Raw genomic sequence first — 110315 nt, 5'->3', positions numbered from 1 at the left:
CTTTGCTGACGCCCTCGCCCAACGCGACGTCGCGCGTCCCCACGCCCTGCCCCGACCCGCTGCCGCCCGGCGCGCGCTGGCGCGAGGTTTCGACCGAGCAGCAACCCATAGGCTTCGTGCTGCTGCGCTCGCGCCGCCGCAGCATCGGCTTCGTGATCACCGACGACGGCCTGCGCGTCACAGCCCCCAACTGGGTCACGTTGACACAGGTGGACGATGCCGTGCGCGAAAAGGCCCGCTGGATCCTGGCCAAGCTGCGCGAATGGCACGCCCGCAAGCAGCAGCTGGCCATGGCGCACACGCGCTGGCAGCCTGGTGGCGAACTGCCTTATCTGGGCAAGCGCATCGTCCTCGGCGTGGGCGGCGACAGCCGCCAGGCCAACCTGTCCGGCGACGCGGACGCCCCCCAGGATGGCGACACCCTCTGGCTGGCGCTGCCGTCTTCGGCGGACCAGGGCCGCATCCGCGATTCGGCCCAAGCCTGGCTGCAACAGCGCGCCGGCGCCTGGTTCGGCGCGCGCCTGGCCCATTTCCTGCAGGTCAGCGGACTGAAGATCCAACGCTGGCGCCTGTCGTCGGCCGCCACCCGCTGGGGCTCCTGCACCAGCGACGGCAACATCATGCTGAACTGGCGCCTGATCCATTTCGCGCCCGCCATCATCGACTACGTCATCGCGCACGAGCTTGCCCATTTGCGCGAAATGAACCACAGTCAGGACTTCTGGCGCGAAGTGGGGCAGATCCTGCCCGATTTCGAAGACGCCAAGAACATCCTGCGGCGCCACGACCCCGCATCCTTGCCTCAGTTCTAAGGCATCCAGGAGACACGAAAATGTTGCTGCTGATTCCGGGCCCGGTCACGACCGACGCGCGGGTGAAGGCCGCCATGGCGCAAGACTATGCGCCATGGGACAACGATTTCCGCCAGACCTACCGGCAGGTCTGCGACGACGTGCTGCACGCGGCGCAGGCGTCCCCCGACGAGCACGCCGCGCTGGCGCTGCCGGGCTGCGGCCACTTCGCGGTGGAAGCCGCGATCCGCAGCTTCATCCCCGCCGGCGGCCGCCTGCTGGCGCCCTCCACCGGCGCCTATGCCGCCCGCCTGCAGAAACTGGCCGGCGACGCGGGCCGCGTGGCCGTGCCGCTGTCCGTGGGCGCCACCGAGCGGATCGATCCGCAAGCAGTCGCCAAGGCGCTGGAACAAGACCCCACGCTCACGCACCTGGCGCTGGTCTACAGCGAAACCGGCAGCGGCATCTGCCACGACGTGCCTGAACTGGCGCGCATCGCGCACACGCTGGGCCGTCGCGTCATCGTCGACGCCGTGTCCGCCTTCGGCGCGCTGCCCCTGGACTTGCGCGCCCTGCCCGCCGTGGAAGCGGTGGTGCTGACGGCCAACAAGTGCCTGGAAGGCATGCCCGGCGCCGCCTTCGTGGTGGCCCGGCGCGACAGCCTGGAAGCCGCGCGCGGCGTCGCCGGCAGCTGGTCGCTGGACCTGGCGGACATCTATCAGCAAAGCCTGCAGCCCAACGCCGGCCCGCGCTTCACGCCGCCCGCGCCCACGCTGGCGGCGCTGGCCGTGGCGCTGGCGCTGCACCTTGAGGAAGGCCGCGAGGCGCGCCTGGCGCGCTACACGGCCAATATGCGCACGCTATATGATGGCGTCAGGGAGCTGGGCCTGACCCCGTACCTGCCGCCTGCCTTACAGGGCCCCATCGTCGTCAACGTCCGCGCCCCGGACGCGCCGAACTGGAACCTGCAATTGTTCGCGGACTCCCTCAAGCGCCGCGGCTACGTGCTCAGCAACTTCTACAACACCGAACAACCTTCGTTCCGGGTCGGCTGCATCGGCGCCTTCGGGCCCGACCAGATGCGGCAGGCAGTCGACGCCATGGGCGGCGCGCTGCGCGACATCGGCATCACCCGGGAAGCCGCCGGCAACGGCGGATTCTTCCCGCTCCCCCTCACCGCTTAAGGAAAACATCCCATGCGTATGCTCCACACCATGCTGCGAGTCGGCAACCTCGACAAGTCCATCGACTTCTACACCAACGTGCTCGGCATGCGCGTCCTGCGCCGCAACGACTACCCCGACGGCAAGTTCACGCTGGCCTTCGTCGGCTACCAGGACGAAGCCGAAGGCGCCGTCATCGAACTGACCCATAACTGGGACACGGACAAGTACGACCTGGGCACCGGCTACGGCCACATCGCGCTGGAAGTGGACAACGCCTACGAAGCCTGTGACAAGGTCAAGGAAAAAGGCGGCAAGGTCACGCGCGAAGCCGGCCCGATGAAGCACGGCAAGACGGTCATCGCCTTTGTCGAGGACCCCGACGGCTACAAGATCGAATTCATCCAGAAGAAAGGCCGCCAGGACTGAGCCCCGCGCGGCTGACGCCAGGAAGACACCCATGATCCACACCATCCTGAAAATGGGCGATGCGCGGCTGCTGCGCGTGGCCGCGCCCGTGGAGCGCTACGACACGCCCGAGCTGCACGCGCTGATCGATGATATGTTCGAAACCATGGCCGCCGCGCAAGGGGTGGGCCTGGCCGCGCCGCAGATCGGCGTGGACCTGCAGCTGGTGATCTTCGGCTTCGACCGCAACGAGCGCTATCCCGACGCGCCCGCCGTGCCGCAGACCATCCTGTGCAATCCCGTCATCACGCCGCTATCGGACGAGATGGAAGACGGCTGGGAAGGCTGCCTGTCGGTGCCGGGCCTGCGCGGCCTGGTGCCGCGCTACCGCCGCATCCGCTACAGCGGACGCGACCCTTACGGCCAGCTCATCGAGCGCGAAGCCGACGGTTTCCATGCCCGGGTGGTGCAGCACGAATGCGACCACCTGATCGGCCGGCTCTATCCGTCGCGCATCCAGGACTTCAGCAAGTTCGGATTCACGGAAATCCTGTTTCCGGACATGGATCCGAACCAGGACGACTAGGTCCCCGCTCCCGCCTTGCGGGAGCTTGCGTCCCCACCCTAAGCCTCGCCGGAGTCCGCCTTCGCGGCCTGCGGCGACAGCTCCTCAGGCGCGAAATCGTCCACCTGCAACACCCGCGAGACCAGGGCTTCGGCCTCTTCCAGCGAGGCCGCCTGCGCGTCGGTGATGGCGCCGCGCTGATGGGCTTCGCGCCAATCGCGCACGCCGGACTGGCGCAGGCGGTCGCGCAGCGGCTGCACGGCGTCCGCCAGCGTGAAGGCGCGGGTCAGAAGGCCTACCGGATCGTCGCCGGCAGCGCCGGCCTCGCGATGCAGGTCGGCCGCCAGGCGCGCATGCGTGGGCGAAGGCTTGAGCAGCAGTTCCGCGCATTCCCGGGTCAGGGCGTCGTCCGGCCCCTTGGCCAGGCGCAGCGGCAGTATGGCGGCGCGCAGCCCCCATGACAATACGCGGCCCGGCAAATTGCGCAGGACCTGATCCATGCTTTTCTCGATGCTGGCGTAGCCCTGCTCCATGCACCACTGAACCAGCGGCAGGTCGTCATGCTTGCGGCCCTCGTCCTCCCAGCGCTTGAGCACCGCCGACAGCAGGTACAGCGCGGACAGGATGTCGCCGAGGCGCGCGGAAATCATCTCGCGGCGCTTCAGGCCGCCGCCCAGTTGCGCCAGCGTGGCATCGGCCAGCAGCGCGAAGCCCGAGGCGTAGCGCCCCAGCCGCCGGTAGTGCCCGGCCACGGGACCTGATGAAGGCGCGGGCGCCAGCATCCCGCCAGTCCATGCGCGGCCGATGGCGCGCAGCGCGTTGAGTCCGGTGTGGCGCAGGTGGCGCCAGAACACGTCATGGAAGACCTCCATGCCGCGCTCTTCGTCGGGATTGCCCAGCGCCAGGATTTCCGGCATCAGGTAGGGGTGGGCGCGGATCGCGCCCTGGCCGAAGATGATCAGGTTGCGCGTCAGGATGTTGGCGCCCTCGACCGTGATGGCGATGGGCACGGCGCGGTAGAGCGCGCCCAGGTAGTTGCTGGGGCCGTCGATGACGGCGCGGCCGGCATGGATATCCATCGCGTCGTTGACCGAGCCGCGCATGCGCTCGGTGGCGTGGTACTTCATGATGCCCGAGACCACCGCCGGCTTGACGCCCTGGTTCAGCGCGGCGCAGGTCAGGCGCCTTGCGGCCTCGACCAGGTAGGCATTGCCCGCCAGCCGCGCCAGACCTTCCTGCACGCCCTCGAACTTGCCCACTGGAATGCCGAACTGCTCGCGCACGCGGGCATACATGCCGGTGGTGTGCGCGCACATCGCGGCGGCGGCGGCCGACAGCGAAGGCAACGAAATACCGCGGCCCGCCGCCAGGGCGCTCATCAGCATCTGCCAGCCGTGTCCGGCGCGCTCGGCGCCGCCGATCAGCGCGTCCAGCGGCACGAACACGTCGCGCCCGCGGTTGGGGCCGTTCTGGAAGACCTGCATGGCCGGCAGGTGGCGGCGTCCGATTTCCACGCCCGGCGCTTCGGTTGGCACCAGCGCGACCGATATGCCGATGTCCTTGGGGCCGCCGAGGATGCCGTCCGGGTCCGACATCTTGAAAGCCAGGCCCAGCACCGTCGCCACCGGTCCCAGCGTGATGTAGCGCTTGTGCCAGTTCAGCCGGATGCCGATCAGTTCGCGCCCATCGACCACCTGGCGGCAGACCACGCCGGTATCCACCATGGACGCGGCGTCCGAGCCGGCCTCGGGGCTGGTCAGGCCGAAGCACGGCACCTCGCGGCCGTCCGCCAGCCGCGGCAGCCAGTAGTCGCGCTGCGCCGGCGTGCCGAACTGCATCAGCAATTCGCCCGGTCCCAGCGAATTGGGCACCATGACGGTGACGCCCGCGGTGATGGAATAGGCCGAGATGCGCCGCACGACCTCGGAGTGCGCATAGGGCGAAAAACCCAGGCCGCCGTAGCGCCGCGGAATGATCATGCCGAAGAAGCGTTCGGCCTTCAGGAAATCCCATACCTCCGGCGGCAGGTCGCGGCGGTTCCAGGTGATGTCCCATTCGTCCAGCATGGCGCAGAGCCGCGCCAGCGGGCCGTCGATGAAGCGCTGCTCGTCAGGCGTCAGCGTGGCGGCGGGCACGTCCAGCAGCTTGCGCCAATTGGGGTTGCCGGTGAAGAGATCCGCGTCCCACCAGGTGTCTCCGGCTTCGATGGCCTCGCGCTCCGTGGCCGACATGGCCGGCAGCGCGTTGCGCGCCCAGCGATAAGCGGGTTCCGAGATGCGGCGGCGGCGCCAGGCATTGAAGTCCATGAGTTTTCCTCACTGTTATGGCCCCAGGCCTCAGGGCGTATCAGGTCAAAGTACCAGAATTGGCGGCGCCGGGCCAAGCTGCGGCCTACCGACTCTGCGACAATGGGCGACGGCGCGCAGCGCGCAATCCATCGCTATCCGGGCAGTCTCCGCATGCTGAACAAACTCTGGCTGGGCTTTTTCCTTACCGCGGCCGCGGCGGCGCTGTACCGCTGGCTGGTCATCGGCGACCCCGAAGTCTTCCGCCTGATGGTGGCCAGCCTGTTCGACATGGCCCGCGTGTCGGTGGAAGTGATGGTGCTGCTGTTCGGCACGCTGACGTTGTGGCTGGGCTTTCTGCGCATCGCCGAGGGCGCGGGGCTGGTGGAAAAACTGGCGCGCGTGCTGGGGCCGCTGTTCGCGCGCCTGATGCCCGAGGTGCCGCGCAACCATCCGGCCATCGGCCTGATCACGCTGAATTTCGCCGCCAACGGGCTGGGGCTGGACAATGCCGCCACGCCCATCGGGCTGCGCGCCATGCGCGAGCTGCAATCGCTGAATCCCACGCCCGAAACCGCCAGCAACGCGCAGATCCTGTTCCTGGTGCTGAATGCCTCGTCGCTGACCCTGCTGCCGGTGACGCTATTCATGTTCCGCGCGCAGCAGGGCGCGGCGGATCCGACGCTGGTGTTCCTGCCCATCCTGCTGGCTACCAGCGCATCGACCCTGGCGGGCTTTCTGGCCGTGGCGGCCTGCCAGCGGCTGCGCCTGATCGATCCCGTCGTCATGCTGTGGCTGGGCGGTGCGGCGCTGCTCATGGGCGGCTTCATGGCGCTGCTGGCCAGCATGTCGGCCGCCGCCATCGCCTCGCTGTCGTCGCTGCTGGGCAATCTGACGCTGTTCGGCATCCTGCTGGCCTTCCTGATCGCGGGCGCCTGGAAGAAGGTGCCGGTCTACGAGGCCTTCATCGAGGGCGCCAAGGAAGGTTTCGACATCGCCAAGAGCCTGCTGCCTTATCTGGTCGCGATGCTGTGCGCGGTGGGCGTGCTGCGCGCCTCGGGCGCGCTGGATTTCCTGCTGGACGGCATCCGCTGGCTGGCGGTGCAGGCAGGCTGGGACACGCGCTTCGTGGACGCCCTCCCCACCGCCCTGGTCAAACCCTTCTCGGGCAGCGCGGCCCGCGCCATGATGCTGGAAACCATGGCGCATTTCGGCGTGGACAGCTTTCCGGCATTGCTGGCCGCGGTAGTCCAGGGCAGCACCGAGACCACCTTCTACGTGCTGGCGGTGTACTTCGGATCGGTGGGTATCCTGCGAGCCCGCCATGCGGTGGGCTGCGCCCTGATCGCCGACCTGGCCGGCGTGTTGGCGGCCATCGGCGTGTGCTACTGGTTCTTCGGCTGAGACCCACCGGGGCGGCAGGATGCGCCGGCATGGCGCCCCTGCCCTCCTCGCGTCAATCCACCAGCAGGATCTTCATCCCATTGGTGCCGCCGCTATCGCGGTAGAAGTCGCCCTTGGTCAGGATCACCCAATCCCCGGTCTGCACCAGATTGCGCTTGCGCAGTTCATCGATGGCGGCGTTGCTCAGGTCGGCGGGCTCGTAGTCCGACGGCGAGAACGGCACGGTGTAGACCCCGCGGAACATCGCCACCCGGTTCTGCGTGGCGCTATGCGGGCTGTAGCAATAGATCGGCACGCCCGAACGGATGCGCGACATGATCAGCGGCGTGTGGCCGCTTTCCGTCAGCGCAATGATGGCCTTGACGCCGGGAAAATGATTGGCCGCGTACATGGCCGCCAACGCGATGGTCTCGTCGCAGCGCGTGAAGGTCTCGCCCAGGCGATGATGCGACTTGGTCGAGGTGGGGTGCTTTTCCGCGCCCAGGCAGACGCGAGCCATGGCCTGCACGGTTTCCACCGGATACTGGCCCGATGCGCTCTCCGCCGACAGCATGACCGCGTCGGTGTAGTCGAGCACCGCGTTGGCCACGTCGGACACTTCGGCACGCGTGGGCATGGGGCTGGAGATCATTGACTCCATCATCTGCGTCGCGGTAATGACGACCTTGTTCAGGGTACGCGCGTGCTGGATGATGCGTTTCTGGATGCCCACCAGTTCGGCATCGCCCACTTCCACGCCCAGGTCGCCGCGCGCCACCATCACGCCGTCGCTGGCACGGATCAGGGCATCCAGCGCTTCGTCGTCGGCCACGGCTTCCGCGCGCTCGATCTTGGCGATGATCCAGGCCTGGCTGCCGGCGGCCGCCAGCAGCGTGCGCGCCTCGTCGATGTCGCTGCCATAACGCGGGAACGACACGGCCACGTATTCCAGATTCATTTCCGCGGCCAGCTTGATGTCGACGCGGTCCTTGTCGGTCAGGCTGGGCGCGGAGAGGCCGCCGCCGCGGCGGTTGATGCCCTTGTTGTTCGACAACGGGCCGCCCACGGTCACGGTGGTGTGGACCTCGTCGCCTTCGACGCTGTCCACCACCAGCACCACGCGGCCGTCATCCAGCAGCAGCTCGTCGCCGACGCGGCAATCCTGCACCAGTTCGGGGTAGTCGATGCCGACGATGCTGGCCGTGCCGGCCTCTTTGGGATGCACGCGCGACAGCGTGAACGGCTGTCCGACATGCAGCTGGACCAGCTTGTCCGTGAAGCGCGCGATGCGGATCTTGGGGCCCTGCAGGTCGCCCATGATGGCGACGAAGCGGCCCTGCCTGGCGGCGATCTCGCGCACCATGCGAGCGCGCTCGCGGTGGTCGTCCGGGCTGCCATGCGAGAAGTTCAGGCGGGCCACGTCCAGGCCCGCGCGGATCAGCGCTTCAATGCGTTCGGGCGTCGAAGTCGAGGGTCCCAGGGTGGCGACAATTTTGGTGCGGCGCAATACGGGCATGACGATCCACTCTCGCTAAAACGACAAAAACGCTATGGTACGCCGGCCGCGCCCGCGCAGGTATCATGGGCATCACCTCAACCGAAAAACGAGCTCGACTGAACCCGTGAAAATCGTCATCGCCCCCGACTCTTTCAAAGAAAGCGTGTCCGCGCCCGATGCGGCGGCAGCCATTGCGCGCGGCGTGAAAGCCGCATTCCCCGGCGCCCATACGGTCTGCATTCCGATGGCCGACGGCGGCGAAGGCACGGTCGAAGCCGTGCTCGCAGCAACAGGCGGCAAGGAACAGCAGCTGACGGTGAACGATGCGTTGGGCTACAAGGTCGACGCCGTGTGGGGGCTGCTGGACGATGGCACGGCGGTGATCGAAATGGCTGCGGCAGCGGGCCTCGAACTCATCGCGCCCTCCAAGCGCGATCCGATGCGCGCCAGCAGCCATGGCGTGGGCGAACTGATGCTGGCCGCCGTGAACGCGGGCGCTACGCGCATCATCCTGGGCCTGGGCGGCTCGGCCACCAACGATGCCGGCGCCGGCATGTTGACAGCCCTGGGCGTGCGCCTGCTGGATGGGGACGGCCGCAGCCTGCCGCCTGGCGGCGGCGCGCTCGGCAAGCTGGCCAGCATCGATACGCGCGGCCTGGATCCGCGCCTGGCTGAGATCCGCATCGACATCGCCTCGGACGTGGACAACCCCTTGTGCGGCCCGCAGGGCGCTTCGCACGTGTTCGGCCCGCAAAAGGGCGCGACGCCCGAACAGGTGCAGATCCTGGACCAGATGCTGACGAACTTCGCCGACGTGTGCGCGAAGCACCTGGGCACCGACCACCGCGGCCACCCCGGCGCGGGCGCAGCGGGCGGCCTGGGCTTCGCGGCCAAGGCCTTCCTCAACGCCAGTTTCCGCCCCGGGGTGGAGATCGTCGCGGAGCTGGGCGGCCTGGCCCAGGCGATCGAGGGCGCGGCCCTGGTGTTTACCGGCGAAGGCCGCATGGATGCACAGACCCTGCGCGGCAAGACCCCCGCCGGCGTGGCGAAGATCGCGCAGCGCGCGGGCGTGCCCGTCGTGGCGCTGGCCGGATCGCTAGGCGAAGGCTACGAAGCGCTGCACGCCTGCGGCATCAGCGCCGCCTTCAGCCTGGCTCCCGGCCCCATCACGCTGCAGCAGGCGCTCACCGACGCCGAAAAACTGCTGGCCGACCGCGCCCGCGACGTCATGCAACTTTGGATGACCGCGCAAAAACGCATGCTGTAGAAACTGAATTGAAAAAGCCCGCTGTAGCGGGCTTTTCGGTTTTTGGGGTCCGGCTTCAACCGGCCTGCAGCACTCCAGCCGCCACCAGTGCATCCGCCAGGCGGATATAGCGGTCCACTGAAATATCCTCGGCGCGCGCCGTGGGCGCGATATCCAGAGCTTCCCAGGGCACTTGCGCGGCCCAGTCCGCCAGCACCCGGCGCAACATCTTGCGCCGCTGTGAAAACGCGCGCGCCACCACCGTTTCAAAGGCCCGCTCGCTGACCGGGCGCAGGCGATCCGCTGGCAAGGGCACCATGCGCACGATCGCCGACACCACCTTGGGCGGCGGATCGAAGGCTTCCGGCGGCACGTCGAACAGCTTGTGCATGCGGTAGCGCGATTGCAGCATCACCGACAGGCGGCTGAAGTCGCCTGAGCCGGGTTGCGCGACCATGCGGTCGATCACTTCCCGCTGCAGCATGAAGTGCTGGTCGCGGACGTGCCCGGCCCAGGTCATCAGATGGAACAGCAACGGGCTGGAGATGTTGTAGGGCAGATTGCCCACCACCCGCAGCGCCGGTCCGAACTGGGAAAAATCCACGGTCAAGGCATCGGCCTCGACCACGGTCAGGCGGGTGGCGTCGAACTGCTTGCGCAGACGCGCCGCCAGGTCGCGATCGATTTCGACTGCGGTCAGATGATCCAGACGTTCGAGCAGCGGCCGGGTAAGCGCGGACAAGCCCGGGCCGATCTCGACCACGGTGTCGTCGCGGGCGGGCGACACCGCCCGGACGATGGACTCGACCACGCTCTCGTCGGTCAGGAAGTTCTGGCCGAAACGCTTGCGCGCCTGGTGCTGTGACATGTAAAGCCTGTAATGCGTTTAGCGGTTGTTCTGCTGGATCTTCTGCTGCTTTTCCAGGCGGTTGTCGATATATGCCTGGGCTCGCAGCTGCTCCAGCCAATCCTCGAAAGCGGGCTGGGCACGGCGTTCGAACAAGATCTGGCGAGCCTTCATGCGGGCCATGTCGTCGGTGGCGTCGTGCTGGCGGCGCTCTTCCACTTCGATCAGGTGCCAGCCGAAAGGCGATTGCACCGGTTGGCTGATCTCGCCCGGCTTCAAGGCGTTCATGGCGGCCTCGAACGGCGGCACGGTTTCGCCCGGGTTCAGCCAGCCCAGTTCGCCGCCTTGCGGAGCGGTGGCGTCCTGCGAATACTGGCGCGCCATGTCCTCGAACTTGGCGCCGCCGCTCACCAGGCGCTGACGGACCTGCTCCAGGCGCTGACGCGCCAGTTCGTCGCTCATGACGGTGGAGGTCTTGATCAGGATGTGGCGGGCGCGGGTCTGCATCACTTCCACCGGGCCCTGGTGCGCAGGCGCCTGCGCGGGCGCGGCGGCGGGCTGCGGCGCCTGGGCTGGCGCCGGGGCGCGGGCCGTGCGGGCAGGCGCCGGCTGGGCGGTGCCGCGGTCCATCACCTTGATGATGTGAAAGCCGTTGCCGCTTTGGATCAGGCTGCTGACCTGCCCTTTCTGCAGATTGCTGACGGCCTGCACGAACAGGTCGGGCCAGCCGTCCAGCGGGCGCACGCCCATGACGCCGCCCTGCAAGGCTTCGGGACCGTCCGAGGCCGCAGCGGCCAGGCTGGCGAAGTCGTCGCCGCGTTTGGCTTGCGCCAGCAGGCCTTCGGCCTTCTTGCGCAGCGCGGCCAGTTGCTCGGGCGACGAACCTTCAGGCACGCGCACCAGGATCTGGGCCAGGGCGTAAAGCATCGGACCCGACGGCGCGGCGGCCTGCTGGGGTTCGGGTTGCGGCTGAGCCTGCGGCTGCGGGGCCGCCTGCGGCGCCGCGCCGAACGCGGGATTGCGGCGCTGATCCTTGAGGAAGGCGTCGACTTCGGTATCCGAAATCACAATCGTCGAATCCACGGCGCGCTGGCGCAGGCGATCGGTACGGATCTCGTCGCGCAGCGACTTGCGGTAGCCGTCCCAGTTCGTGCCGGATTTTTCGATTTCCTGGCGCAACTGGGCCATAGTGATCTTGTTGCGGGCGGCAATGGTCTGGATGGCCTGATCGACTTGCGCATCGTCCACCCGTATGCCCAGGCGGTCTGCTTCATGGCGCTGTACGCGCTCCATGATCAGGCGCTGCAGCACCTGATGCTGCAGGGTCTGGTCATCGGGCACCTGGATGCCGCGGGATTTCAACTCGCCTGAAATACGCTGGGACGCGTCGCGCAATTCGCGCAACGTAATCACGTCCTTGTCCACCACGGCGGCAATGCCGTCGACGAACTGCTCGCGCTGCGGCGCGGGCGCCGGCGCGGCGTTCTTCTGCGCGGCGGAATTCGGCTTGGCGCCATTGCTCGCGGCCTTGCCGCCCTGCTCGGCCGCATGGGCCACGGGCAAGCCAGCGCACACGGCCAACAGCAGCGCATTGCCGGAGAGGCGGCGCAAAGAGTGCAACCTACGCATCATTCATACCTTTCAAATGTGGTCCCGGTGGGCACTGGCGGCGTAATGCGCGAGTAGCCGGGGATACTTCTGTTCAGCAGGTTCATCGGGTCGGTTCCGAGGGAACCCAGGCCGGTCAGCTCAAGCTGGAAGAACACTGCGGAGTTCGCGTCCGTAGCGGAGACTGCATATCGCTGATAGACCACGCGGCCCACCCAGCAGCAATCTCCCTTGTACTCCAGACCGGCGATGGCCTGCGTCACGCGGGGCGACTCCGTCGTGTCGGCGATCGTGCTGGAAGGTCCGGAACGCAAGGAATAGTCCACCCGTCCGACACCATACCAGCGCTTGCTGAATGGCCACTGTACCGCCATGCTGACCTGATTCTGGCCCTGCGGCTGATAGTAGACGCCAGGCTGAGGGTCACGCTGATAACGATAAGACAAGGCAATCGTGGTCAAACGCTGCGGCGCCCAGCGCGCACTGATCAGACCGCGAGACCAATTGTTGTCGTATGGGTTGTATTGCGCGGCGACTTCAGTACTGAGCGTGTCCGTGAGCGCTGCGCTCGCACCAACGAGGAAGTCCGAACGGACGTTTTCACGCGGCGTCTCGCCCGGCAACGTGACTTTCTGATCGGCGAAATACAAGCGCTGCGCGACGGCCAGCGACATGCGCTCAAAACCCGTATTGGCGTCCAGCCAGCGCGTGGTCAGCGCCGCCGTCAGTTGATTCGCGTTCGAAATGCGATCCCAGCCACCGCTGTAGATATTCTCCTCGAATGCCTGCGAGAAGCTGAAATCGGCCAGCGACGTGTCGTAGACCGGCAGCTTGGACTGGTCACGGTAAGGCACGTAGAGGTAGTACAGGCGCGGTTCGAGAGTCTGTGTAGATGCCTTGCCAAACAGGGTCGTATCGCGTTCGAAAATCAGGCCGGAATCCAGCGACATGATGGGCACCGTGCGCGATTGCGACTGCGGGTAGCCAAACGAGGTACCCGCGCTGGGCGTGCCCGCATTCAAGCCCAGCCAGTCCCTGCTATACCAATTGGTCTGGTATTGGGTGTAGTTTACTCCCGCCTTCGGAACGATGAACCAGCCGGGGCGTACGATCGGATAGGAAACCGTGGGATATGACTGCAAGCGGTCGCCTTCCGGGCCTGTGCGTGCGCCGTTCAGCAGGGGCTTCTTGAAGCGTACGGCAGTCGAGGTCCAGTCCACGTCGAAGCCGCCCCAATCGTAGCGTGCTCCGCGGAAGAAGAGTTCGGGTTCCTTATCGTACGGCGGCGACAGCGGCGCATCCGGATCCTGCAGCGTCTGGTACTTGTAGACCTGGGCGTATGCACTCCAGTAGCCGGAGGGCGATCCCCAGCCCACGCGCGCGCGCTGAGGCAGATAGGTTGTGGATGCCTGATTCAAGCCCAGCTGGGAAATATCCCGAAAATAATTGTCGTCCGAGACCTTGGCGAAATCCCAATCCGCATAGAAGCCATGAGAGAACGTCTGCTGGTGACGCCACCAATACATCCAGCGGTCGGTGCCCGTGATATTGTCATTGGGCAAGTAGGTGCCATTCAGATCACCTGCGAAACCCGGACCAAGATACCGGAACTCCCCTCCGAGCTGCAGCCCGCGCTTGGAGAAATAGCGCGGCTGCACCGTCATGTCATAGTTCGGCGCCAGATTCAGGTAATACGGAATCGAAAAATCGAAGCCGCCCTGGCTGGTGGTGCCGTAAGTCGGCATCAGGAAACCCGACTTGCGCTCCTTCTTGACCGGGAAGGTCATGTAAGGCGACGCCAGGATGGGCACATCCTTGAAATACAGCACGCCGCTGCGCGCCACGCCTTCGTTCTCGTCGTAGTCGATGTCGACGGTCTTGGCCTTGATGTACCAGGACGGCGTTTCGCAGGCGCAGCCGCTATAAGTCACTGTGTGCAGCCGCATCTGCGACCGGCTGAATATGTCCGCGTGCTCGGCGACGGCAAAGCCGCCGTTGGCGCCCATCCAGAAATTGGGCTTTTCGATCTCGCCCGAGGACTTGTCCACGTTGAACTTGGCGTTCGGCCCGATCACCAGGGTGCCGTCGCGCATCATGCGCGCGCTGCCCTGGACGTCGACTTCGCCCGTGTCCTTGCGGTAGTTGATGCGATCGCCCTTGATCACGCTGTCGATGCGGCGCACCTGGGCGTTGCCGGTCAGGGTCAGGTCGGAGTCCGGATCGCCATCGATGGAGTCCGCCTCCATGAAGGCGGGAATGCTGTCGTCCGGCAGGCGGTGCATCCGCAAGCCCGGCGAAGTGCGCAACACGGGGGTCGCCGAGGTCGACGACGCGGCGGGAACGCTGCCCTGGCTACCTTGGGCCTGAACGGCTCCGGCGGCGACACTGACAGCAGAGAGGATCAACCATCGAACCTTGCGCACGAGTGAAAACAGCCCTTTTTGACGATGGTGGGAACGCGACACCGGCACCCACGGAGGGCCAATGCTAACGGAAACGAGCCGGTATTATAGAGAAGCCGCGCCATAGGCCCAGACTTATGTGCTCGGGACACAATTCTCAGCAATATTGCCTTTCTGACACGGATCTTCCTTGAAAAACCATCACGACCCCCGCCTGGAGCTGATCCGCAACTGGCTGGGCAGCCTGCCCGCCAGCCTGAACCTGGCCATCGACACGCTGCGTCCGGCGTCGGCCGACGCCAGTTTCCGCCGCTATTTCAGGCTGGACGCCGGCGAGCGCACCCTGATAGTCATGGACGCTCCGCCCGCGCACGAGGATTGCCGCCCCTTCCTGCACGTGGACCGCTTGCTGGCGGACGTCGGCCTGAACGTGCCCGCCGTACTGGAACAGGACCTGGACCAGGGCCTGCTGCTGCTGTCCGACCTGGGCGAGCAGACCTACTACCAGCGCATTCAGGCGGGACTGCCGGACAGCGAACTGCAGACCCTGTACCGCGAGGCCCTGGCCGCGCTGGTCCGCCTGCAGCAGGCGTCCACCGCCGGCCTGGGCACCTACGACACGGCCCGTCTGGCCGACGAGCTCAAGCTGTTCCCCGAGTGGTACGTGCAGAAGCACCACGGAGTGACGCTGGACGACAAGACCGCGAACGCGCTGGAAAAGATCTTCGCGCTGCTGTCCACCAGCAACGGCGGACAGGCCCAGGTGCTGGTGCACCGCGATTACCACTCGCCCAACCTGATGGTCTGCGACCAGCCGCAATACGGCCCCAATCCGGGCATCATCGACTTCCAGGATGCGCTCGTCGGCCCCATCACCTACGATCTGGCCTCGCTGGTGACCGACGCCCGCACCACCTGGGAAGAGCCCCAGCAACTGGATTGGGCCATCCGCTACTGGGAAATGGCGCGGGCGGCAGGCTTGCCGGTGGATCCGGATTTCGCCGAATTCCACCGCGCTTATGAATGGATGGGCCTGCAGCGCAACCTGCGCATCCTGGGCGTGTTCGCCCGTCTGAACCACCGCGACGGCAAGGCGCACTACCTGGCCCACATTCCGCGCATGAATGGCTACGTGCGCCAGGTGGCCCAGCGCTACGGCGTCTTCACGCCGCTGCTGCGCCTGCTGGACAAACTGGACGACCGCCAGGTCAGCGTCGGGTACACGTTCTGATGCGGGCCATGATTCTCGCGGCGGGACGCGGCGAACGCATGCGCCCCCTGACCGACAGTCTGCCCAAGCCCTTGCTGGCCGTGGGCGGCCAGCCGCTCATCGTCTGGCACCTGCGCCGGCTGGCAGCCGCCGGCATCCGCGACATCGTCATCAACCTTGCCTGGCTCGGCGACGAGATCGAGCGGGCGCTGGGCGATGGCGCCGCACACGGCGTGCGGATCCGCTATTCGGCGGAAGCGACCGCGCTGGAAACCGCCGGCGGCATCGCCCAGGCGCTGCCCCTGCTGGGCGGCGAGCCTTTCCTGGTCATCAACGGCGACGTGTGGTGCGACTGGGATCCCGCCGCGGCGAAGGATCTGGCAGCCGCCCTCCCCGACGGCGGCGCCTGGCTGCTGCTGGCGGACAATCCCCCCCAACACCCGGCCGGCGATTTCCGGCTGGAGGCCGACGGCAGCGTCCATGCCCAGGGCGAACCTCGTTTGACCTTTGCGGGCATCGGCGTCTACCATCCCTCGTTGTTCGCCAACGTCCCCCGGGGCGGGGCAGCTCCCCTGGCGCCCTTGCTACGGCAGGCCATGGCCCGAGGCCTGGTGCGCGGCGCGCGCCATGCGGGCAAATGGACGGATGTTGGCACGCCGCAGCGGCTGGCGGACCTGGATGCCGAACTCAACGGACAGGACCGCTGATGTCCACATATTTCACAATATCAAGGTGCGCAACCAGGCTTGTCCGCGCACCCAAGCTCCCCGGCTAACGGGGTATTCTCTAGCGCTTTGACCTGCGCGCGCTGCGCGCGGGTGAGCAAACATACAGGAAGTTTTCTAGGAATGGGGATGTTCGGAAGATCGCAACGGGCTGTGTTCAAGCCCTCCGTATACCAGCCCGGCCAACGCACGCGCCGCATGCCGCGCTGGCTGGTCCTGCTGCTGGTGGGCATCGCCCTGGGCGCCGGCGGCGTGCTCTTCCTGCAGACCAACTACGGTCCGCAACGCCTGACCGTGGAACAGTCCGAGCAGCTGCACAGCGAACTCAGCACGGCCAATCTTGAGCGCCAGCGCCTGCAAAGCCAGCTCGAGGAAGCCACCCAGCAGCGCGACGCCAACAAGTCCGGCCATGAAAAACTGACTGCCGACCTTTCTGACGCCCGCAGCAAGATCGACACGCTGAACAAGGAACTGGTGCTGTTCCAGGACGCCATGCCGGCCGACCCGCGCGGCGGCAACCTGGGCATCCGCTCCGCCACCTTCAAGCGCGCGCCCGGCCTGCTGGACTACCAGGTGCTGGTCATGCGCGAGGAGCGCCAGGGCGCGCCGTTCAAGGGTACGCTGACCTTCTCCATCGACGGCACCTACCCCAATGGCCGCGCCGCCACCGTCACGCCGGAAGGCCCTGCCCTGAACGTCGACCGTTACGACTACGCGCTGGGCCAGTTGAAGCTGCCCGACGGTTTCACGGCCAAAGTCGTGGTGCTGCGCGTGCTGGACGGCGCGCAGAAACAGCAGGCGATGCGTATCTATTACGTACGCAACTGAGACGCCACTTCAGCCCGACGACCCGCCCTGATCCGGCGGGTTTTTTTTGCCCCAACTATATGGTTGCGTGCGCAACCTTTTTGAGAATATAGTTGTGCAAACAACCAATACCCGGAGACAGCATGCCGCTACCCGCGCACGTTCCCGTCCTGATCGCCGGCGGCGGCCCTGTCGGCCTGACGCTGGCCGCCCTGCTGGCCGAATACGGCATCGCTACGCTGACCCTGGAGGCGGACGATGACTATTGCAGCGGCAGTCGCGCCATCTGCATTTCGCGGCGGTCACAGGAAATCATGGGCTGGGTCGGCGCCGACCGCCCCCTGACCGCCACCGGCTTGGCCTGGACCGGAGGCCGCAGCTACTACCGCAACAGCGAGGTGCTGCACTTCGAGATGCCGCACGACCCGCTGCAACGCTACGCCCCCATGGTCAATATCCAGCAGTACGCCGTCGAGGAGTACGCCCACCAGGCCATGCAGCGCCATCCGGAACGGGCCGCGCTGCGCTGGTCGGCGCGGCTTGCAGGCCTGCAAACGGACGCGGACGGCGTCACGGCCGAAGTGGAAGCCGAAGGCGGCCGCCACACCGTGCGCGCCGACTGGCTGATCGCCTGCGATGGCGGCCGCAGCACCGTGCGCGAAGCCATGGGCCTGAAGCTGGCAGGCATGCAGTACGAAGGACGCTACGTCATCGTCGACATCGAACAGGCATCCAGCCGTCCGGTGGAGCGCCTGGCCTGGTTCGATCCGCCGTCCAATCCCGGTTCCACCCTGCTCATGCATCGTCAGCCCGGCAATGTCTGGCGCGTGGATTACCAGATCCGCGACGACGAAGACCCCGAGGAGGCCGTCAAGCCGGAGAACGTGCTACCGCGCGTGCAGAGCCATCTGGACATGATCGGCGAGACCGCGCCCTGGAAGCCGCTGTGGATTTCCATCTACAACGCCAAGTGCCTGACGTTGGACAGCTACCGCCACGGACGCGTGCTGTTCGCCGGGGACGCCGCCCACCTGGTGCCGATCTTCGGCGTGCGGGGCTTGAACTCGGGGCTGGACGACGCGGGCAACCTGGCCTGGAAATTGGCCTGGGTGCTGCAAGGCCAAGCCCCCGAGAGCCTGCTGGACAGCTACAGCGTGGAGCGCGTCCACGCCACCCGGCAGAACCTGGCCTATGGCGCCAAGAGCACCGAATTCATGGCTCCGCCGGATTTCGGCTTCCGCCTGATGCGCGAGGCCGCGCTGCGCCTGGCGCTGTCGGACGAACGGGTACGCCAGTTGATCAACCCACGGCAGTCGGCGCCTATCTCCTACGATGCCTCGCCCTTGAATCTGGCTGACGGCGCGCCGCAAGCCGGCGCCGCCGCCGCGCCCGGCCAGCCCGCGCCAGAGGCGCTGCTGCAGGATCGCGGCGCGCCGCTGCATCTCAGCGCGTGCTTCGGCGCAGGGTTCGTGGCGTTGGCGCTCGAACCCGACGCCCGGCTCACAGCCGAACTGGATACCCTGGCCGACTCCACCCGCGATGCCTCCCAGCCGCTGCGCGTGCTGAAAACGGGCGCCGACGCCTTGCAGGACACACACGGGCAACTGCGCCAGCGCTATGGCGCACAAGGCAGCGCCGTTTACCTGCTGCGGCCGGACGGCTACGTACTGGGACGCTGGATCGCCCCCACGGCCGCCACCCTGCGCGCCGCCCTCCAGCCCTACTACCCCTCGATCGCCCTGAATGCGCCCAAGGAGGCCCAAGCATGAACAACGATGAACTGGACCAGACCTATACCGCCATGGCGCAGGCCCTGACGCGCGTCGGTGAAGAGCAAGCGTCGCTCTTCCTGTCGATCCTGAGCCTGTCGCTACTGGCCCGCTTGAGCGATGCGCGCGACGCCGCCGCGCTGCTGGCCCAGGCGGAAGCCGCCTGCCTGGCCAACGGCCCTGTGGCACACTATCCCGCCTCTGCTTCTGCCAGTCCGACGTGAACCCGCCCGCCCTCGAACGATTCCTGACCTATCGCCTGCACGTGCTCAACAAGATCACGGACAGGGACACGAATCGCGCCTATCTGGAAGACTGCGGCATTCCGCTAGGCGAGGCGCGCTGCCTGGCGGCCATCGGCCGCTACGCGCCCCTGTCGGTCAACGACCTGGCGCGCGCGGCCAATCTGAACAAGGGCCAGGCCAGCCGCTCGGCGCAAGCGCTGGTGGAACGCGGCCTGGTCGAAAAAACCATGTCCGCCTCCGATGGGCGCGGCGTGGTGCTGGCGCCGACCCCTGCCGGCCTGGCGCAATACCAGCGCGTCATCGACCTGATCGCCCGCCGCAATGAGCAAATTTTCGGCTGCCTCGACGCCGACGAGCAGCGCCTGCTGGGCGACATGCTGGACCGCGTGATCGGCCATCTGCAACCGGACGCGGACGGCGCGGACGACTAACTTCCGCGCCTGTTGGAACGAGGCTTGCCAAAAGCCCTAGGCCTTGGGCGTGGTCGCCCCCATTTGCGCTGCAGCCTCGTCCATGAATTGCGCCATGCGCACATCCAGTTCGGTCACGCCGCCGGCGTCATGCGTGGTCAGGGTCACGTCCACGCGGTTGTAGACGTTGGTCCATTCAGGATGATGGTTCAGCTTCTCCGCGAACATGGCCACGCGCGCCATGAAGCCGAATGCCGCATTGAAATTCGGAAAACGGAAGCGTTTTTCGATGGCGTCGCGCATCGCCACGGCCTGCCAGCCGGACAAGGCAGCCACGGCGGTATCGGTGCCGATGCGGGCGGGAGGGAACATGCTCATGACGGACTCCAAAAAAACAGGCGGCGGCGCATTGCGCCAGCCGCCTTGGACACTGGGCTGGCCCAGGCTTACTGCTGGACCGCGTACAGGTAGATCTCCACCCGGCGGTTCAGCGCGCGGCCTTCGGCGGTCGCATTGTCGCCGATCGGATCGTTCGGTCCGCGGCCTTCGACCGTCAGGCGGCCGGCTGCCACGCCCTGCTTGCTGAGGTAGTCCGTGACGCTCTTGGCGCGATTGACCGACAGCGTCTGGTTGTGCGCCAGCGCGCCCGTGCTGTCGGTATGGCCGACCACCTTGGCCCGCAATTCAGGATGCTGGTTGAGCGAACGCGCCACGCTGTCCAGCACCGGCAGCAGCGCGGGCTTGAGCTGCGTCTTGTCGGTATCGAACGACACGCCGCTGGGAATGTTGACCTTCAGGCTGCCATCGGGCATTTCCACCACGTCGATACCCAACGATGAAGCGCCCGACTTCTGCACGTCTTCCTTGACCACTTTCCAGTTGTAGCCCACCAGGCCGCCCGCCACCGCGCCGATGCCAGCGCCGATGGCTGCGCCCTTGCCGTGGCCGATCAAGGCGCCGATGCCGGCGCCGATCGCCGCCCCGGCGCCCGTACCCACGGCCGTGTTGGTCTGCTGCTGGGTGGCGCATCCCGCCAGCAAGGCACCCGTGGCCGCGACGACTGCGATCCGGTTGAATATTGTTCTTGAGCTCATGGCAACCTCCACTTATTCCGTCGGTGTGCCGGATCATTCCGGCCAGACCATGCTAGCAAGCGCGGGATGGGAGGCAGGCAACATTTTGTACTATCAGCAGGGTCCTGAAGATAGCGCGGCCGCGCTGTACGGCGCGGCCCCAGCCGGAGCGAAAAGGCGCGCAATCCCGCAACAATGGGCTACATTCCGCCCGGCGCGGGCCGGCCTTCAAGGCGAAGGCCGGCGCCTGGCGCCTAGCGCTGCTGGAACGTCCGGCGCGCCACGTTCAGCGACACCATGGCCATGAGCGCAATGGCCAGCAGGTAGTAGCTCGGCGACAGCTTGGAATCGGTGGTCGCGATCAGCCAGGTCAGGATGAACGGCGCGAAGCCGCCGAAGATCGTCACAGCGATGTTGTAGCCCAATGACAGGCCCGTGGTGCGCACCTGCACCGGGAAAATCGCGGACATCAGCGCCGGCATGGGCGCAAAGTACAACGTCGCCAACAAGCCCAGAATGACCTGGACGATCATCAGCACGCCCACCGTCGGATACGACACCAGCAGATAGAACAAGGGATAGCACAACACTGCGGTCAACAGGGCCGCGGCCGTCATGATGCGCGCGGGTCCGATCCGGTCAGCCAGCGCGCCCACAAAAGGCGCGCCTACCGTCATGATGACGCCCGTGACCAGCGTCGCCAGAAAGCCGATGGTCGGCGGCAGGCCCAGCTGGCGGATCGAGTACGTGGGCATGTACAGGGCCAGGTAGTTGCCCACCGAGCCCAGCGCCACGAAGCCCACGGTCACCAGCAGGCGCAGTTTCTGGCCCGCAAACATGTCGCTCAGCGGCGAAGCCGAAGCCTGCGCCGCGCTGAATTCCGGCGTCTCATCCATGTGATGGCGGATGTAGTAGCCCACCGGCGCAATCAGCAGGCCGAACACGAACGGGATGCGCCAGCCCCAGCTTTCCAGCTGCGCCTGGGTCAAGGTCGCGTTGAGCACGGCGCCGAACAGCGCCGCCAGCAGGATCGCCGCGCCCTGGCTGGCGACCTGCCAGCTGGCATAGTAGGCGCGCCGATCCGGCGCATATTCGATGAGGAAGGCCGTCGCGCTGCCGAACTCTCCGCCCGCCGAAAAGCCCTGGATCAGCCGGGCGACCAGGATGATGATCGACGCGGCGACGCCGATCTGCGCGTGCGTGGGCACCACCACGATGATCAGCGTGCCTATCATCATCAGGAAAATGGAAGCCGTCAGCGCTGCCTTGCGGCCCGCCCGGTCGGCATAGCTGCCCAGCACGATGGCGCCCAGCGGCCGCATCAGGAACGACACGCCGAACGTGGCCAGCGCCAGCAGCAGCGAGGAACTCTCGCTGGCGGACGGAAAGTACAGCTTGGCAATGATCAGCGCGAAGGTGCCGTACGCGATCATGTCGAACCATTCCAGCGCATTGCCGATGGACGCGGCGATCACCGCGCGCCGCGCCTGGGCGCGCCGGTCGCCTGATGGCGCCGCCTTATCGCGGGCAGCGGCCGCCGCATTCCACGTTGTCTTCTCCGAGTAAGCCATTTTTCCCTCTGTTTTTTTGAAGAATTAACTATCGATCAACTCATAGACGGGCTATCGCAAGATGGCCCGCCAGCTTTTCCATGAACTGTTCGCACAGGCCGATCTGCGCCAGCGCCACATACTCGTCGGGCCGGTGCGCCTGTTGCAGATTGCCCGGACCGCAAATCACGGCCGTCATGCCCGCCCGCTGGAACAAGCCCGCCTCGGTGCAATACGCCACCTTCTCGGTGCCGCGCGAGCCGGTCAGCGCCTGCGCCAGGCGCGCGATCTCGGCGGTCGCGGCGGTATCGAAACCTGGCACTTCCGCCATCGCCTCCAGCTCGATGTCGGCCTGCGGGTTCTCCGCCTTGATGCGGTCGCGCAGTTCGCCGGTGATGTAGCGGCGCAGGCCGCCGATCACGTCCGGCGCCAACACGCCCGGGATGGTGCGGAATTCGAACTCGAACTGGCAGCGGTCCGGGATCGTATTGACGGACAGGCCGCCCGAGATCGTGCCGGTGTTGGCGGTGGTGTACGGAACCTCGAAGTCCTGGTCGAACGGTCCGTTCTGGCGATGGCTGTCGGCCATATCGCGGATGTGGCAGATGGCGCGCGCCGCATATTCGATCGCGTTGACGCCACGCGGCGTCAACGAAGAATGCGCCGCATGCCCATGCACGGTGCAGCGGTACAGATTGCTGCTCTTGTGTGCCGAGATCACGCGCATTTCGGTCGGCTCGCCCACGATGCAGCTGTCGGGCCGGATATCCAGCTTCGCCAGCTCGCGCAGCATGGCGTCCGCGCCCAGGCAGCCGACCTCCTCGTCATAGCTCAGCGCCAGATGCAGCGGCACGCGCAGGCGCCGCGCGGTGAACGAGGGCAGCATGGCCAGCGCCGTTCCGATGAAGCCCTTCATGTCGCAGGTGCCGCGTCCGTACAGCCGGCCATCGCGCACTTCGGGCGCGAACGGATCGCTGCTCCAGGCCTGGCCGTCTACCGGCACGACGTCGGTATGGCCGGAAAGCACCACCCCGCCCTGGGTGCCGCCGTCGGCGGCGGGCACGGTCACGAAGAGGTTGGCCTTCTTGCCGTCGGCGTTGTAGATCAGCCTGGGCGCAAGCCCGGCCGCGGCCAAGTGGTCGCGCACCGTCTCGATCAGGCCCAGGTTCGACAGGCGGCTGGTCGTGTCGAAGCGCACCAGCCGTTCTATCCATTCCAGGGAACGGGGAAGCTCAGGAGTATTCATGGGGTCTTGCCCTAATGTTGAGGTCCGACGCCGGTGCTCAGGCTGCCTTGCCCCGGGCCGCGTCCAGAAAGCGCGATAGTCTGGCCACGCCCTCATCCAGGCGATCGTGCGCGCTGGCGTAGCACCATCGCAGATAGCCTTCGCCCTCGGGACCGAAAGCCACGCCCGGCGCCAGGCCCAGGCCGCCGCGCACCACCAGGTCCTTGCAGAACGCCAGGCTGTCCGAGACGCCGCGGACGCGGAAGAAGGTGTACATCGCGCCAGGCGCCGCGCCGGCCAGTTCGACCCCGGGCACCTCGTGCAGCCTCGACGCCAGATGGTCGCGCGCCAAGCGCAGCCGCTCCACCGTACGCGCGATGACGGGCTCGCCCTGTTCCAGCGCGCACAAGGCGGCGGTTTGCACAAAGCCGGGCGTGCAGGTGTTGCTGTATTCGATCAGCTTGCCGATCTCCGGCAGCAGTCCGCGTGGCGTCACCACCCAGCCCACGCGCCAGCCCGTCATCAGCCAGGCCTTCGAGAACGAGTTGCAGCTGACCACGCGATCATCCGGCGCGGCGATGTCCAGGAACGTGGGCGCCACCGCGCCTTCGTAGTAGTAGCGCTCATAGACATCGTCGGAGATGATCCAGATGCCGTGCTTGCGGCAATGCTCCAGCACCGCGCGCTGCTGCCCGGCGGTCATCACCCAGCCCGTGGGATTGTTCGGCGAATTCACCAAAAGCGCCCGCACATCCGGCGTCAAGGCGCTGAGCAAGGCATCCAGGTCCAGGCGCCAGCCGCTCTCCGAGAACGACAGCGCCACGGTCGTCACCCGCGCGCCCAGCACCTTGGGCATTTCCACCAGGTTGGGCCACAGCGGCGTCACGGCAACCACGTGATCGCCCGCGCCCACGACGGCCTGCACGGCGGTCATCAGCGCCGAAGTGCCCGAACTGGTCACCGCGATGTTGTCCACATCGCGCTGGCCGTGCAGGCCGCTCACATACGTGGCCAGGCGTTCGCGCAACGCCGGCACGCCCAGGGTCTGAACGTAGAACGTCTGCCCGGAAGCGATATGGGCGATGGCCGCGTCGCGGAACGCTGCCGGCGTCTGCTCATCGGGCTCGCCGAACCAGAACGGCAGCACGTCGGCGCGGCCCATGCCTGCATTGGCGACTTCGCGGATTTGCGACGAACGCAAGGTCTGCACGCTAGCGCGCGCGGTGGTGCTGAAGCCGCCGGAAGATACTGCTGTATTCATGCCTGTTCCTGTCTTGCCAGAAGAAAGAGATCGCGCCGCCCGCTCAGCGGCACGCCGCGTCGAACTGCGCGCGCGCCTGGCGGGCGCCGCGGGCCAGCCAGGCCACGTCGGAGTGCAAGGCGATGAACTGCACGCCCAGCTTGCGGTAGCGCGCCGCCTCTTCGGGATCATTGGCGAAAATACCGACCGCCTTGCCCGCCGCCTTGCCGGCCTCGATCACGCGGCCCACGGCCTCGCGCAGCTCGGCGTGGGCCATGTCGCCCAGACGGCCCAGGCTGGCCGCCAGATCGGCCGTGCCGACGAACAGGCAATCCGCCCCAGGCAGGGCGGCAATGGCTTCCACGTTGCGCACCGCTTGCGCCGATTCGATCTGCAGGATCGCGCAGGCCTGCTCATTGGCCAGCTTGACGTAGGACGGGTCCTGCCCGTACATGCCGGCCCGCACCAGTCCCGCCACCCCGCGCACGCCGCCATTGCCCTCGAAAGGAAAGCGCATGGCCGCGATGGCGCGGCGCGCGTCCTCGACCGTGTCGATGTTCGGGAAAATGATCGTCTTGGCGCCGCAGTCCATGGCGCGCTTGACCAGCGCCGTGTCGTTCACCGTCACGCGCACGATCGGATACGCCGCCGCGCCATGCGCGCGCGCCGCATCGATGGCCTGCAACTGCGCCGTCAGACCCGCCACATCATTGGGCGCATGCTCCATGTCGACGACCAGCCAATCGAAGCCGCAATGCGCAATCGCCTCGGCCACCGCCGGACTCGCCAAAGTCAGCCAACAGCCCTCGGAAGGCTCCAGGGCCAAGAGCGCCTTGCGTATCGGATTCGAATCTTTCATGTCTGCTCCATAGTGTTCAAACAGGGAGCATTCATCATGTCGACGCCCCCTCAAACAGCCAAACAAAGATACCGGAGCCGAATCGCGAATATTTCCGAATTTTTGACGCTAATGTGTAATATTTTGGATTGAAATTAGCAAAACCCTGAATTTCTTGGAACAATCGTGCAAAACAAGAATTTCGACCCCACAGACCTGCAGATCCTAGCCGCCTTGCAGGTCGACGGACGGCTGTCCAGCGCCGATCTGGCCGAACGCGTTTCGCTCACGCCCTCCCCTTGCTGGCGGCGCGTCAAGCGCCTGGAAGACGAGGGCGTGATCCGCGGCTACCGGGCCGAAGTCGACGTCAAGAAGCTGGGCTTCGGCGTGACCGCGTTCGTCTGGATTTCGCTGGACATGAAGGGTGCGGAGCACGTCAAGGCGTTCGAGGACGCCATCAAGGACGTGCCGGAAGTACTGACCTGCCATTGCGTGTCGGGCCGCTACGATCACCAGTTGACGGTGATCGCCCGCGATTTGGACGCCTTCGGCGATCTGGCGCGCTACGTGCTTGGCGCCTTGCCGGGCGTGAAGGAGGTCTACACCTCCTTCGTGCTGAAGGAGGTCAAAGGATTGGGGGATGCGATTACCCTGTCGGCGGGATGATGCCGGGAACAGGCCGGCCAAGCGCGGCGTGCCGGCAGGGATTGCTCGCCGTCAGCGTTTGCCGAACCGTTCCAGCCAGGGCAGCGCCGCATCCAGCCTGGGGGACTCCACTTCAGGCTGCGCCGCACCTTCGGGCAGCGTCAGTCCCACCCGATTGTGCCAATACGTGCGCAGGCCCACCTTGCTGGTGCCGAACATGTCATAACCGGACCCGGCGACGAATGCGGCCTGGGAGGGCTGCACCTGCAATTGCGCCAATGCCAGTTCATAGGGGCGCGGATCGGGCTTGTAGAAACCTGCTTCCTCCGACGTCACCACCACGTCCCAATCCACCCCCAGCAAGCCGGCGGCGCGCCGCCCCAGGCGGGCGGAACAGTTGGTGACCACGGCCAGGCGGCAATGCGGCCGCAAGGCCTGCAACAGTTCTCGGGCACCGTCCCATGCGGGCAGTTCGTCCCAGCCCGCCTCCAGCGCGGCCGGCGCATCCGCCGGCAGGCCGACCGCGGACGCGGCCTCCTGCACCAGGCGCTCATAGGGTTGATAGGCGCCGCAGCCATAGGTGCGGCGCAGGTACTCCGCGCGCCAGGCTCGGCCAGCAGCCTCGGAGCCGGCGGCGCGGTTCCATACGGTCCAGGAATCGAGCAAGGCGGTAAGCAGGTCGAACAGCACGGCCTGGGGATAGGCGGGCGCAACAGCAAGACTGGACATGCGTGACTCTCTCAGGTGGCGATGGAGCCACTATAAAGAGCCAGGAACCCGCTGTGGTTCAGCCTGCATTTACCCTGAGTTAAGTCCGGGCTTAACCATATCTGCCAGCGGCAAGCCTGTAGACAGGCTGCGGCTTCGCGGGCTTGAACAGAAAAAACAAAGGCCGTTGACGGTGACGTCAACGGCCTTTGGGAATTCTGGTGGGCTGTGAGTGGCTCGAACACTCGACCTACGGATTAAGAGTCCGCTGCTCTACCAACTGAGCTAACAGCCCTGCAACTTCACTCAGTCTCGTCCGCTTTGCTGCGCGTTTTTTAGTCCGCTACCGCTGCGTTTCGTTATGTGTGTAGTGCGAAGAAGCAAGATTATATGCAGCTTTTTTGGTTTGTGCAAGTCGCCCCGAGAAAACTTTCAAACAGGCCGCATCAAGCGGCGTAGCCGCCGTCCACCGACAAGCTCGCGCCCGTGACGTAGCGCCCTTCCGGCCCGGCCAGGAACGCCACCATCCCGGCGATGTCGCGGGCTTCGCCGTAGTGCGGCAGGGACAGCACAGCCACCAGGTCTGCCGCATGCGCGCCGTCGGCGGGATTCATGTCGGTGTCGATGGGGCCGGGGTGCACCACATTGGCGGTGATACCGCGTGCGCCCAGGTCGCGCGCCAGGCCCTGGGTCAGGCCGACCAGCGCGGACTTGCTGGCGGCATACAGCGCGACGCCGGCGCGGCCGGCGCGGCCGGCCAGGCAGCTGCCGATGTTGATGATGCGGCCGCCGTCCGGCATGGACGCCTGCGCCGCCTGGATGGCGACGAAGGGTGCGCGCACGTTGATGTCCATGGTGCGCTCGTAGTCGTCGAGGCTGGTCTCGCCGATCGCGCCGGTGAGGAAGATGCCGGCATTGTTGACCAGCACGTCGATGGGCCCCAGTTGGGCAATGGCCTGTTCGACCGCTCCCCGGACTGCGGCGGTATCCGCCGCGTCCGCCTGGATAGCCAACGCGCGGCGCCCGTCCACGGACAGTTCGCGCACCAGCGCCTGCGCAGCGGCGGCCGAGGACGCGCTCACGTAGGTGAAGGCCACGTCGGCTCCATCAGCCGCCAGGCGGCGCGCGATGGCGGCGCCGATACCCCGGCTGCCGCCGGTAACAAGAACAACTTTTCCAGTCAGATTCGACATTGGTACACCTATATTTGTAGTGATCAGTACAAATATATTCGCCGAGTCGATCGACACGCGTCAACTATTTTTTTATCGATCACCACAAAAATCCCAGACGGGTAAAATCACGCCCATGGCAGAACGTGGGCGCCCCCGGAACTTCGACCGGGCCCAGGCCTTGCACAAGGCCATGGACGTCTTCTGGTCGAAGGGATATGACGGAGCTTCGCTGACCGACCTCACGGCGGCGATGGGCATCAATTCGCCCAGCCTCTATGGCGCATTCGGCTCAAAGGAAGGACTATTCCGCGAAGCGGTTGAGCTCTACCGCGAAACCGAGGGCGGTTCGACGCGGCGCGCGCTGCAAGACGCGCCCACCGCCCGCGAAGCCATCCTGTCCATGCTGCTGGCATCCGCGGAACGCTTTACCGCTCCCGGCACGCCGTCTGGCTGCATGATCGTGCTGGGCGCGCCGGCAGGCTGCATGAATCAGACCGGCGTGGGCGATTTCCTGGGCGACAACCGCCGTGAAATGCAAAGCCGCATCCTGGCCCGCCTCAATGCCGGTGCATCCGAGGGCGAGCTGCCGGCCGGCGCCGACCTCAAGAGCCTGGCCGCCTTCTACACCACCGTGCTGCACGGCATGTCGATCCAGGCGCGCGACGGCGCCAGCCGCAAGACCTTGCAAGCCGTGGCCAGGCAGGCGATGTGCGCCTGGGATGCGCTGACCGGGAGCGTGCCTCCCTCCGGCTTGCCGCCGGGCCGGGTCCGCGCCTGACGGATAGCGTCATGTTCCGGATCAATCTGCGGCGCCTCATCCTGTGGATCTGTCTCTTTTCGGTCGCCCTCGCACTGGTGGGCAGCCTGCACGCCAGCTATCTGGTGCAGCGCGACCTCCTGCTGCACAACGCGCTGGAACTCAACCGGGCCTATGCCTCCAAACTGGCTTCCGCCACCGACGTGTTCCTGACCGACCTGAGGCGCTACCTGGGGTACAGCGCCGAAATGCTGGCCGACATGGAAACCCATCCGGAACACATGGCGGCGGAGACGCAGCGGCAGGAGCGGCAACTCGGCCATTTCAATTCCACCTTTGTCGTGTCACCACAAGGCAAGGTGTTGGCAGCCTCGACCTCGGACCATGAATTGCTGGGCCAACAGGCGCGCAGCGACGCCGCCATAAATGCGCTGGCCCTCCAGCGCCCGACCGTCAGCGCCCCCTTCCAGGGCCGCGACCAGCGCTGGATGATCCTGTACACCCATCCCATTTTCTCGGGCGACGACCGCTATCTCGGCTTTCTCGGCGGCACGCTTTACCTGCATGAGCACAACGTGCTGGACCATCTGCTGGGCCAGCACTTCTACGTTGGCGAGTCATCGCTGTACGTCGTCGATCGCAACGGCGCGTTGATCTATCACCCTGACCGCGGCCGCCTGGGACTAATCGTGTCCAATCCCGGCGCCTTCGCCTCGGCCCTGCGCGGCGAAACCGGCGAAATGGGCTATGCCGACGAACACGGCCGCGAGATGCTGGCAGGTTATGCCCCCGTACCCAGCATGGGCTGGAGCATCATCGCGCAACGCCCCTTGGACGCCACCTTGCAGCCGTTGAGCGATCTGCTGTTGGCGACGGCCCGCCACACCTTGCCGCTGCTGCTGCTTTCGGTGGCGTCCATCTGGCTGCTGTCGCGCTGGATCGCCCGGCCGCTGGGGGAACTGGCCAGCATCGCCAAGCACATGCAGAACCCGGACTCGGCGGACCGCATCCGCCATGTGCGCTCGTGGTACTTCGAAGCCGCGCAACTCAAGCGCGCGCTGCTGATGGGACTGGCGTCGATCCACCACAAGATCCGCGACCTGCGCCGCGAGACCACCACGGACACCTTGACCGGCCTCTTGAACCGGCGCGGCCTGGATGAGGCGTTGGCGCTGCTGCAGGCCGAGGGCCAGCCAGTGGCAATCGTAGCCATCGATATCGATCATTTCAAAAGCATCAATGATCGCTACGGCCACGCGGCGGGCGACCGCGCGCTGCAGGAGCTGGCGCAATTGATGAGCGAAGGGTCGCGCAGCGGCGACACCCTGGCGCGCGCCGGCGGCGAAGAGTTCGTCATGCTGCTGCCCGGCGCGCCGCTGGAGGCCGCCATCGGACTGGTGGAGCGGCTGCGCCTACGCATGGCCGCCGAGCCCGGCGCCGTCGCCGCGCCCATCACCATTTCCGCTGGCATCGCGGCCTACCCGGAACACGGCACTACGCTGGACACCGTCCTGCAACGCGCCGACCAGGCCCTCTATTACGCCAAGAACCATGGCCGCAACGCGGTCTGCGTCGCGGACGACAACGTCCAGGCCGGCGCACGCATGGCGTCGCCGGGCTGAGTCGCCTATTTGCCCTTCGCCGTGGCGGGCGCGGGCGCCTTGGGCGGCTTGCGCATCTGTTCAAGCAAGGGGCCGCAGGCGTTCTCGTCCGTGGTGCTGGGCGCCACCAGCGCCAGCAGACCGGCAGCCGGCGTCAGCAACACCCCCAAGGCGACCATGCCCGCGCCGCGCGCCGCCAGGGGCAACACATGCACGCCCACGTCCGGCGAGCCAAAGGTGCCGCGGACGTACAAGGGGGAGCGCAGCGAAAAAATACGGAAACCCTTGCTGTCCGGCGTAATGTCCATGTCCAGCTTCTCGTTCTTGAAGTCGGCCGTGCCGGTGATGCTGATAAGTGCGTTTTCGGTATCGAACACGAATACCCGCGGCGTCATCACGCCGCTCTTCATTTCCAGGTCGGCCGCGCCGCAATTGATCTTCACCTCGTCGTCGCCAAACAGCTTGGAAACGACGTAGTTGCCGACGTTGAGCCCCGCGATCTCCATCAGGCTGCGGCTGATGACGCCGTCGTTGACCAGCATCTTCACGTCGCCGGTCGCCGTGCCCAGCAAGGCAGCCACCGAGTTCCCCGCGCCGCTCACCGCCATGTCTCCATTCAGCTCGCCCAGCGTTTTCTGCATGGCGGCGGTAGCAGGGAAGAGCTGCTTGAGCCGCAGGCGGCGCGCGCTGATGTCGACCCGACCGGTCAGGGTAGCGCCGGAGCCATCGAGCCGTATGGTGGAGTTGATGTTGCCCCCGGCCATCCCGAAGCGCAGGGGCTCCAGGGCCAGCTTGCCGTCCTGCAGCACCAGATGCACGGACAGGTCCGACAGCGGCAGCTTGCTGTCGTGCACGATGCGGCCCGCATCCAGCGAGACGTCGGCGTCCATGTCGCGCCAACGGTCGGTACGGAAGGCCTGGGTAGGCAGCACCTTGCCGCCCTTGGGTTTGGCCGGCGCATCCTTGGCCTGGTCCGTTGCCGCACCCGCGACCTTGCCCGACGGCACGCCGATCAGCGGCCCCAAGTCCTCCATGCGCAACTGCTTGGAGGAGAGCTTGCCGGTCAACTTGGGCCGCGGCATGCCCAGCGCAAAGCTGATGTCGCCATGCAGATCGCTATTGCCCACCTTGCCGTTGAAGCCCTTGTAGTCGAACACCGCGCCGCCGGGATTGCGCAGCTTGGCCACCAGATGGCCGTCGGTGGAATACGGCGGCGTGTCCGGCAGGGTGACCCCGGTCAGCGGATACAACTGCGCCATGGATGCGCCCGACAGCTTCAGCCGCAGGTCCAGCGCGCCAAGGTTGACCGGGTCGGTCAGGGTGCCAGCCACCGACGCCCGGGTGCCGCCGATAGCCACGTCCGCCTGCACCGGAAAGGGTTGGCTGGCGTCCTGCAGGGCCAGCATGCCGCCGACCTTGCCTTCGCCCTTGGTAGCCAGGCCCTTGTACTTGCCGTCCAGCTTCCAGCCGAACACATAATCGCGCGGCGAGGGCGCGGCGCCGCCCTCTTCCGCCGCGAAGGTTGCGCCGGCCACGTCCGCGAACGGCACCGGCTTGCCCAGGGGATCCACCAGCACGGTCAGGTCCGCCTTGAGGACCTGGTCCACCAGGCCCACGCGCCCCTTGTCGAAGCCGATCTCGTTAATGTCCAGCACCCAGGGCGACGGTTCGCCGGTTTCCGGCAGGGTGAACTCCCAGTTGGCGCGGCCGTCGGCCAGCCGCTCCAGGTCGGCGGCGGGTTCGGTCAGCTGGATGCGGCGGATCACGACGCGCTGGCCCAGCAGCGGCAGAAGCGCCAGGCTGAGTTCCCCGCGCTTGAGGGTCGCGAACTGCGGCGCCTTGGCCCAGGGCGCGTTGCCCACCGATATGTCGTTGGCGACGATGTGCGGCCATGGCACCCAGGCGCGCCAGCCGCCCTCGTCGGGCTCGCGCCCCCATTCGACGCTGAGATCGCCGTTAATGGCGAAGGGGCGTCCGATCGCGGCGCTGGCCCGCTCGTTGATGAAGGGCTTGGCGCGGTTCCAGTCGAAGGTGGCAATCACCACCACCAGTACCGCCACGAGGAGCGCCGCTCCCCCTACAATCCCGATCGCTATTTTTCCAGAGCGCGTCATGGTTATTATCCTTGGCATTGCGGCCGGCGTACCGCTGCCGGCTCCTGTTACCTCCAAGGGTATCGCGGCCCGCGGCCTGGTCCGGCGTTGCCGGCCCCATAATGTGTGCGGATTTTTCCAGGCTCGGCGTCCCCGCGAAGCCGCGCGGCACGCGTTGCCCCGGGGGGTGCCCAGCATGGCGCGTGCCTGGCCCCGCAGCGGCCAGTTACAAAACGAAATGGCTCCGCGCTGCGAAATGTGACCCGAGCACCGGCGCCCTATCGAATTTTCGACGCCGGCGCCGCTCAAATGCCTGAACGACAGACCCCGGCCCATCGGATCGGGCAGCAGAACAACCTGGAGGCCCGATGCGGCATTCGACCTTGATTTTCGTGGTGGCGGCGTTTGCGCTGCTGACGCTCAGCCGCCTGGCACTGGCCGCCTGGCAGTCCAAGCGCGTGCGCGACGCTGGAGGGCTGATCCCCCTGCTGCTGGGCGGACTGCGCATCGACGCGCACCAGATCGCCGTGCTGGCGGCGCTGCCGGCCGTGCTGTCGCCTCTATTCGGCCACATCCCGCTGGCCGCCACCCTGGCCGGCTACTGGTACCTGGTCGCGTTCATACTGCTGGCCTTCCTGGAAGTGGCCACGCCACCCTTCATCATCGAATACGACTCCCGCCCCAACCGCCTGTTCGTCGAATACCTGAAGCATCCCCGCGAAGTTTCCGGCATGCTTTGGCGCGGCTACAAGGGCGCGCTGGTGGGCGGCCTGGCGGTCGTGGCGCTGATCGGCTGGGGCGCCTACGGCCTGTTCGGCCACGCCCAGCCCGACGCGCCGCTGAGCTGGTGGCAGATGCCGCTGGCCAGCCTGGCGATCCTGGCCATCGTCATCCTCGCCATCCGCGGCACGCTGGGCCATCGCCCCATCAACCCGTCCTCGGTCGCCTACAGCTCGGACGGCATGCTCAACACGCTGGCGCTGAACTCGCTCTACAACGTGTTCTACGCCGTCTACAGCATGAAGAATGAAAAGTCCGCCTCGGCCGTGTACGGCGGCATGGACGACGACAAGATGCACGGGCTGGTGCTGGCGCAGGCCGGCCTGCCCAACCCGCCCGTCAACCCGGACTACCCCAGCCTGCACCGCCAGCCGGCCAGCCGCAAGACGGCGCGACCGCTCAATCTGGTGATCATCCTGGAAGAAAGCCTGGGCGCGCAGTATTGCGCCGGCCTGGGCGGCGCCGACCTGACGCCAGAGCTGGACGCCCTGGCGCGCGAGGCCTGGACCTTCACCCGCGCCTACGCCACCGGCACCCGCTCGGTGCGCGGACTGGAAGCGGTGGTCACCGGCTTTCTGCCCACTCCTGCCCAGGCGGTGCTGAAGCTGCCGCGCTCGCAGCGCGGCTTCTTCTCGCTGGCCGACCTGCTCGGACGCCATGGCTATCACTCGCGCTTCATCTATGGCGGCGAATCGCACTTCGACAATATGAAGGGCTTCTTCCTGGGGAACGGTTTCAAGCAGATCGTGGACCGCTCCGACTTCGTGGATCCGGCCTTCGTCGGCACTTGGGGCGCCTCGGACGAGGACATGTTCAACCAGCTGGACCGGCTGCTGCGCGAAGACGGCGATCAACCCACCTTCACGCTCGCCTTCAGCGTGTCCAACCATTCGCCCTGGGAGTACCCGGCGGGCCGCATCCAGACCGACGGCAATCCGGCCACCGTGGAAAACACCGTGCGCTACGCCGACTGGGCGCTAGGCCGCTTCTTCGAACGCGCCAAGGCCTCGCCCTACTGGGAAAACACCGTGTTCCTGGTGGCCGCCGACCATGATTCCCGCGTCTTCGGCGCCAGCCTGGTGCCCGTGCGCCACTTCCACATTCCAGCCGTGATCCTGGGCGCCGGCATCGAGCCGCGACGCGACGACCGCCTGATCAGCCAGATCGACCTGGCGCCGACCCTGCTGTCGCTGATAGGCGTGGACACCGAACATCCGATGCTCGGCCATGACCTCACCCGCAGCACACCGGGCCGGGCCATCATGCAATACGACAGCACCTACGGCTACCTGAAGGAAAACGAGCTGCTGGTGATGGCGCCCAACAAGACGCCGCTGCAGTACCGCTATACGGCGCCCGAGGAGTACGCGCCCATGCCGCTGGATCCGGACCTGGCCGCCGAGGCGCTGGCGCATGCGCTGTGGCCCAGCTGGGCCTATCGCGAAGGCCGCTACAGCCTGCCAGATCAGGCTGTCGAATCGTCCGGCTCCGGCGAAAAATCCGCCGCCTGACCCTCCGCCCGGCGGCCGCTACGCCGGTCGCTTGAACGCCTTGCGGGCCTTTTCGCTGGCGGCGTGGCAATGGCAATCGGGGCTATGGTCATTCACCATGCCCACTGATTGCATGAAGGCGTAGACCGTGGTGGGCCCGACGAACTTCCAGCCCAGCTTCTTCAGCGCCTTGGACAGGGCCTCGGATTGCGCCGAGGTCGAGGCGCCGAGCGTGGACGACGCCCCTTTCGGCGCTTCGAAGCGCCACAGATAGGCGCCCAACGAACCTTCGCGCTCGATCATCTCCAGCGCGCGGGCGGCGTTGTTGATGACGGCTTCGATCTTGCCGCGATGGCGCACGATGCCAGCGTCGGCCAGCAGCCTAAGCACTTCTTTTTCGCCGAAGCGCGCCACCTTGTCGGGCTCGAAGTTGGCGAAGCCGCGACGGAATGCGTCGCGCTTGGACAAGATGGTGCGCCAGCTCAAGCCCGACTGGAATCCCTCCAGGCAGAGCTGCTCGAACAGTGCGCGGTCGTCGCTCTCGGGGTAGCCCCACTCGGTGTCGTGGTAGGCCATGTACTCGGCGGACGTGTCCACCCAGCCGCAACGGACCAGGCCGTCGGGGGATTCGGTTTTGGGGTTCAAGGCAGGCTCCTGGCCGGTATCGGGCACCCGATGCTACCGCAGCAACGTCCCCGATAAAAGACCATGCCAAGGCAAAAAAACCATGGCGGCCGCCAATCATATCCAGCTAATATTTGCAGCCCTGATCCCGCGCCGGCCCTGTCCGCGCGCGCCCCCGGCGCTGTACGGAGGCCCGTATCGACGCGGCCCGTTTTGCGAGTTTGCCGGGGCCTCGACAGGTTTACAGCCTTCCGCGCTCCATGTCCCTGCTAGAGTCCTCGCTCATCTCCTTCGTCTCCCCCGCCGTCCTGGCAGGCGACGATCCGGCCGCCAACCCCTGTCTGGACTGCGGGGCATGCTGCGCGCATTTCAGGGTGTCGTTCTATTGCGGCGAGCTGGCTGGCGAAAACGGCGGCCATGTGCCGGTGGAACTGGTCACCCAGATGAGCCCGCTGCGCGCCTGCATGAAGGGTACGGAAACGGGCGGCGGCCGCTGCATCTCGCTGCGCGGCGAACTCGGCCAGCCCGGCATCCATTGCGCCATCTACGAGAACCGCCCCACGCCTTGCCGGGAATTCGACATCTGGATGCCCGACGGTTCGCCCAACCCCGATTGCCAACGTCTGCGGCTGACGCTGGGGCTGTCCCCGGTGCCGCCGCGGCCGGACGCCGAGAACGATCCGCAAGGCCCCATGCACCCCAACCAGCCCGCCGCGGCCTGAGGCGACAGCTTTCAGCCCGCGCAGGAATGGCCGGCTTGCGCCAGCATGGCCGGCGCGGAATGGGTCTCGGCGTCAGGCACGCGCGAACGTCTGCGCATCCGGACGATGTCCGGGTCCTTGCCCAAAAACCCCAGCACGTTGCGCATCACGCGCTCGCGTTCCTGATCCACACAGATCATGTGGTAGCTGTCCTGCAACATCACCACGGTCGCCTCCGGAATGCGCCGCTCCAGGAAACGGGCTGAACGAGGACTGGTCAGCTCATCCTCTTCGGCGTGCATGATCAATGTCGGGCAGCGCATGCGCTCCAGCCCCCGCCGGACCATGCCGCGCAGCCGGTCCACCTGGCGCACGCAAGCCAGCGGCACCCATTGGTAGTGGAAACCGTCGCCGCGGGCAAAGCCCGCCTTGATGAAAGCGCGCACCAGCTCGCTCTTCACGCCGTAAGGATCCTCTTCGCGCACCCGCATCCGGCGCGGCACGCCCGGCAGGCGATACACCAGATAGCGCAAGGCCCGATACCAGGGCGTGCTCCACCCATCCAGGAACACCGGCGCGGACAGCGACACCAGCGCCCCCCGCGTGTGCGATTCGCGCTTGCACAGTTCCACCGCCAGCAAGGCGCCCAGGCACATCCCGATAACGTGCAGCACCTCGTACTGCGCGCAAAGTTCACGATAGCGCTGCGTAACCACCGCCATCCAGTCCTCGACCCGCACATCAAGCAGGTCTTCCGGACAGCCGGCATGGCCGGGCAAAGTCACGCCGTGAGGCTCGATCCCGGCGCGCGCCAGCACCTTGTGCATGGCGCCCATGTCGAATTCGGTGCCGCCCAAGCCGTGGATGAGCAGCGCGCCGACGCGTTGCTGGCTCACGGCGCGCTCCTGGCCGGCTGCAACGCCAGAAAAAACAAGTCATTCATGAAACACCCCTGATGCATGGCGGGCAGGACGAAAAGTCCTGTCCGACCCTGGCGTCATACTAGGCAAGGGGTGCCTGGGAAGATCGGCAAAACTGTCGGAGAACCGTGAAAATCCGTAAAGCCTGCCTCGAGGACTGCGCTACTCGCGTTCGGCCAGGTAGCGCGTGGGCGTCATGCCAAATGCGGCGCGGAAGCTGCCGATGAAAGCGCTGGTGCTCTCGTAGCCCACCGACAGGCCAGCTTCGGTGACCGAGCCGCCGCGGCACAGCAGCTCCAGGGCGCGCAGCAGGCGGGCCTGCTGGCGCCACTGTCCCAGCGTGACGCCGGTTTCCTGGCGGAAACGGCGCATCAGCGTGCGCGAGGACATGTTCAGCCGCTGCGCCCATTCGTCGATGCCGGCGGTGTCGTCGGGCCGGTCCAACAGCGTATTGGCAAGATCCTGCAAGCGCGCATCAACAGGCATCGGCAGCAACACGGGCTCATGCTCGCGCTGCTTGAGCTCTTCCAGCAGCACGTCGAACAACTGCTCCTGGTAGGCGGGAGACAACACGGTGTTCGGCAGGACCGAGGTAAAGCGGTCCATCAAGGCTTCGATCAACCTGGACGCAGGCCAGGAGCGGCAGCGGTCCGGCAGCCGGCCGCAGGCATCGCGGCGCACATACAGGAACGAGCCGCGCGCCTCGCCGAACCAGCGCGCGCCATGCTGCACGCCCGGCGGAATCCAGCCCAGGCTGCCCGGCATCACCGTCCAGACCTGCGCGCCCGCCTGCACCACCACCAGCCCCTCGTGCACCAGCACCAGCATGCCCTCGTCATGAACATGAGAGGGCACGTCGATACCTTTGGATTCGCGCCGCCCGTGGACGCTGAACGGCGTCAGCAATACATCCGGCAGGGCGGGCGCAACGGCCACGTGAAGCATGGTTGGCAGGTTTGAGCTACAGGTTGACGGTTTCCGGCGAGCGGATCCAGTTGGAAATGTACATCATTCTCACTTGGATATCAGCCCCGCAAGGAGAACCCCCATGGACCACACAAGATTGCGCCACGCCGGCATCAAGGCCACGTTCCCGCGCATGAAGATCCTGGACCTCTTCTATCAGCACGCCGGCCTGCACATGAGCCCGGCCGACATTTACCGCAACCTGCTCTCGGACAGCAGCAACATCGGCCTGGCCACGGTTTATCGCGTCATCACGCAACTTGAAGGCGCCGGCCTGCTCAAACGTACTCAGCTCGACGCCCACACCACGGTATACGAGCTGAATGACAAGGGACACCACGACCACCTCGTCTGCACCGATTGCGGACGGATCCTGGAGTCCAGCGACCCGGCCATGGGCCAGTTGGTCAGGAAGATCGCCAAGCGCAGCGGCTTCCTGCTGGATTCCTACAGCCTGGTGCTTTACGGCCACTGCGGCTGCAGCAAAGACGCTGCCGCCCTTCCTCACGGAGAATTCGAATGAACCAAGAACAGTTTTTCTTCCACGACCTGTCTCAGTTTCCCATTGTCACTTCCCGGCATGGCGGCGCGCCCGACGGCTATTCCGCCAGCTGGATACGCGAAATGGAGATGCTGGTGGACAACCCCCAGAGCTTCGTCATGGTCGTGCCCGACATGCGGCAGGAAGCCGGCCAGGCGGACCGCAAGGCCATGATCGAATGGCAGACCGCCAACATGCCGCGTCTGAAGGCGCGCTGCCGCGCGTTCATCGCCGTGGAGAGCGACGCTCAGGCGCTGGACAAGATCCGCAAGCGCGGCGAAAAAATGACCCATGCCTTCGGCGTGCCGTTCCTGGCCGTGGCCACCGTCGGCCAGGCCGCGCAATGCGCCCGCGAATTGCTGGGCCAGTCGGGTCCGGGGGGCTTCATCGTGGACTGACGAGCCCGTCGATTTAAGAGTTGGCTGCCAGCGCCGTAGTCCATTGATGTCATGGCGCTGGTACCCGCCGGGTAGCGCGCCCCTCCAACCTCAGGACCGGCCGCCCTGCATGAACCGCGCTCTCGCCTGCATTTTTTGCCAATCGACGCTTGCGCAAGGCGCCCCGCTGCTCGAAAAGAACGGCGCAGCCATCTGCAAGGCTTGCGCCGACAGCTTCTCGGCCCTGTTCGCCGAACGCGCCTGGACCATGGCGGCCAGCCTGCAGGAACAGCTCGACGTGCTGCTGGAGGAAAGCCGGCGCGCCCTGGCGCATAGCGAATTGATGGCGGAACGCGCCCGCAGCTGCGGCCTGAGCCTGCACGATCTGTCGGCCATGCCGGCGCGCACCCTGTCCTGAAATCCCCCGTCAGCGCCCTCCCCCAGCGATTTCCACGCGCTGGTCGATGGCGCCGAACGGCACGCCGCCATCCGGCCCGCGCGCGTAGATGCGGACCCGGTCGCCGCGCCGCAGATAGGGCGGCAGCCCCTCTTCAGGCATGCCGTCGAGCTGGGCGCGGACCCGCGCTTCGGTGATGCAGGCGCTGCCCGCGGCAGGATCCGCATTGCTGATGGTCCCCGCGCCGACGATGCTGCCGGCCGCCAGGCTGCGCGTCCTGGCCAGGTGCGCGATGATCTGGGCGAAATTGAAGACGATCTCGCTATTGGCATGGGGCTCGCCGAAACGCTCGCCATTGATCTCTATACGCACGGGCAGGTCCAGCATGCAGTCCTTCCAGGCGCTGCCCAGCGCGTCCGGCGTCACCGCGATGGGCGCGAAGCTGGTCGCGGGCTTGCTCTGGTAGAAGCCGAAACCCTTGGAAAGTTCGCCCGGGATCAGCCCGCGCAGGGAAACGTCGTTGAGCAGGACCACCAGGGCAATAAGACTAGCCGCCTGCGCCGCGCTGGCACCCATGGGCACGTCCTTGGTGATCACCGCGACCTCGGCTTCCAGGTCGATCAGATGGGCCTCATCGACCGCCACGATGGGTTCTTCCGGCCCGAGCATCACATCCGACCCGCCCTGGTACACCAGCGGCTCCTCCTCGTAGCGCGGCGGAATGGGCTCCCGGCGCCACTGGTAGATCAGCCGCGCATGATTCCGGTAGACCGAGGCATCCGCCCACTGGTAGGCCCGGGGCAGCGGGGCCATGCACTGCCCTCCGTCGAACGCACCGGCGCCGGCCCACTCGGTCGCGTCGAGTTCCTGGCTGCGACGGGCGAGCGGCGGCGCCAGCGCATCCCAATCATCCAGCAGGGCCTGCAACGTGGCAGCGCCGGCCCCGGCGGATGCCCAGCGCTGCCCGCAAGCGCTCACCAGCATCAGCTCCCCGTCGCGCGTACCGTTCCTGCGCGTCGCCACGCGCAATGGCAAAGTCGCCTGCGTCATGCCAGCCTCCCCTGCGCCGCCGCGAGACCGGGCTTGTCCCGAGTCCAGAGGTCCAGCGCCGCACGGGCCTCGCGCACGTAACCCTCCACGACTTCCGGCGCTGCCACTTCGACCGTCAACTCCAGCCGCAAGCCATTGGGATCGAAGAAGTAGATCGATTCGATGTAGCTGTCGTGATCCGTGACGCCGACCACCTCCACGCCATGGGCTTCGAGCCTGGCTTTCATGGCAAGCAGATCGTCGCGCTCCGGCACCCGCAGGGCGATATGGTTGACCCACCCTGGGGTGTTCGGCGACGGCAGCGCCGCGGTCTGGTCGCCCAGGTCGAAGAACGCGATGCATGAGCCGTCGCGCATGCGGAAAAATATATGCACGTACGGGCAGAATTCCCCGGTGCTGGGTACGGAGTCCTTCTTGATGACATGCACCAGCGGCAATCCCAGCAAGTCCTCGTAAAAGCGCCGGGTTTCCTCGGCATCCCGGCAGCGCCAGGCGAAATGATGCAGTCCCTGCACGGGACGGGCGGCGGTTTGGTCCATACGATTCCTCAATCGAGCGAGATTTTGTTGGCGCGGATGACTTCGCCCCAACGTGCCGATTCGGCGCGCGCCAGCGCCCTGAATTCATCGGGCGTTCCAGGCAGGGGTTCGAAGCCGAACTCGGCAAAACGCTTGACCACGTTGGGGTTGGCCAGGGCGGCGTTCAGTTCCTGGTTCAGGCGCGCAACCGCTGGCGCCGGCATGCCCTTGGGGCCGAGCATGCCTTGGAATGCGAAGACCTCCGCGTCCGGAACCCCCAGCTCGGCCAGCGTCGGCACGTCCGGCAGCAGCGGCGAACGGACCTGCGAACCGATGGCCAGCGGCCTGACCTTGCCGGCCTTGATGATGGATGCTCCTGAAGCCAGGTCCAGGAACATCACCGGGACCTGCCCGCCCATCACGTCCTGCATGGCCGGGGCGGCGCCGCGGTAAGGCACGTGCGTCAGGCGCGCCCCGGTACGGCTCTGGAACAGCTCCATGGCCAGATGATGCGGCGAGCCGTTGCCGACCGAGGCATAGTCCACCTTGCCTGGCTCGGCCTGCACGCGCGCCATGAAGGCTTTGAAGTCCGCCGCGGGAAATGCCGGGTGCACCACCAGCACCAGCGGAAACTTACCGATGGCGCCGATGTAGGTGAAATCCTTTTCCGGACTGAAAGCCAGTTTCCGGAACAGGTGCTCGTTGAAGGCCAACACGCCATTGTCCGCCGACATGACGGTATAGCCATCGGGCTTGGCGTTCGCGACCTGCTCCGCGCCAATGTTGGTCGCGGCGCCCGGCCGGTTGTCGATGATGATCTGCTGCCCCAACGCGGCGCGCATGGACTCCGCCAGCGTGCGCGCAAGATTGTCGGTGCCGCCGCCTGCGGGATACGGCACCACCCACTTGATCAATTGGTCTGGATACTTGCCCTGGGCGCGGGCCAGCGGTGCGGCGGCGGTCAAGGCCGTGGCCGCCAGCGCCTCGAGGAAATGGCGTCGATTCAAGTATTTCTCCTTTGGAATGGTGGTCGACGGTCAGCCGACTGAATAGGCTTGGTTCATCGACTGTCTCAATCGAGCGCGATCTTGTTGGCGCGGATGACCTCGCCCCAGCGGGCCGATTCGGCCCGAGCCAGCGCCTTGAACTCCGCGGGAGTGCCGGGCAGCGGCTCGAACCCGAACTCCGTGAACATTTTGAATACTGCCGGCTTGGACAAGGCCGTGTTCAACTCCTGGTTCAAGCGCGCGATAACGGGCTCCGGCAGGCCCGCGGGCCCCAACAACCCCTGGAATGCAAACACTTCGGCATCGGGAACGCCCAGCTCAGCCAGGGTCGGCACATCCGGCAGCAGCGGCGAACGCGCCCGCGAGCCCATGGCCAGCGGCCTGACCTTGGCAGCCTTGATGATGGCAGCCCCTGAGGCCAGATCCAGGAACATCGCCGGCACCTGTCCTCCCATCACGTCCTGCATGGCCTGCGCGGCACCACGGTAGGGCACGTGCGTCAAGCGGGTTCCGGTGCGGCCCTGGAACAGCTCCATGGCCAGATGATGCGACGAGCCATTGCCGGGCGAGGCGTAGTTCACCTCTCCCGGCGCTGCCTGTACACGGGCCATGAAGGCCTTGAAGTCCGCGGCGGGAAACGCCGGATTCACCACCAGCACCAGCGGAAACTTGCCGATGGCGCCGATATAGGAAAAGTCCATTTCCGGGCTGAACGGCAGCTTCCTGAACAGATGCTCGTTGAACGCCAGCAACCCGCTGCCGGCCGACAGAACGGTGTAGCCGTCCGGTTTGGCCCGCGCGACGTACTCCGCGCCGATATTGGTCGCGGCGCCCGGTCGGTTATCGATGATGATCTGTTGGCCCAAGCCCGCGCGCATGGCCTCGGCCAGCGCGCGCGCCAGGATGTCGGTGCCACCGCCCGCGGAAAACGGCACCACCCATTTGATGAGCTGTTGGGGATAGCCGTCCTGCGCTCGCGCCAGAGGCGCAACGGTGGCCAGTGCCGTCGCCGCCAACGCGTCAAGAAAATGGCGTCGATTCAAGTCCGTCTCCTTGGGAATGGTCGCCGCCGGTCAATCGGCTGAAAGCGAAGGGTGGGGCAAATCGCGCAAAGCTTGCTCGATGGCGTCCAGGCAACGCTGCTCGTCCTGGACCTGCTCGAACAGCAGCAAGGCCAGGCGTGCCAGAAACAGGGACTCGCGTCCGCGCCCCGCGGTAGCGATGGCGTTGCTGCAACGGGCGTAGAGGCGATCCTGGACCGCGGCGTCTTCAATCATTGAATGGCTCCTTGTACGCCGCAGGCGCGTTGGATGGCGGATAGCACCGTGTCCAGCGACGGCGAACGCCATCGGCCGCAAACATGGCCGTCAGGCCGCAAAAGGTAGGCCATGCCGCTCTCGGACCCGGGCCGCATCGCGTCCGGGGCCGCAACCGCGACGCAGCGGCAAGGCAGGAATTGCCACGCCGCCGAGGCCGTCATCGCTTCCAGCGCGTCCTGCTCCGGCCATGCCGCAAACGCCAGCAAAGTAAAGCCCCCGGGCGTCAGCAGATCGGTCAGGTACTGTCCGTCCGCAGTCTGGCGATCCACCAACGGCGCGCCAGGCGCCCAGGCGCCGCCGCCCTCGTCTTCCGTCGACAGTGGCGAATGCGCATAGGCCAGGGCTTGCGTCTGCCGCGGATTGACCAGGCGCGCAATCCCCGGATGTCGGCCAGCCAGCGACAAGCTTGCCTCGCGCATCAGATCGAAGCCCCGATGCGGCGGCGACATGAATTCGGTGCTGCGCATGGCGTTCTCGGCGTTGATGTGGAAGGCCTGCCGCCGCTCGCTGCAATAGCTGTCCAACAGGGCTTCCGTGCCTTTCCCTTCCAGCACGGCTGCGAGCTTCCAGACCAGGTTGTCGGCGTCGTCAAAGCCCGAGTTCAGCCCGCGCACGCCGAAAATCGGCATGGCATGCGCGGCGTTGCCCGCGAACAGGATGCGGCCATGACGATAGGCATCCAGCGTCATCGCGCCGGCGCGGTAGACCGAGGTCCACACGGGCGCCCACGGCAGATGCCCTTCGCCGATGGCATCCAGATGCGTCTGCACAAAGGCGCGCACCGGGTCTGGCTGCAAGGCTTGCGCAGCGTCCGCGCCGGCCTTCAATTGGTAGTCCACGCGCCAGATGTTGTCCGGCTGACGGTGCATCAATATGGTGGTTCCGCGCGCCCAGGGCGGATCGAACCAGGCGCGGCGCTCTGCCGGATGCTCGCTCGCCAGTTCGATATCGACGATCGCATAGCGGCCTTGGTAGCCGGTACCTTTCAGCTCCAGGCCCAGGCTGGCGCGTACGAAGCTCTGGCCGCCATCGCAGGCCAGCAGCCAATCGGCGCGTGTGTCGTAGCTTCCCAGCGGATTTTCGATCCGCAGCGTCACGCCGGCCGCGTCGGGCCTGCATTCGGTCACCTTGCTGGCCCAGCGGATATCCACCCGTCCCGGGAAACGGCGGTTGATTTCGTCGATGGCATCCAGCAGAAACTGTTCGATGTAGTACTGCTGCAGATTGATCATCGGCGGGTACTTGTCGCCCTGCGACGACGGCATGTCGAACACCAGCACTTCCTCGGTGCCGTAATAGCTGCGGCCCCGCGTCCAGGCCAGGCCCTTTTCCATGAAGGCCGGCGCCACGCCCAGGCGCTCCAGGATTTCCAGGCTGCGGCGCGAAATACAGGCTGCGCGGCTGCCCTCGCAGACCGAGTCGTCGGCCTCGATCACGACGCTGTCTATGCCCAGCCTGGCCAATCCCAGCGCTGCCGCCAACCCCACCGGACCACCGCCTGCGATCAGCACGCGATGATGCCGGGCCTCCTCGCCTGGCGGCGCGAGCGGGGGAAGCGAGGGCGGGAAGCGCCGGTACTCGAAGGGTCCGATTCTTTCTAGGGGCATGCGCAAGTCCTGATCGTGTCATCAAACAACCGTATTGGCTTGCGTCATATTCTGCTGGGGCGGACTCGTTAATATGTCCTAATTAATCAGGACAGGCTAACCCGCTATGAAACTGCTGCCACTGCCACCGCGCCCCCCGCCTCCCGGCCAGGATCTGAGTGTCGCGCTGATGAATGCAATCGGCGCCGAGAACTTCGCCGCCGAGGTGCTGGGCGCATTGGGCGCCACGGTGCCCGCCAGCCATTGCACGGTATTCGCGCTGCGCAGCAGCGGCCGCGTCGAAGCCGTTTCCAGCGCCAGCGCCATCGGCGAAGTGGCGACCTTGACCGCCATCGAATACATGCGCCTGGGCTTCGACAAGCAGGACTCAAACATGATCTGGCTGTCCAGGCGCAAACCCGCCAAGGCGCGCCAACTCTGGATCGGGCACCAGTTCGCCATGGAGGTCGCCGATGCACACTACCGCCGCGTCTGCTACGACGACCCCGGCATCCGCGAGCGCATGTCGCTGCTGGCCGTGTTTCCCGACGGCTATCGGGTGGCGGTCAGCCTGCACCGGAATTTCTCCTATCCCGACTACGGCCCCAAGGATTTCGAGCGCATGTCGCAGCACGCCCCCCTGCTTGCGGCGGCCATCATGCGCCATGTCCAGGTGACCCGGCGCGCGCCCGCCGACCAGCCGCTGCAGGTACAGCTCATGACCAAGCTATCGGGCCGCGAACGGCAACTGATCACGCATGTGCTGGACGGTCTGACCACCAGGGAGGCAGCGCGCGAAATGGGCGTATCGGAGACCACCGCGCTGACGTATCGCTACCGGGCCTTCCAGCACCTGGGCGTGCGCAACCATCGGGAGCTCATGGTGTTGCTGGGCGCCAGCGTACCCAAGCGCAGGCCCGCGCGCTGAGTCGCGCCCGGCATATCCGCTGCCGTCATGGACGGGCTAGTCCTGCAGGCTCCATGAGACCGGATTCTTGCGCATCGGGTGGCCTTCCTTGCAGGAGGTGGCCATGGCGTCCCGGGTGGCGATCAGGCAATCGATGAAGCACTCGGCGGCTGGCGTGGGCGGCGATTCCTTCCTCGCCAGGATCGAGATCCGGGCAGAGGGAAGCTCGTGCGCCAATGCCATCATGCGCATGTTCGACGGCAGGAGATCGTGCTCGAACAATGGGCGCACGAAAATGCCCAGCGCCTCGCTTTTGGCCATGATGGCCAACGCAACCGCCACCGAATGACAGGATATGGTGTCGCGCGGCAGGGGTAGGCCATGCGCGGCGAAGGCCATCCTCAACAGATTTGCGGGAGCTTCCGAGTTGCCTGGCACCAGCCAAGGCGCGTCGTGCAGTTCCGCCAGGCTGCGCGCCCTGCGCAATGGGTGGCCCAGGCGCGCACCGACCGCGAGCGGCAGCGTGAACAGCGGACGGTGGGCGAAGCCGTCGCTGATCTCCCCGTCGTACTCGGTTTGCACGAGAAAATCGTAGCGGCCCAACTCCAGTTGCTCGTGGCTATAGGGCGGCGCCACCTCATTGAACGAAACCGCCACGCGCGGCATGCGTGCGCGAAAAGCGACTAGCGCGTCCGGCACGACCACCAGCGCCGCCGAACTCACGGCCAAGTTCAACGTGCCGCCCTCGCCATCGCGCATCTGTCCGATTTCCTCGCGAGCCCGGCGAGTCTCTTGCATGATGACGATGGCCCGCTTGTACAGCGCTTCCCCGTAGGTGGTCAGCTCCACGCCCTTGACGCTGCGGCGTACCAGCTCGACGCCCACGCTCTGTTCAAGTTCACGCAAACTGCGTGTCGCGGCAGGCTGGGTCACTGCGAGCGCACGAGCCGCAGCGCGGATGCTGCCGTGCTCGGCTATCAGCGTGAAAGCGCGCAATTGACGTAGGTTCATGCGTTCGGCTCCAGGAGATTTGTGGAGATATAAAAAAAACGGATCGCAGTACCCAGTTCTTGTCTTTTTCATTCTATGGCAACCGTGTGGCGCCTGCGAGCAGAAGCCCCCGGCGCCCGCGTCACGGCGGCCCCGCGGCAGGAGCCCCCTGCGGCCAGACAGTTGCACCGCCCTTTTCCGAAAAATGCGACGCGTTCCGAGATACGGCGCAAATTACCTGGTCAATTTGCCCTATAAGAAAAAGTATTCATTAGAACTTAAATTCTGTCTTTTTCTTATTTCCTGGCGTCCTTATAGTGCATCTCGAAGAGGGAGTCCAAGGCCCGGAACCACGGGCCGGCCCGCTCTCAACAGACACGAGGGGACACCATGTCTATTGCAATCGCAGCGGCCGCGCCCAATGCGCTACACACGCCATCCATGCGCCGGCGCGTCATCGCCGGCACCACTATCGGCAACGCACTCGAATTCTTCGACTTCACCGTCTTCACTTTCCTGATGCTGGTGCTCGGGCCGCTGTTCTTTCCGGCCGCCTCGGGCTACGGCCAACTGCTGCTGACCACCGCCACCTTCGGCGTGGGGTTCCTGATGCGGCCCGTGGGCGGCATGTTGATCGGCTCCTATGCCGACCGGCACGGCCGCCGCGCGGCCATGACCTTGACGCTGTGGCTGATGGGCCTGGGCTGTGCCATGATCGCCGTGGCGCCCACCTATGCGCAATTAGGCATGGTCGGCCCGGTCATGATGGTATTGGCCCGCCTGATCCAGGGCTTCGCCGCCGGCGGCGAGGTCGGAGCCTCCACCACCCTGCTGGTCGAACACGCGCCGCGCGGCAAGCGTGGCTTCTATTCCAGCTGGCAATATGGCAGCCAGGCACTCGGCGTCACGCTCGGGGCAGTGGTCGTGATGCAGCTCAACATGGCGCTGACCACGGAGCAGATGCAGGCCTGGGGCTGGCGCGTCCCGTTCGTCATCGGCATCCTGACCGTGCCGATAGGCGCCTACATCCGCCGCAATCTGGAAGAAACCCTGACTGTCGAGCCCCCGGCCGCCAAGCCGGCGCACACCAAGGGCTTGCATCGTACCGCCACGCATCAGCCCCTGCGCCGGATCTTCACCGAGCACAAGGCAAGCGTACTCAAAGGCATGTTGCTGGTAATCGGCGGCATGGTCAGCACGCAGATCCTCAACTTCTACATTCCCACCTACGCCCACCGGGAACTGGGTTTGCCAGCCACCTCCACGCTGTCGGCCAGCGTCGTGTTCGGCGCTCTCGGCTTCGCAGGCGCCCCGTTCATCGGCATGCTGGCCGACCGCTACGGCCGCAAGCGCGTGATCTTCTTGTCTCGCGTCACAACGCTTGCCATCCTGCTGCCCGGCTTCCATTGGCTGATGGCCGCGCCCAGCACCGAACGGCTGATGCTGCTCACCGCCGCCTTCGCCCTGTTGGTGGCCCTCCAGTCGGCGCCTGCTTTCACGATGCTGCCTGAACTCTTCCCAAAATCCGTGCGTACGACCGGCATGTCGGTGGTGTACGGACTTGGCATCTCCGTGTTCGGCGGCTTCGCGCAATTCTTCGTGACCTGGCTGCTGCATGTCACTGAAAACCCCATGTCTCCAGCGTGGTTCCTGATGGTGACAACGGCGCTTTCAACGCTGGTGCTGTTCTGGATAGCCGACCGCACCCATGACGACATCGACGCACAGGCAGCGTAATTCCCCAAAGCCCGGATTGCCCTTCAATATTGAGGATCAAATGACGAAATCATCCCTGCAGTCCACGCGAACCGTGCTGGAGAGCGGCTTCAAGATCATGCCCGGCAAAGAAGACGGCTTCGCCCGTTTCAATGATGCGCTACATCCTGTCGCGGTCAGCCAGGATGGCTTTGAATCGGTGTATGGCGGGGAAATCCTTGATTCAGCCTGGCGGTATGTAGGCGTGCGCTTCGCCAGCGCCGAGCAAATGGACGCCTGGCATAACCATCCGCGACACAAGGCTGCCCAGAAGGCGGCATACGACCGTTGGTGGACAGCGGTCTATATGCGCAAATGGCGCGAGCCCGCCCCCGGTGAAACCATGACCGGAAAAGTCATGACCGAAACTCGTCTGACTGTCCCCATCCCCCTTGCCGACGCTCAACTCCGCGCCTTGACAGAAATCCTGACCTGTCTGGCCGATATTGGCGCCTCCCCCTTGGAAACCCTGACCGGGGAGTACGAAGCACTCCCCTACCAACTCATCGGCCCCAACAGCGCCACGCCGGAAACCGGCGGCGTCTTCTATTTGCTGATTACCCACTGGCCTGCTCCCCAGGCTGCCGCCGCCTGGCAAGAGTCAACGGCGTACCAAGCGCTTCGGGACATCGGCGACGTCACCTCCGACACCTTCATGGCCATGCCGGAGACCCGGCCGCGCGACCATCTGCGCGACGACAAGTTGCAACGGGAATGGACGCTGCAGGGCCACAAGCAGGCCATCACGCCCTGACCATCCACCAAGCTCGCGCCATCCTAGGCATATGCCATGCAGGTCAAAGTCCTATCCATCCGTCGAACGGCTGACGATATCGTCGCGGTCGAACTTGTACCGTCCGAGGGCCTTGCATTGCCCGCCTTCGATGCCGGTGCGCATATCGACGTTCAACTGCCCGGAGGTCTCACCCGTCAATACTCGATCTGCAGTTCGCCTCAAGACCGTTCACGCTACGTATTGGGGGTGCTGAAGGCCCGCGAGTCCCGCGGCGGGTCCCTCGCAATCCACGCATTGCAGGAAGGCGACATCATCCAGATCGGCGCGCCGCGCAATCAATTCGCGCTTGCGCGCCATGCCCGGCACTCGATCTTGATTGCAGGAGGGATCGGCATCACGCCGATACTCTCGATGGCTGAAACGCTATCAGCCGAAAATGCCTCGTTCGCGCTGCACTACTGCGTACGCGATCAAGGCCAGGTTGCCTTCCGCGAGCGCCTCGCCTGCGCGGCCCTGGAGTCCAGGGTCTTCATCCATGCCGACAACGGCCCGACTGGCTCCAGGCTCGACCTGGATCATCTTCTGAACCCTGCAGCCAGCGATGTCCATGTCTACGTATGCGGACCAGGCGGCTTCATCGAAATGGTATTGGCAAGCGCCAGACGTTCAGGCTGGCAAGAAGACCGCCTGCACCGCGAGTTTTTCGCTCCGGCCGAAGCCCCCACGGACGACTCGCCTCCTTTCGAACTCTTGCTCGCGCGTTCCGGCCTCTGCATTCCGGTCGCATCCGGCCAGACCGCCTTGGCCGCGCTGCGATCCGCCGGCATCGAGATTCCCACCGCTTGCGAGCAAGGCATCTGCGGCACCTGTTTGACGCGCGTTATCGAGGGCGTCCCGGATCACCGCGACGCATGCCTCAGCGACGAGGAAAAAGCCGGCAATGACCAGTTTCTTCCGTGCTGCTCGCGGGCAAGGACGGGCCATCTGGTCATTGATCTTTAATGATGCCGCATGGGCAATAGCGACGTGAAAAAGGGGACTGCACTATATAAAAAGGTGTGCACCAAAACAAATTTTCTGTCTTTTTCTTATCTCAGGGCATCCGTATAGTGCCCTTCGGGGAGGAGGCCTAAGGCCCGGGACCACGGATCGGCCCCTCCTCAAACAGACACCAGGGGAAACCATGTCTATCGCAATCGCAGCGGCTGCGACCAACGCGCTACATACGCCGTCCATGCGCCGGAGGGTCATCGCCGGCACCACCATCGGCAACGCACTCGAATTCTTCGACTTCACCGTTTTCACTTTCCTGATGCTGGTGCTCGGCCCACTATTCTTTCCGGCCGCCTCGGGCTACGGCCAACTGCTGCTGACCACCGCCACCTTCGGCGTCGGGTTCCTGATGCGGCCCGTGGGGGGCATGCTGATCGGCTCCTATGCCGACCGCCACGGCCGCCGCGCAGCCATGACCCTGACGCTGTGGCTGATGGGCCTGGGGTGCGCCCTGATCGCGGTGGCGCCCACCTATGCGCAAATGGGCATGGCCGGCCCGGTCATGATGGTGCTCGCCCGTCTGATCCAGGGCTTCGCCGCCGGCGGCGAGGTCGGAGCCTCCACCACGCTGCTGGTCGAACACGCGCCGCGCGGCAAGCGTGGCTTCTATTCCAGCTGGCAGTTCGGCAGCCAGTCGCTAGGCGTAATGCTTGGGGCACTGGTCGTAACGCTGCTGACCATGGGGCTGACCACGGAACAGATGCAGGCCTGGGGCTGGCGCGTCCCGTTCGTCATCGGCATTTTGACCGTGCCCGTGGGCGCCTACATCCGCCGCAACCTCGAGGAAACACTGACGAGTTCGCCCCCGGATTCCGGCAAACCTCAGCCCTTGCCGCTGCGCCGTGCCGTCCCCCACCAGCCGTTGCGCCGCATTTTTGCCGAGTACAAGGTCACCATACTGAAGGGCATCCTGTTGTTGATCGGCGGCATGGTCAGCACGCAGATTCTCAGCTTCTATATGCCGGCGTATGCCAACCGCGAACTGGGCTTGCCGGCCACGTCCACGCTGTCGGCGAGCGTCGTGTTCGGCGCGGTCGGCTTCCTGATTGCACCGTTCGTCGGCAAGCTTGCTGATCGCTACGGCCGCAAGCGCGTCATCTTCTGGTCGCGCCTCGCGACCTTGATCGTCCTGCTCCCCTGCTTCCAATGGCTGATGGCCGCGCCCAGCACCGAGCGGCTGATGCTGCTCGTCGCCCTGTTCGCGCTGCTGGTGGCGCTGCAGTCGGCGCCTGCATTCACCATGCTTCCCGAACTCTTCCCCAAGGCCGTTCGCACGACCGGCATGTCGGTCGTGTATGGGCTGGGCATCTCCGTGTTCGGCGGCTTCGCGCAATTCTTCGTGACCTGGCTGCTGCACGTGACCGGCAATGCCATGGCGCCGGCGTGGTTCCTGATGGTGGCCATAGCCCTTTCAACGGTGGTGCTGTTCTGGATTGAAGACCGCACCCATGACGACATCGACGGCCAGGAGGCCTAATGCAGCACGGTTCCAGCTACTTTTCCCGCAGCTACGAAGAAGCGCGCCACCGTTTCGTGCTGGCGGCCAAACCGCTAGCCACGCAGTTTCAATCCTATGTCATCGAACCTGCCGGCCGTGCAGGCGAAGCCCTGGCGACCGACGTCGCGCTGATCGGTCCCACGGACGCGGAGCGGTTGTTGATCATGACCTCCGCCACGCACGGCGTAGAGGGCTTCTGCGGTTCGGGCTGTCAACTCGCCCTGCTGAACGATGCCGCCATGCTGGAGCGCGCCCGCAGGGCCGGCGTCGCCTTGCTGCTCGTGCACGCTGTCAACCCTTATGGTTTCTCCTGGTTGGCGCGCACGAACGAAGACAATGTCGACCTCAACCGCAATGACCAGTCCTTCGATGGACGGCTCCTGCCCCAGAATCCCGGGTACGCAGACATACATGAACTGCTGTTGCCCGCTCAATGGCCTCCCACGGTTTCGAACATCGCCCGGGTCGATGCCTATATCGCCGAACATGGCCCGGCGGCGTTTGCGCAAGTCGTGACGCGCGGACAGTACACGCACGCCGACGGGCTGTTCTACGGCGGCACGCACCTCACCGCATCTTTGCTGAATCTGCGCCATATCCTGCAGCAGCACGGCAGCCGCAGCAAGCACATCGGCTGGATTGACGTGCACACAGGCTTGGGGCCTCGCGGGCATGGCGAAAAAATATACGCGGGACGCCGCGACGCCGCCGCGGTTGCACGCGCGCGCCAATGGTGGGGCAGCGATATCGCTGTCCCCTACGAAGGCAGCTCTGCTTCCGCGGACATTACCGGCCAGCTGGCGGGCCTGATCTACCAGACCTGCCCGGACGCCCAGCACACGCCGATGGCGCTGGAGTTCGGCACCCTGCCGTTTGGTGCCATGATCGAGGCGCTGCGTGGCCGCAACTGGCTGCTGGCACATCCAGAGGCTGACGACGCCAAGCGCGACGCCATCCTGAACGCCACGCTAGCGGCGTTCTACTGCAACGCCGCCGATTGGCACGGCATGATTCTGGGCCAGAGCCGCGTCGCCGTGCTGCAAGCTCTTTCCGGTCTGCAGGAGGCTTGATGCGAACCAGCGCCAGTTACTTCTCCCGCAGCTACGCCCAGGCGCGCCAGCGCTTTGCGCAGGCCGCCAGGCCGCTCGCCGATTCGTTCCATTCCTATGGCATCGACCACGCCGGTAGCGAAGGCGAAGCGCTGGCCACGGATGTCGCCTACATCGGCGATCCCGATGCCGACCGTATCCTCATCATGACCTCCGCAGTACTGGGGGTGGAAGGATTCTGCGGCTCGGGCTGCCAACTGGCGTTGCTGGACGACAGCGTCATGCTGAGCCGGGCACGCGAGGCCGGCGTGGCCTTGCTGCTGGTGCACGCGGTCAATCCTTACGGCTATTCGTGGATCGCGCGCACCGACGAATGCAATATAGACCTGAACCGCAATGGACTACCCTTCGATGGGCGACCGCTGCCCGCGAACCCGGAGTACTCGCGGATACACGACCTGCTGCTGCCTGATGAATGGCCTCCCACACCATCCAACCAGCAGCAGATCGCTCAGTTCATCGCTGAGCACGGACAGTCCGCCTTCGCACAGGCTGTCTCGCGCGGCCAATACACGCACGCAAACGGCCTGTTTTATGGCGGCGACCGCCCTGCGGCATCGCTGTTGAACCTGCGTCGCATCCTGCACGAGCATGCGCGCACACGTACCCATATCGGCTGGATCGATGTGCATACCGGGTGGGGGCCTCGCGGCCATGGCGAAAAGCTCTATGCCGGCCGCCGCGACGATGCCGAAGTCTCTCGCGCGCGTCAATGGTGGGGGAGCGACATCACCGTCCCCTACCAGGGCAATTCGGTGTCGGTCGATATCTCCGGCCAGCTCGCCGATCTGATTTACCAAGCCTGCCCATTGTCCTTGCCGACCTCGATGGCCATTGTGTTCGGGGCCGTGCGTTTCGACGCCATGGTGCATGCGCTATGCGGCCGGAACTGGCTGCACGCGCATCCCGAGGCCTCCCAGGATTTACGAAGAACCATCCTGCAAACCACGCTGGACGCGTTTTATTGCAACGAGGAAAACTGGCACGGAATGGTGCTGGGGCAGACCCGGGTGGCGGTTCTGCAAGCGCTGCGTGGCTTACAGGCGGCTTGACTCAGAAAACCGAAACGATTGCGCCGGCGCTTCCGTCCTTGCGGCAGGTGTTGGCTTCATCTCAAGATACGGAGGTGCATCACATGGACCGATCGGGCTTTACAGAAGAACAGATCAGGCACGCGTTGAGGCAGGCAACGCTTGGCACGCCGATATCCGACATCTGCACGCGCATGGGCGTGAGCGAAGTCACTTTCCACACATGGAAAGTGCACTATGACGGGCTGGCGTCCTACGAACTGAAATTGTTGAACAGGCTCGAAAACGAGTGCAACCGCCTTGAGCGCTTGATCGCCATCCTGGCGCTCAACAAGGTAATACTGCAGGACACGCTCGGGGCAAAGGAATAAGGCGTACGCGACGCAGCGCCTCCTCCCCGACGCCTCCCGCACGTTGAAATCTCTTCGTCTGCACGGTTCTTTTGAAATCTCTGAATCGCTACACGGTGGCATATGTCATCGGCGTGCTGATCCCCGTCAGCGCGCTGATCGGCATCCAACTGACCCACAGCTGGCACGCCCATGCGGCGGCGCGCGATGCCAGGTCGAGCCTGTGCGTCGTCCAGGGCACGCTGGACGCGATGGCTGCCGTCCTGATGGAGCGCGGATCGATGAATGCCGCGCTGATAGAGGGCCAGCCCGTATCCGAGGCCAGGCAGCAGGAGTTGCAGCTCGCACGCAACGCCAGCGACGGCAGAATCGCCGAACTGCTGGCGCTGCACCAGACCCGCAACTGCGACGGCTGCAGGGACGCCCAGGGCACCATCCAGCATATCGCGCGAACCCTGGTCCAACACCGCGCCCTGGCAGATCAGCTCATTGCCAGGCGACGTGCGCAGATCAGCGCTCAGGAACTGAATGACGTGGTGGTAATCATGGCCGGACTCATCCCCGCGCTGGAGGAAACCGCGCTCGACAACTCCGCCGTTGTGATCCGCCATGAAGTGGAAAGCCCCGGCCTCATGACCATTGCCCTGCTGGCGGCGGGTCTACGCGAACAGGCCGGCCTGCTGGGCTCCGCTTTCATGCCTGCACAAGTTCAGCGCCGCCCTCTCAGCGACGAGGAAACGCAGCGCATCGAGCAACAACTGGGCCGCGTCGCCCAACTGCGCGCGCTGCTCGAAGTACAGCTTTCCACCCATGCAGACCTTGAAACCCGCGCCTATCCGCGGGTTCAATACGAGTACTTTGGCGCCGGCCTGGAGTACATCGCAGCGCTACGCCACACGCCACCTGCATCGGCCGACTCGCCGCCGCCCGGCGCCGGCATGCAGGAACGCTATGTTCCACTGATGCAATCCATTGTCGACTTCCGCGATGAAGTGCTGAATGTGTTGCAACAGCTGCTGGAACGCCAACGCGTCAACGCGCTGACGGAACTGGTCACCACCACGACGGTCGCGATCATGCTGCTGCTGGCCGCCACCTGGGGCTTCACCAAGTTCCGCTGGCGTCTGATACGCCCGTTCGTGGTGGCCACCGAAATCATCAACTCCCTCAACGACAACACCCACACGCCGATCTCTGCCGCCGGCTATCGCAAGGAAGTCCGCGGCCTGTTCGATGCCATCCAGACATTGAAGGACAACGCCATCGCCAAGTCCCGCACGGAACATGAGCGTGAACGGCTGATCGCCGACCTGGCGGCGTTGGCGGAGACAGACTTCCTCACGGGATTGCTGAACCGGCGCGCGTTCCACGCGCGTGCCGAAGCCTTGCGCGCCAGCCTGGATGAGCCAGGACAGATGCTGACCCTGATCGTCTTTGACATCGATCATTTCAAGCGGATCAACGATTCGTACGGCCACGCGGGCGGCGACAACGTTCTGGTGGCCGTGGCACAGGCATGCCACCAGACGTGGCGCCGTTCGGACATCGTGGCGCGCATCGGCGGCGAGGAATTCGCGGTGCTGTGCACGGTCCGCAGTTCGGCGCAGGCCAGCGCAATGGCGCAAAGCATGCGCCGCCGCATCGAGCGTCTGTCGGTACCGCTGGACGGCAGGACCATAGAGTCCATCACCAGCAGTTTTGGCGTGGTCTGCGCGCCGGCAGATGAAATCCACGATTTCGACGCCCTGCTGAAGCAAGCAGACGAACTGCTCTATCGCGCCAAGGCTTCCGGCCGCAACTGCGTCATTACACAATCCGAAGACGCCTGAGCTCTTTCGCACAGCTGCGCGATCACACCGCGCGCCTCTATCTTCGCGCTTCCACAAGATAGAAAAATGTACTCGGTGGAAAAAAATTTCTGTCTTTTTCCACACACGACGCGTCCGTATAGTCCGGACAGAGTGAGCCGAATACAGAAATTCCATTTTGAAAGCGAAAGAGCAATGAAACCGTCAAACCTGAAGATGCGTACTCGCCTCGCCATGGGCTTTGCAATGATCATGGTGGCGCTGTTGGTGTCTGGCGTGCTGGGCACGTTCGGCATCCGGGAGTTGGAGCAGGATGTGTACCAGATCACGGCCATCAACAATGAACAGCGGCGCCTGGCCATCGATATGCGCTATCAGGTGCAGGAACAGGCCATCGCGATCCGCAACATCCTGCTCCTCACGGATCCGAAAGTGCTGAAGGCCGAGGAACTGCGGGCGCACGAAGCGGAAAAACTCTACAACGAATCACGCGATCGGCTGGGCGGCATGTTTTCAAGCCGATCCAACACCACCAGCGAGGAAGGCCGCCTGTACGCCGCTGCGGGAGCCGCGCAACAAGACATGCGCTCGCTATTCGTCCGCGTTCTGGAAGAAGGCTTGATTGGCGACCGGCTGAAAGCCCAGCACATGCTGGAAGATCAGCTGCGGCCCAAGCAACGCGTGCTCCAAGAGACTCTATCCACACTCGCCGCGCTCGAGACGCAGATCAATGACGCACGTGCGGCGGACACGCGCAGCCTTGCGAATCAATTGCAGTGGGCAGTGGGAGTAACCGTCATCGTCGCGCTCTTGCTTGGCATAGCCGCGGCCTGTCTCACGGCACGCAGCATCCTGCGTCAATTGGGCGGTGATCCCGGCGATGCGCAACTTCTGGCGGTGAACATCGCCGATGGTGATCTGAGCAGCCGGCTGCAGCTTGATGCGCGCTATGACCACAGCCTGATGCACGGACTGGAAACCATGCGATCGCGTCTGTCCAGAATCGTCGATGCGATCAAGTCTTCCGCCTCGTCCATCTCGACGGCGGCAGGTCAGATTGCCCAAGGCAACGCCGACCTGTCACACCGCACCGAAGAGCAGGCGGCCTCATTGGAAGAAACGGCGGCCAGCATCGAGCAGCTGACATCCACCGTGCGCCTGAATCAAGACAATGCAGCGAGCGGCGACGAACTGGCCTCCGAGGGCGCCAGGGCTGCAGAGAAGGCGGGCGGCGTCGTATCCGAAATGCTGGCGGCCATGACAGAGATCTCCGCCAACTCCGAAAAAGTCGGGCAGATCGTGTCGCTGATCGAGAGCATTGCCTTCCAGACGAACATACTTGCGCTGAACGCGGCAGTGGAAGCCGCAAGAGCCGGGGATCAGGGCCGGGGCTTCGCCGTGGTGGCCGGCGAAGTCCGCGCGCTGGCCCAGCGCAGCGCCACCTCCGCCAGGGAAATCAAGGACCTGATCGAGACCTCGACGTCCGTGGTCCAGGCCGGCAGGAACCTCGCCGTACGGGCGGGCCAAGACATGGAGGACGTCGTCACGTCGGTCATGCGCATGAAGACAATAACGGGAGAGATCGCGACAGCCTCGCGCGAACAGGCCATCGGCATCGAACAGGTCAACGTGGCTATCGCCCAGCTGGATTCCGTGACGCAGCAGAATGCGGCCTTGGTCGAGGAATCCGCGGCGGCGGCGCTTTCGATGGCGGAACAGGCGCGGGATCTGCTGCAGGCGGTCGAAGTGTTCAAGACTGCATCGTCCGTCACCGCGCGGCCTGTGCCCATGGCGGAGCCTGCGCTCATCGCGTTCGCGGCATCGACGTAGGAGAATTGCAGGGGGCAGGGCTGATCGCGACACGCGCCGCTTTCGGCCACTCCCGCCCCAACGGGTTCAATAACCCAGCCACCAACGAAAAACGCCGCTAGAGATAGCGGCGTTTCTTCTTGGCCAGCAATGCTTGGACGGCGCTGCTGTGTACTGCAGGAATTGGGGTGGTGGGTTGTGCGAGACTCGAACTCGCGACCAACGGATTAAAAGTCCGCTGCTCTACCGACTGAGCTAACAACCCGACCGAAGCCAGAAATTATGGCCGATTTGAGGCGACTTGTCAAAATTCGACGCAACAGCCCTGCACAAAGCTCCCATCCCGCAATAAAAACGGCCGCTCGCGGCGGCCGTTCTGGGGACTTCGGGCAGGCGCTTGGGCTTACCAGGCGGCCACCACGGCGCCCTTGTACTTGGTCTCGATGAACTGCTTCACGGCCGGGCTGTGGTAGATCGTGATCAGCTTGGCGAACTCGGGACGGTCCTTGTCCTTTTCGCGCACGACCAGCACGTTGGCGTAAGGCGAGTCGGGCGATTCCTGGGCGATCGCGTCCTTGGCCGGATTCAGGCCCGCCTCCAGTGCGAAGTTGGTGTTCACGGCCGAGGCGTCGGTGTCGTCCAGCGAGCGCGGCAGTTGGGCGGCGTCCAGTTCGATAAAACGCAGCTTCTTGGGGTTCTCGACCACGTCGATCGGGGTCGCCTTCAGGCCAACGTCGGGGCGCAGCTTGATCAGGCCATTGGCCTGCAGCAGCAACAGCGCACGGCCGCCGTTGGTCGGGTCGTTCGGCAGAGCTATACGCGCGCCTTCCTTCAGCTCGGACAGCGACTTGATCTTCTTGCTGTAGATGCCGATGGGGAAAATCACCGTCTTGGCGATGCTGACCAGCTTGTAGCCGCGATCGGCGTTGGCGTTGTCCAGATAGGGCTGATGCTGGTAGCTGTTGGCGTCGAGGTCGCCCGCGGACAGCGCGACGTTGGGCTGCACGTAGTCGGTGAACTCGATGACCTGGATGTTCAGGCCCTGCTTGGCGGCTTCCTGCTTCACCACATCAAAGATCTGGGCGTGCGGGCCGGCGGTCACGCCGATCTTCAGCGGCTTGTCCTGGGCCAGCGCGGGCTGGGCGAAAACGGCGGCGCCGAGTGCGAACGCGGCCAGCGACTTCAAAACCTTGATACTCATGTTGCGATATCCCGAATGTCGGAAGTGAGAAGAAATTGGTGCGGCGCCGGCCGGATCAGCGATGCGAGATACGGCGCACGTAGCGGTCGCCCAGGCTCTGGATCACCTGGACCAGGACGATCAGCACGATGACCACGGCGGCCATCACGTCGGATTGGAAGCGCTGGTAGCCGTAGCGAATGGCCAGGTCGCCCAAACCGCCTCCGCCGATGGCGCCGGCCATGGCCGAGTAGCCGATCAGGCTGACGACGGTAACGACGGTGGCGGCGATGAGGCCAGGCAAGGATTCGGGCAGCAGCACCTTCATGATGATCTGCATCGGCGATGCGCCCATGGCGCGCGCGGCGGTGATCAGGCCCGGATCGACTTCGCGCATGGCGTTTTCGGCGATGCGCGCCATGAACGGGATCGCGGCGACCGACAGCGGCACGATGGCGGCGGTCGTGCCGATGGAGGTCTGGGCCACCAGGCGCGTGAACGGAATGATCGCCACCATCAGGATGACGAACGGCACGGAACGCGTGGCGTTGATCACCGCGCCCAGCACGTGGTTGACGGAGTGGTTCTCGAGCATGTTGCCGCGGGCAGTCACCGTCAGGATCACGCCCAGCGGAATGCCGATCACCACCGCGATGGCGCTGGCCACGCCCACCATCAGCAGGGTGTCAAGCAGCGACGTAATAAGCAGGTCGATCAGTTGCGGACTCATGAGCTATTTCTTCAACGGTAATGTCACGGGCGGCCAGCGCGGCAATCGCGTCCTTGACCGAAGCGGGCGCGCCTTGGGCCAGCACGAACATCGTGCCGACAGCCACGCCCTGGATGTCTTCGACGCGCGCCTGGATCAGGCCCACGTCCAGGGAGAACTGTTTGTACAGGTCGGACAGGAAGGACCCCGACGCGTCGGTGCCGGTCAGCGACAGGCGCAGCAGGCGCACCGCCTGGCCCGGCTTGGCGGCCACGAGCGCCTGGATGCGTTCCTTGACCGCCGCCAGCGTGGCGTCGGTCAGGTCGGAAGCGGTGGCGGCCGACACCATGGCGCGAGTCACTTCGTGGCGCGGCTGCGCGAACACTTCGCGTGTGCTGCCCATTTCGACCACCTCGCCCTGCGACAGCACGGCCACGCGGTCGCAGACCTCGCGCACGACTTCCATCTGGTGCGTGATCATGACCACGGTCACGCCGGTCTTGCGATTGATGTCGCGCAACAAGGCCAGGATGTTGTGCGTGGTTTCCGGATCCAGCGCGGACGTGGCTTCGTCGCTGAGCAGCACGTCAGGATTGTTGGCCAGGGCGCGGGCAATGCCGACGCGCTGCTTCTGGCCGCCGCTGATCTGGCTGGGATAGCGGTCGCGCAGATGCTCCAGCCCCACCAGCGCCAGCAGACGCTCGACGCGGGCAGGAATCTCGGCCTTGGCCACGCCGGCGATTTCCAGCGGCAGCGCAACGTTGCCGTACACCGTGCGGCGCGACAGCAGGTTGAAGCCCTGGAACACCATGCCGATACGGCGGCGCTGCTGGCGCAGTTGCGCTTCGTTCAGGCCGGTCAGGGACTGGCCGCCGATGGCGATCGAGCCTTCATTGGGCCGCTCCAGCAGGTTGATGCACTGGACCAGCGTACTTTTACCGGCCCCGCTGGGGCCGATGATGCCGAAGACCTCGCCCTGCTGGATGTGCAGGTTGATGCCGCGCAGCGCCTGGAATTCTCCATGCGGCGTGGCGTAGGTCTTGGATAGGTTCTCGATCTGAATCATGGCAAGCGATTTTGTATCTTTTCTCTTCTACAGAGAACGACTGTTTCTTTCATTTTTAATAACTACAAGTAATATAAAAGCTCGTACCCGCGCCTTGTTGCGTTCCTATGGAGCACATGCCATAACGCGGAAAGGGCAGTCAGGAAGGAAAGCCTTCCTGACTGCCCAGTTTTTGCCGGACCGGCCGCAGCCGGTTTTTCAGCGTGCGCGCGAGATGCGGACTTCCGCGCCGCGGCGCTTGACCTCCAGGCCCTCGGACGGAGAAATGCGCAGGCCTTCCAGTCCCTTGATGTAGCTGGAGCCTTGCATCTGCATCACGCGGATCTTGTTGCGCATGACGACCGGATTGTGCACCGGCATGCCGAACATCCAGACCTCGTCCAGGATGCGGGCCGAGTTGAACTCGCCCGTATGCTGCGCCGCCGGCCCCAGACAGAGCATATGCCCTTCGCGGCCGAACACCGGGAACTGGCCCAGTTCGCAATCGATGGTCCAGGTGGTGCCGCCCTCGTACCGGTGTCCCGTGTTCAGGTCCCACCAGGCTTCGCCCTTGGGCAGGTAGACGCGCACTTGCTTGCCCGGTTCCGTGATGGGCGCTACCAGCAGGGCCGGGCCCAGCAGGTACTGCAAGTCCCAATCGTGCGAGACGGGATCGTTCGGGAACGACATGGCCATGGACCGCTGCACCGGCAAGCCGGTGCGCGCCGAGTCCTCGATGGCGCCCAGCACATAGGGCACCAGGCGGTAGCGCCACTGCATCCAGGTCTTGGCGTGCGCCAGGGTTTCTTCGCCGAAGTCCCAGGGCATCAGGCCGTCCACGCCCTGGAAGGCGAAGTTCGACGAGAATACGCCGGCCGTCAGCCAACGCAGATACAGTTCCGGCGTCATGCCGGCGCGGTCGCGCGCGGCCGAGCCGATGCCGTGCACCTGGACGGGCAAGCCGCTGGCGCCGATCGACAAGGCGGTGCGCAGGGTGTGGCGCAGCCCTTCCCAGGTGTTTTCAGCCTGCGGACCCACCTGCCACGGCAGCCGTTGGGCGGCGGGGAACAGGTCGGAGCTGGGCACCACGCCTTCCGGCGGGACCTTCAGGCCTGCGACCGCATCGAACAGCGCGCGGCGCACCAGCAGCGGATACATGCTGCGCAGCGCGGGGCCGGTTTCGCCGTTGCGGGCCGTGACGCCGTCAGGGATGGCGATCTGAGCGTCGCACGCGGGCGCGTCCAGGCCGTCTTCGACCAGTTGGCGATGGCGCTCCACCCACAGGTTGTAGATGTCGCGGTAGGTCAGGTCCAGCAGGCCATAGGGCTGTCCCGAGGTAGCGGCGTTGCCGTCGAACACCTGGGCCGAACCGTCGTCCTTGGCCAGCAGCCAGCCGCGGTCTTCAAGTTCTTCGAACAGCGGGCTGGTCTTCAGCACGCCCGGGAACCCGGAGGCAGCGACATGCACATGGTGCTTGTGGAACAGCGCCAGCATCTGCTTGGCGTCGGGGAAGCGCTGGGCATCCCATTCGAAAACCGTCTTGTCCGACTGGAAGCCCCAGGCTGCCGGCTGCGCCAGCGTCACGGCATCCACCGGGATCTGGTTTTCGCGCATGCGGGCTACCAGCGCCACGGTGTCCGTGGGCATCTCGCCCGGAGCCTGCTGCAGCCATGCCCCCATCGCCCACAGCGAGGGTTGGCCGGCGCGGCCGGTCAGGGCGGTGTACTGATTGAGGATTTCACCGGGTTCGCCGGCGAACAGGAACACGTCCAGCACGACGTCGTCCACGGTCAGCACGTAGGCGGAATCCGCAGGCGCCACGCCCACAGAATGCTCCACGCGGCGCATGGTGTTGACGTAGACGCCCCAGCCGCGCGGGCTCCATGCCAAAGGCAGGGCGCGGTGCTCGGGATCGTCGGAAACCACGGATTCTTCGCGGCGGTTCAGGTCGCCCGGGGTTTCGCCCAGGCCGTATACACGCTCATCGGACTGCAGCGTGAACCCCGCCGTCCAGACGGCGTCGTCGGCCTGGTCCAGCGCGTTGTGCCCGAATGCGGGCGTATGCGCGGAGACCTCGGACTCGAACACCCGCTCGTCGTTGCGGTAGATCGCGACCCGCACCGGGTTGGACAGGATTTCCAGGGAGACGTCGCCCTGGGTGATCCGCCAGCCCTCCCCGTCGTCGCGCGGAGCGATAACGGCTTCGCCCACGGCCTCTTGGCGCGCGAGCAGCATTTCCGCCACGGCGCGAGCACGCGCGCCGGGCTTGTCATCATTAAGGTGATTCGCCTCGCCGCAGCGCAGGCGAAAAACACCAGGCGCATGCGCCTCGACTACCAGGTGCAACCCATCGCCCGCGTCGAAATCGATACGGCTGGGGCGGGACGTCAACAGCTCGACATTGTCGAGCTGGGTAGTATGGGCAAAGTCGAACTTGGGCGGCACAGAGCATCCCCCGGCTTAAGCCAAAAACCATCAAAAGACGCTATTTTGACGGATTTGGGCTTTGAAATAAACTCGGTCCCTCTTTTGGATTGCGAACTCATCCATAAAAGGGGTCTAAAGCCTTCGGCCAGCGCCCCTCGAAAGGAGCGGCCTTCGACCCGCCAAAATGCCAGGTTCGGGGCCAACTCAGGCCAATTTGGCGCCAAATCCTGGCAATTCCCGCCATTCTACGCCACCTGCGGGATGCCCCCGTTCCCCCTTCCCGGCTTTTTTTCATCGTGGCGAAATAAGTTGCGCCAGATCTGTTTCCAGGGGCGACGGCTCGCCGGCCAGGCGCGCGGCGATCAGGTCGCCCATCAGCGCCGACCATGAAAGGCCGCGCGACGCGTAACCGACGGCCAGCCACAGACCCGGGGCCTGAGGAAGCTCGCCCACGGCCGGCAGCCGCCCCGGCAGCACGGCCCGCCAGCCGGCCCAACCCGGCAGGCTGCCAGGCTCCAGGGAATCAAAGTCCGGAAAGCCGCCGCCCAGCAGGCCCGCAGCCTTGTCCAGGGTGACACGCTGACCTTCGGCGCCGACCCGCGCTTCGGCCGCGCCATGCACGTAAGTGCTGCCGGCCACGCAACCGGTGCCCACGTCGGGCAGCAGATAGCCCTCGCCGCCGACGATGCAGCGCGGACCGCCGCGCAGCGCCCGGGCGGGTACCAGCGTTACCTCGCCTGCGAGCGCATGCATCTGCGCGACGCGCGGCAAGGGATCGAGCAGGCCGCTATCGGCCAGCACGGCGCGCGCACCGAACGCATTGGCGAGGATGACGGTATCGGCGCGCGCCAGCTCGGCGCCGGCCGCATCGCGCACGCTCCAGCCCGTGCCGGCCCGGTCGACCCTGGCCACTTTGCCGGGCAGGACCGTCACGCCGCCCTTCGCCAGCAGGCCCTCTATCAGGCGGTCGGGCCGCAACAGCATGCCCTGGCCAAAATACACGCCGCCCCGCGCCAGCGGCAGCCCGGCCAGGGCGCTGGCTTCGTCGCGGCTGACCTGGCGCACCCAATGCCCGGGAAAGGCCAGAGTCTCCAGGGTGCCGGCCAGCGCCGCGGACCGGCCCGCGTCGCGCTCCAGCTGCACGGTGCCGCAAACCAGAGGCGCCGCGTCTGCGGGCAGGCTCTGCCAGCGCGCCAGCGCCCGCAGGCTGCCGGCGCGCGACAGACGCGCCCGCGCGTTGTCGTCGCGCGCCACTACCGGCGTCAAGGCCGCCGCGGCATGCCCGGCGTGCACTGGCGCGCCCTGCGCCCGGGCTGCGTCGAGTACCGTCACGCGCCACCCGCGCGCGGCCAGCGCCTGGGCAATGCCCGCGCCCGCCAGACCCGCCCCCACCACCACGGCGTGGCGGGAATCCTCGCCCGGGACGCTCGGCACGCTCGGGGCCGCGCTGCCCGGCGCGACCGCGGCCGCCACGGTCATATGCCACTTGCCACCGTGGCCGGGCGCGCGCCGCGCCTCGAAACCCGCCGCCCGCAAGGTCTGGCGCAATTCGCCGGTGCAGGCCCAGGTAGCCAGCGTGGCGCCGGGCGCGGCCAGCCTGGCCAGGTCGCGCAGCAAGGAAAGCTCCCACATCCGCGGATTGCGCTCGGGCGCGAAGCCGTCCAGGAAGAAGGCGTCCACGCCCGCGCTCAGGCGCGATGCCACGACCTGCGCATCGCCGAAACCCAGCGTCAGCGTGACGGCGCCGCCCTCGAACTCGATGCGATGCAATCCGGGCAGCAGGACTGGCCATCGCTCGGCCAGTTGCCGCCCCAGGTCGGCCAAGGGCTCGGGCGCGTAACGCGCCAGCAGGGCTGCCAGGTCTTCGCGTTCGAAGGGATGTCCTTCCAGCGACACCACATGCAGCGCATCGCTGCGCTGGGGATCATCGCGCCAGGCCTTCCAGAGGGCCAGGAAGTTCAGCCCCAAGCCGAAACCCGTTTCGCACACAGTGAACGCGCGGCGTCCACGCCAACGCCCGGGTAGGCCGTTGCCCCGCAGGAACACGTATTCCGCCTGTCCCAGCGCCCCCGAGGGCGAATGGTAGACATCGCCATAAGCGGCGCTGTAGAGCCTCCCGTCGGCGTCGAATTCAACCTTGGCAGGGATCAGGGGAACATAGGTGGAGGACATGGAAACGGCAGCGGCAGACAAAATGGAAATTGGGAATCAGCGCGGATTATCGGATGCGGCTGCGTTGGGCGGACGCCACGCAGCGCGGCGGATTCGGGGCGCAGCCACGGATTTGACGCATACATGGGCTTACACTGGTTTCATGGATACCTACGATCAGCCCCGTTCGCAGACCTCGCCCATCGACCTGTGCGCCGCGATCGACGCGGCAGTCACGGCGGCCCACGCCGGCGCAGCCATACTGCAATCCTACGCGCATCACCGCGCGGATCTCGTGATCGACCGCAAGGCGCGCAACGATCTCGTGTCCCAAGCGGACCGCGAGGCGGAGGCTGCCATTATCCAGGAGCTGCAAGCGCGCACGCCCAAATTCGGCATCGTCGCCGAAGAGACCGGCGGCAAGCCGCAAGGCAGCGCCACCTGGTATATCGATCCGCTGGACGGCACCACCAACTTCCTGCACGACATTCCGCATTACGCGGTGTCGATCGCGCTGATCGCGCACGCCGGCACCGCCATATCAGCCACCGAAACGCTGGCCGAGGACACGCCCGTGGTCGGCGTGGTGTACGACCCCTGCCGCGAGGAACTCTTTACCGCGGTCCACGGCCTGGGCGCCTGGCTCAACGGCCGGCGCATCAAGTGTTCGCGCACGCCGACCATCGAAGATGCGGTTCTGGCCACCGGCTTCCCGTTCCGCGACTTTTCATTCGCCGCGCAATACATGCCCATGCTGCACGACGCCATCAATCGCGCCCGCGGCGTGCGCCGCATGGGCGCGGCCGCGCTGGACTTGGCGTGGACCGCTTGCGGCCGCTACGACGGCTATTGGGAAATGGGCCTGGCTCCCTGGGACGTGGCCGCGGGCACACTGATCCTGCGCGAAGCGGGCGGCGCATGTTCGGACATGCACCGGCAGGATCCCTGGCCCATCGGCGGGCGCGTCGTGGCCGGCAACAAGGCCATCGAGCGCGCCCTGCACGAGATGATCGCGCCGCACCTGGACAAAAAGGACTGACGGCCCTTACGCCGCCGTACCCGTGGGTGCGCCCGCAACCGCGTCGGGACGCAGCTCCCGACGCAGTATCTTGCCCACGTTGCTCTTGGGCAGCTCGTCGCGGAATTCCACGTAGCGCGGACGCTTGTAGCCCGTGAGCTTTTCGCGGCACCAATCCTGGATCTGCGCCTCGGTCAGCGTCGGATCCCGCCGCACCACGAACACCTTGACGGCCTCGCCCGAGTGCTCGTCCGGCACACCGATGGCCGCGCACTCCAGCACGCCGGGATGCTGCGCCACGGCCGCCTCGACTTCGTTCGGATAGACCTTGAAGCCCGACACCGCGATCATGTCTTTCTTGCGGTCGACGATGCGGGTATAGCCCTGCTCGTCCATGATGCCGATGTCGCCGGTGCGGAAGTATCCGTCGACGGTCATGGAGTGGCGGGTTTCCTCGGGCTTCTGCCAGTATCCCAGCATGACCTGCGGCCCGCGGATACCCACTTCGCCACGCTCGCCCAGCGGCACTTCGCGGCCTTCGTCGTCCAGGATGGCCACGTCGGTGGACGGCAGCGGCAGGCCGATGGAACCGGAGTAGGCGGTCGCGTTGGTGGGATTCACCGTCGCCACCGGCGAAGTTTCCGACAGGCCATAGCCTTCGATGAGGGGCCGCCCCGTGATCTTCAGCCAACGTTCGGCGACCTGCTGCTGGACCGCCATGCCGCCGCCCAAGGTCAGCCGCAAGCCCGAGAAGTCCAGGCGCGCGAAGTCATCGTTGTGCGCCAGCGCGTTAAACAGCGTATTGACGCCGGGGAACACGTTGATCGGCACCTTGCGCCATGCGTTGATGAGCGAAGGCTGGTCGCGCGGGTTGATGATAAGCACGTTGCGCATGCCGGCATGCAGGCCATACAGCCCGCACACGGTCATCGCGAACACGTGGTAGAGCGGCAGCGCGCTGATGATGGTGAGCTGCTGGTCCGCGAGGTCATGCACCACGGGCTGGGCCACCGCTTCCGTCTGCAGCACATTGGCCACCAGGTTGCGATGCGACAGCATCGCGCCCTTGGGCACGCCGGTGGTGCCGCCGGTGTATTGCAGCACCGCCACGTCGTCCATCGACAGGGCCGGCGGCGCAAAGCGATGGCGCGCGCCGTCGCGCAGCACATCGGGCAACTTATGGGCGCCATCGATCTGCCACGCGGGAACGATCTTCTTGATATAGCGAGCGGCCAGGTTGACCAGCGGCGCCTTCAGGCCGCCGAGCAGATCGCCGGGCCCCGTGACGACGATCTGCTTGAGCTGTCCGCGGTCGGTGACGCGCTGCAAGGTGTGCGCGAAATTTTCCAGGATGACGATGGCCGACGCGCCGCTGTCCTGCAGCTGCCGCTGCAGCTCTTCAGCGGTGTAAAGCGGATTCACGTTCACCACGACCAGACCCGCGCGCAGCGTGCCCAGCATGCTGACGAGATAGGCCGGCACGTTCGGCATCATCAATGCCACCCGCTCGCCCTTGGACAGGCCCATGCTTTGCAGCCAGCCGGCGAAAGCTTGCGCATGGGCGTCGAGCTGCGCATAAGTAATGTTGCTGCCCATCGCGGTGCAGGCGATGCGCGAGGCGTACTGCTTGCAGGCCCGATCCAGCAAGTCAGTCAGGGAGGCATAACCCTCTGTGGATATCTCCGCCGGAACCCCCTGCGGATAATGGGCAAGCCACGGACGCGTCATGGTATTTGTCTCCATTAAATTGGTTTTTGATTGATGATACCCTTGTTGCGTTCCCTTTTTTCGCCCGAGAGCTCCATGAAACTGCTCGAACCCATCGTCGCGTGGCATCACGACATTTCCAAGATCCGCCGCGACATCCACGCGCATCCCGAACTGGCTTTCGAAGAGTTCCGCACCGCCGACGTGGTGGCGGCGAAACTCGAGGAATGGGGCATTGAAATCGACCGCGGCCTGGGCGGCACCGGCGTGGTCGGCATCATCCGCGGCAATCTGCCGGGCGACCGCGCCGTGGGCCTGCGCGCCGACATGGACGCCCTGCCCATGCAGGAGGTCAACACCTTCGCGCACGCCAGCACCAACGCCGGCAAGATGCACGCCTGCGGCCACGACGGCCACACGGCCATGCTGCTGGCGGCCGCGCAATACCTGTCGCAGCACCGCGATTACGCCGGCACGGTTTACGTAATCTTCCAGCCCGCGGAAGAAGGCGGCGGCGGCGCCAAGCGCATGATCGACGACGGCCTGTTCAAACGCTTCCCCATGGAAGCGGTGTTCGGCATGCACAACTGGCCCGGCATGAAGCCCGGCCAGTTCGGCCTGACCGCCGGCCCCATCATGGCCTCCAGCAATGAGTTCTCCATCATCGTGAAGGGCAAGGGCACGCACGCCGGCATGCCCAACCTGGGCATCGATCCGGTCATGGCGGCCGTGCAACTGGCGCAATCGCTGCAGACCATCATCACGCGCAACCGCAATCCGCTGGATGCGGCCGTGCTCAGCATCACGCAGATCCACGCCGGTAGCGCCGACAACGTCGTGCCCAACCACGCCGAATTGCGCGGCACCGTGCGCACCTTCACGCTGGACGTGCTGGACCTGATCGAACGCCGTATGGAAGAGATCGCGCGCCACACCTGCGCGGCGATGGACTGCGAAGTCGAATTCACGTTCCAGCGCAACTATCCGCCCACCATCAACCACGCCGAGGAAGCCGCGTTCTGCGCCGACGTGCTGCGCGACATCGTGGGCGAGGCCAACGTCAACGACCACGTGCAACCCACCATGGGCGCGGAAGACTTCGCCTTCATGTTGCAGGAACTGCCGGGCTGTTATGTCTGGATCGGCAATGGCACCGGCGAGCACCGCGACAGCGGCCACGGCCTGGGGCCATGCATGCTGCACAACGGCAGCTACGACTTCAACGACGAACTGCTGCCGCTGGGCGGCACCTACTGGGTCCAGCTGGCGCTCAAGCGCCTGGCCAAGGCCTGATCCTCAGCCGCCTTCCGCCGTCCCGACCGCCAGGCACATTGCCAGGAAGCGTCCGGCGGCGCGGGCGGCGGCGTCGGCATGCGGCACCAGGATGCTCAGGGTCCGCGTCAGCGGCCTGGGCAAGAGGCGCAAGGCCGCCAGGGCGCCATCCTCGTGCCGCATCGACATGACCGACACGAAGCCCACGCCCAGTCCGGCCCGCACCGCCTGCTTCACGCCTTCCACGCCAGCCAACTCCAGGCCCACCGACGGCGCCAGGCCGGCGTCCGCGAAAGCGCGCTCCACCAGCCGGCGCACGCCCGAACCGGGTTCGCGCATGATCAGCGCTGACGTCGCCAGGTCACGCAGCGTCACCGCCCCCTTGCCCGCCAGCGCGTGGTCCGCGCGCACCACCGCCACCACTTCGTCCTGGCGCCAGGCATGCACCGCCGTGTCCGCGGGCAGGCCCAATGGCACGTCGCCTTCGATGAACGCCAGGTCCAGGGCCGGCAGGCGCTCGACGATCTCGCGCGTGTTGCCATCGGACAGATGCAGGCTGACCGCCGGAAAGGCATGGCGGAAGTCCGCCACCAGGCTGGGCAGCAGATAGCTGGCGGGGGTGGTGCTGGCGCCCAGGCGCAGATCGCCGGTTTCCAGTCCGCGCCAGGACTCGCGCACCGCCTGCGCCTGCCGGTATACCTGGCGCAACTGGCGCGCCTGCTCGGCCAGGCGTTCACCGGCTTCGGTCAGCGCGATGCCATGGCCGCTGCGGCGGTACAGGGGTTCGCCGAACCATTCCTGCAGCATCCGTAGCTGGCCGGAGACGGCGGGCTGGGACAGGTTCAGCAGCTGCGCGGCGCGGCTGATGTTGCCGGCATCGGCCACGCTGGCGAAGGTAAGCAACTGATCGGGGGTCATGATCGACTAAATATCAGAATTACTGATATTACATATCCGAAATAAAGATTTTTCAAATAGTAGGCGGGAAATTAATATTTCGGGAAGTTATTTAGATATGCCTCCCCCAAAAGGCCAGCCATGAGCACCTCTACCAGCACCGCCGTTCCCTTGCCCGCCACGCCAACCACGCCGGCAGCGCCTCCCGCCGCCACGCCCTGGCGCGACAAGCTCAATGGCGTACTGTTCGTCGGGCTGATGGCCGCCGCGGTAATGCAGCTGGCGGACCTGCCCGCCATCCGCCAACTGGGCTTCTCGCCGCTGGTCGTGGGCATCGTCTGCGGCATGCTCTATGGCAACTTCCTGCGCGGCACCATGCCCGCCGACTGGAGCGCGGGCGTAAATTTCACCGCGCGGCGCCTGCTGCGCATCGCCGTTGCCTTCTACGGCCTGAATATCAGCATCCAGCAGATCGCCGCCGTGGGCCTGCCCGGGCTGGCGGTCTCGGTGGCGGTGGTGGTGGGCACCCTGTTGATCGGCACTGTGGTGGGCCAGCGCCTGCTGGGCCTGGATCGCGACACCGCCATGCTCACCGCCGCCGGCAGCGCCATCTGCGGCGCCGCTGCCGTGCTGGCGTTCGAGCCCACGCTGCGGGCCGCTCCCCACAAGAGCGCGGTGGCCGTGGCCACCGTGGTGCTGTTCGGCACCCTGTCCATGTTCCTTTACCCGGTGCTCTACCACGCGGGCTGGCTGAATTTCGACACCCAGGCCCTGGGCATCTATATCGGCGGCACCATCCATGAAGTGGCCCAGGTCGTTGGCGCGGCCAGCAACGTCGACCCCGCCACCACCGAAGTCGCCACCATCGTGAAGATGACCCGCGTGGCCCTGCTGGTGCCGGTCCTGCTGATCCTGGGCATGTATCTGCGCAGCGCGGCGGCGCACGCCGCTGGCGGCCAGGCCAAGGGTGGCAAGCTGCCGATCCCCTGGTTCGCGGTGGGCTTCCTGGTGCTGGCCATCATCAATTCGCTGAACATCATCCCCGCCGATGCGGTAGCCGCCATCCGTCGCCTGGACGTCTTCGCCCTGACCATGGCCATGACCGCGCTGGGCATCGAAACCCGTTTCGCCCAGATCCGCAAGGCCGGTCCCCGGGTGATGGCGCTGGGCCTGATCCTGTACCTCTGGCTGCTGGTCGGCGGCTACGGCATCGTCAAGCTGGCGTCCTGATCCCCGGCCCGCCGCGCCCAGAGGCGTGGCGGGCTTCGCGCATGCACGCCGCTGTCAGGTTTTTCCTGCATAATCGGCTGGTTCCCTAGCAGTGGAGTCGGCCGCATGACCTCCAGCACCAAAACCCCGTTCACGACCTTGCCCGCCGATCGCGACGCGGTGTTGCGCGTCATGCCGATGCCGGCGGACGCGAATATCCACGGGGACGTTTTTGGCGGCTGGATCATGTCCCAGGTCGACATCGCCGGATCGATCCCCGCCGCGCGCCGCGCCGCCGGACGTGTGGCCACCGTCGCGGTCAACGCCTTCCAGTTCAAAGAGCCGGTGTTCGTGGGCGACCTGCTCAGTTTCTACGCAGCCATCACCAAGACCGGCACGACCTCGGTCACGGTGTCCGTCGAGGTCTACGCGGAGCGTCAGCGGCTGGACGCCGAGATCGTCAAGGTCACCGAGGCTACGCTGACCTACGTCGCCACCGACGAAGCGCGCCGCCGCCGTCCCCTTCCTACTCTTTGAGCCGTAACGCATGACGCAGTCCGCCGCCGCGCAGAAACCGCCCGCGACGCCCCGCCGCCTCGACCCGGAAGACGCCCAACACGCCCTGGCGGAAGTGCAGGAACGCCTGCGCCGCCAGCAACTGGTCGCCGACCTGGTGCATCGCCAGGAAGAAGGCGACTCCAAGGCCTCGCTGGTCGAGGACCTGGTGCATCGCCAGCACGAGGCCGAGCTCAAGACCCTGCTGGACGGGCTGCATCCGGCCGACATCGCGTTCATCCTGGAATCGCTGCCCAAGGACGAACGGCAAGCCATCTGGAAACTGGTCAGCCCCGAGCACGACGCGGACGTGCTGCTGGAAGTCGAAGACTGGGTGCGGGAATCGCTGATCGAGGCGATGGACCGCCAGGACCTGGTTGCCGCCACCGGCAACATGGACGCCGACGAGCTGGCCGACCTGGCGCCCGACCTGCCGCCCGACGTGGTGGCCGAAGTCCAGAAGGGCCTGACCGAAGAGGAACGCGCGCAGCTGCTGGAAGCCATGGGCTATCCGGAAGACAGCGTGGGCGCGATCATGGACTTCGAGATGGTCCGGGTGCGCGAGGATGTGACACTGGAAGTGGTGTTGCGCTATCTGCGCCGGCTGCACGAGCTGCCCGACCACACCGACCAGATCTTCGTGGTGGACCGCCAGGACAAGCTGCAAGGCATCCTGCCCCTGTCCAAGCTGCTGGTCAGCGAGCCCGAAACCGAAGTGAGCGCGGTCATGAACTCGGATTTCCTGGCGCTCAACCCGCTGGATTCCGACGCCGATGCCGCCGGCGCCTTCGAACGCTACGACCTGGTCTCCGCCCCCGTCATGGACGACCAGGGCCGCCTGATCGGCCGGGTCACCATCGCCGACGTGGTCGACGTGATGCGCGAAGACTCCCAGGAACAGGCGCTGTCGCGCGCCGGCCTGCAGGAAGAAGACATTTTCGCGCCCGTCGCCACTGCCCTGCGCAACCGCGCCCCCTGGCTGCTGTTCAACCTCTGTACCGCCGCCACGGCGTCCTTCGTGGCGTCCCAGTTCGAAGGCACGGTCAGCCAGATCGTCATCCTGGCGTTCCTGATGTCCATCGTGGCCGGCATCGGCGGCAACTCCGGCAACCAGACCATGACCCTGATCATCCGGGCCCTGGCCATGGGCCGGATCACCGGCCGCAACCTGTGGCAGCTGGTCAAGCGCGAACTCCTCGTCACCCTGATGGTGGGGCTGTGCGGCAGCCTGGTCGCCGCGCTGTTCGCCTGGGCGATTTCGCATTCGGTGTCCATCGCGCTGGTGATGATGGCCGCCATGATCTGCAACATGCTGGTCGGCGCGTCGGTGGGCGTGCTGGTGCCGATGGTGCGCGCCCGGTTCGGCAAGGATCCGGCGATGGGCTCGTCGGTGCTCCTGACCTTTGCCACCGATTCGCTGGGATTCTTTATCTTTCTGGGCCTGGCGACGATTTTCCTGCTGTAGCCCGGATACAACGGTCAAAAAAACCGGCTTCCCTCTGGCGGCGCCTCGTTGACAGCTAGCTGACAGGGTGGATGACGATCGTTCCATTACAGTAATGGAATCGTCATCTCTACCCTTTCTGCATCCACAATGACTGCAAGATTCCGGGCGGCAATGCTTTGCCTGCTGCTCGCCACCTTCGCCGCCACCGCCCAAGCCTGTGACAGCATGCCCTCATGGGCCCAGTCGGCCTGCAACCGCCTGGACCAGATCTGGAACGAGGGCGGCAACGACCTGTACTTCACCGGCTACTCGTGGCACAACCGGGCCACCTACAGCAAAGAGAAGATCGACAGCTTCAACGAGCTGGCCTGGGGCGGCGGCTACGGCCGCAGCATCTACGACGAAGACGGCGACTGGCAGGGCCTGTACGCCATGGCTTTCCTCGACTCGCACAGCAAGGTCGAACCCATTGCCGGCTACGGCTTCCTGAAGATCGGGCGGGTCAGCGAGAACTTCCGCCTGGGCGCGGGCTATACCGTCTTCCTGACGGCGCGCCACGACATCATGAGCTATGTGCCGTTTCCGGGCATCCTGCCGCTGGTCAGCGCGGGCTACAAGGACGCGATGCTGTACGCGACCTATATCCCGGGTTCCGCCGGCGCGGGCAACGTGCTGTTCATGTTCGGCCGCTGGAGCTTCTGAAGCGCTCGCAGGCCTCAGAAGGCCTGGCCCAGCCTGCGCACCAGATCGCCCAGGCGCCAATCATCGATACCGTGCGCACGCAGGGCGCGCTCGGTCTCCACGACATAGTCCAGGCATGGCCCCGAATGGCCGACGGCATTGCGCACCGACGCCAGCAGGCGATCGTCGCTGAGGCCGGCCGCATACTCCTGGCAGGCCCGGTTCAACAGGAATACCAGGCCGCGCACCGGCGCGGCTTCGGTATGGCAGGTGAGCCAGCGCGGCGCGTAGGCGCCCGTGACCATCTCGCGGCGCCACAGCGCCTGGAATACCGCGGGCACGTCGCCGGCGGCGATCTGGAAAGCCACGCCGCGGCAGCAGCCGCCGCGGTCCAGGCCGAACACCAGGCCGGGATTGTCGGGCGAACCGCGATGATCGTGCGACCACAGGCACAGGGACCGGTGGTAGCCGCGCACCGTCGCCAGCCGCCGTTCACGCCAGGCGAAACCGGGATGCCATATCAGGGATCCGTAGGCGAACACCCACAGATCGTCGACGCCGTTCCAGCCGACCAGCAGGTCATCCACCGAAAGCGCGCGCCGCGAAGTTTCCGTACCGGCGCAGCCGGCGGGTACTGCCAACGACATAGGGTCCTCTGATATCCCGATTCATCCCATGATGGGAGTGCGGATATCCTACGCCGTAGCCTGCGCAAAAGAATTGCGTGATGGGGTCTGGCCAGCGGGCCGAATGGAATTTGCATCCCCGGCAGCCCCCACCATGGAAAAAAAATTGCGCGCGCCCGCCTACACCGCGTCCAGCGGCAATTCGGTGGTGCTTTTGATGACTTCCATCGAGAAGCTGGCGCTGACGTCCAGCAGGTCCACGGCGCCGATCAGGCGCCGATAGAAGCGGTCATAGGCCGCCATGTCCTCGACCACGACCTTGAGCAGATAATCGACGTCGCCCGCCATGCGGTGGAACTCCACCACGTTGGGCAGGGCCATCACGGCGTTGATCAGGCTCTGGGTCCATTTCTCGTTGTGCTGGCTGGTCTTGATGGACACGAAGACCGTCAGGTTCAGGCCCAGCGCGCAGGGATCCAGCAAGATGGCATTGCGGGCGATGACGCCGTCATCCTTCAGCTTCTGGATGCGACGCCAGCAGGGCGTGACGGACAGGTGCACCTGCTCGGCGATTTCGGCGACCGAACAGGTGGCGTCCTTCTGCAGCAAGGCCAGTATCTTGATGTCCGTCTGGTCCATGGGTTTCCTCGGCTGGATCGGCCCCAATGTTGCCTGTTCCGCCTGCCCGCGTCCAGCTTGCGCCCCCCGGGCGCCGGACTTCAGTAGGTCCCGGGGTAGCCGCCACCGTCGATCAGGATGTTCTGCGCCGTCATGTAGCCGGCCTGCGCGGAACAGACATAGGCGCACAGCGCGCCCAGTTCCTCGGGCTGGCCGTAGCGGCCGGCCGGATTGGCGCGTCCGCGCTCGTCCCACAGCTGCTCGAAGCTCTTGCCGCCGGACTGTTCCAGCATGCCTTGTATGTGCCTGACCTGCGCATCCGTGGCGAAGGCGCCAGGCAGCAGGTTGTTGATCGTGACGTTATGGCGCACGGTCTGGCGGGCCAGCCCGCTGACGAAGCCGATCAGGCCCGAGCGCGCGCCATTGGACAGGCCAAGCTCGGCGTGCGGCGCCTTGACGCTGCGCGACACGATGTTCACGATGCGCCCGAAGCGCCGCTCCATCATCCCGTCCACCACCCGGCGGATCATGTCGATGGGACCCAGCATCATGGCGTCCAGCGCGGCAATCCAGTCGTCATGGCTCCAGTGGCGGAAGTCGCCCGGCAGCGGGCCGTCCGCATTGTTGATCAGGATGTCGGGATGCGGACAGGCGGCCATGGCCGCGTCCCGGCCTTGCGCCTGCGTCAGGTCGGCCGACACCCAGCCCACCCCGATCCCGGTTTCATGCGATATCTCGGCCGCCGCCTGCTCCAGCGTGGCGGGGTTGCGGGCGGCTATCGTGACAGCCACGCCTTCCCGCGCCAATTGCAGAGCGCACGCCCGACCCATGCCGCGGCTACCGCCGAATACCAGTGCCGTCTTGCCGCCGATCCCCAGATCCATGCCCGACTCTCCTGTCATTGCGCTTTGGCGGAGCGCTCCGCCAAAGCGGACCAGTATAGGACTGCCGTGTCAGCCCATCCACTGGCTGACCGGCGCCGCCGCATCCTGCAAGGGCTGCGCCACCACGTCGATCAGCGCCGGGCCGTCATGCTCCATTGCTGCCTTGATGGCGGCATCCAGCTTGGCCGGATCCTCCACCCGCCAGGCCTTGACGCCATAAGCTTCGGCGATGCGGGCATGGTCGGTGCGGTTGAAGTCCACGCTGTAGTAGCGCTTGTCGTAGCCCGCCTTCTGGCTGGCCTTGATCCAGCCATAGACCGAGTTCGAGAACACCACCATCAGCAGCGGCGCCTTGTGCCGCACGATGGTTTCCAGTTCGCCCACGGTGAAGCCGAAGCTGCCGTCGCCCATCACCGACACGCACTTGGACTGCGGCCGGCCAACCCAGGCGCCCAGCGCGGCCGACATGGAGAAGCCCAGCGCGCCATGCGCGCGGTTGGTGATGAAATGACGGCCGGGGCGCGACACGTCGTAGTAGGCGGAGAAATACGGGCAAGGCGTGCCGGGGTCGGCGCAGACCACCGCGTCATCCGGCAACAGGCGGTTCAGGGACTGCACCACGCGCTCCGGGCGGATGGGTGCGTCCAGGCTGTGGGCCAGCGGCTCCAGCTGCGCCCGGCGAGCCTCCTTGGCGCGGCCAGCCAGCACCGCCCCGTCGGCGGCATCCGCCGGACGGTGCGCCAGGCGCGCCGCGACCTCCACGCCCAGGGCCTCCAGCGCCAGCTTGGCGTCGCCCACCATGCCGACTTCGGTCAGGTAGTTGGCGCCGATCACCATGGGATCGATGTCGATATGCAAGATGGGCACGTCGCGGTTGGGGAAGCGCCAGTGCTCGGTGGAGGTCGAACCCGCGCGGCAGCCGACGAACAGCACCACGTCGGCCGCGGCCACCACATCGCGCGTCGCCATCACGCCGCCGTTGGAGCCGACCACGCCCGCATTTAGGGGATGGTTGTCGGCCAGGCTGCCCTGCCCGCTCACGGTCACGCAAACCGCGGCTTTGAGCGATTCGGCCAATTCCTGCAAGGCGCCGCTGGCGCCGGCGATGACCACGCCGCCGCCACAGATGATCACCGGCGCACGCGCGCTGACCAGCCGCTGCGCGGCGCGCGCGACGTCCAGCGGATCCGGCGCGTAGCGCATGGCCGGAAACCGTCCGTGCTCGGGTTGGGCCCAGACATCGGACGCGTCCACCTGCTGCTTCATCACGTCATACGGAAAGCACAGATGGGCGGCGCCGGGCTTGCCGGTCGTCATGGCGCGGAAGGCCGCGCGCACCATGCCGGGAATCTGATCCGCGCGGTCGATGGTGCGGTTCCATTTGGTCAGCGGGCGGTACAGCGCTTCCTGGTCCAGTTCGGTCAGCGGATACTTGCCGCGCGAGCCCACCGCCACGTCCGAGGTAATGCCCAGCACCGGAATAGACGATTCGTTGGCCTCCACCAGGCCGGGCAGCAGATAGGTTGCGCCGCCGCCGCTGGGGCCTTCGCACACGCCGACCTTGCCGGTCACGCGGGCATAGGCGTCCGCCATGTAGCCGGCGCTGCGCTCATCGCGCGTCAGGATGTGCTGCATGCCGTGGTCCAGCCGGTACAGCGCATCGTAGAACGGCAGGCTGGTATCGCCGCACAGGCCGAAAATGTGCTTGACGCCGTTGTGCTGCAACATGCGCACCATAGCTTCGGCGCCGGTCATGTTTTCCATGTCATCTCCACTTGTGTTGCACGCGCAGTGGCCGGACGGTATTGCGCCGGCCACGCGTGGTTCAGTTGTCCAGATTGATGTTGCTGCTCTTGATGAAGGCGCTCCAACGGTCGTATTCGGACTTCACGTAGGCGTCCAGCGCCGGGCCGTCGGAGGCCACGATCTCGAAGCCCGCATCCGTGACCTTCTTGCGGATTTCCGGATCGGCCAACACGGCCTTGAAATCGGCAGTCAGCTTTTTCACCGTTGCGTCCGGCGTACCCTTGGGCGCGAACATGCCGCTCCAGGAATAGGCGACAAAGCCGGGGAAACCCGATTCCGCCACCGTCGGGACGTTAGGCAGATCGGCCAGGCGCTTGTCGCCCGCCACCGCCAGCGGCTTGATCTTGCCGGCCTGGATCTGGCCGCGCAGGGCCGCGAAGCTCAGCCAGGTCATGCTGGCCTGGCCGCCCACCACCGCCTGGATCGCCGGTCCGCCGCCGCCGTAAGGCACATGCAGCAGCTCGACCTTCGACAGGCGCTTGAGCTCTTCAGGCGCCAGATGGTTCAGCGAACCCACGCCGGTAGAGGCATAGTTGAACTTGTTGGGCGGTTGCTTGGCGGCGGCGGCCAGGAATTCCTTCAAGTTGTCCCCAGGCACGCTGGGATTGGCGCCCAGCACCAACGGGAAGCGCACCGTCTGTGAAATGGCGACAAAGTCCTTGAACGTGTCGTAGGGCAGCTTGGGCTTCACAGCGGGATTGATGCCGTGGTTGTCGAAGCTGACCAGCAAGGTGTTGCCGTCGGGTTCGGCGCGCGCCACGAAGGCGGTGGCGATCTGGCTGGCCGCCCCCGGCCGGTTTTCGACCACCACCGCGCGACCACCCAATTGCTGCGACAGGCGCGGCTGCAGGATGCGCGCCAGGATGTCGGTACTGCCTCCAGGGGGATACGGCACGACCAGTATCAGCGGCCGTTCCTCTGCGGCGGTGGCCGGCGACGTGACGAATGCGCCTGCCGTGGCGGACAGCATGCATAGCGCAGCCAGTCCGCGCTTGATCCCGTGATTCATAGCTTTTCCCCTGCTTGTATGGTGTTGGCCGGCGCTGCCGTGGCGGGTTCGGCCTGGTCCCGCATGTAGATCGTGGAAAAACCGGTGCGTATGACGTCGGTGATCTGGTCCAGACGGCGGCCGATGTGCGCGCCCATCAGACCCGGCAAGGCATCGAGGTCGCGCCGTTCCAGAGCTTCGACAATGCGCAGATGCTCGCTCTGCGTGTGGCTGCGGCGCCCCTGCTGCATGTCGATCCAGCGCACGAAGTGGATGCGGGCGTTGACGCTTTCCAGCGCGCGCACGAACTCCTCGTTGCGCGAGTAGCGCGCCAGCGTCAGATGGAAAGCCTCATCAAGTTCCAGCAGACGGGTGGCATCGCTGTCCTCGGGCAGGTCGCGGGACCGCTCGACGAACTCCCGCAGGCTGGCCAGTTCTTCGTCGCTGGCGCGCTCGCAGGCCGCGCGCACGATGCCAGCCTCCAGCACGGCGCGGTACTCGTAAAGACTGTGGATCTGTTTGGCGTCGAGCAGGCGGGCAATGAAACCGCGGTTGACCGAGCGGGTCAGAAAACCTTCGACCATCAGCTGGTTCAGGACTTCGCGCAGCGGCGTGCGGCTGACGTTCAGCCTGCGGGCCAACTCCACCTCGTTGATGCGTTCGCCGGGCTTGAAGTCAAAGCGCACTGCCATCGCCTTGACCGCGTTATACAGCTCCGCCTGCGCTTCCTTGGTGCGCGCCGCGGGCCGGATTGCGATTGAGGATGGAGTCATGCCTGCTCACCTGCGCCCGGTTGGATGGCCGGGAATGAAATGCATACTAAAGTGCATACACTTGAAGCAACAACCCGGGTTTCCCCGTAAGCCGGGCTCCCTGTCCCCCCCTGGATGAGGCGAACGCAGGGCGAAAAAAAGCCCGCAACGCGGGCGTTGCGGGCCATTCGTTCCTGCGGCGGCGCCTGCCGCCTGGCGCTTACAGGCCGGTGTCCAGCGTGTAGTGGGCGCCGTCCTTGTTTTCCAGGGTCAGCGTCGAGAGCGCGGGTACTGCCGCTGCCGCATCCTGGCTCACGTGGATGCGCAGATTCGCCAGCGGCACGTCCCAGCCGGCGTTTGCGGCCTCGGCATCCACGCCAGCCACCAGCGCCAGCCGCTGGGCGACCGCGCGTGCATCCTGCGCCCGGGCATCGATGCGCACCAGGCTGCGCGCGCCGTTGGGGTGCGCCATGAGTTCTGGCGACCACACGCACTCGGGCGTCAGATGGCGGCAGAAATACATGCGGATGCCGGGCAAGGGCTGCTCGGCAAAGCGCACGGTATGGAAACGGGCCTGGACTTCCTGGCCGTCCAGCATGGCGGGACGGCTCAGTTCCTGGACCGGATTGACGGCAAACCCAGCCGCCAGCAGGCGCTCGCGAGTGGCTTCGGCATCATAGGTGCGGAACACCAGGGCCTCCAGCCCGAACGGCGAATCGGCGATTTCCTTGCGGGCGGGCGGCGCGCCGGGCGGCCAGCCCAGCAATTCGACATACGTGCCTTCCAGCACGATCAGCCGGTTGCACGACCCCAGGTTGTGCACCGCCTTGTCGCTGAGGTGGAACCCCTGGCGTTCGAAATGCGGGGCCAGCGCATCCAGCCGGTCGCGCACCATGACCACGGCATGGTCGAATTCAGTGCGGCCGACGGAATGCAGCATGATGGCTCCTGGCTCAGACGAGCTTGCCGTGGCACTGCTTGTACTTCTTGCCGCTGCCGCAAGGGCACGGGTCGTTGCGGCCGACCTTGGGCAAGGCATTGCGCACGGGTTGCGCGCCGCTTTCCGGTTCGGACTGGGCCAGCGCTTCGTCGTAATCGGAATGGTGGTACTGCACGTTCTGCACGTGCGGCTGCGCCGCTTCGGCCTCGGCCTGTTCGACCTGTTCCTGCGACTGCACGCGCACCGTCATCAGCACCCGGACCACGTCGTCGCGGATGCGGTCCAGCATGCCCGAGAACAGTTCGAAGGCTTCGCGCTTGTATTCCTGCTTGGGGTTCTTCTGCGCATAGCCGCGCAGGTGGATGCCCTGGCGCAGGTAATCCAGCGCCGACAGGTGCTCGCGCCAATGCGTGTCGATCGCCTGCAGCATGATCGAACGCTCGAACTGCGACCACGATTCCGTGCCCACCTGGTCGACCTTGGCCTGGTAGGCGTCGCGTGCCGCGCTCACGACGCGCTCGCGCAGGTCGTCGTCGGTCAGGCTGGCTTCCTTTTCCAGCATTTCGGTCAGCGGCAACTGCACGTGCCAGTCGGCTTCCAGCGCCTTTTGCAGCGCCGGCACGTCCCACTGTTCTTCCACCGATTCCGGCGGCACGTAGGTGTTGACCATTTCGGCCACGGCGGCGTCGCGCAGGTTCTGCACGGTGGCGCCCACGCTGGCGGCTTCCAGCACGTCATTGCGCTGCGAATACAGCACCTTGCGCTGGTCGTTGGCGACGTCGTCGTACTCCAGCAATTGCTTGCGGATGTCGAAGTTGCGGCCTTCCACCTTGCGCTGCGCGGTCTCGATCGAACGCGTCACCATGCCGGCCTCGATGGGCTCGCCCTCGGGCAGCTTCAGGCGTTCCATGATGGCGCGCACGCGGTCGCCCGCGAAGATGCGCATCAGCGAGTCTTCCAGCGACAGATAGAAGCGCGACGAACCCGGATCGCCCTGGCGGCCGGCACGGCCGCGCAGCTGGTTGTCGATACGGCGCGATTCGTGGCGTTCGGTGCCGATGATGCGCAGGCCGCCGGCGGCCTTGACCTGCTCGTTCAGCGGCTTCCAGTCGGCGCGCACCTTCGCGATGCGGGCGTCCTTTTCGGCTTCGGACAGCGACTCGTCGGCGCGGATCAGGTCGACCTGCTTGTCGACGCTGCCGCCCAGCACGATGTCGGTGCCGCGGCCCGCCATGTTGGTGGCGATGGTGATGTGGCCAGGCTTGCCGGCTTCGGCGACGATTTCGGCTTCGCGGGCGTGCTGCTTGGCGTTCAGCACTTCGTGCGGCAGCTTGGCCTTCTTCAGCAGGCCCGACAGCAGCTCGGAGTTTTCGATGCTGGTGGTGCCCACCAGCACCGGCTGGCCGCGTTCGTGGCAGTCGCGGATGTCTTCGAGAATGGCGTTGTACTTTTCGCCGTCGGTCTTGAAGACCTGGTCGTTCTGGTCCTTGCGGACCATGGGCTTGTTGGTCGGGATGATGACCGTTTCGAGCCCGTAGATTTCCTGGAATTCGTAGGCTTCCGTATCGGCCGTGCCGGTCATGCCGGACAGCTTTTCGTACATGCGGAAGTAGTTCTGGAACGTGATCGACGCCAGCGTCTGGTTCTCGTGCTGGATCTTCACGCCTTCCTTGGCCTCGACCGCCTGGTGCAGGCCATCGGACCAGCGGCGGCCCACCATCAGGCGGCCGGTGAATTCGTCGACGATCACCACTTCGCCATCCTGCACCACGTACTGCTGGTCACGGAAGAACAGCGTGTTGGCGCGCAGCGCCACCATCAGGTGGTGCATCAGCGCGATATGGCGCGGGTCGTACAGCGATTCGCCCTCGGGCAGGATGCCCAGGCGCGACAGGATGCCTTCGGCGTTTTCGTGCCCGGCTTCGGACAGATAGACCTGCTGGCTCTTTTCGTCGACCCAGTAGTCGCCTTCGGGTTCCGGCTCCTGCGGCTTGGGCTCGTGGGCCATGCGCTTGAGCAGCGGCGGCACCGCGTTCATGCGGACGTAGAGCTCGGTGTGGTCTTCGGCCTGGCCGGAGATGATCAGCGGCGTGCGGGCCTCGTCGATCAGGATCGAGTCCACTTCGTCGACGATGGCGTAGAACAGACCGCGCTGGCGGCGGTCTTCAACACGGTATTCCATGTTGTCGCGCAGGTAGTCGAAGCCGAATTCGTTGTTGGTGCCGTAGGTGATGTCGGCGAGATACGCCGCCTTCTTTTCCTCGTTGGGCTGCTGCGGCACGACCACGCCCGTGCTCAGGCCCAGGAAGTGGTACAGGCGTCCCATCCATTCGGCGTCGCGGCGGGCCAGGTAGTCGTTCACCGTGACTACGTGCACGCCCTTGCCGGCGATCGCATTCAGGTAGACCGGCAAGGTCGCCATGAGCGTCTTGCCTTCGCCCGTGCGCATTTCAGCGATCTTGCCGCTGTGCAGGGCGATGCCGCCCAACATCTGCACGTCGAAGTGGCGCATGCCGAACACCCGCTTGCCCGCTTCGCGCACAACCGCGAACGCTTCGGGCAGCAGATCGTCCAGGGAGGTGCCCTGGGCGTGGCGGGAACGGAATTCCTCGGTTTTGGCCGCCAGCTCCGCATCGGAGAGCGCGGAGATCTTGGGTTCAAGCCCATTGATCTGGGTTACCAGCTTGCGATACTGCTTAAGCAGCCGGTCGTTGCGGCTGCCTATGAGTTTTTTGAGCAGAGAAACCATGCGTATGTCGGCCGCACGAGCCACGCCGCGCCTGCAAAAGGCCGGAGCAGCGTCACCCGTGACTTGATGTTATTGGTTGAGCGGGGGTCCGCTGGAAAACGAACCAGTTTAACGCACCTGGAGCGCAATAGCCTGAACCTATGGACAGGGTAGCACTGCCGGCCGGTTTGACCGGCGCGGACCGCCCAGGTTCACTGCCCGGCGTGGGCCACCGCGGAAGGCGGCGCGGTCTGATGCGGTCCCAGGAACAGGCGCGGGTCCAGCGGCTGCCCGGCCAGGCGGACCTCGAAGTGCAGATGCGGGCCGGTGGAACGGCCGGAACTGCCTACGCGGGCCACCTGCTGGCCGCGTTCGACCAGCTGCCCCTGCTTCACCATCAGGGAGGAAGCGTGGGCGTAACGGGTAATCAGGCCGTCCCCATGATCGATCTCGACCATATTGCCGTAACCCGGCTGGAACTTGGACTCCAGCACCACCCCGCCCGAGGCCGCCAGGATGGGCGTACCCGGAGGCGCGGCGAAATCCAGGCCCTCGTGCATGGCGCTGCGGCCGGTCACGGGGTTGCGGCGCCAGCCGTACGACGAGCTCAGATAGGGATAATCGGTGATCGGCATGGCGGTCGGCATGCGCGCCTGATCCGCCGACCGCTTGGTCAACGCCGCGTCCAGCAGCTTCAGGTTGTCCGACTGCTGGGCCAGCCTGGCCTGGATCTCGTCGAGTTGGCGGCCCAGCGCCTCGGCCGAAGCCGCGCTGGGCGGCGGGTGGTCGGTGAACAGATCGTCCATGACCTGGGTGGCTTCGGGCTGGGTCAGCGCCTCGGGCTGCGCCACCGCCAGTTGCTTGGCCAGCTCGGGATCGGTGTAAGCCACGCCGGCCACCTTGGCCACGCGCTGGCCCAGGCCGTCGATGCTTACCAGCTTGGCCTGCAGCGCCCCCACCTTGGCGGCCAGCAGATTCATGTTTCCACGCAGGAAATCGGCATCGCGGCCAGGCTGGCCCGCCAGGGGCCAACCCACGGTATGTACGGCCGGCAGGATCGGAGTAATGTATCGTTGTAACGCGGCGCCAAAGATGGCGGCCGTGATCAAGGCGCCCCCCAGAAACAGCGCGAGGCGCGCGCCGCCCAGGGTGAAATGCCCGTCCCGCCCGTCGCGGGCGTGCATAATCACGATTTTCAAGGTTTGCTTCCTAATTCTTAGAGCCGGCATGAATAGACCCACTTCATACCGTCAACGTTCCAGTTCCAGCCGGCGGAAAGAAGATACCGCCCTGGGATGGCTGGGTCATGACATGCGGGGCGCCGGCGTTCTGGCGACCGCCCGCAAGCACTTGCAAATCCAGTACGCGGTGGCGGCGGTTCTGCCCGCCCCGCTGGGCGCCGTATGCCAGGTGGGCAAGCTGGAAAACCAGTGCCTGCACCTGGTGGTGCCGAGTGCCGCGCATGCGGCCAAGATGCGTCAATTGGCACCGCGCATCGCGCGGACCTTGGCAGACCAAGGCTGGAACCTTAACGAAATCGCCGTCAAGGTACAAGCGGGTTTGCCCAAACCCGGCGCCCGTCAGCCGCGCCCTCCCAAAGAGGCGCAACCACTGGGCGACACCGCCCTGGGCGCGTTCGAGACCCTGCACGACAACCTGCGGCCAGGCCCTCTGGCCGACGCGGTCGCCAAGCTGCTGAAGCACCACAAGAGTAGCTGAAGCCAGCCGGGTTGTCCGTGATCCGGGCCTCCCGGAAACGAAGCGAAACCAAGTTCTCGGACGGATCCATCCTATGGTTTGCCGCCGGTTTGCGCCTTAAGCGCTAGAGGATGACGACCGTCACATCCTCTGGGAGTCCTCAGGGACCTAGCCGCGCAAGATGATAGCGCGGACGTCGCGGAGCCGGCTTTGCCGGTCCGCAGACGTCGCCCCTGGAGGGGGCCCGCGTCAGCGGGTAGGGAGTGGGCCTGGCTCTAGGCCAGTTGCCACTCTTGGCGGAACGCCTGTGGCGCTTCAGCCTGCGATTCGTAGGTAATCAGTTCCCAGGCGTCGCGCTGCTCCAGCAGCGCACGGGCTAGCTGGTTGTTCAGGCCGTGGCCGGACTTGCACGCGACGTAGCGCGCCACCAGGGGCTTGCCCAGCAGATACAGGTCGCCGATGGCGTCCAGGATCTTGTGTTTTACAAATTCGTCGTCGTAGCGCAGTCCGTCGCTATTGAGCACGCGGTACTCGTCCATGACGATGGCGTTGTCCAGGCTGCCGCCGCGGGCCAGGCCCATGGAGCGCAAGGCCTCGACTTCATTGACGAAACCGAAGGTGCGCGCGCGAGCGATTTCACGCACATACGAGTGCGTGGCGAAATCGATCTCGGCGAAATTGGCCGTGGAGTCGATGGCGGGGTGGCGGAAATCGATCGAGAACGCCAGCGCGTAGCCCTCATGGGGTTCGAGGCGGGCCCATTTCTCGTTGCGGCCTTCGCCTTCGCGCACTTCCACCGGCTTCAACACGCGGATGAATTGCTTGGGCGCGTTCTGCTCAACAATGCCCGCCGAGCGCAGCAGATAGACAAACGTGGCCGCACTGCCGTCCATGATGGGGACTTCTTCGGCAGTGAGGTCGATATGCAGGTTGTCGATACCCAGGCCGGCCAGCGCCGACATCAGGTGTTCCACCGTGGACACGCGGACATTGCCCTGCTGCAGCACCGATGCCATGCGCGTATCGCCCACGCCGGTGGCCTGCGCGGGCAGATCCACGACCTGCGGCAGATCGACGCGATGGAACACGATGCCCGTATTCGGTTGTGCCGGGCGCAAGGTGAGCTCGACCCGCCGTCCGGAGTGGACGCCGACGCCTGTCGTGCGGACGAGATTCTGAATGCTGCGCTGTCGGAACATGAGACTTGGGTGTTTTGAGCCAGGAAGCCGGCAAGAAGACGAGCAGATTGCCGGCGTAACTGACGTATTGTAACTCTGTCCGATCCCTGGCGCCATTTGGCGTCCGGATCGACCGATACCTCCGTCCCTTATTGAAACCGTGCAAGGGAAACACGGACCGCTCTGCCTCCGGCTTGCCTGTGGGGACAGGCAGGCCGGAGATGAGGGAGTGCAATTAGAGCCAGAAATCGGCTCCTAGGTTCAATCCGCTTGCTTGCGCAGGAATGCCGGGATGTCGAAATGATCCATGCCCGAGCTTTCCAGAGCACGCACCTGGGCCGACGCCTGGCTGCGCGGGTTGCGCATGACAGACGGCATGTCCAGGTTGCGGTAATCGCCTTGACCGCCAGCCGGCATCGTGCCCATGGGCATGTTGTCGGTGCCGGTACGCAGCACTTCAGCGGTGTTCTGCACCAGCTGCGGACGCGCTTGCGCACGGCCCAGGCCAGTTGCCACCACGGTCACGCGCAGGTTTTCGCCCATGGATTCGTCGTAGGCGGTGCCGAAGATCACGGTCGCGTCGTCCGAAGCATAGCTGCGGATCGTTTCCATGATTTCGCGCGTTTCGCGCATCTTCAGCGAGCGGCTGGCGGTAATGTTGACCAGCACGCCACGAGCGCCGTTCAGGTCCACGCCTTCCAGCAGCGGGCAAGCAATGGCGTGCTCGGCGGCCACCCGGGCGCGGTCCGCGCCCGAAGCCGACGCCGTGCCCATCATGGCCTGGCCCTGCTCGCCCATGATCGTCTTGACGTCTTCGAAGTCGACGTTGACGTTGCCTTCGACGTTGATGATTTCGGCGATGCCCGCGCAAGCGTTGTGCAGGATGTCGTCGGCCGAACGGAAGCAGTCTTCCTGCGTCGCGTCCTCGTCCATCAGTTCATAGAGGTTCTCGTTGAGTACCACGATGAGCGAATGCACGTGCTTGGCCAGTTCCGAGATACCGTCCTCGGCCATCTTCAGGCGCTTGTTGCCTTCGAAGGTGAAAGGCTTGGTGACCACGCCCACGGTCAGGATGCCCAGTTCCTTGGCGACTTCGGCCACGACCGGACCTGCGCCGGTGCCGGTGCCACCGCCCATGCCGGCGGTGATGAAGACCATGTGCGCGCCGTTCAGCGCGGCACGGATCTCCTCGCGCGCGGTTTCAGCCGATGCGCGTCCCTGCTCGGGCTTGGCGCCCGCGCCCAGGCCGGTGCGGCCCAGACGGATCTGCACCGGGGCGTTGGTCGCCGCCAGTGCCTGCGCATCGGTGTTGGCGCAGATGAAATCCACCCCGTGCACACCGCTGCGAATCATGTGCGCGACGGCATTGCCGCCCGCACCGCCCACACCAACGACCTTGATAACGGTCCCTTTGGTGTTGTTCTCAAGCATCTCAAAGTTCATCATGATGACTCCCTCACAAGTCCGATTTCGCAAATCACAAAAATTCCCCAACCAACCTATGTTTTGTGAATCGCCTCAAACTCGTCGCCGGACGGGCCCGCAACGGGTTTGAAGCGCCTCCCCTCTTCTGGCCCAGTCCGCATTACCGCCGCTGACCGCACCAAGGACAGGCCCCAACCTGCCCCTTGAAACTCAGTTCATGAACCATTCCTTCATGCGCGCCAGCAGGCTCTTGAAATTGCCGGTCTGGGCGGCGACCTTGCGGCCGCGCACGCGCTGCATTCTTGCTTCCTGCAACAAGCCCATCACCGTCGAGAAGCGCGGATTGCGCATCACGTCGGCCAGGCTGCCTTCGTATTCGGGCACCGCCACGCGCACCGGCTTGAGGAACACGTCCTCGGCCAGTTCGATCATGCCGGGCAGTTGGGCCGAGCCGCCGGTCAGGACCACGCCGGACGCCAGCAGGTCTTCGTAGCCGGAATCGCGCACGACCTGCTGCACCAGCGTGAACAGTTCTTCCACGCGCGGTTCGATCACGGCGCCCAGCGCCTGGCGCTTGACCTGGCGTGGGCCGCGGTCGCCCAGGCCCGGCACTTCCACGGACTCGTCCGGGCTGGCCAGCACCTGCTTGGCCACGCCGTAACGCAGCTTGATTTCCTCGGCATCGGGCGTGGGCGTGCGCAGCATCGCGGCGATGTCGTTGGTGATCTGGTCGCCGGCAATGGGCAGCACGGCGGTGTGGCGGATCGCGCCGCCGGTAAAGATGGCAACGTCGGTGGTGCCGCCGCCGATGTCGACCAGCACCACGCCCAGTTCCTTTTCATCGGCGGTGAGCACGGCCAGGCTGGACGCCAGGGGCTGCAGGATCAGGTCTTGCACTTCCAGGCCGCAGCGGCGCACGCACTTCACGATGTTCTGGGCGGCGCTGACCGCGCCCGTCACGATGTGCACGCGCACTTCCAGGCGCAGGCCGCTCATGCCGATGGGCTCGCGGATGTCTTCCTGGCCATCGACGATGAACTCCTGCGTCAGCACGTGCAGCACCTGCTGGTCGGTCGGGATGTTCACCGCCTTGGCGGTCTCGATGACGCGGGCAACGTCGGTGGCGGTGACTTCCTTGTCCTTCACGGCGACCATGCCGCTGGAATTGAAGCTGCGGATATGGCTGCCGGCAATGCCGGTGTAGACGTCGCGAATCTTGCAATCTGCCATCAGCTCGGCTTCTTCAAGCGCGCGCTGGATGGAATTCACTGTGGTCTCGATATTGACGACCACGCCCTTGCGCATGCCGCGCGATTCGTGCTGGCCCAGGCCAAGCACTTCGAATCGCCCTTCAGGCAAAATTTCAGCCACCACAGCCACCACCTTGCTGGTGCCGATATCGAGGGCGACGATAAGGTCCTTGATGTCACGGGTCATGGCGTTAGCGTTTCTTGGGAGGTTTCGGTATGGATTTGGATTTGGTTTCCGACGGCGGCAACGGAGCCAGCGCCAGGGCGAAACCATTGGGATAGCGCAGGTCGGCCTGCGTCACGGTGCGCCCTTCCAGGCGCCCCGACACGGCGGGCCACGCCTGCACAAAACGTTGAATGCGGGCCGCGAACGGCAGAGCGCCCGGCAGGCCATGCGGGTCCGGCGCATCGGCGCCCGGATCGCGGCCCAGGTCCAGCGACATGCCGTTGGACAGCACCACGCGCCAGGCGTAGCGCGGACTCAGATCCAGCTGCGTCACGTGCATATCGAGCGGCGCGAACCAGCGGGCCAGTTCGGCGTAGCGCTGCACGACCAGCGATTCGGTACCCTCCGGACCGGAGAACTGCGGCAGCACGGTCTCGTCGTCCACCTCGCCCGTGTTGGCCGTGAACGCTTCGCCCCAGGTGTTGATCATCTGGTTCTCGTTCCACAGCGCCAGAGGCTGCTGTTCCTCGATCCGCACGCGCAGCACATTGGGCCAGATCCGCCGCACGGTGGCGTGCCGGACCCACGGCACCGACTCGAAGATCTCGCGCGCGTCGTCCAGGTCGACCGTGAAGAAATTGCCCTTGAAGCGGCCCGCGATCGCCGACCGCACCGCCCCCGTGGAGACGTAGTGCAGCTCGGTGTCCGGCATCGATTCCAGCTCGATGGCCGAGAGCGTGAAGAACGGGCGTTGCACCACCCACACCACGCCCGCGACGAGCATGGCGCAAACCGCCAGCACGGCCAGCGTGTTGGCGATCAGGTTGGTTGTGCGAGCGTCGTTCCACACAGAGTATCCGGGTCAAGCGTTGCGGGCCGGGCTGCGCACTTTGCACGCGGCCTCGGACAAGATCGCCACGCACAGGTCGGCGTAGCTGATTCCCACCGCCTTGGCGGCCATGGGAACGAGTGAATGGCTGGTCATGCCAGGCGAGGTATTCATTTCAAGCAGCCACGGCCGGTTGTCGCGGTCGAGGATGAAATCGGCGCGGCCCCAGCCTTCGCAGCCCAGCGCCTGGTAAGCCTGGACCGCGATCTCGGCGACTTCCGCGGCCACTTCGGGCGGCAGCGTGGCCGGGCAGAAGTACTGCGTGTCGTCGGAGAAGTACTTGTGCTCGTAGTCGTAATTGCCGCCAGGCGCGGCGATCTCGATGACGGGCAGCGCGCGCGCGGTCTTGCCGCCGCCCAGCACCGCCACGGTCAGCTCGCGGCCGGTGATGAACTGCTCGGCCAGCACTTCGGCGTCGAAACGCGCGGCCGCGGCGTAGGCTTCCTTCATGTCGGAATAGCCCACCACCTTGGTAATGCCCACCGTCGACCCTTCGTGCGGCGGCTTGATGATCAGAGGCAGGCTCAGGCGGTCCGGCACCAGGCGCAGTTCGGTATCCGCGTCCAGCAATTCAAAGTCGGGCGTGGGCAGGCCGTGCTGCAACCACACGCGCTTGGTCATGGTCTTGTCCATGGCGAGCGCGGACGCCAGCGGGCCGCTGCCGGTGTAGGGAATGCCCAACAGTTCCAAGGCCCCCTGGATGGTGCCGTCTTCGCCATAGCGGCCATGCAAAGCGATGAACACGCGGTCGAAGCCTTGGGCCGCCAGCTCGGACAGGCTGCGCTCGCCCGTGTCGAACAGGTGCGCGTCCACGCCGGCGCTGAGCAGCGCCTGGTGCACGCCAGCGCCCGACATCAAGGACACTTCGCGCTCGGCGGAACGGCCGCCGTACAACACACCCACTTTGCCGAATTGCGTGCTCATGCCAGTTCTCCAACTTGGGCGGGGACCTTGCTGATCGAACCCGCTCCCATAACAATCACCACATCGCCGTCGCGCACGAAATCCACCACGGCCTGCGGCAGCTCCGCCACGTCCTCGACGAATACCGGCTCGACCTTGCCGGCCACGCGCAAGGCGCGCGACAAGGCCCGGCCGTCCGCCGCCACCAAAGGCGGTTCGCCCGCTGCGTAGACCTCGGTCAGCAGCACGGCATCGGCGGTGCCGAGCACGCGCACGAAGTCTTCAAAACAATCCCGAGTCCGGGTGTAGCGATGCGGCTGGAACGCCAGCACGATGCGGCGGTCGGGCCAGGCGCCGCGCGCGGCGGCCAGCGTGGCAGCCATTTCCACCGGGTGATGGCCGTAGTCGTCGATCACCGTGAAGGTGCCGCCGCCATGGTTGGCCGGCACGGGGAAATCGCCCGTTTGCGTGAAGCGGCGGCCCACGCCGTGGAAGGAAGACAATGCCTCGCAGATGGCCTCGTCGGCCACGCCCAGCTCGGTCGCCACGGCGATCGCGGCCAGCGCGTTGCGCACGTTGTGCAGGCCCGGCAAGTTCAGTTCGACCTGCAGCGGCGGCAGCAGGGTATCGCGATGCGTGCGCTGCACGTTGAAGCGCATGCGCGTACCTGCCGGCTGCACTTCGTAGGCGCGCACCTGCGCCTCTTCGTTCAGGCCGTAGGTCGTGATCGGCCGCGACACGAAGGGCATGATTTCGCGCACATTGGCGTCGTCCGAGCACAGCACGGCGCTGCCGTAGAACGGCAGGCGCTGCGTGAACTCGATGAAAGCGCTCTTCAGTCGCGCCACATCGTGCCCGTAGGTGTCCATGTGATCGGCATCGATGTTGGTCACGATGGCCATCACCGGCAGCAGGTTCAGGAACGAGGCGTCGGATTCGTCGGCTTCGACCACGATGTAGTCGCCCTGCCCCAGGCGCGCATTGGCGCCCGCGGAATTCAGACGGCCGCCGATCACGAAGGTCGGATCCAGATCGCCGGCGGCGAGCACGCTGGCCACCAGGCTGGTCGTGGTCGTCTTGCCATGCGTGCCGGCGACGGCGATGCCACGCTTCAGGCGCATCAGCTCGGCCAGCATGAGGGCGCGCGGCACCACCGGGATGCGCGCCGCGCGGGCGGCGATTACCTCGGGGTTGTCGCCCGCCACCGCGGTGGACGTGACGATGGCGGCGGCGCCGGTGACATTGCTGGCCACGTGGCCGATCGCGATCTTCATGCCCAGGCCGGCCAGGCGGCGCGTCACCGCCGACTCGTTCAGGTCGGAACCGCTGATGGTGTAGCCCAGGTTGAGCAGCACCTCGGCAATGCCGCTCATGCCCGAGCCGCCTATGCCTACGAAATGGATGTGTTGAATTCTATGTTTCATGATGAACGCCCCGCTGCTTGTTCACAGACGTCGGCGATATGGGCCGCGGCTTCGGGGCGCGCATGCGCGCGGGCCCGTTCGGCCACGGCCTGGAGTTCTTGTCGGGAGCGCTGGCCCAGCCACTGCGCCAGCCATTCGGGCGTCAGGCCGGTCTGCGGCTGCAGCCAGGCGGCCTGCGCGTCGCTCAGGAAGCGTGCGTTGGCGGTCTGGTGGTCATCGATGGCATGCGGGAACGGCACGAACAGCGCCGCGACACCGGCCGCGGCCACTTCGGACACCGTCATGGCGCCCGCGCGGCAGATCAGCAGGTCGGCATCGCCCATGGCGCCCGCCATGTCATCGATGAATGCGCGGCAATCGGCTTCCACGCCCGCCTGGGCGTAGGCCTGCTGCAGCGCGGGCAAATGTTGTTCGCCTGCCTGGTGCACCACCACCGGCCGGCTTTCCTGCGGCAGGCGCGCCAGCGCCTGCGGCAAAGTCGTGTTCAGCGCCTGGGCGCCCAGGCTGCCGCCCACGATCAGCACCCGCAGCGGACCGCTGCGGCCGGCGTAACGCACCGCAGGGTCCGGCAGCGCGCACAAGTCCGCGCGCACCGGATTGCCCATGGCCTCGCCCTTGGGTAATACGCCGGGAAAGCCGCTGAGCACGCGGCGGGCCATCCGGGCCAGCCACTTGTTCGCGGTGCCTGCCACGGCATTCTGTTCATGCACGACCAGCGGCGTGCCGCGCAGCGCCGCGATGACGCCACCCGGGAAAGCCACGTAGCCGCCCATGCCCAGCACCACGTCGGGCCGCACGTCGGACAAACGCGACCAGGCTTGCCCGAACGCGCGCAGCAGCAGGAACGGCAGCTTCAGGAGCGCCGAGGCGCCCTTGCCGCGCACGCCCTGGAAGCGCAGCGGAACCAGCTCGATGCCGCGAGGCGGCACCAGCCGGCCCTCCATCTTTTCGGGATTGCCCAGCCACAGCACGCGCCAGCCGCGCTCGCGCAGCACGTCGGCCACGGCCAGGCCCGGCATGATGTGTCCGCCGGTGCCACCGGCCATGATCAGGATGGTGCGCGAGGCCGTCATACCCGCCCTCCACGCATCATGATGCGGTTTTCCACGTCGACCCGGATCAACATGGCCAGGGCGCACAGGTTCATCACCACGCCCGAACCGCCGTAGCTCATCAGGGGCAGGGTCAGGCCCTTGGTGGGCAGCAGGCCCAGGCAGACACCCATATTGATGAAGGCCTGCACGCCGAACCACATCGCCACGCCATGCGCCACCAGGCCCGCGAAGGTGCGTTCCATGGCGATGGCCTGGCGGCCGATGTCGAATCCGCGGTAGACGATGATGGCGAACAGGGTGATGACCAGCATCACGCCGGCAAAACCCAGTTCCTCTCCCACCACCGCCATCAGGAAGTCGGTGTGCGCTTCCGGCAGGTAGTGCAACTTTTCGACGCTGGCGCCCAAGCCCACGCCCAGCCATTCGCCGCGGCCCAGGGCAATCAGCGAATGCGACAACTGGTAGGCGCTGCCGTAGGCATTGTCTTCGTTCCAGGGATCCAGGTAGGCGAACAGACGTGCGCGGCGCCACGGCGACAGCCAGATCAGCATCAGAAACGTGCTGACCAGCACCGCCAGCAGGCTGCTGAAGTACTTGCCGTTGATGCCGCCCAGGAACAGGATGCCGATAGCGATCGCCACGATCACCATGAAAGCGCCCAGGTCGGGCTCGAGCAGCAGCAGCATGCCGACGCCGGCCAGCGCGAACGCCATGGGCAGGAAGCCCCGCGCGAACGCCTGCATATGTTCTTGCTTGCGCACGGTGTAATCGGCGGCGTAGAGCAGCGCGGCCAGCTTCATCAGCTCGGAAGGCTGAAAGTTGAGCGGACCCAGCGGAATCCAGCGGTGCGCGCCGTTGACTTCGCGGCCGATGCCGGGAATCAGCACGGCCACCAGCAGCACGTTGGCGACCACGAACAGGGGCACGGCCAGACGCTGCCACACACGGATCGGCACCGCCAGCACTACGGCGGCGGCAAGCAACCCGGCACTGATGAACAGGCCGTGGCGGATCACGAAGTAGTAGCGGCCATAGGACGCGTAGCGCGGGCCGTCGGCCAGCGCGATCGATGCCGAATACACCATCAGCAGGCCGAGCAGCAGCAAGGTCGATGCCGCGATGACCAGCGGCAGATCGAAATTGCGCATGCGGGTACGGCCGGGCCGTACGGCGTTGACGCTGGCGGTGAGATCGGCGATCAGGCTCATGCGACCTCTCCACGGTCGCGGGCCAGGTCTTCGACCTCTTCCACGAACACCTGTCCGCGATGCGGATAGTTGCGGAACATGTCCAGGCTGGCGCAGGCGGGCGACAGCAGCACGGCATCGCCGGGCTGGGCCAGTTCGGCGGCGCCGCGCACCGCATCGCGCAACGTTTCAACCACGACGCACTGCACGCCGGTCGGCGCCAGCACGCGGCCGATTTCGGGACCGTCCTGGCCGATCAGCATCACGGCGCGCGCATGCTGCGTCACCCCCGGAATCAGCGGCGAGAAATCCTGGCCCTTGCCCTGCCCGCCAGCGATCAGCACGACCTGCTGACCCAGGCCTTCCAGCGCAGCCACGGTGGCGCCCACGTTGGTGCCCTTGCTGTCGTTGATGTAGTCGACGCCGCCGATGGTGCGCACGAAGGCCGCGCGATGCGGTTCGCCGCTGTACTCGCGCAACGCGCGCAGCATGGCGCCCCAGCCCAGATCCAGGCAGCGGGCCAATTGCAACGCGGCCAGCGCATTCAAGGCATTATGGATGCCGCGGATGCGCAAGGCGTCCACTGGCATCAGACGGCTCATGCGGCCCTTGGCGCGCACGGGTTCGGGCGCGTCCTTCTTGCGGCGCACCGGCGGCGCGGGTTCATCGAAATCGTTCGGTTCGCAGGCCGCCAGCCAGGCCACGCCCTGGCCCAGCTCCAGGCCCATATCGCCGACCAATTCCGGCATGTCGCGGCCAAAGCTGCGCACGTTCAGCGCATTCAAGGTGGCGACCATGTCGACCGTGTAGGGATCGTCACGATTGACGATCGCTACGCGCGCCATCTTCAGCAGGCGGGCCTTGGCCTGGGCGTAGGCTTCCATGCTGCCATGCCAGTCCAGGTGATCCTGGGTGACGTTGAGCACGACGGCCGCATCGGCCATCAGCGAGCGCGTGGTTTCCAGCTGGAAGCTGGACAGCTCCAGCACCCAGACTTGCGGCAGCGATTCAGCATCCAGCGCCTCCATCAGCGCGGCCAGCGCCGCGGGGCTGATGTTGCCCGCGGCCACGACCGACAGGCCGCTGGCCTCGATCAGTTGACGCGTCAGCGCGGTGACGGTGGTCTTGCCGTTGGTGCCGGTCACGGTCAAAAGGCGCGGCCGGTACTCGCGCGTTTCGGCCAGGTCGGCCAGCGCGCGCGCAAACAATTCGATTTCGCCAACGATCTCGATGCCGCCGGCCTCGGCCTCGCGCAGCAGATCCGCCGCAGGAGGCTGAGCGGGCGCCAGGCCGGGGCTCAGCACCAGTTGGCTCACGCCATCCAGCAGCGCGGTGTCGAAGGACTGATCGCAGCCCAGGCGGTATTCCACTTCGCATTGCGCCAGCGACTCGCGCAACGCGGCCAGCCCGCCCGGTTCGGCGCGCGTGTCGGCCACGCGCAAGCGGGCGCCGAGGCGGGCGCACCAGCGAGCGGCGGCGACACCCGTCTCGCCCAATCCGAGGATCAGGACGAGCGGCGCGTCTGCGCGGGAGGTTTCCATCGTATTCATCGCAACTTCAAGGTAGAGAGGCCGATCAGCACCAGCATCATGCTGATGATCCAGAAACGCACGACCACCTGGGTTTCTTTCCAGCCACCCACTTCAAAGTGATGATGCAACGGGGCCATGCGGAAAATGCGTCTACCTGTTCCATAACGTCGCTTGGTGTACTTGAACCACGTCACCTGGATCATCACGGAAAGGGTCTCGACCACGAACACGCCGCCCATGATGAACAGCACGATTTCCTGGCGCACGATGACGGCGATGGTGCCCAATGCGCCGCCCAGCGCCAGCGCGCCGACGTCGCCCATGAAGACCTGCGCCGGATACGCGTTGAACCACAAAAATGCCAGGCCGGCACCGCCGATCGCGGCGCACAGCACCATCAATTCCGATGCGCCCGGGATATAGGGGAACAGCAGATACTTGGAATAGTCCACGCGGCCGACCACGTAGGCGAAGATGCCCAGCGCGCTGCCCACCATGACGGTGGGCATGATGGCCAGGCCGTCCAGGCCGTCGGTCAGGTTCACGGCATTGCTGGTGCCGACGATAACGGCCCAGGTCAGCGCCACGAAACCCAGCACGCCCAGCGGGTAGCTCACGCTCTTGAAGAACGGAACGATCAGGTCGGCACGCGTCGGCAGAGGCATCGTGAAGCCGCTGCCGACCCAGGCCTTGAACAGGGGCCACAGTTCGGTATTGGCGGGCGCCGACACGGCGAACGCCAGATACACCGCGGCCACGATGCCGATGGTCGCCTGCCAGAAGAATTTCTGCCGCGCGGGCATACCTTCCGGATCGCGATAAACCACCTTGCGGTAATCGTCCATCCAGCCGATCCAGCCGAAGCCGAAGGTCACCAGCAGCACCACCCACACGAAGCGGTTGGTCCAGTCCGCCCACAACAGCGTACTGATGGCGATGGAAATAAGGATCAGCACGCCGCCCATGGTGGGCGTGCCGGTCTTGACCAGATGGGTTTCCGGGCCGTAGGAGCGCACGGCCTGGCCGATCTTCATCTCGGTCAGTTTGCGGATCACGCGCGGACCGGCCACCAGGCCGATCAAAAGCGCGGTTGCGCACGCCAGCACGGCGCGCAAGGTGATGTATTCGAACACCCCCAGCGCGCGCACATCGTCAGACAGCATGCGGGCGATTTCAAGCAGCATTCTGCTCTCCCTGCCCCTTGGCCGTCACACCTTCATTCGTAGAAAAAGCCGTCACTACCCGCTCCATGCGCATAAAGCGCGATCCCTTTATCAATACGCAGGACGCGCGCAAGCCGCGCAAGGCGGCAACCACTTCGTCTACCGATGCGCAGGCGTGCGCGCCCACACCGAATGCGGCCGCGGCCGCCCGGCTGGCTTCGCCTAGCGTGATGAACGCGTCGAGCCCATGCTCGCGCGCGTAGTTGCCCACCTCGACATGCATGGCGGGGCCGTTGTCCCCGACCTCGCCCATGTCGCCCAGCACCAGGACGCGCTTGCCGGCCATGCGGGCCAGCACGTCCACGGCCACGCGCACCGAGTCGGGGTTGGCATTGTAGGTGTCATCAATGAGCAACGTTCCGTCACTCATATGCTTGTGCTGCATGCGGCCCGCGACCGGGCTGAAACCGGACAGGGCGCGCACCGCGCCTTCCAGCGGCGTCCCCGCGGCGATCGCGCTGGCAATGGCCGCCAAGGCGTTGCGCAGGTTGTGCAGGCCCGGCACCGGCAACACCAAGTCGGCGACGCCCACCGGCGTGACCACGCGGCACCGCGTGGCATGCACGTCCGCGAGAATCTGTTCGGCATACACGTCCAGGCCGGGCTGCAGGCCGAAGCGCAGCACGCGGCGCGGCTCGGCCAAGGCGTCCCAGATCGCCGAATAGGGTTCATCGCCGGGATAAACCGCGACGCCATCCTCGGGCAGCGCCGCGATGGCCGCGCCGTTCTCATGGGCCACGGCTTCCACGCTGTGCATGAATTCCTGGTGTTCGCGCTGGGCGTTGGTCACCAGCGCCACCGTGGGCGCGGCGATGGCGGCCAATTGCGCGATCTCGCCGGGGTGGTTCATGCCCAGTTCGAATACGGCTGCTCGGTGCTCCGGCCGCAGACGCAGCAGAGTCAGCGGCACGCCGATGTCGTTGTTCAGGTTGCCGGCGGTCGCCAGGCGGCCCGCCTCGCCCTGCCACTCGGCCAGCATGGCCGAGATCATTTCCTTGGTGGTGGTCTTGCCGTTGCTGCCGGTCACCGCCACCACGGGCAACGCGAACTGCGCACGCCAGGCGGCGCCGATGCGCATCAGCGCGATGCGCGTGTCGCCCAGCACCAGTTGCGGCAGCTTGGCATCGGGCACGGCATGCGCCACCACGGCCGCGCAGGCGCCGCGCGCCTCGGCCTGGTCCAGATAGTTGTGAGCGTCGAAGTTCTCGCCCACCAGTGCCACGAACAATTCGCCCTGGCCGATGCGGCGGGTGTCGGTGGACACGCCCTTGACCTGCGGCACCAGCAGCGCCAGCCGCGCCCATTCGCGGTCATCGAAGGGCAGCTTCTCGCCCCCGATGTCCTGATAGGTCTCATGCCCCTTGCCGGCCAGCAGCACCACGTCATCGGGCGCAGCCGCCCAGATGGTCTGCATGATGGCGCGCGCACGATCCACTTGCACATCGGGGCGCACGCTGTCGGGAATGCCGGCCAGGATCTGTTCGACGATGGCTTCGGGCGATTCGGTGCGCGGGTTGTCGCTGGACACGACCACGTGGTCGGCCAGGTCCGCGGCGATACGGCCCATCTCGGGACGCTTGCCCGGATCGCGCTCGCCGCCGCAACCGAACAGGCAGATCAGGCGGCCCGAGCGCGCGGTCGCGACGGCGCGCAGGGCGGACAGTGCCCGCGCCAGCGCGTCGGGCGTATGCGCATAATCCACCACCACCAGCGCGCCGCGGCCCGTGGCGGCCTGGGTGCTGTGCGCCACCGGCTCGACGGTCTGCAGGCGGCCGTCGACGGGATCCGTCGCGGCCAGTTCGCGAGCGATCTGTGCAAACGGCAGGCCCAATTGATACAGCACGCCCGCCACCAGCAACAGGTTCGACACGTTGTGCGCGCCCAGCAGGCGGGTCACGATCTGGGCCTCGCCATGCGGCGAGACCAGCGTGAAAATCTGGCCCTGGGCGGTGGCCTGGAGATCGCGCGCGCGCATGCCGGCGGGAATCTCCTGGTCGGCGCTCAGGCTGTAGCCCATTGCCATGCCGACAGGCAGATCGGCGATCAGGCGGCGTCCGGCTTCGTCATCGGCGTTGATCACGGCTGCGGTCAGGCCCGGCCAACGGAACAGGCGCGCCTTGGCGGCCTCGTACCGTTCCATGGTGCCGTGATAATCCAGATGATCACGGGTCAGATTGGTGAAGGCGGCCAGCGCAACGCGCACGCCGTCCATCCGGCCCTGCTCGATGCCGATGGAGGATGCCTCCATCGCCACGGCCTTGGCGCCGGCGTCGCGCATGGCGGCCAGCGTGCGATGCACGGTCAGCACGTCAGGCGTGGTCAGGTCGCCGCCCAGCGTGCGCCCGTCGGGCAGCACGGCGCCCAGGGTGCCGATGGTGCCGCAGGGCTTGTCATTGCGGCTCAGCGCGTGGGCGATCCACTGCACCGATGAGGTCTTGCCGTTGGTGCCAGTCACCGCCACGACCGCCAGCTCGGCCGAAGGCCGGCCATACCAGGTGTCGGCCAGCTCGCCCAGCAGGGCGCGCAGGCCGGTCACCGGCAGCATCGGGGCCTGGTCCGCCACGGCCGCGACGGCATCGTTGGCGGGGGCTTCGAACAACACCGCGCTGGCGCCCAGCGCCAACGCCTTCTCTATATAGAGACGTCCGTCGCTGGACAGGCCCGGGCAGGCGACGAAAACATCGCCCGGCTCGATATCACGGGAGTCCAGCTTGAGGTGCGCGGTCAACGACACGCGCGAATGCAACCACGCCACGGTTTCGGCAACCGTGGCGACAGGGTTGAAGAGGAAGCCTTTGGCGCTCATCTGCCTGGCTCCTTAAGACCAGCAACAATTGTGGATTCGAAGGGCGCGTCCGGGCGCACCCCCATCAGCCGCAAGCTCCCCCCCACGATCTGGGAGAACACGGGCGCGGCGATAGCGCCGCCGTAATAGCCGCCAACCGTCGGCTCGTCGATGGACACGGCCACGACGATTTTCGGATCCGACACCGGAGCGAAGCCCACGTAGGAGCTCCGATAGCGCTGCATGCTGTACTTGCCGTCGACGATCTTGCGCGCCGTGCCGCTCTTGCCGGCCACGCGATAGCCCTGCACCTGGGCGGCCTTGGTGCCTTCGGGGCCAGCAGCCGCTTCCAGCATGCCGCGCACCATTTCGGTGGTCTTGGGTGTGTAGATCTTGACGCTGGTAGGGTCGCTGTCGCGCTTGACCAGCGTCAGCGACACCATGTCGCCATTGCGGGCGAAAACGGTATAGGCACGCGCCACCTGCAGCAGCGACACCGACAGGCCGTAGCCGTAGGCCATCGTGGCCTTTTCGATCAGGCGCCAGCGGTCCCAGGGGCGCAGGCGGCCAGGCGCCGCACCGGGAAATCCCACCTGGGGCGCCTGGCCCAGGCCCAATTCGGTGAAGCGGTCCCACATCTCGCGGGATTCCAGCTTCTCGGAGATCATGGTCATGCCGATGTTGCTGGACTTGCGCAACACGCCGGCCACGTCCAGCGTGCCGTTGCGGCTCACATCGCTGATCGTGCTGCCTTGGTACTGGAAGCGGCCATTGCCGGTTTCAAACAGCGTCTTGGTGCTGATGCGGCCCAGGTCCAGCGCCAGCGCGGCGGTGAAGGGCTTCATGATCGAGCCGGGCTCGAAGGTGTCGGTAATGGCCTGGTTGCGCAGCTTGGAACCATGGAAGGTTTCGCGCTTGTTCGGATCGAAGGTCGGCACGTTGGCCAGGGCCAGGATCTCGCCCGTATGCACGTCCACGACCACGGCGGTCGCGCCCTTGGCCTGGTGCTTGTCCATGGCGTCCTTCAACGCCTTGAATACCAGATACTGCAAGCGCGTGTCGATGGACAGGCGCAGGTCGCGGCCGTCCACCGGCAAGGTCACGGCCTGCACGTCCTCGATCACGCGGCCCAGCCGGTCCTTGATGACGCGGCGGCTGCCCGGACGACCCGACAACTGCTGATTGAACGTCAGTTCGACGCCTTCCTGCCCCTGGTCCTCGACGCTGTTGAAACCCACCACGTGGGCCATCACGTCGCCGTCCGGGTAGTAGCGGCGGGTCTCCGGCTGCTGGTGCACGCCCGGCATGCCCAATTGCTTGATCTTGTCGGCCACGTCCATCGAGACCTGGCGCTTCAGGTAGACGAAGTTCTTGTCTTCGTCGACCAGGCGGTGGCGCAGATCGGCCAAGGGCGTTTCCAGCAGCTTCGCCAAGGTATCCATCTGCGCCGGGGTGGCCTGTTTGGCGTCTTCGGGAATCGCCCAGATGGCGCGCGCCGGCACGCTGGAGGCCAGCACCGCGCCATTGCGGTCCATGATCTTGCCGCGCGTGGCGGCCAGGGTCAGCGTGCGCTCATAGCGCCGCTCGCCCTGCTGCTGCAGGAATTCGGTGGACAGCCCCTGCAGGAACAGCGCGCGGCCGGCCAGCACGGTGAACCCGCCGAACAGCAGGATCAGCACCAGGCGCGCGCGCCACGTGGGCAATTGCCCGCGCAGCACGGGGTTGTCGAAGAAGGGGATGCGTTTCATTGCGCGCCTCCGCTGGCGGAGACAGGCGCCTGATTCATGTACAGCGTGCGGTCCGGAACGATGGAAATCATCTTCAGGCCATCACGCGCAATCGCGTCCACCCGCGCGTTGCGGGCGAGTTCGGCGCGGTCCAGCTGCAGGCGCCGCCAACTGGTTTCCAGGTCGCGTGCGTGCGCCTGATCGCGGCCCAGCTCAATAAAGAGCTGGCGCGACTGATACCGGCTGGTGACCAGGGAAATGGCCGACAGCATCAGCAAAGCCGCAACGATCAGGTTGACGCGACCCATTAGCGACGCCCCCCCTTGCCGCGGCGCGGCGCAGGAGCCAGGTCGCTGCCCGGCAGCGAGCCGATCTTCACGAACGCAAAGCCGCCCTCGGCGGGCAGCGGCGTTTCGGTGCGCTCGGCGACACGCAGGACGGCGGAACGGGCGCGGGCGTTGGCCGAGACCTCATCGTCTTCGGCCAGCACGCGCCCCAGGGAACGCAGGACCGGCTGCGGCATTTCGCTTTCCCGCAGGGGCAGGCGCGCATGCGCGGCAGCCGGACGAGCCGCTGCCGCGATGCACTGCTTGACCATGCGGTCTTCAAGCGAATGAAAGCTGATCACCGCCAACCTCCCTCCCGGGGCGAGCAGGTCTAGAGCTGCCGCGAGGGTGCGCGCGAGCTCTTCGAGTTCCCGATTGATGTAAATCCGTAGAGCTTGAAAGGTGCGTGTGGCCGGATGCTGCCCCTTTTCGCGCGTGCGGACGGCGCTGGCGACGCACTCGGCAAGTTCGAGCGTGGTGCGCAGCGGCCTTGTTGCGCGGCGAGCAGCAATCGCCTTTGCAACCTGAAAAGCAAACCGTTCTTCGCCATAATCCGCTATGACCTCCCGCATCTCATCCACACTGGCTTGCGCCAGCCAATCCGCCACCGTGGGACCACGAGTGGTGTCCATCCGCATATCGAGCGGGCCGTCTCGCATGAACGAGAAACCGCGCTCGGCATCGTCGATCTGAGGCGAGGAAACGCCCAGATCCAGCATCACGCCATCGACCTTGCCGATGCCGAGCTGCTCCAATTCTTCGGCCATGGTGGCAAAGCCGCCATGCACCACGGTGACCCTCGGGTCCGCTGCCGCCAACGCATTGGCTACGGCGATCGCCTCCGGGTCCTTGTCGAACACCACCAGCCTGGCAGCCTTGCCCAGACGGCCCAAAAGTTCGCGGCTGTGCCCGCCACGCCCGAAGGTGCCGTCGACGAAGACGCCGTCCTCCGCTCGCGTAGCCGTAGCCGGCCCGGCCTGCTGATGCGACCGTGTCGCGCCCTTGCCGCCGAAGTCGGGCAGCAATAACGCGTCCACCGTCGGCTCCAGCAGAACGGGCCGATGTTCGAATTCCATAACTTTTTCAGAACGAAAACTGATTCAACACATCCGGCATACCCTTGGCCAGGTCCTCAGCCTCGCGGCTGGCCAGGGTAGCGGCGTCCCACAGCTCGAAGTGCGCGCCCAGACCGAGCAGCATCACATCGCGCGTCATACCGGAAGCGTTGCGCAGTTCAGGAGCGATCAGGACCCGGCCGGAGCCGTCCAGTTCCACGTCCTGAGCGTTGCCCAGCAACAGCCGCTGCAACGCGCGCGCCGTCATGGGAAAGGCAGCAATCTGCTCGCGCTTCTTTTCCCACTCCGGCCGCGGGTAGACCAGCAAGCAGCCGTCAGGGTGGCGTGTCAGGGTCAGCCGGCCATCGGCCTGCGACATGAGCGCGTCACGATGCCGGGTCGGAATCGAGATCCGTCCCTTGGCATCCAGCGTGAGCGCGCTGCTTCCCTGAAACACCACTTTTACCCCACTTAATTGCACAATTTCCTACTATTTCCCACTCTACGGTATGGGATCAGGGCGGTCAAGCGCGTGGTTGCAATTTTTTCAATCACAACAAGGACTTAGATCAATATGTAAATCCGCAAAAAGAAAAACCTCCCAATAAATCAGGAGGTTGCGGCACTATCTAAAAGTCCTTCTTCAGAAGTGGCAGCTAACAATGGCTTTGCATTGTTTTACGATCGGTCGATTGCTCCAGTTGGCGAGGCTTTCCGCCGGACTCCGGGATTGTGACGATCGAAAAAGTGGCCGACCCGGCCCACGCGATGCCAGGCTCTGGTTCGAACCTCGCTCGCGTTGAGAATGAGTTGCAAGACGGGTCTATAGGCCGGATTCTGTACACCAGGTTTCCCTGGCGGACGATCATTCCTCTGCGCGGATCATTGCTGAGCCGCTCTAGCCATCTACCCGCATACTCGGACGGAGCCGCCCTTCGCGATCCGAAGACCGCACGCATGCCTATTTGATGTTGCTCCGGGTAGAGGTTGCCGCGTTTCACCCTGCGATGCCGCCGCCCGTTGCCGGACGGCGCGATACGGAGATGGCCGTATCTGTGCGCGCGATGCGCGCCCACCCCGCAGACTCGTCTCTGTGGCCCTATTCCTCAACCGCGCCCGAAGACGCGGCCGGACGGCCGTTAGCCGTTACCCTGCCCTGTGGAGTCCGGACCTTCCTCGATGGATTCGCATCCACCGCGATCGCCCGACCCGCCTTGCGGTCCGTATTCTATTACACCCGCCGGCTCTGTCCCCAAAGCGGCCGAGGCATGGGCCACCCAAACGTCGTTGCAGGGTTCCTGCGACAATACGCCTTGTTTCGCTCAGACGCCGCAGATACTACCCACCACATGGCCCTTGCTACGCTCATCACCCTTACCGACATCCAGCTGGCCTTTGGCCACCATCCGCTGCTGGATCATGCCGATTTCGCCATCCAGGCCGGTGAGCGCATCGGCCTCATTGGCCGCAATGGCGCCGGCAAGTCCTCGCTGCTGAGACTGCTGGACGGCAGGACCCAGCCGGACGACGGCGATATCGCCCGCAGCTCCGGACTGCGCGTGGCCACCGTCGAACAGGAACCTGAGCTGGACGAAAACGCCACCGTCTTCGATGTCGTCTGCAATGTCGAGGGTGACCACGAAGATTGGCAGCGCCCGTCGCGCGTGCGCTCAGTGCTGGAAAAACTCGGCCTGCCCGCCGACGTGCAGATCGCTGGTCTGTCCGGTGGCACCCGCAAGCGGGTCGCACTGGCGCGCGCGCTGGTCGACGAGCCGGATCTGCTGCTGCTGGACGAACCCACCAACCACCTGGACTTCGAGGGCATTGCCTGGCTGGAGGAAATGCTGCGCTCCTGGAAAGGCGCCGCGGTCATCATCACCCACGACCGCCGCTTCCTGGACGCCGTCGCCACCCGCATCGTCGAACTCGACCGCGGACGGCTGCTGAGTTTTCCCGGCAACTTCTCGCAGTGGCAGGAACGCAAGGCCCAATGGCTGGAATCCGAGCGCCTGGAACAAGCCCGCTTCGATAAGCTGCTGGCGCAGGAAGAAATCTGGATCCGCAAGGGTGTCGAAGCCCGCCGCACCCGCAATGAAGGCCGTGTGCGCCGCCTTGAACAGCTGCGCGTCGATCGCGCCGAACGCCGCGAACGCGTCGGCGACGTCTCGCTCGCGCTTGCCGAAGGCCAACGCTCCGGCAAGCTGGTCGCCGAACTCGACCACGTGAACAAAGCCTTTGGCGACAAGATTGTGGTGGACGACTACTCCACCACCATCCTGCGCGGCGACCGCATCGGCATCATCGGCCCCAACGGCGCCGGCAAGACCACCTTGCTCAAACTGATCCTGGGCGAAATGCAGCCGGACAGCGGCACGACCCGCCTGGGCACCAATGTCGCGGTCGCGTATTTCGACCAGATGCGCGCGCAGCTGGACGAAAACGCCACACTCGTCGACATCATCAGCCCGGGCAGCGAATGGGTCGAAATCGGTGGCGCCCGCAAGCACGTCATGAGCTACCTGGGCGACTTCCTGTTCTCGCCGGCCCGCGCCGGCTCGCCCGTGCGCAGCCTGTCCGGCGGCGAGCGGGCCCGCCTGCTGCTGGCACGGCTGTTCGCCCGCCCCGCCAACGTGCTGGTACTGGACGAACCCACCAACGACCTCGACATCGAAACGCTGGAACTGCTGGAAGAATTGCTGCAGGAGTACCAGGGCACGGTGCTGCTGGTCAGCCACGACCGCGCCTTCCTGAACAACGTCGTCACGCAGACCATCGCCTACGAAGGCGATGGCCGCTGGCGCGACTACGTGGGCGGCTACGACGAGTGGGTCGCCCAGCGGCCCGCGCCGGCAGCCCCCGCCGAAGAGACCGTCCCTGCCGCCCGGCCTGCCGACGACGCCGCCGCGCGCGCCAAGGCCGCCCGGCCCAAACCCGCCAAGTCCACCAAGATGAACTCCTGGGAACTGCGCGAACTGGAGGGCCTGCCCGACGCCATCGCTGCGCTCGAGGCGCAGCAGGCCGAGCTCGCCGGCAAGCTCGCCGACGGCAGCCTGTACCGCGATGCGCCCGCCGAGGTCGAACGCATCAACGGCGAACTGGCCAAGCTGGAAAGCGAACTCGAAGAGCGCTTCGCCCGCTGGGAATTGCTGGAAGCACGGCGCGAAGGCACGCTGTAATCAGCTTGTCTCTATATACATATAGAGGCGCATGAAAAATGCCCCCGGATTTGGGGGCATTTTCTTGTCTCGGATCTGCCGACCCGGGCCGCGGCGCAACTGCTCAGGCGCGTGCGCGCCAGGCCAGCGCCTCGCCCGCCGCCAGCGGAACCAGCGTCGTATTGCCGAACGCGACTTCCTCGGGCACCACATAGGCCTCACGCACCAGCGTCAGCGTGCCGGTATTGCGCGGCAGGCCGTAAAAATCCGGACCATGGAAACTGGCGAAGCCTTCCAGCTTGTCCAACTTGCCGACGGCGTCGAAAGCCGTCGCGTACAGCTCCATGGCGTGCAAGGCCGTGTAGCAGCCAGCGCAGCCGCAGGCATGTTCCTTCAGGCCGCGCGCATGCGGGGCGCTGTCGGTACCCAGGAAAAAGCGCGGGCTGCCGCTAGTGGCCGCTTCGACCAGCGCCAGGCGGTGGGTCTCGCGCTTGAGGACGGGCAGACAGTAGAAGTGCGGCCGCACCCCGCCCTGGAAAATCGCGTTGCGGTTGTACAGCAAGTGCTGCGGCGTGATCGTGGCGGCAATCGGGCCTTCGGCGTCGCGCACGTACTCGGCGCCCTCTTTCGTCGTGATGTGTTCGAACACCACTTTCAAGGCGGGGAAGGCGCGGCGCAGAGGTTTCATGACGCGCTCGACGAAGATCGCCTCACGGTCGAACAGGTCGATCGACGGGTCCGTGACTTCGCCATGCACCAACAGCGGCATGCCGCATTTTTCAAGCGCTTCCAGCGCCTTGGCGCACTTGCCCAGCAGATCGGTCACGCCGGCGTCCGAGTTGGTAGTGGCGCCCGCGGGATAAAGCTTCACGGCGTAGACCTGGCCCGACTCGTAGGCGCGGAAGATCTCTTCAGACGTGGTGTTGTCGGTCAGGTACAGCGTCATCAGCGGCGTGAAGGCATCGGGGTTGCCACCCGCCTTTTTCAAGGCCTCCAGGATGCGCCCGCGATAGGCCAGCGCCTGCTCGGTGGTCGTGACCGGCGGCTTCAGGTTGGGCATGATGATGGCCCGCGCGAACTGGCGCGCGCTGTCCGCCACCACGGCCTCAAGGGCAGCGCCGTCGCGCAGGTGCAGATGCCAGTCGTCCGGGCGGGTGATGGTGAGCTGAGTCGTATTTTGAGTAGACATGGTTAGGCTTCTTAATCTGCCAGCGGCATGCCCCGTTCGGCCAGCGCGCTGAACATCGCGCTGCCCAAGGGAATGACGGCATCGTTGAAATCGAAATGCGAGTTGTGCAGCACGCAGCCGGAATCGGCTCCGCCCTGGCCCAGCCGGAAGTATGCGCCAGGCTTGTTCTGCAACATGAAAGAGAAATCCTCGGAGCCCATCGACGGCGTCAGATCGCGCACGACGTTCTCCTTGCCTATCATCTCGGTGGCGATGTCGGCCACCAGATTCGCATGCTGCGGCGTGTTCAAGGTCGCCGGATAGATCCGTTCGTAAGTCACTTCGGCGCTGCCGCCGAAGGCGCCAGCGATAGCTGACACCAGTTCGCGCATGCGGCTCTCTACCATTTCCTGGACGGATTTGCGGAAGGTGCGCACCGTGCCCACCATCCGCGCTTCGCGCGGAATCACGCTCATCGCGCCGGGATGGCCCGCCTGCAAGGATCCAATGGACACCACCGCCGAATCCAGCGGATTCACGTTGCGCGACACGATAGTCTGCAGGGCCGTGATGATCTGCCCGGCGATCGTGACGGGATCGATAGTCTGGTAAGGATGCGCGCCGTGACCGCCGCGCCCGGTGATCAGGATCTCGAAGCGATCCGCCGCGGCCATCATCGGCCCGGGATTGATGCCTATCGTGCCCGGCTTCAGGCCTGGCCAGTTGTGCAGCGCGTAGATCGCATCGCACGGAAAGGTATCGAACAGCCCGTCTTCCAGCATGGCGCGCGCGCCGCCGCGGCCCTCTTCGGCGGGCTGGAAGATCAGCACCGCGGTACCGTCGAAATTGCGCGTCTGCGACAGGTACTTGGCTGCGCCAATAAGCACTGCGGTGTGGCCGTCGTGGCCGCAGCCGTGCATCAGGCCTGGCTTGGTCGACTTGTGGCCGAAGTCGTTGTCTTCGGTCATGGGCAAGGCATCCATGTCGGCGCGCAGGCCTATCATGCGCCCGCTGTCGCAGCGTTTGCCGCGGATGACGCCCACCACGCCAGTCTTGCCGATGCCGCGATGCACCTCGATCCCAAGCGCCTCCAGCGCGCCAGCCACGATGCCGGAGGTCCGTACCTCCTCGAAGCCCAGTTCGGGATGCGCGTGCAAATCGCGCCGCAGCGCCGTCAATTCGTCATGAAAGAGGCGAATTGATTCCAAAGGAGATCGTGCGTACATAGGAGGTTACAGAATGACGATGTAGGGAGGACAGTCCGTGCATTTTAGTTGCTACAGAGGATAAATGCCTTTGTCTTTACGGGAGAGACACGTTATGCTCCGGCCGCAGGACAATTTTTCCAACAGCCAGAGAAGGAGCGCCGCATTATGGCCACAACCTCCAAACCCGCGACCGCGCGCAAGCCGAACGCTGCATTCATGAAGCCCCTGACCCCCAGCGCCGAACTGGCTGCTGTCATCGGCTCGGAAGCCGTGCCGCGTACCGAGGTCACCAAAAAGATCTGGGAATACATCAAGAAGCACAACCTGCAAGATGCCAGCAACAAGCGCAACATCAACGCCGATGCCAAGCTGCGCCCGATCTTCGGCAAAGATCAGGTCACGATGTTCGAACTGACCAAGCTGGTCAACGCACATCTGAAGTAAGCAGGCAAAGGGCGTACCCCGTACGTCCCTGCCTTCATATCGTCGCGACGCCCCGGTTCATCCCTGGGCGAGCTCGCCTCCCCAGCGCAGCTTTCAAGCATCGCGACAGCCACGCCGCCACCTCACCGGCATGGCCCGATTCCCCACACCAGCATTCCCCGAAAGCCAAGCCTGGCGCGCCTCTTCAGGCAGTTGGCAGCGCTTCTTGCAAGCTCGCATCTAGCGGCTGGTAGCTGCGCGGACAACCCCAGGCTCGGCGGCGTCACGAGCATCCACATGCGCGGCGCCATGCACGGACAAGCTCCTGCGCCTGCAGGCTCACGCAAGGTCCTGAACCGCTCGCCTGTCTCTTGTTCGCTGCTGCACGCACGCGCGCGATAGGCGCGCAGCCATGGGGCGAGCCCAACAAAACAAAAGGCCGGCATGTGCCGGCCTTTTGCTTGAACGCCCGCCTTCAGGCGTAGGTAGTCGGCGCAGAGCCTTCCAGCAGCGACAGCCAGCCCTTGATCAAGCGATACAGCACCCAGATCACGGTCGCGGCCAAGCCGATCCAGCCGATGAAGATCAAGGTCGCAATACCGCTGATGGCCAGCCACAGCAAGGCCCACCAGAAAGTACGCAGCAGCCAGTCAAAATGAGCGGCATAGACGGTGCCTGCGGCGTCCGAGCGCTTCAAATACATCAGCACAACGGCCGCCAGCGTGGCGATGCCCAGGAATCCACTCGTCAGGAAGCCCAGGGCGTACAAGCCATAGGCCACGTGGGTCAGCGTGCGCAGGTCTAACGTCGTTCCGGGCACGGGGGTCTGGGGATCACTCACGATAACGCTCCAACGAATTGACTCGGTCAATCTTACCGCACAAAGCCACCCCGCCCACGGCCGTTGTTATTTGTGCACATTCAATGCTGGCGCGGCTTGCAGCCTGATTGACGGTGCGCAAGCACCAAGCAAAAGCCCGTGCCACGCGCTCACGCGTCTGCCACCGTCAGACAGTGCACGCGCCTGGCAGCAGCGCCCGCGACAAAGAAAAAACCCCGCAGCGCGAGCTGCGGGGTTCCTGGAATCAAAGCCTGACAATGACCTACTTTCACGGACGTCCGTCCACTATCATCGGCGCAAAGGCGTTTCACTGTCCTGTTCGGGATGGGAAGGAGTGGGACCACCTTGCTATGGTTGTCAGGCGTAACTGCTTGAGTGCCTGCCCTGCCTGGGCAAACGCTCCAATCCTGTCGAGAGACCGATGAATGCGCCTGGAGCAAGTCTCGACAGGCGGCCGCCATGGGCTCT

At 65.7% G+C, this 110315-nt stretch carries 97 protein-coding genes, 2 tRNA genes, 1 rRNA gene and 1 other RNA gene; 39 read left to right on the top strand and 62 right to left on the bottom strand.

Annotation, left to right across the window (positions count from 1 at the left end):
- Positions 1-2: 2 nt before the first annotated feature.
- From IPU70_RS26945 to def, 4 genes are read left to right on the top strand one after another with little or no spacing between them, the layout of a single operon-like run.
- Entirely contained in the window at positions 3-812 is an 810-nt protein-coding gene (locus tag IPU70_RS26945; protein ID WP_242702716.1) for a M48 family metallopeptidase, read from the top strand.
- 20 nt (positions 813-832) lie between these two features.
- On the top strand, positions 833-1975 hold the full coding sequence (locus tag IPU70_RS26940) for a 2-aminoethylphosphonate--pyruvate transaminase (protein ID WP_207472283.1): 1143 nt from the start codon (positions 833-835) through the stop codon (positions 1973-1975).
- A 12-nt stretch (positions 1976-1987) separates the two neighbouring features.
- The gene (gloA, locus tag IPU70_RS26935) at positions 1988-2383 is read left to right on the top strand and encodes a lactoylglutathione lyase (RefSeq protein ID WP_207472281.1); all 396 of its coding nucleotides are present in this window, start codon (positions 1988-1990) and stop codon (positions 2381-2383) included.
- A 31-nt stretch (positions 2384-2414) separates the two neighbouring features.
- Positions 2415-2948, top strand: a complete 534-nt coding sequence (gene def / locus IPU70_RS26930; RefSeq protein WP_207472279.1) for a peptide deformylase — start codon at positions 2415-2417, stop codon at positions 2946-2948.
- A gap of 38 nt (positions 2949-2986) precedes the next feature.
- Here def and IPU70_RS26925 read toward each other — a convergent pair whose 3' ends face one another.
- Positions 2987-5233 carry an acyl-CoA dehydrogenase gene (locus tag IPU70_RS26925; protein WP_207472277.1) on the bottom strand — a complete coding sequence of 749 codons (2247 nt, stop codon included), beginning with the start codon at positions 5231-5233 and terminating at the stop codon, positions 2987-2989.
- Positions 5234-5386: 153 nt separating this feature from the next.
- Here IPU70_RS26925 and IPU70_RS26920 point away from each other — a divergent pair, with 153 nt between their 5' ends.
- Entirely contained in the window at positions 5387-6616 is a 1230-nt protein-coding gene (locus IPU70_RS26920) for a nucleoside recognition domain-containing protein (protein WP_207472276.1), read from the top strand.
- A gap of 52 nt (positions 6617-6668) precedes the next feature.
- Here the strand turns inward: IPU70_RS26920 and pyk are convergent, their stop codons facing one another.
- Positions 6669-8111, bottom strand: coding sequence for a pyruvate kinase (gene pyk, locus IPU70_RS26915; protein ID WP_207472268.1), 1443 nt, complete (start codon positions 8109-8111; stop codon positions 6669-6671).
- A 106-nt stretch (positions 8112-8217) separates the two neighbouring features.
- Here pyk and IPU70_RS26910 point away from each other — a divergent pair, with 106 nt between their 5' ends.
- Positions 8218-9360 (top strand): glycerate kinase, encoded by a 1143-nt coding sequence (locus tag IPU70_RS26910; RefSeq protein WP_207472266.1) that lies wholly within the window; start codon positions 8218-8220, stop codon positions 9358-9360.
- 55 nt (positions 9361-9415) lie between these two features.
- On the opposite strand, the gene rsmA is transcribed toward IPU70_RS26910, so the two are convergent.
- The 3 genes from rsmA to IPU70_RS26895 are packed head-to-tail and all read right to left on the bottom strand — an operon-like array spanning position 9416 to position 14217.
- Positions 9416-10207 (bottom strand): 16S rRNA (adenine(1518)-N(6)/adenine(1519)-N(6))-dimethyltransferase RsmA, encoded by a 792-nt coding sequence (rsmA, locus tag IPU70_RS26905; protein WP_207472264.1) that lies wholly within the window; start codon positions 10205-10207, stop codon positions 9416-9418.
- Between the two features lie 18 nt (positions 10208-10225).
- Positions 10226-11818, bottom strand: a complete 1593-nt coding sequence (locus IPU70_RS26900; RefSeq protein ID WP_207472262.1) for a peptidylprolyl isomerase — start codon at positions 11816-11818, stop codon at positions 10226-10228.
- A complete protein-coding gene (locus IPU70_RS26895; protein ID WP_207472292.1) occupies positions 11815-14217 on the bottom strand; it encodes an LPS-assembly protein LptD in 2403 nt (800 codons plus the stop codon). Before IPU70_RS26895 ends, IPU70_RS26900 begins: the two co-directional genes overlap by 4 nt.
- Before the next feature lie 169 nt (positions 14218-14386).
- Between IPU70_RS26895 and IPU70_RS26890 the strand changes: the two genes are divergently transcribed.
- The 6 genes from IPU70_RS26890 to IPU70_RS26865 all read left to right on the top strand — a co-directional run bounded on the left by IPU70_RS26890 (position 14387) and on the right by IPU70_RS26865 (position 19383).
- Positions 14387-15427: an aminoglycoside phosphotransferase family protein gene (locus IPU70_RS26890; protein WP_207472261.1), complete on the top strand. Its 1041-nt coding sequence runs from the start codon at positions 14387-14389 to the stop codon at positions 15425-15427.
- Positions 15427-16113 carry an N-acetylmuramate alpha-1-phosphate uridylyltransferase MurU gene (gene murU, locus IPU70_RS26885; RefSeq protein ID WP_207472258.1) on the top strand — a complete coding sequence of 229 codons (687 nt, stop codon included), beginning with the start codon at positions 15427-15429 and terminating at the stop codon, positions 16111-16113. The genes IPU70_RS26890 and murU overlap by 1 nt, the downstream gene beginning before the upstream one ends.
- Before the next feature lie 147 nt (positions 16114-16260).
- Positions 16261-16959 (top strand): DUF6776 family protein, encoded by a 699-nt coding sequence (locus IPU70_RS26880; protein ID WP_013391599.1) that lies wholly within the window; start codon positions 16261-16263, stop codon positions 16957-16959.
- Between the two features lie 122 nt (positions 16960-17081).
- On the top strand, positions 17082-18707 hold the full coding sequence (locus tag IPU70_RS26875) for an FAD-dependent monooxygenase (protein WP_207472257.1): 1626 nt from the start codon (positions 17082-17084) through the stop codon (positions 18705-18707).
- Entirely contained in the window at positions 18704-18931 is a 228-nt protein-coding gene (locus tag IPU70_RS26870) for a hypothetical protein (RefSeq protein ID WP_207472256.1), read from the top strand. Before IPU70_RS26875 ends, IPU70_RS26870 begins: the two co-directional genes overlap by 4 nt.
- On the top strand, positions 18928-19383 hold the full coding sequence (locus tag IPU70_RS26865; protein ID WP_207472255.1) for a MarR family winged helix-turn-helix transcriptional regulator: 456 nt from the start codon (positions 18928-18930) through the stop codon (positions 19381-19383). Before IPU70_RS26870 ends, IPU70_RS26865 begins: the two co-directional genes overlap by 4 nt.
- A 36-nt stretch (positions 19384-19419) precedes the next feature.
- Here the strand turns inward: IPU70_RS26865 and IPU70_RS26860 are convergent, their stop codons facing one another.
- From IPU70_RS26860 to IPU70_RS26835, 6 genes are all read right to left on the bottom strand, one after another.
- Positions 19420-19740 (bottom strand): 4a-hydroxytetrahydrobiopterin dehydratase, encoded by a 321-nt coding sequence (locus tag IPU70_RS26860; protein WP_207472254.1) that lies wholly within the window; start codon positions 19738-19740, stop codon positions 19420-19422.
- 68 nt (positions 19741-19808) lie between these two features.
- Entirely contained in the window at positions 19809-20456 is a 648-nt protein-coding gene (locus tag IPU70_RS26855) for an OmpA family protein (RefSeq protein ID WP_207472253.1), read from the bottom strand.
- 233 nt (positions 20457-20689) lie between these two features.
- The gene (locus IPU70_RS26850) at positions 20690-22006 is read right to left on the bottom strand and encodes an MFS transporter (protein WP_242702715.1); all 1317 of its coding nucleotides are present in this window, start codon (positions 22004-22006) and stop codon (positions 20690-20692) included.
- A gap of 40 nt (positions 22007-22046) precedes the next feature.
- Entirely contained in the window at positions 22047-23231 is a 1185-nt protein-coding gene (argE, locus tag IPU70_RS26845) for an acetylornithine deacetylase (protein ID WP_207472252.1), read from the bottom strand.
- Positions 23232-23268: 37 nt separating this feature from the next.
- Positions 23269-24471: a pyridoxal phosphate-dependent aminotransferase gene (locus IPU70_RS26840; RefSeq protein ID WP_207472251.1), complete on the bottom strand. Its 1203-nt coding sequence runs from the start codon at positions 24469-24471 to the stop codon at positions 23269-23271.
- A 43-nt stretch (positions 24472-24514) separates the two neighbouring features.
- Positions 24515-25309, bottom strand: coding sequence for an HpcH/HpaI aldolase/citrate lyase family protein (locus IPU70_RS26835; RefSeq protein ID WP_207472250.1), 795 nt, complete (start codon positions 25307-25309; stop codon positions 24515-24517).
- A gap of 165 nt (positions 25310-25474) precedes the next feature.
- Here IPU70_RS26835 and IPU70_RS26830 point away from each other — a divergent pair, with 165 nt between their 5' ends.
- On the top strand, positions 25475-25954 hold the full coding sequence (locus tag IPU70_RS26830; RefSeq protein WP_207472249.1) for an Lrp/AsnC family transcriptional regulator: 480 nt from the start codon (positions 25475-25477) through the stop codon (positions 25952-25954).
- A gap of 51 nt (positions 25955-26005) precedes the next feature.
- On the opposite strand, the gene IPU70_RS26825 is transcribed toward IPU70_RS26830, so the two are convergent.
- From IPU70_RS26825 to IPU70_RS26815, 3 genes are all read right to left on the bottom strand, one after another.
- Positions 26006-26662 carry an HAD family hydrolase gene (locus tag IPU70_RS26825; RefSeq protein WP_207472247.1) on the bottom strand — a complete coding sequence of 219 codons (657 nt, stop codon included), beginning with the start codon at positions 26660-26662 and terminating at the stop codon, positions 26006-26008.
- Between the two features lie 198 nt (positions 26663-26860).
- Positions 26861-26936: transfer RNA gene (locus IPU70_RS26820), tRNA-Lys, on the bottom strand.
- A gap of 151 nt (positions 26937-27087) precedes the next feature.
- Complete coding sequence (locus tag IPU70_RS26815; RefSeq protein ID WP_207472245.1) at positions 27088-27834, bottom strand: SDR family NAD(P)-dependent oxidoreductase; 747 nt, start codon at positions 27832-27834, stop codon at positions 27088-27090.
- Between the two features lie 115 nt (positions 27835-27949).
- Between IPU70_RS26815 and IPU70_RS26810 the strand changes: the two genes are divergently transcribed.
- Both IPU70_RS26810 and IPU70_RS26805 read left to right on the top strand, forming a co-directional pair.
- Positions 27950-28594, top strand: a complete 645-nt coding sequence (locus IPU70_RS26810; RefSeq protein WP_207472243.1) for a TetR/AcrR family transcriptional regulator — start codon at positions 27950-27952, stop codon at positions 28592-28594.
- A gap of 11 nt (positions 28595-28605) precedes the next feature.
- On the top strand, positions 28606-30195 hold the full coding sequence (locus tag IPU70_RS26805) for a sensor domain-containing diguanylate cyclase (protein ID WP_207472241.1): 1590 nt from the start codon (positions 28606-28608) through the stop codon (positions 30193-30195).
- Positions 30196-30200: 5 nt separating this feature from the next.
- On the opposite strand, the gene IPU70_RS26800 is transcribed toward IPU70_RS26805, so the two are convergent.
- Positions 30201-32288 (bottom strand): AsmA family protein, encoded by a 2088-nt coding sequence (locus tag IPU70_RS26800; RefSeq protein ID WP_207472240.1) that lies wholly within the window; start codon positions 32286-32288, stop codon positions 30201-30203.
- Between the two features lie 347 nt (positions 32289-32635).
- Here IPU70_RS26800 and IPU70_RS26795 point away from each other — a divergent pair, with 347 nt between their 5' ends.
- Entirely contained in the window at positions 32636-34558 is a 1923-nt protein-coding gene (locus tag IPU70_RS26795) for an LTA synthase family protein (protein ID WP_207472228.1), read from the top strand.
- Between the two features lie 18 nt (positions 34559-34576).
- On the opposite strand, the gene IPU70_RS26790 is transcribed toward IPU70_RS26795, so the two are convergent.
- Complete coding sequence (locus IPU70_RS26790) at positions 34577-35182, bottom strand: DNA-3-methyladenine glycosylase I (RefSeq protein ID WP_207472226.1); 606 nt, start codon at positions 35180-35182, stop codon at positions 34577-34579.
- Between the two features lie 239 nt (positions 35183-35421).
- Between IPU70_RS26790 and IPU70_RS26785 the strand changes: the two genes are divergently transcribed.
- Positions 35422-35883: a YkgJ family cysteine cluster protein gene (locus IPU70_RS26785; RefSeq protein ID WP_207472224.1), complete on the top strand. Its 462-nt coding sequence runs from the start codon at positions 35422-35424 to the stop codon at positions 35881-35883.
- A gap of 11 nt (positions 35884-35894) precedes the next feature.
- On the opposite strand, the gene IPU70_RS26780 is transcribed toward IPU70_RS26785, so the two are convergent.
- Complete coding sequence (locus tag IPU70_RS26780; protein WP_207472222.1) at positions 35895-36758, bottom strand: alpha/beta fold hydrolase; 864 nt, start codon at positions 36756-36758, stop codon at positions 35895-35897.
- 186 nt (positions 36759-36944) lie between these two features.
- The gene (locus tag IPU70_RS26775; protein ID WP_207472220.1) at positions 36945-37727 is read right to left on the bottom strand and encodes an AraC family transcriptional regulator; all 783 of its coding nucleotides are present in this window, start codon (positions 37725-37727) and stop codon (positions 36945-36947) included.
- 103 nt (positions 37728-37830) lie between these two features.
- Here IPU70_RS26775 and IPU70_RS26770 point away from each other — a divergent pair, with 103 nt between their 5' ends.
- The 3 genes from IPU70_RS26770 to IPU70_RS26760 all read left to right on the top strand — a co-directional run bounded on the left by IPU70_RS26770 (position 37831) and on the right by IPU70_RS26760 (position 39084).
- Entirely contained in the window at positions 37831-38271 is a 441-nt protein-coding gene (locus IPU70_RS26770; protein WP_207472217.1) for a Fur family transcriptional regulator, read from the top strand.
- The gene (locus IPU70_RS26765) at positions 38268-38687 is read left to right on the top strand and encodes a hypothetical protein (RefSeq protein WP_207472215.1); all 420 of its coding nucleotides are present in this window, start codon (positions 38268-38270) and stop codon (positions 38685-38687) included. The genes IPU70_RS26770 and IPU70_RS26765 overlap by 4 nt, the downstream gene beginning before the upstream one ends.
- 109 nt (positions 38688-38796) lie before the next feature.
- Complete coding sequence (locus IPU70_RS26760; RefSeq protein ID WP_207472214.1) at positions 38797-39084, top strand: MSHA biogenesis protein MshH; 288 nt, start codon at positions 38797-38799, stop codon at positions 39082-39084.
- Between the two features lie 9 nt (positions 39085-39093).
- Here IPU70_RS26760 and IPU70_RS26755 read toward each other — a convergent pair whose 3' ends face one another.
- The 6 genes from IPU70_RS26755 to IPU70_RS26730 form a co-directional block, all read right to left on the bottom strand.
- A complete protein-coding gene (locus IPU70_RS26755; protein WP_207472211.1) occupies positions 39094-40113 on the bottom strand; it encodes a fumarylacetoacetate hydrolase family protein in 1020 nt (339 codons plus the stop codon).
- Complete coding sequence (locus IPU70_RS26750) at positions 40110-40652, bottom strand: VOC family protein (RefSeq protein ID WP_207472205.1); 543 nt, start codon at positions 40650-40652, stop codon at positions 40110-40112. Before IPU70_RS26750 ends, IPU70_RS26755 begins: the two co-directional genes overlap by 4 nt.
- An 8-nt stretch (positions 40653-40660) precedes the next feature.
- Entirely contained in the window at positions 40661-41638 is a 978-nt protein-coding gene (locus tag IPU70_RS26745) for a tripartite tricarboxylate transporter substrate binding protein (RefSeq protein ID WP_207472202.1), read from the bottom strand.
- A 65-nt stretch (positions 41639-41703) separates the two neighbouring features.
- Positions 41704-42681 carry a tripartite tricarboxylate transporter substrate binding protein gene (locus IPU70_RS26740; protein WP_207472200.1) on the bottom strand — a complete coding sequence of 326 codons (978 nt, stop codon included), beginning with the start codon at positions 42679-42681 and terminating at the stop codon, positions 41704-41706.
- Positions 42682-42711: 30 nt separating this feature from the next.
- Entirely contained in the window at positions 42712-42915 is a 204-nt protein-coding gene (locus IPU70_RS26735) for a hypothetical protein (RefSeq protein WP_207472196.1), read from the bottom strand.
- Entirely contained in the window at positions 42912-44564 is a 1653-nt protein-coding gene (locus tag IPU70_RS26730; RefSeq protein ID WP_207472195.1) for an FAD-dependent monooxygenase, read from the bottom strand. The genes IPU70_RS26735 and IPU70_RS26730 overlap by 4 nt, the downstream gene beginning before the upstream one ends.
- 169 nt (positions 44565-44733) lie before the next feature.
- Between IPU70_RS26730 and IPU70_RS26725 the strand changes: the two genes are divergently transcribed.
- Positions 44734-45471, top strand: a complete 738-nt coding sequence (locus tag IPU70_RS26725; RefSeq protein WP_242702714.1) for a helix-turn-helix transcriptional regulator — start codon at positions 44734-44736, stop codon at positions 45469-45471.
- Between the two features lie 36 nt (positions 45472-45507).
- On the opposite strand, the gene IPU70_RS26720 is transcribed toward IPU70_RS26725, so the two are convergent.
- Positions 45508-46461, bottom strand: a complete 954-nt coding sequence (locus IPU70_RS26720) for a LysR substrate-binding domain-containing protein (RefSeq protein ID WP_207472193.1) — start codon at positions 46459-46461, stop codon at positions 45508-45510.
- A 369-nt stretch (positions 46462-46830) separates the two neighbouring features.
- Here IPU70_RS26720 and IPU70_RS26715 point away from each other — a divergent pair, with 369 nt between their 5' ends.
- From IPU70_RS26715 to IPU70_RS26675, 9 genes are all read left to right on the top strand, one after another.
- Positions 46831-48177 carry an MFS transporter gene (locus IPU70_RS26715; protein WP_207472191.1) on the top strand — a complete coding sequence of 449 codons (1347 nt, stop codon included), beginning with the start codon at positions 46831-46833 and terminating at the stop codon, positions 48175-48177.
- Entirely contained in the window at positions 48149-48949 is an 801-nt protein-coding gene (locus IPU70_RS26710) for an antibiotic biosynthesis monooxygenase (RefSeq protein ID WP_242702713.1), read from the top strand. Before IPU70_RS26715 ends, IPU70_RS26710 begins: the two co-directional genes overlap by 29 nt.
- 36 nt (positions 48950-48985) lie before the next feature.
- The gene (locus IPU70_RS26705) at positions 48986-49933 is read left to right on the top strand and encodes a PDR/VanB family oxidoreductase (RefSeq protein ID WP_207472189.1); all 948 of its coding nucleotides are present in this window, start codon (positions 48986-48988) and stop codon (positions 49931-49933) included.
- Between the two features lie 181 nt (positions 49934-50114).
- Complete coding sequence (locus IPU70_RS26700) at positions 50115-51461, top strand: MFS transporter (RefSeq protein WP_207472187.1); 1347 nt, start codon at positions 50115-50117, stop codon at positions 51459-51461.
- A complete protein-coding gene (locus IPU70_RS26695; protein ID WP_207472185.1) occupies positions 51461-52552 on the top strand; it encodes a M14 family metallopeptidase in 1092 nt (363 codons plus the stop codon). The genes IPU70_RS26700 and IPU70_RS26695 overlap by 1 nt, the downstream gene beginning before the upstream one ends.
- Complete coding sequence (locus IPU70_RS26690; protein WP_207472182.1) at positions 52552-53643, top strand: M14 family metallopeptidase; 1092 nt, start codon at positions 52552-52554, stop codon at positions 53641-53643. Before IPU70_RS26695 ends, IPU70_RS26690 begins: the two co-directional genes overlap by 1 nt.
- Positions 53640-53993, top strand: a complete 354-nt coding sequence (locus IPU70_RS26685; protein ID WP_207472174.1) for a transposase — start codon at positions 53640-53642, stop codon at positions 53991-53993. The genes IPU70_RS26690 and IPU70_RS26685 overlap by 4 nt, the downstream gene beginning before the upstream one ends.
- Before the next feature lie 71 nt (positions 53994-54064).
- Positions 54065-55801: a diguanylate cyclase gene (locus IPU70_RS26680; protein WP_207472167.1), complete on the top strand. Its 1737-nt coding sequence runs from the start codon at positions 54065-54067 to the stop codon at positions 55799-55801.
- A gap of 174 nt (positions 55802-55975) precedes the next feature.
- Positions 55976-57610 carry a methyl-accepting chemotaxis protein gene (locus IPU70_RS26675; protein WP_242702712.1) on the top strand — a complete coding sequence of 545 codons (1635 nt, stop codon included), beginning with the start codon at positions 55976-55978 and terminating at the stop codon, positions 57608-57610.
- A gap of 168 nt (positions 57611-57778) precedes the next feature.
- Here IPU70_RS26675 and IPU70_RS26670 read toward each other — a convergent pair.
- The 6 genes from IPU70_RS26670 to mnmD all read right to left on the bottom strand — a co-directional run bounded on the left by IPU70_RS26670 (position 57779) and on the right by mnmD (position 65122).
- A tRNA-Lys gene (locus tag IPU70_RS26670) sits at positions 57779-57854 on the bottom strand.
- A gap of 138 nt (positions 57855-57992) precedes the next feature.
- A complete protein-coding gene (locus tag IPU70_RS26665) occupies positions 57993-58790 on the bottom strand; it encodes a MetQ/NlpA family ABC transporter substrate-binding protein (protein ID WP_207472165.1) in 798 nt (265 codons plus the stop codon).
- Between the two features lie 55 nt (positions 58791-58845).
- Positions 58846-59499 (bottom strand): methionine ABC transporter permease, encoded by a 654-nt coding sequence (locus IPU70_RS26660; RefSeq protein WP_173144009.1) that lies wholly within the window; start codon positions 59497-59499, stop codon positions 58846-58848.
- Positions 59456-60544, bottom strand: coding sequence for a methionine ABC transporter ATP-binding protein (locus IPU70_RS26655; protein ID WP_013391555.1), 1089 nt, complete (start codon positions 60542-60544; stop codon positions 59456-59458). Before IPU70_RS26655 ends, IPU70_RS26660 begins: the two co-directional genes overlap by 44 nt.
- 198 nt (positions 60545-60742) lie before the next feature.
- Positions 60743-62968 (bottom strand): glycoside hydrolase family 31 protein, encoded by a 2226-nt coding sequence (locus tag IPU70_RS26650; protein WP_207472163.1) that lies wholly within the window; start codon positions 62966-62968, stop codon positions 60743-60745.
- 273 nt (positions 62969-63241) lie between these two features.
- Positions 63242-65122 (bottom strand): tRNA (5-methylaminomethyl-2-thiouridine)(34)-methyltransferase MnmD, encoded by a 1881-nt coding sequence (mnmD, locus tag IPU70_RS26645; RefSeq protein WP_207472160.1) that lies wholly within the window; start codon positions 65120-65122, stop codon positions 63242-63244.
- A gap of 142 nt (positions 65123-65264) precedes the next feature.
- On the opposite strand from mnmD, the gene IPU70_RS26640 reads away from it, so the two are divergent.
- Complete coding sequence (locus tag IPU70_RS26640) at positions 65265-66140, top strand: inositol monophosphatase family protein (protein ID WP_013391552.1); 876 nt, start codon at positions 65265-65267, stop codon at positions 66138-66140.
- A gap of 6 nt (positions 66141-66146) precedes the next feature.
- On the opposite strand, the gene IPU70_RS26635 is transcribed toward IPU70_RS26640, so the two are convergent.
- On the bottom strand, positions 66147-67847 hold the full coding sequence (locus IPU70_RS26635) for an AMP-binding protein (RefSeq protein ID WP_207472158.1): 1701 nt from the start codon (positions 67845-67847) through the stop codon (positions 66147-66149).
- Between the two features lie 75 nt (positions 67848-67922).
- Between IPU70_RS26635 and IPU70_RS26630 the strand changes: the two genes are divergently transcribed.
- Positions 67923-69119 (top strand): M20 aminoacylase family protein, encoded by a 1197-nt coding sequence (locus IPU70_RS26630; protein WP_207472156.1) that lies wholly within the window; start codon positions 67923-67925, stop codon positions 69117-69119.
- Between the two features lie 3 nt (positions 69120-69122).
- Here IPU70_RS26630 and IPU70_RS26625 read toward each other — a convergent pair whose 3' ends face one another.
- Positions 69123-70016, bottom strand: a complete 894-nt coding sequence (locus tag IPU70_RS26625; protein ID WP_207472154.1) for a LysR family transcriptional regulator — start codon at positions 70014-70016, stop codon at positions 69123-69125.
- 120 nt (positions 70017-70136) lie between these two features.
- Here IPU70_RS26625 and IPU70_RS26620 point away from each other — a divergent pair, with 120 nt between their 5' ends.
- From IPU70_RS26620 to pagP, 4 genes are all read left to right on the top strand, one after another.
- The gene (locus tag IPU70_RS26620) at positions 70137-71225 is read left to right on the top strand and encodes a YeiH family protein (protein WP_207472152.1); all 1089 of its coding nucleotides are present in this window, start codon (positions 70137-70139) and stop codon (positions 71223-71225) included.
- Positions 71226-71330: 105 nt separating this feature from the next.
- Positions 71331-71741, top strand: coding sequence for an acyl-CoA thioesterase (locus tag IPU70_RS26615; protein WP_013391547.1), 411 nt, complete (start codon positions 71331-71333; stop codon positions 71739-71741).
- A 10-nt stretch (positions 71742-71751) separates the two neighbouring features.
- Positions 71752-73224, top strand: coding sequence for a magnesium transporter (mgtE, locus tag IPU70_RS26610; RefSeq protein ID WP_207472150.1), 1473 nt, complete (start codon positions 71752-71754; stop codon positions 73222-73224).
- 129 nt (positions 73225-73353) lie between these two features.
- On the top strand, positions 73354-73908 hold the full coding sequence (pagP, locus tag IPU70_RS26605; RefSeq protein ID WP_207472148.1) for a lipid IV(A) palmitoyltransferase PagP: 555 nt from the start codon (positions 73354-73356) through the stop codon (positions 73906-73908).
- A gap of 14 nt (positions 73909-73922) precedes the next feature.
- Here the strand turns inward: pagP and IPU70_RS26600 are convergent, their stop codons facing one another.
- From IPU70_RS26600 to IPU70_RS26560, 9 genes are all read right to left on the bottom strand, one after another.
- Entirely contained in the window at positions 73923-74534 is a 612-nt protein-coding gene (locus tag IPU70_RS26600; protein WP_207472146.1) for a gamma-glutamylcyclotransferase, read from the bottom strand.
- Between the two features lie 159 nt (positions 74535-74693).
- On the bottom strand, positions 74694-75152 hold the full coding sequence (locus IPU70_RS26595; RefSeq protein WP_013391543.1) for an Lrp/AsnC family transcriptional regulator: 459 nt from the start codon (positions 75150-75152) through the stop codon (positions 74694-74696).
- An 80-nt stretch (positions 75153-75232) separates the two neighbouring features.
- Positions 75233-76015, bottom strand: a complete 783-nt coding sequence (locus tag IPU70_RS26590; RefSeq protein WP_207472139.1) for an SDR family NAD(P)-dependent oxidoreductase — start codon at positions 76013-76015, stop codon at positions 75233-75235.
- Between the two features lie 69 nt (positions 76016-76084).
- A complete protein-coding gene (locus IPU70_RS26585) occupies positions 76085-77779 on the bottom strand; it encodes a thiamine pyrophosphate-binding protein (RefSeq protein WP_207472137.1) in 1695 nt (564 codons plus the stop codon).
- Positions 77780-77840: 61 nt separating this feature from the next.
- Positions 77841-78830 (bottom strand): tripartite tricarboxylate transporter substrate binding protein, encoded by a 990-nt coding sequence (locus IPU70_RS26580; RefSeq protein WP_013391540.1) that lies wholly within the window; start codon positions 78828-78830, stop codon positions 77841-77843.
- Positions 78827-79582 (bottom strand): GntR family transcriptional regulator, encoded by a 756-nt coding sequence (locus IPU70_RS26575; RefSeq protein ID WP_207472135.1) that lies wholly within the window; start codon positions 79580-79582, stop codon positions 78827-78829. The genes IPU70_RS26580 and IPU70_RS26575 overlap by 4 nt, the downstream gene beginning before the upstream one ends.
- 199 nt (positions 79583-79781) lie before the next feature.
- Positions 79782-80501 carry a VOC family protein gene (locus tag IPU70_RS26570; protein WP_207472133.1) on the bottom strand — a complete coding sequence of 240 codons (720 nt, stop codon included), beginning with the start codon at positions 80499-80501 and terminating at the stop codon, positions 79782-79784.
- 13 nt (positions 80502-80514) lie between these two features.
- A complete protein-coding gene (secA, locus tag IPU70_RS26565) occupies positions 80515-83250 on the bottom strand; it encodes a preprotein translocase subunit SecA (protein ID WP_207472131.1) in 2736 nt (911 codons plus the stop codon).
- A 191-nt stretch (positions 83251-83441) separates the two neighbouring features.
- Positions 83442-84413 carry a M23 family metallopeptidase gene (locus tag IPU70_RS26560; protein ID WP_207472285.1) on the bottom strand — a complete coding sequence of 324 codons (972 nt, stop codon included), beginning with the start codon at positions 84411-84413 and terminating at the stop codon, positions 83442-83444.
- A 127-nt stretch (positions 84414-84540) separates the two neighbouring features.
- Here IPU70_RS26560 and IPU70_RS26555 point away from each other — a divergent pair, with 127 nt between their 5' ends.
- Complete coding sequence (locus IPU70_RS26555) at positions 84541-84948, top strand: DciA family protein (RefSeq protein WP_013391534.1); 408 nt, start codon at positions 84541-84543, stop codon at positions 84946-84948.
- Positions 84949-85202: 254 nt separating this feature from the next.
- On the opposite strand, the gene lpxC is transcribed toward IPU70_RS26555, so the two are convergent.
- The 16 genes from lpxC to rnpB form a co-directional block, all read right to left on the bottom strand.
- Complete coding sequence (gene lpxC, locus IPU70_RS26550; RefSeq protein ID WP_013391533.1) at positions 85203-86126, bottom strand: UDP-3-O-acyl-N-acetylglucosamine deacetylase; 924 nt, start codon at positions 86124-86126, stop codon at positions 85203-85205.
- Positions 86127-86366: 240 nt separating this feature from the next.
- The gene (gene ftsZ / locus IPU70_RS26545; protein ID WP_013391532.1) at positions 86367-87551 is read right to left on the bottom strand and encodes a cell division protein FtsZ; all 1185 of its coding nucleotides are present in this window, start codon (positions 87549-87551) and stop codon (positions 86367-86369) included.
- Between the two features lie 189 nt (positions 87552-87740).
- Positions 87741-88967, bottom strand: coding sequence for a cell division protein FtsA (gene ftsA / locus IPU70_RS26540; RefSeq protein ID WP_006217473.1), 1227 nt, complete (start codon positions 88965-88967; stop codon positions 87741-87743).
- 4 nt (positions 88968-88971) lie between these two features.
- Positions 88972-89796 carry a cell division protein FtsQ/DivIB gene (locus IPU70_RS26535; protein WP_013391531.1) on the bottom strand — a complete coding sequence of 275 codons (825 nt, stop codon included), beginning with the start codon at positions 89794-89796 and terminating at the stop codon, positions 88972-88974.
- A 12-nt stretch (positions 89797-89808) separates the two neighbouring features.
- Positions 89809-90759, bottom strand: a complete 951-nt coding sequence (locus IPU70_RS26530; RefSeq protein WP_013391530.1) for a D-alanine--D-alanine ligase — start codon at positions 90757-90759, stop codon at positions 89809-89811.
- The gene (gene murC / locus IPU70_RS26525; RefSeq protein ID WP_013391529.1) at positions 90756-92162 is read right to left on the bottom strand and encodes a UDP-N-acetylmuramate--L-alanine ligase; all 1407 of its coding nucleotides are present in this window, start codon (positions 92160-92162) and stop codon (positions 90756-90758) included. The genes IPU70_RS26530 and murC overlap by 4 nt, the downstream gene beginning before the upstream one ends.
- Complete coding sequence (gene murG, locus IPU70_RS26520; RefSeq protein ID WP_207472123.1) at positions 92159-93235, bottom strand: undecaprenyldiphospho-muramoylpentapeptide beta-N-acetylglucosaminyltransferase; 1077 nt, start codon at positions 93233-93235, stop codon at positions 92159-92161. The genes murC and murG overlap by 4 nt, the downstream gene beginning before the upstream one ends.
- The gene (gene ftsW / locus IPU70_RS26515) at positions 93232-94425 is read right to left on the bottom strand and encodes a putative lipid II flippase FtsW (protein ID WP_013391527.1); all 1194 of its coding nucleotides are present in this window, start codon (positions 94423-94425) and stop codon (positions 93232-93234) included. The genes murG and ftsW overlap by 4 nt, the downstream gene beginning before the upstream one ends.
- Positions 94422-95954 carry a UDP-N-acetylmuramoyl-L-alanine--D-glutamate ligase gene (gene murD, locus IPU70_RS26510; RefSeq protein WP_207472119.1) on the bottom strand — a complete coding sequence of 511 codons (1533 nt, stop codon included), beginning with the start codon at positions 95952-95954 and terminating at the stop codon, positions 94422-94424. The genes ftsW and murD overlap by 4 nt, the downstream gene beginning before the upstream one ends.
- Positions 95951-97120, bottom strand: coding sequence for a phospho-N-acetylmuramoyl-pentapeptide-transferase (gene mraY / locus IPU70_RS26505; RefSeq protein WP_207472117.1), 1170 nt, complete (start codon positions 97118-97120; stop codon positions 95951-95953). The genes murD and mraY overlap by 4 nt, the downstream gene beginning before the upstream one ends.
- Complete coding sequence (murF, locus tag IPU70_RS26500) at positions 97110-99965, bottom strand: bifunctional UDP-N-acetylmuramoyl-L-alanyl-D-glutamate--2,6-diaminopimelate ligase MurE/UDP-N-acetylmuramoyl-tripeptide--D-alanyl-D-alanine ligase MurF (protein ID WP_207472115.1); 2856 nt, start codon at positions 99963-99965, stop codon at positions 97110-97112. The genes mraY and murF overlap by 11 nt, the downstream gene beginning before the upstream one ends.
- Complete coding sequence (locus tag IPU70_RS26495) at positions 99962-101692, bottom strand: penicillin-binding protein 2 (RefSeq protein WP_207472114.1); 1731 nt, start codon at positions 101690-101692, stop codon at positions 99962-99964. Before IPU70_RS26495 ends, murF begins: the two co-directional genes overlap by 4 nt.
- Entirely contained in the window at positions 101689-101979 is a 291-nt protein-coding gene (gene ftsL / locus IPU70_RS26490; protein ID WP_207472113.1) for a cell division protein FtsL, read from the bottom strand. The genes IPU70_RS26495 and ftsL overlap by 4 nt, the downstream gene beginning before the upstream one ends.
- Positions 101979-103073, bottom strand: coding sequence for a 16S rRNA (cytosine(1402)-N(4))-methyltransferase RsmH (gene rsmH / locus IPU70_RS26485; protein ID WP_013391521.1), 1095 nt, complete (start codon positions 103071-103073; stop codon positions 101979-101981). The genes ftsL and rsmH overlap by 1 nt, the downstream gene beginning before the upstream one ends.
- Before the next feature lie 7 nt (positions 103074-103080).
- Complete coding sequence (gene mraZ / locus IPU70_RS26480) at positions 103081-103509, bottom strand: division/cell wall cluster transcriptional repressor MraZ (RefSeq protein WP_006226256.1); 429 nt, start codon at positions 103507-103509, stop codon at positions 103081-103083.
- A 353-nt stretch (positions 103510-103862) separates the two neighbouring features.
- Positions 103863-104268, bottom strand: an RNA gene (gene rnpB, locus IPU70_RS26475) — RNase P RNA component class A.
- 133 nt (positions 104269-104401) lie between these two features.
- Between rnpB and IPU70_RS26470 the strand changes: the two genes are divergently transcribed.
- Entirely contained in the window at positions 104402-106228 is a 1827-nt protein-coding gene (locus tag IPU70_RS26470) for an ATP-binding cassette domain-containing protein (RefSeq protein WP_207472099.1), read from the top strand.
- Positions 106229-106331: 103 nt separating this feature from the next.
- Here the strand turns inward: IPU70_RS26470 and pyrC are convergent, their stop codons facing one another.
- Both pyrC and IPU70_RS26460 read right to left on the bottom strand, forming a co-directional pair.
- The gene (pyrC, locus tag IPU70_RS26465; protein WP_207472095.1) at positions 106332-107396 is read right to left on the bottom strand and encodes a dihydroorotase; all 1065 of its coding nucleotides are present in this window, start codon (positions 107394-107396) and stop codon (positions 106332-106334) included.
- Between the two features lie 11 nt (positions 107397-107407).
- The gene (locus IPU70_RS26460) at positions 107408-108601 is read right to left on the bottom strand and encodes a M20 aminoacylase family protein (protein ID WP_207472094.1); all 1194 of its coding nucleotides are present in this window, start codon (positions 108599-108601) and stop codon (positions 107408-107410) included.
- A 147-nt stretch (positions 108602-108748) separates the two neighbouring features.
- On the opposite strand from IPU70_RS26460, the gene IPU70_RS26455 reads away from it, so the two are divergent.
- Positions 108749-109027: an SWIB/MDM2 domain-containing protein gene (locus IPU70_RS26455; protein WP_006217453.1), complete on the top strand. Its 279-nt coding sequence runs from the start codon at positions 108749-108751 to the stop codon at positions 109025-109027.
- Positions 109028-109481: 454 nt separating this feature from the next.
- On the opposite strand, the gene IPU70_RS26450 is transcribed toward IPU70_RS26455, so the two are convergent.
- Together IPU70_RS26450 and rrf are read right to left on the bottom strand one after the other, a co-directional pair.
- Entirely contained in the window at positions 109482-109847 is a 366-nt protein-coding gene (locus IPU70_RS26450) for a membrane protein (protein WP_013391517.1), read from the bottom strand.
- A gap of 249 nt (positions 109848-110096) precedes the next feature.
- A 5S ribosomal RNA gene (gene rrf / locus IPU70_RS26445) occupies positions 110097-110209 on the bottom strand.
- Positions 110210-110315 lie beyond the last annotated feature (106 nt).

The organism is Achromobacter sp. SD115, from assembly GCF_017355315.1.
Lineage (GTDB): Bacteria > Pseudomonadota > Gammaproteobacteria > Burkholderiales > Burkholderiaceae_B > Achromobacter > Achromobacter xylosoxidans_B.
Note: the sequence above shows the minus strand (reverse complement) of the source record. Positions and strands in the feature narration are given on the sequence as shown.

Excerpts from the sequence above, each read along its gene's own strand:
- IPU70_RS26675 (WP_242702712.1), top strand. The coding sequence starts at position 55,976 with ATGAAACCGTCAAACCTGAAGATGCGTACTCGCCTCGCCATGGGCTTT.
- IPU70_RS26735 (WP_207472196.1), bottom strand. The coding sequence starts at position 42,915 with ATGATTGAAGACGCCGCGGTCCAGGATCGCCTCTACGCCCGTTGCAGC.
- IPU70_RS26765 (WP_207472215.1), top strand. The coding sequence starts at position 38,268 with ATGAACCAAGAACAGTTTTTCTTCCACGACCTGTCTCAGTTTCCCATT.
- mgtE (WP_207472150.1), top strand. The coding sequence starts at position 71,752 with ATGACGCAGTCCGCCGCCGCGCAGAAACCGCCCGCGACGCCCCGCCGC.
- murG (WP_207472123.1), bottom strand. The coding sequence starts at position 93,235 with ATGACGGCCTCGCGCACCATCCTGATCATGGCCGGTGGCACCGGCGGA.
- IPU70_RS26665 (WP_207472165.1), bottom strand. The coding sequence starts at position 58,790 with ATGAGTATCAAGGTTTTGAAGTCGCTGGCCGCGTTCGCACTCGGCGCC.
- IPU70_RS26730 (WP_207472195.1), bottom strand. The coding sequence starts at position 44,564 with ATGCCCCTAGAAAGAATCGGACCCTTCGAGTACCGGCGCTTCCCGCCC.
- IPU70_RS26625 (WP_207472154.1), bottom strand. The coding sequence starts at position 70,016 with ATGACCCCCGATCAGTTGCTTACCTTCGCCAGCGTGGCCGATGCCGGC.
- IPU70_RS26785 (WP_207472224.1), top strand. The coding sequence starts at position 35,422 with ATGTCCCTGCTAGAGTCCTCGCTCATCTCCTTCGTCTCCCCCGCCGTC.
- IPU70_RS26720 (WP_207472193.1), bottom strand. The coding sequence starts at position 46,461 with ATGAACCTACGTCAATTGCGCGCTTTCACGCTGATAGCCGAGCACGGC.
- murF (WP_207472115.1), bottom strand. The coding sequence starts at position 99,965 with ATGAGCGCCAAAGGCTTCCTCTTCAACCCTGTCGCCACGGTTGCCGAA.
- IPU70_RS26840 (WP_207472251.1), bottom strand. The coding sequence starts at position 24,471 with ATGAATACAGCAGTATCTTCCGGCGGCTTCAGCACCACCGCGCGCGCT.
- IPU70_RS26755 (WP_207472211.1), bottom strand. The coding sequence starts at position 40,113 with ATGACGCAGGCGACTTTGCCATTGCGCGTGGCGACGCGCAGGAACGGT.
- murU (WP_207472258.1), top strand. The coding sequence starts at position 15,427 with ATGCGGGCCATGATTCTCGCGGCGGGACGCGGCGAACGCATGCGCCCC.
- gloA (WP_207472281.1), top strand. The coding sequence starts at position 1,988 with ATGCGTATGCTCCACACCATGCTGCGAGTCGGCAACCTCGACAAGTCC.
- IPU70_RS26585 (WP_207472137.1), bottom strand. The coding sequence starts at position 77,779 with ATGGAAAACATGACCGGCGCCGAAGCTATGGTGCGCATGTTGCAGCAC.
- IPU70_RS26875 (WP_207472257.1), top strand. The coding sequence starts at position 17,082 with ATGCCGCTACCCGCGCACGTTCCCGTCCTGATCGCCGGCGGCGGCCCT.
- rsmA (WP_207472264.1), bottom strand. The coding sequence starts at position 10,207 with ATGTCACAGCACCAGGCGCGCAAGCGTTTCGGCCAGAACTTCCTGACC.
- IPU70_RS26855 (WP_207472253.1), bottom strand. The coding sequence starts at position 20,456 with ATGAGCTCAAGAACAATATTCAACCGGATCGCAGTCGTCGCGGCCACG.
- rsmH (WP_013391521.1), bottom strand. The coding sequence starts at position 103,073 with ATGGAATTCGAACATCGGCCCGTTCTGCTGGAGCCGACGGTGGACGCG.
- IPU70_RS26825 (WP_207472247.1), bottom strand. The coding sequence starts at position 26,662 with ATGTCCAGTCTTGCTGTTGCGCCCGCCTATCCCCAGGCCGTGCTGTTC.
- IPU70_RS26810 (WP_207472243.1), top strand. The coding sequence starts at position 27,950 with ATGGCAGAACGTGGGCGCCCCCGGAACTTCGACCGGGCCCAGGCCTTG.
- IPU70_RS26815 (WP_207472245.1), bottom strand. The coding sequence starts at position 27,834 with ATGTCGAATCTGACTGGAAAAGTTGTTCTTGTTACCGGCGGCAGCCGG.
- IPU70_RS26575 (WP_207472135.1), bottom strand. The coding sequence starts at position 79,582 with ATGACTCCATCCTCAATCGCAATCCGGCCCGCGGCGCGCACCAAGGAA.
- pagP (WP_207472148.1), top strand. The coding sequence starts at position 73,354 with ATGACTGCAAGATTCCGGGCGGCAATGCTTTGCCTGCTGCTCGCCACC.
- IPU70_RS26925 (WP_207472277.1), bottom strand. The coding sequence starts at position 5,233 with ATGGACTTCAATGCCTGGCGCCGCCGCCGCATCTCGGAACCCGCTTAT.
- IPU70_RS26695 (WP_207472185.1), top strand. The coding sequence starts at position 51,461 with ATGCAGCACGGTTCCAGCTACTTTTCCCGCAGCTACGAAGAAGCGCGC.
- IPU70_RS26580 (WP_013391540.1), bottom strand. The coding sequence starts at position 78,830 with ATGAATCACGGGATCAAGCGCGGACTGGCTGCGCTATGCATGCTGTCC.
- IPU70_RS26750 (WP_207472205.1), bottom strand. The coding sequence starts at position 40,652 with ATGGACCAAACCGCCGCCCGTCCCGTGCAGGGACTGCATCATTTCGCC.
- murC (WP_013391529.1), bottom strand. The coding sequence starts at position 92,162 with ATGAAACATAGAATTCAACACATCCATTTCGTAGGCATAGGCGGCTCG.
- lpxC (WP_013391533.1), bottom strand. The coding sequence starts at position 86,126 with ATGTTCCGACAGCGCAGCATTCAGAATCTCGTCCGCACGACAGGCGTC.
- def (WP_207472279.1), top strand. The coding sequence starts at position 2,415 with ATGATCCACACCATCCTGAAAATGGGCGATGCGCGGCTGCTGCGCGTG.
- mnmD (WP_207472160.1), bottom strand. The coding sequence starts at position 65,122 with ATGTCCTCCACCTATGTTCCCCTGATCCCTGCCAAGGTTGAATTCGAC.
- IPU70_RS26700 (WP_207472187.1), top strand. The coding sequence starts at position 50,115 with ATGTCTATCGCAATCGCAGCGGCTGCGACCAACGCGCTACATACGCCG.
- IPU70_RS26940 (WP_207472283.1), top strand. The coding sequence starts at position 833 with ATGTTGCTGCTGATTCCGGGCCCGGTCACGACCGACGCGCGGGTGAAG.
- IPU70_RS26595 (WP_013391543.1), bottom strand. The coding sequence starts at position 75,152 with ATGGACCAGACGGACATCAAGATACTGGCCTTGCTGCAGAAGGACGCC.
- ftsL (WP_207472113.1), bottom strand. The coding sequence starts at position 101,979 with ATGGGTCGCGTCAACCTGATCGTTGCGGCTTTGCTGATGCTGTCGGCC.
- pyrC (WP_207472095.1), bottom strand. The coding sequence starts at position 107,396 with ATGTCTACTCAAAATACGACTCAGCTCACCATCACCCGCCCGGACGAC.
- IPU70_RS26640 (WP_013391552.1), top strand. The coding sequence starts at position 65,265 with ATGGATACCTACGATCAGCCCCGTTCGCAGACCTCGCCCATCGACCTG.
- IPU70_RS26660 (WP_173144009.1), bottom strand. The coding sequence starts at position 59,499 with ATGAGTCCGCAACTGATCGACCTGCTTATTACGTCGCTGCTTGACACC.
- IPU70_RS26655 (WP_013391555.1), bottom strand. The coding sequence starts at position 60,544 with ATGATTCAGATCGAGAACCTATCCAAGACCTACGCCACGCCGCATGGA.
- IPU70_RS26555 (WP_013391534.1), top strand. The coding sequence starts at position 84,541 with ATGCGGGGCGCCGGCGTTCTGGCGACCGCCCGCAAGCACTTGCAAATC.
- IPU70_RS26795 (WP_207472228.1), top strand. The coding sequence starts at position 32,636 with ATGCGGCATTCGACCTTGATTTTCGTGGTGGCGGCGTTTGCGCTGCTG.
- murD (WP_207472119.1), bottom strand. The coding sequence starts at position 95,954 with ATGAATACGATGGAAACCTCCCGCGCAGACGCGCCGCTCGTCCTGATC.
- IPU70_RS26460 (WP_207472094.1), bottom strand. The coding sequence starts at position 108,601 with ATGTACGCACGATCTCCTTTGGAATCAATTCGCCTCTTTCATGACGAA.
- ftsA (WP_006217473.1), bottom strand. The coding sequence starts at position 88,967 with ATGACCCGTGACATCAAGGACCTTATCGTCGCCCTCGATATCGGCACC.
- IPU70_RS26725 (WP_242702714.1), top strand. The coding sequence starts at position 44,734 with ATGAATGCAATCGGCGCCGAGAACTTCGCCGCCGAGGTGCTGGGCGCA.
- argE (WP_207472252.1), bottom strand. The coding sequence starts at position 23,231 with ATGAATACTCCTGAGCTTCCCCGTTCCCTGGAATGGATAGAACGGCTG.
- IPU70_RS26800 (WP_207472240.1), bottom strand. The coding sequence starts at position 32,288 with ATGACGCGCTCTGGAAAAATAGCGATCGGGATTGTAGGGGGAGCGGCG.
- IPU70_RS26705 (WP_207472189.1), top strand. The coding sequence starts at position 48,986 with ATGCAGGTCAAAGTCCTATCCATCCGTCGAACGGCTGACGATATCGTC.
- IPU70_RS26495 (WP_207472114.1), bottom strand. The coding sequence starts at position 101,692 with ATGAAACGCATCCCCTTCTTCGACAACCCCGTGCTGCGCGGGCAATTG.
- IPU70_RS26455 (WP_006217453.1), top strand. The coding sequence starts at position 108,749 with ATGGCCACAACCTCCAAACCCGCGACCGCGCGCAAGCCGAACGCTGCA.
- IPU70_RS26880 (WP_013391599.1), top strand. The coding sequence starts at position 16,261 with ATGTTCGGAAGATCGCAACGGGCTGTGTTCAAGCCCTCCGTATACCAG.
- IPU70_RS26715 (WP_207472191.1), top strand. The coding sequence starts at position 46,831 with ATGTCTATTGCAATCGCAGCGGCCGCGCCCAATGCGCTACACACGCCA.
- IPU70_RS26920 (WP_207472276.1), top strand. The coding sequence starts at position 5,387 with ATGCTGAACAAACTCTGGCTGGGCTTTTTCCTTACCGCGGCCGCGGCG.
- IPU70_RS26590 (WP_207472139.1), bottom strand. The coding sequence starts at position 76,015 with ATGGATCTGGGGATCGGCGGCAAGACGGCACTGGTATTCGGCGGTAGC.
- IPU70_RS26710 (WP_242702713.1), top strand. The coding sequence starts at position 48,149 with ATGACGACATCGACGCACAGGCAGCGTAATTCCCCAAAGCCCGGATTG.
- IPU70_RS26775 (WP_207472220.1), bottom strand. The coding sequence starts at position 37,727 with ATGCTTCACGTGGCCGTTGCGCCCGCCCTGCCGGATGTATTGCTGACG.
- ftsZ (WP_013391532.1), bottom strand. The coding sequence starts at position 87,551 with ATGATGAACTTTGAGATGCTTGAGAACAACACCAAAGGGACCGTTATC.
- IPU70_RS26760 (WP_207472214.1), top strand. The coding sequence starts at position 38,797 with ATGAACCGCGCTCTCGCCTGCATTTTTTGCCAATCGACGCTTGCGCAA.
- IPU70_RS26860 (WP_207472254.1), bottom strand. The coding sequence starts at position 19,740 with ATGAGCATGTTCCCTCCCGCCCGCATCGGCACCGATACCGCCGTGGCT.
- IPU70_RS26850 (WP_242702715.1), bottom strand. The coding sequence starts at position 22,006 with ATGGCTTACTCGGAGAAGACAACGTGGAATGCGGCGGCCGCTGCCCGC.
- IPU70_RS26630 (WP_207472156.1), top strand. The coding sequence starts at position 67,923 with ATGAAACTGCTCGAACCCATCGTCGCGTGGCATCACGACATTTCCAAG.
- IPU70_RS26570 (WP_207472133.1), bottom strand. The coding sequence starts at position 80,501 with ATGCTGCATTCCGTCGGCCGCACTGAATTCGACCATGCCGTGGTCATG.
- ftsW (WP_013391527.1), bottom strand. The coding sequence starts at position 94,425 with ATGAGCCTGATCGCCGATCTCACCGCCAGCGTCAACGCCGTACGGCCC.
- pyk (WP_207472268.1), bottom strand. The coding sequence starts at position 8,111 with ATGCCCGTATTGCGCCGCACCAAAATTGTCGCCACCCTGGGACCCTCG.
- mraY (WP_207472117.1), bottom strand. The coding sequence starts at position 97,120 with ATGCTGCTTGAAATCGCCCGCATGCTGTCTGACGATGTGCGCGCGCTG.
- IPU70_RS26530 (WP_013391530.1), bottom strand. The coding sequence starts at position 90,759 with ATGAGCACGCAATTCGGCAAAGTGGGTGTGTTGTACGGCGGCCGTTCC.
- IPU70_RS26560 (WP_207472285.1), bottom strand. The coding sequence starts at position 84,413 with ATGCACGCCCGCGACGGGCGGGACGGGCATTTCACCCTGGGCGGCGCG.
- secA (WP_207472131.1), bottom strand. The coding sequence starts at position 83,250 with ATGGTTTCTCTGCTCAAAAAACTCATAGGCAGCCGCAACGACCGGCTG.
- IPU70_RS26470 (WP_207472099.1), top strand. The coding sequence starts at position 104,402 with ATGGCCCTTGCTACGCTCATCACCCTTACCGACATCCAGCTGGCCTTT.
- IPU70_RS26835 (WP_207472250.1), bottom strand. The coding sequence starts at position 25,309 with ATGAAAGATTCGAATCCGATACGCAAGGCGCTCTTGGCCCTGGAGCCT.
- IPU70_RS26870 (WP_207472256.1), top strand. The coding sequence starts at position 18,704 with ATGAACAACGATGAACTGGACCAGACCTATACCGCCATGGCGCAGGCC.
- IPU70_RS26615 (WP_013391547.1), top strand. The coding sequence starts at position 71,331 with ATGACCTCCAGCACCAAAACCCCGTTCACGACCTTGCCCGCCGATCGC.
- IPU70_RS26900 (WP_207472262.1), bottom strand. The coding sequence starts at position 11,818 with ATGATGCGTAGGTTGCACTCTTTGCGCCGCCTCTCCGGCAATGCGCTG.
- IPU70_RS26635 (WP_207472158.1), bottom strand. The coding sequence starts at position 67,847 with ATGACGCGTCCGTGGCTTGCCCATTATCCGCAGGGGGTTCCGGCGGAG.
- IPU70_RS26620 (WP_207472152.1), top strand. The coding sequence starts at position 70,137 with ATGAGCACCTCTACCAGCACCGCCGTTCCCTTGCCCGCCACGCCAACC.
- IPU70_RS26770 (WP_207472217.1), top strand. The coding sequence starts at position 37,831 with ATGGACCACACAAGATTGCGCCACGCCGGCATCAAGGCCACGTTCCCG.
- IPU70_RS26690 (WP_207472182.1), top strand. The coding sequence starts at position 52,552 with ATGCGAACCAGCGCCAGTTACTTCTCCCGCAGCTACGCCCAGGCGCGC.
- IPU70_RS26600 (WP_207472146.1), bottom strand. The coding sequence starts at position 74,534 with ATGTCGTTGGCAGTACCCGCCGGCTGCGCCGGTACGGAAACTTCGCGG.
- IPU70_RS26805 (WP_207472241.1), top strand. The coding sequence starts at position 28,606 with ATGTTCCGGATCAATCTGCGGCGCCTCATCCTGTGGATCTGTCTCTTT.